The 115343-nt window shown below is 46.4% G+C and carries 116 protein-coding genes, 9 tRNA genes, 1 pseudogene and 3 riboswitches (2 of these 129 only partly in view); of the genes and pseudogenes, 106 read left to right on the plus strand and 20 right to left on the minus strand.

Annotation, left to right across the window (positions count from 1 at the left end):
- The 4 genes from AXX12_RS11455 to AXX12_RS11470 all read left to right on the plus strand — a co-directional run.
- A protein-coding gene (locus tag AXX12_RS11455; RefSeq protein WP_066242489.1) for an NAD(P)-dependent malic enzyme crosses the window boundary here: on the plus strand, positions 1-1100 show its 3' portion. The gene continues 136 nt to the left of window position 1, outside the view; only the last 1100 of its 1236 coding nucleotides appear in the window; its start codon lies beyond the left edge, outside the window; the stop codon is at positions 1098-1100.
- 68 nt (positions 1101-1168) lie between these two features.
- Positions 1169-1245, plus strand: a tRNA-Pro gene (locus AXX12_RS11460).
- Positions 1246-1262: 17 nt separating this feature from the next.
- Positions 1263-1336 (plus strand) — tRNA-Gly (locus AXX12_RS11465).
- Positions 1337-1393: 57 nt separating this feature from the next.
- Positions 1394-1469 (plus strand) — tRNA-Arg (locus AXX12_RS11470).
- Positions 1470-1947: 478 nt separating this feature from the next.
- Here the strand turns inward: AXX12_RS11470 and AXX12_RS11475 are convergent.
- Both AXX12_RS11475 and AXX12_RS11480 read right to left on the minus strand, forming a co-directional pair.
- Positions 1948-2775 (minus strand): Ntn hydrolase family protein, encoded by an 828-nt coding sequence (locus AXX12_RS11475; RefSeq protein ID WP_066242492.1) that lies wholly within the window; start codon positions 2773-2775, stop codon positions 1948-1950.
- Between the two features lie 316 nt (positions 2776-3091).
- A complete protein-coding gene (locus AXX12_RS11480) occupies positions 3092-3637 on the minus strand; it encodes a tyrosine-type recombinase/integrase (protein WP_066242493.1) in 546 nt (181 codons plus the stop codon).
- 19 nt (positions 3638-3656) lie between these two features.
- Here AXX12_RS11480 and AXX12_RS11485 point away from each other — a divergent pair, with 19 nt between their 5' ends.
- Positions 3657-4025, plus strand: coding sequence for a hypothetical protein (locus AXX12_RS11485; protein WP_066242495.1), 369 nt, complete (start codon positions 3657-3659; stop codon positions 4023-4025).
- Between the two features lie 119 nt (positions 4026-4144).
- Here AXX12_RS11485 and AXX12_RS11490 read toward each other — a convergent pair whose 3' ends face one another.
- Entirely contained in the window at positions 4145-4960 is an 816-nt protein-coding gene (locus AXX12_RS11490) for a hypothetical protein (protein ID WP_066242498.1), read from the minus strand.
- 536 nt (positions 4961-5496) lie between these two features.
- On the opposite strand from AXX12_RS11490, the gene AXX12_RS19040 reads away from it, so the two are divergent.
- From AXX12_RS19040 to AXX12_RS11530, 8 genes are all read left to right on the plus strand, one after another.
- A complete protein-coding gene (locus tag AXX12_RS19040; protein ID WP_197470697.1) occupies positions 5497-5880 on the plus strand; it encodes a zinc ribbon domain-containing protein in 384 nt (127 codons plus the stop codon).
- Positions 5881-7062: 1182 nt separating this feature from the next.
- Positions 7063-7875 carry an IclR family transcriptional regulator gene (locus AXX12_RS11500; protein WP_066242501.1) on the plus strand — a complete coding sequence of 271 codons (813 nt, stop codon included), beginning with the start codon at positions 7063-7065 and terminating at the stop codon, positions 7873-7875.
- 36 nt (positions 7876-7911) lie between these two features.
- On the plus strand, positions 7912-8565 hold the full coding sequence (locus AXX12_RS11505; RefSeq protein WP_066242503.1) for a bifunctional 4-hydroxy-2-oxoglutarate aldolase/2-dehydro-3-deoxy-phosphogluconate aldolase: 654 nt from the start codon (positions 7912-7914) through the stop codon (positions 8563-8565).
- A gap of 42 nt (positions 8566-8607) precedes the next feature.
- Positions 8608-9630 carry a sugar kinase gene (locus tag AXX12_RS11510; RefSeq protein ID WP_066242506.1) on the plus strand — a complete coding sequence of 341 codons (1023 nt, stop codon included), beginning with the start codon at positions 8608-8610 and terminating at the stop codon, positions 9628-9630.
- A gap of 36 nt (positions 9631-9666) precedes the next feature.
- Complete coding sequence (locus AXX12_RS11515) at positions 9667-10575, plus strand: dihydrodipicolinate synthase family protein (protein ID WP_066242507.1); 909 nt, start codon at positions 9667-9669, stop codon at positions 10573-10575.
- A gap of 7 nt (positions 10576-10582) precedes the next feature.
- Positions 10583-11032, plus strand: coding sequence for a tripartite tricarboxylate transporter TctB family protein (locus AXX12_RS11520; RefSeq protein WP_066242512.1), 450 nt, complete (start codon positions 10583-10585; stop codon positions 11030-11032).
- A gap of 11 nt (positions 11033-11043) precedes the next feature.
- Positions 11044-12549, plus strand: a complete 1506-nt coding sequence (locus AXX12_RS11525; RefSeq protein WP_066242514.1) for a tripartite tricarboxylate transporter permease — start codon at positions 11044-11046, stop codon at positions 12547-12549.
- Between the two features lie 118 nt (positions 12550-12667).
- Positions 12668-13645, plus strand: coding sequence for a tripartite tricarboxylate transporter substrate binding protein (locus AXX12_RS11530; RefSeq protein ID WP_066242517.1), 978 nt, complete (start codon positions 12668-12670; stop codon positions 13643-13645).
- 270 nt (positions 13646-13915) lie between these two features.
- On the opposite strand, the gene rbsK is transcribed toward AXX12_RS11530, so the two are convergent.
- Positions 13916-14836 carry a ribokinase gene (gene rbsK, locus AXX12_RS11535; protein ID WP_066242520.1) on the minus strand — a complete coding sequence of 307 codons (921 nt, stop codon included), beginning with the start codon at positions 14834-14836 and terminating at the stop codon, positions 13916-13918.
- A 34-nt stretch (positions 14837-14870) separates the two neighbouring features.
- Positions 14871-16265, minus strand: coding sequence for a sedoheptulokinase (locus AXX12_RS11540; protein ID WP_066242522.1), 1395 nt, complete (start codon positions 16263-16265; stop codon positions 14871-14873).
- 401 nt (positions 16266-16666) lie between these two features.
- Here AXX12_RS11540 and AXX12_RS11550 point away from each other — a divergent pair, with 401 nt between their 5' ends.
- From AXX12_RS11550 to AXX12_RS11590, 10 genes are all read left to right on the plus strand, one after another.
- Positions 16667-17674: a TRAP transporter substrate-binding protein gene (locus AXX12_RS11550; protein WP_156478635.1), complete on the plus strand. Its 1008-nt coding sequence runs from the start codon at positions 16667-16669 to the stop codon at positions 17672-17674.
- Between the two features lie 21 nt (positions 17675-17695).
- Complete coding sequence (locus tag AXX12_RS11555; protein WP_066242531.1) at positions 17696-19510, plus strand: cache domain-containing sensor histidine kinase; 1815 nt, start codon at positions 17696-17698, stop codon at positions 19508-19510.
- Entirely contained in the window at positions 19510-20274 is a 765-nt protein-coding gene (locus tag AXX12_RS11560; RefSeq protein WP_066242534.1) for a response regulator transcription factor, read from the plus strand. Before AXX12_RS11555 ends, AXX12_RS11560 begins: the two co-directional genes overlap by 1 nt.
- Before the next feature lie 241 nt (positions 20275-20515).
- Positions 20516-21520, plus strand: coding sequence for a TRAP transporter substrate-binding protein (locus AXX12_RS11565; protein WP_066242537.1), 1005 nt, complete (start codon positions 20516-20518; stop codon positions 21518-21520).
- Positions 21521-21577: 57 nt separating this feature from the next.
- A complete protein-coding gene (locus AXX12_RS11570) occupies positions 21578-22411 on the plus strand; it encodes a sugar phosphate isomerase/epimerase family protein (RefSeq protein WP_066242539.1) in 834 nt (277 codons plus the stop codon).
- Between the two features lie 5 nt (positions 22412-22416).
- On the plus strand, positions 22417-23241 hold the full coding sequence (iolB, locus tag AXX12_RS11575; RefSeq protein WP_066242542.1) for a 5-deoxy-glucuronate isomerase: 825 nt from the start codon (positions 22417-22419) through the stop codon (positions 23239-23241).
- Positions 23242-23264: 23 nt separating this feature from the next.
- Positions 23265-24086, plus strand: a complete 822-nt coding sequence (locus tag AXX12_RS11580) for a sugar phosphate isomerase/epimerase family protein (RefSeq protein ID WP_066242545.1) — start codon at positions 23265-23267, stop codon at positions 24084-24086.
- A gap of 45 nt (positions 24087-24131) precedes the next feature.
- A complete protein-coding gene (locus tag AXX12_RS11585) occupies positions 24132-25220 on the plus strand; it encodes a M24 family metallopeptidase (RefSeq protein ID WP_231881872.1) in 1089 nt (362 codons plus the stop codon).
- 69 nt (positions 25221-25289) lie between these two features.
- The gene (locus AXX12_RS20170; protein ID WP_074431364.1) at positions 25290-25379 is read left to right on the plus strand and encodes an IS3 family transposase; all 90 of its coding nucleotides are present in this window, start codon (positions 25290-25292) and stop codon (positions 25377-25379) included.
- 376 nt (positions 25380-25755) lie between these two features.
- Entirely contained in the window at positions 25756-26289 is a 534-nt protein-coding gene (locus AXX12_RS11590; RefSeq protein ID WP_066242547.1) for a deoxynucleotide monophosphate kinase family protein, read from the plus strand.
- 191 nt (positions 26290-26480) lie between these two features.
- Here AXX12_RS11590 and AXX12_RS11595 read toward each other — a convergent pair whose 3' ends face one another.
- Positions 26481-27641 carry a metallophosphoesterase gene (locus AXX12_RS11595; protein ID WP_066242548.1) on the minus strand — a complete coding sequence of 387 codons (1161 nt, stop codon included), beginning with the start codon at positions 27639-27641 and terminating at the stop codon, positions 26481-26483.
- 163 nt (positions 27642-27804) lie between these two features.
- Between AXX12_RS11595 and AXX12_RS11600 the strand changes: the two genes are divergently transcribed.
- The 4 genes from AXX12_RS11600 (at position 27805) to AXX12_RS11615 (ending at position 31589) form a co-directional block, all read left to right on the plus strand.
- A complete protein-coding gene (locus tag AXX12_RS11600) occupies positions 27805-28392 on the plus strand; it encodes a hypothetical protein (protein ID WP_066242549.1) in 588 nt (195 codons plus the stop codon).
- Between the two features lie 227 nt (positions 28393-28619).
- Entirely contained in the window at positions 28620-28952 is a 333-nt protein-coding gene (locus tag AXX12_RS11605) for a hypothetical protein (protein WP_066242552.1), read from the plus strand.
- A gap of 616 nt (positions 28953-29568) precedes the next feature.
- Positions 29569-30105 carry a hypothetical protein gene (locus AXX12_RS11610; RefSeq protein ID WP_066242554.1) on the plus strand — a complete coding sequence of 179 codons (537 nt, stop codon included), beginning with the start codon at positions 29569-29571 and terminating at the stop codon, positions 30103-30105.
- The gene (locus AXX12_RS11615; protein ID WP_066242557.1) at positions 30105-31589 is read left to right on the plus strand and encodes an AAA family ATPase; all 1485 of its coding nucleotides are present in this window, start codon (positions 30105-30107) and stop codon (positions 31587-31589) included. The genes AXX12_RS11610 and AXX12_RS11615 overlap by 1 nt, the downstream gene beginning before the upstream one ends.
- A gap of 176 nt (positions 31590-31765) precedes the next feature.
- Here AXX12_RS11615 and AXX12_RS11620 read toward each other — a convergent pair whose 3' ends face one another.
- The gene (locus tag AXX12_RS11620) at positions 31766-31960 is read right to left on the minus strand and encodes a hypothetical protein (RefSeq protein ID WP_066242559.1); all 195 of its coding nucleotides are present in this window, start codon (positions 31958-31960) and stop codon (positions 31766-31768) included.
- A 464-nt stretch (positions 31961-32424) separates the two neighbouring features.
- On the opposite strand from AXX12_RS11620, the gene AXX12_RS19330 reads away from it, so the two are divergent.
- Positions 32425-32586, plus strand: coding sequence for a hypothetical protein (locus AXX12_RS19330; RefSeq protein WP_156478636.1), 162 nt, complete (start codon positions 32425-32427; stop codon positions 32584-32586).
- Positions 32587-32804: 218 nt separating this feature from the next.
- On the opposite strand, the gene AXX12_RS19335 is transcribed toward AXX12_RS19330, so the two are convergent.
- The gene (locus AXX12_RS19335; protein WP_156478637.1) at positions 32805-32978 is read right to left on the minus strand and encodes a hypothetical protein; all 174 of its coding nucleotides are present in this window, start codon (positions 32976-32978) and stop codon (positions 32805-32807) included.
- A 22-nt stretch (positions 32979-33000) separates the two neighbouring features.
- The gene (locus AXX12_RS19340; protein ID WP_156478638.1) at positions 33001-33153 is read right to left on the minus strand and encodes a hypothetical protein; all 153 of its coding nucleotides are present in this window, start codon (positions 33151-33153) and stop codon (positions 33001-33003) included.
- A 533-nt stretch (positions 33154-33686) separates the two neighbouring features.
- Here AXX12_RS19340 and cpaB point away from each other — a divergent pair.
- The 13 genes from cpaB to AXX12_RS11680 all read left to right on the plus strand — a co-directional run bounded on the left by cpaB (position 33687) and on the right by AXX12_RS11680 (position 46438).
- Positions 33687-34553, plus strand: coding sequence for a Flp pilus assembly protein CpaB (cpaB, locus tag AXX12_RS11625; protein ID WP_066242561.1), 867 nt, complete (start codon positions 33687-33689; stop codon positions 34551-34553).
- A gap of 30 nt (positions 34554-34583) precedes the next feature.
- Positions 34584-35834 carry a type II and III secretion system protein family protein gene (locus tag AXX12_RS11630; protein WP_066243104.1) on the plus strand — a complete coding sequence of 417 codons (1251 nt, stop codon included), beginning with the start codon at positions 34584-34586 and terminating at the stop codon, positions 35832-35834.
- Positions 35818-37029 (plus strand): response regulator, encoded by a 1212-nt coding sequence (locus AXX12_RS11635; RefSeq protein WP_066242565.1) that lies wholly within the window; start codon positions 35818-35820, stop codon positions 37027-37029. Before AXX12_RS11630 ends, AXX12_RS11635 begins: the two co-directional genes overlap by 17 nt.
- A 10-nt stretch (positions 37030-37039) precedes the next feature.
- Positions 37040-38011 (plus strand): type II secretion system F family protein, encoded by a 972-nt coding sequence (locus AXX12_RS11640; RefSeq protein ID WP_066242567.1) that lies wholly within the window; start codon positions 37040-37042, stop codon positions 38009-38011.
- 261 nt (positions 38012-38272) lie between these two features.
- Complete coding sequence (locus tag AXX12_RS11645; RefSeq protein ID WP_082816822.1) at positions 38273-39475, plus strand: sensor histidine kinase; 1203 nt, start codon at positions 38273-38275, stop codon at positions 39473-39475.
- A gap of 151 nt (positions 39476-39626) precedes the next feature.
- Entirely contained in the window at positions 39627-39830 is a 204-nt protein-coding gene (locus AXX12_RS11650) for a Flp family type IVb pilin (protein ID WP_066242569.1), read from the plus strand.
- A gap of 91 nt (positions 39831-39921) precedes the next feature.
- Positions 39922-40095 (plus strand): Flp family type IVb pilin, encoded by a 174-nt coding sequence (locus tag AXX12_RS19345; RefSeq protein ID WP_156478639.1) that lies wholly within the window; start codon positions 39922-39924, stop codon positions 40093-40095.
- Between the two features lie 179 nt (positions 40096-40274).
- A complete protein-coding gene (locus tag AXX12_RS11655) occupies positions 40275-40670 on the plus strand; it encodes a TadE/TadG family type IV pilus assembly protein (RefSeq protein ID WP_066242573.1) in 396 nt (131 codons plus the stop codon).
- Positions 40671-40673: 3 nt separating this feature from the next.
- Positions 40674-41582, plus strand: a complete 909-nt coding sequence (locus AXX12_RS11660; protein WP_066242576.1) for a TadE/TadG family type IV pilus assembly protein — start codon at positions 40674-40676, stop codon at positions 41580-41582.
- A gap of 11 nt (positions 41583-41593) precedes the next feature.
- Positions 41594-42964, plus strand: a complete 1371-nt coding sequence (locus tag AXX12_RS11665) for a CpaF family protein (RefSeq protein ID WP_066242579.1) — start codon at positions 41594-41596, stop codon at positions 42962-42964.
- A 20-nt stretch (positions 42965-42984) separates the two neighbouring features.
- Entirely contained in the window at positions 42985-43911 is a 927-nt protein-coding gene (locus tag AXX12_RS11670; RefSeq protein ID WP_066242581.1) for a type II secretion system F family protein, read from the plus strand.
- 269 nt (positions 43912-44180) lie between these two features.
- Entirely contained in the window at positions 44181-45116 is a 936-nt protein-coding gene (locus AXX12_RS11675; protein ID WP_066242584.1) for a hypothetical protein, read from the plus strand.
- Between the two features lie 161 nt (positions 45117-45277).
- On the plus strand, positions 45278-46438 hold the full coding sequence (locus tag AXX12_RS11680) for a pyridoxal phosphate-dependent aminotransferase (protein WP_066242588.1): 1161 nt from the start codon (positions 45278-45280) through the stop codon (positions 46436-46438).
- A 312-nt stretch (positions 46439-46750) separates the two neighbouring features.
- On the opposite strand, the gene AXX12_RS11685 is transcribed toward AXX12_RS11680, so the two are convergent.
- A complete protein-coding gene (locus AXX12_RS11685; protein ID WP_066242590.1) occupies positions 46751-47161 on the minus strand; it encodes an OsmC family protein in 411 nt (136 codons plus the stop codon).
- 232 nt (positions 47162-47393) lie between these two features.
- Positions 47394-48392 (minus strand): methyl-accepting chemotaxis protein, encoded by a 999-nt coding sequence (locus AXX12_RS11690; protein ID WP_066242593.1) that lies wholly within the window; start codon positions 48390-48392, stop codon positions 47394-47396.
- 199 nt (positions 48393-48591) lie between these two features.
- On the opposite strand from AXX12_RS11690, the gene AXX12_RS11695 reads away from it, so the two are divergent.
- From AXX12_RS11695 to AXX12_RS11710, 4 genes are all read left to right on the plus strand, one after another.
- Positions 48592-49782, plus strand: a complete 1191-nt coding sequence (locus AXX12_RS11695; RefSeq protein WP_066242596.1) for a glycosyl hydrolase family 18 protein — start codon at positions 48592-48594, stop codon at positions 49780-49782.
- 36 nt (positions 49783-49818) lie between these two features.
- Positions 49819-50001: riboswitch (cobalamin riboswitch) on the plus strand.
- Between the two features lie 234 nt (positions 50002-50235).
- A complete protein-coding gene (cobT, locus tag AXX12_RS11700) occupies positions 50236-52203 on the plus strand; it encodes a nicotinate-nucleotide--dimethylbenzimidazole phosphoribosyltransferase (protein WP_156478640.1) in 1968 nt (655 codons plus the stop codon).
- A gap of 251 nt (positions 52204-52454) precedes the next feature.
- Entirely contained in the window at positions 52455-53129 is a 675-nt protein-coding gene (locus tag AXX12_RS11705) for a response regulator transcription factor (RefSeq protein ID WP_066242602.1), read from the plus strand.
- A 2-nt stretch (positions 53130-53131) separates the two neighbouring features.
- On the plus strand, positions 53132-54406 hold the full coding sequence (locus AXX12_RS11710) for a sensor histidine kinase (protein ID WP_066242604.1): 1275 nt from the start codon (positions 53132-53134) through the stop codon (positions 54404-54406).
- 53 nt (positions 54407-54459) lie between these two features.
- Here the strand turns inward: AXX12_RS11710 and AXX12_RS11715 are convergent, their stop codons facing one another.
- On the minus strand, positions 54460-55137 hold the full coding sequence (locus AXX12_RS11715; RefSeq protein ID WP_066242606.1) for a CAP domain-containing protein: 678 nt from the start codon (positions 55135-55137) through the stop codon (positions 54460-54462).
- 293 nt (positions 55138-55430) lie between these two features.
- On the opposite strand from AXX12_RS11715, the gene AXX12_RS11720 reads away from it, so the two are divergent.
- From AXX12_RS11720 to AXX12_RS19350, 3 genes are all read left to right on the plus strand, one after another.
- On the plus strand, positions 55431-56456 hold the full coding sequence (locus AXX12_RS11720) for a hypothetical protein (protein WP_066242608.1): 1026 nt from the start codon (positions 55431-55433) through the stop codon (positions 56454-56456).
- Between the two features lie 297 nt (positions 56457-56753).
- Positions 56754-57005 carry a hypothetical protein gene (locus AXX12_RS11725; protein WP_066242611.1) on the plus strand — a complete coding sequence of 84 codons (252 nt, stop codon included), beginning with the start codon at positions 56754-56756 and terminating at the stop codon, positions 57003-57005.
- A 44-nt stretch (positions 57006-57049) separates the two neighbouring features.
- Complete coding sequence (locus tag AXX12_RS19350; protein ID WP_156478641.1) at positions 57050-57205, plus strand: hypothetical protein; 156 nt, start codon at positions 57050-57052, stop codon at positions 57203-57205.
- Between the two features lie 48 nt (positions 57206-57253).
- Here the strand turns inward: AXX12_RS19350 and AXX12_RS11730 are convergent, their stop codons facing one another.
- The gene (locus AXX12_RS11730) at positions 57254-57661 is read right to left on the minus strand and encodes a PepSY-associated TM helix domain-containing protein (protein WP_066242613.1); all 408 of its coding nucleotides are present in this window, start codon (positions 57659-57661) and stop codon (positions 57254-57256) included.
- Positions 57662-57795: 134 nt separating this feature from the next.
- Here AXX12_RS11730 and AXX12_RS11735 point away from each other — a divergent pair, with 134 nt between their 5' ends.
- Positions 57796-58155 carry a DUF192 domain-containing protein gene (locus AXX12_RS11735; protein WP_066242615.1) on the plus strand — a complete coding sequence of 120 codons (360 nt, stop codon included), beginning with the start codon at positions 57796-57798 and terminating at the stop codon, positions 58153-58155.
- 201 nt (positions 58156-58356) lie between these two features.
- On the opposite strand, the gene AXX12_RS19355 is transcribed toward AXX12_RS11735, so the two are convergent.
- Positions 58357-58515: a hypothetical protein gene (locus AXX12_RS19355; RefSeq protein ID WP_156478642.1), complete on the minus strand. Its 159-nt coding sequence runs from the start codon at positions 58513-58515 to the stop codon at positions 58357-58359.
- A gap of 198 nt (positions 58516-58713) precedes the next feature.
- Here AXX12_RS19355 and hydE point away from each other — a divergent pair, with 198 nt between their 5' ends.
- From hydE to AXX12_RS11875, 28 genes and pseudogenes are all read left to right on the plus strand, one after another.
- On the plus strand, positions 58714-59757 hold the full coding sequence (hydE, locus tag AXX12_RS11740) for a [FeFe] hydrogenase H-cluster radical SAM maturase HydE (RefSeq protein WP_066242618.1): 1044 nt from the start codon (positions 58714-58716) through the stop codon (positions 59755-59757).
- 273 nt (positions 59758-60030) lie between these two features.
- Positions 60031-61329, plus strand: a complete 1299-nt coding sequence (gene larAH10, locus AXX12_RS11745; protein ID WP_066242620.1) for an NPN-dependent 2-hydroxyacid racemase, LarAH10 family — start codon at positions 60031-60033, stop codon at positions 61327-61329.
- Between the two features lie 291 nt (positions 61330-61620).
- Positions 61621-61697: transfer RNA gene (locus AXX12_RS11750), tRNA-Arg, on the plus strand.
- A gap of 125 nt (positions 61698-61822) precedes the next feature.
- A tRNA-His gene (locus AXX12_RS11755) sits at positions 61823-61898 on the plus strand.
- A 21-nt stretch (positions 61899-61919) separates the two neighbouring features.
- Positions 61920-61995, plus strand: a tRNA-Gln gene (locus AXX12_RS11760).
- A gap of 4 nt (positions 61996-61999) precedes the next feature.
- Positions 62000-62075 (plus strand) — tRNA-Lys (locus AXX12_RS11765).
- Positions 62076-62338: 263 nt separating this feature from the next.
- Positions 62339-62523: riboswitch (cobalamin riboswitch) on the plus strand.
- 412 nt (positions 62524-62935) lie between these two features.
- A pseudogene (locus AXX12_RS11770) lies at positions 62936-63067 on the plus strand (cob(I)yrinic acid a,c-diamide adenosyltransferase); the annotation flags it as partial.
- A gap of 64 nt (positions 63068-63131) precedes the next feature.
- A riboswitch (cobalamin riboswitch) is annotated at positions 63132-63352 on the plus strand.
- A 142-nt stretch (positions 63353-63494) separates the two neighbouring features.
- Positions 63495-64235, plus strand: a complete 741-nt coding sequence (locus AXX12_RS11775) for an energy-coupling factor ABC transporter permease (RefSeq protein ID WP_066242626.1) — start codon at positions 63495-63497, stop codon at positions 64233-64235.
- A gap of 2 nt (positions 64236-64237) precedes the next feature.
- Complete coding sequence (locus AXX12_RS11780; protein WP_066242627.1) at positions 64238-64567, plus strand: energy-coupling factor ABC transporter substrate-binding protein; 330 nt, start codon at positions 64238-64240, stop codon at positions 64565-64567.
- Entirely contained in the window at positions 64564-65346 is a 783-nt protein-coding gene (gene cbiQ / locus AXX12_RS11785) for a cobalt ECF transporter T component CbiQ (protein WP_066242632.1), read from the plus strand. Before AXX12_RS11780 ends, cbiQ begins: the two co-directional genes overlap by 4 nt.
- A 4-nt stretch (positions 65347-65350) precedes the next feature.
- A complete protein-coding gene (locus AXX12_RS11790; RefSeq protein WP_066242636.1) occupies positions 65351-66208 on the plus strand; it encodes an ATP-binding cassette domain-containing protein in 858 nt (285 codons plus the stop codon).
- A 19-nt stretch (positions 66209-66227) separates the two neighbouring features.
- Entirely contained in the window at positions 66228-66614 is a 387-nt protein-coding gene (locus tag AXX12_RS11795) for a sirohydrochlorin chelatase (protein ID WP_066242638.1), read from the plus strand.
- Complete coding sequence (gene cbiD / locus AXX12_RS11800; RefSeq protein WP_066242641.1) at positions 66599-67690, plus strand: cobalt-precorrin-5B (C(1))-methyltransferase CbiD; 1092 nt, start codon at positions 66599-66601, stop codon at positions 67688-67690. The genes AXX12_RS11795 and cbiD overlap by 16 nt, the downstream gene beginning before the upstream one ends.
- Positions 67675-68301, plus strand: a complete 627-nt coding sequence (gene cbiE / locus AXX12_RS11805) for a precorrin-6y C5,15-methyltransferase (decarboxylating) subunit CbiE (protein WP_066242644.1) — start codon at positions 67675-67677, stop codon at positions 68299-68301. Before cbiD ends, cbiE begins: the two co-directional genes overlap by 16 nt.
- A complete protein-coding gene (gene cbiT / locus AXX12_RS11810) occupies positions 68298-68885 on the plus strand; it encodes a precorrin-6Y C5,15-methyltransferase (decarboxylating) subunit CbiT (protein ID WP_066242647.1) in 588 nt (195 codons plus the stop codon). The genes cbiE and cbiT overlap by 4 nt, the downstream gene beginning before the upstream one ends.
- 1 nt (position 68886) lies before the next feature.
- On the plus strand, positions 68887-69618 hold the full coding sequence (cobI, locus tag AXX12_RS11815; protein ID WP_066242650.1) for a precorrin-2 C(20)-methyltransferase: 732 nt from the start codon (positions 68887-68889) through the stop codon (positions 69616-69618).
- A 1-nt stretch (position 69619) separates the two neighbouring features.
- Entirely contained in the window at positions 69620-70375 is a 756-nt protein-coding gene (cobM, locus tag AXX12_RS11820; protein WP_066242653.1) for a precorrin-4 C(11)-methyltransferase, read from the plus strand.
- Complete coding sequence (locus AXX12_RS11825; RefSeq protein WP_066242656.1) at positions 70372-71433, plus strand: cobalt-precorrin 5A hydrolase; 1062 nt, start codon at positions 70372-70374, stop codon at positions 71431-71433. The genes cobM and AXX12_RS11825 overlap by 4 nt, the downstream gene beginning before the upstream one ends.
- Before the next feature lie 29 nt (positions 71434-71462).
- Positions 71463-72152, plus strand: coding sequence for a precorrin-3B C(17)-methyltransferase (cobJ, locus tag AXX12_RS11830; RefSeq protein ID WP_066243110.1), 690 nt, complete (start codon positions 71463-71465; stop codon positions 72150-72152).
- Positions 72149-72910 (plus strand): precorrin-6A reductase, encoded by a 762-nt coding sequence (gene cobK / locus AXX12_RS11835; protein ID WP_066242658.1) that lies wholly within the window; start codon positions 72149-72151, stop codon positions 72908-72910. Before cobJ ends, cobK begins: the two co-directional genes overlap by 4 nt.
- Entirely contained in the window at positions 72911-73552 is a 642-nt protein-coding gene (locus AXX12_RS11840; RefSeq protein WP_066242661.1) for a precorrin-8X methylmutase, read from the plus strand.
- A complete protein-coding gene (locus tag AXX12_RS11845) occupies positions 73545-74939 on the plus strand; it encodes a cobyrinate a,c-diamide synthase (RefSeq protein WP_066243112.1) in 1395 nt (464 codons plus the stop codon). Before AXX12_RS11840 ends, AXX12_RS11845 begins: the two co-directional genes overlap by 8 nt.
- A 172-nt stretch (positions 74940-75111) precedes the next feature.
- The gene (locus AXX12_RS11850) at positions 75112-76632 is read left to right on the plus strand and encodes a cobyric acid synthase (RefSeq protein ID WP_066242664.1); all 1521 of its coding nucleotides are present in this window, start codon (positions 75112-75114) and stop codon (positions 76630-76632) included.
- Between the two features lies 1 nt (position 76633).
- Entirely contained in the window at positions 76634-77599 is a 966-nt protein-coding gene (gene cbiB / locus AXX12_RS11855) for an adenosylcobinamide-phosphate synthase CbiB (protein WP_066242667.1), read from the plus strand.
- Positions 77590-78459 (plus strand): GHMP family kinase ATP-binding protein, encoded by an 870-nt coding sequence (locus AXX12_RS11860; protein WP_066242669.1) that lies wholly within the window; start codon positions 77590-77592, stop codon positions 78457-78459. The genes cbiB and AXX12_RS11860 overlap by 10 nt, the downstream gene beginning before the upstream one ends.
- A gap of 2 nt (positions 78460-78461) precedes the next feature.
- Entirely contained in the window at positions 78462-79547 is a 1086-nt protein-coding gene (gene cobD, locus AXX12_RS11865; protein ID WP_066242673.1) for a threonine-phosphate decarboxylase CobD, read from the plus strand.
- 78 nt (positions 79548-79625) lie between these two features.
- Positions 79626-79709 (plus strand) — tRNA-Leu (locus AXX12_RS11870).
- Positions 79710-79723: 14 nt separating this feature from the next.
- Positions 79724-79800: transfer RNA gene (locus AXX12_RS11875), tRNA-Gln, on the plus strand.
- Positions 79801-80331: 531 nt separating this feature from the next.
- Here the strand turns inward: AXX12_RS11875 and AXX12_RS19360 are convergent.
- Complete coding sequence (locus AXX12_RS19360; RefSeq protein WP_156478643.1) at positions 80332-80469, minus strand: hypothetical protein; 138 nt, start codon at positions 80467-80469, stop codon at positions 80332-80334.
- Between the two features lie 128 nt (positions 80470-80597).
- Here AXX12_RS19360 and AXX12_RS11880 point away from each other — a divergent pair, with 128 nt between their 5' ends.
- A complete protein-coding gene (locus AXX12_RS11880; protein ID WP_066242676.1) occupies positions 80598-81386 on the plus strand; it encodes an OB-fold protein in 789 nt (262 codons plus the stop codon).
- A 448-nt stretch (positions 81387-81834) separates the two neighbouring features.
- On the opposite strand, the gene lexA is transcribed toward AXX12_RS11880, so the two are convergent.
- Positions 81835-82455, minus strand: a complete 621-nt coding sequence (lexA, locus tag AXX12_RS11885) for a transcriptional repressor LexA (RefSeq protein ID WP_066242679.1) — start codon at positions 82453-82455, stop codon at positions 81835-81837.
- A 131-nt stretch (positions 82456-82586) separates the two neighbouring features.
- Here lexA and AXX12_RS11890 point away from each other — a divergent pair, with 131 nt between their 5' ends.
- Positions 82587-82847 (plus strand): LysM peptidoglycan-binding domain-containing protein, encoded by a 261-nt coding sequence (locus AXX12_RS11890; protein ID WP_066242681.1) that lies wholly within the window; start codon positions 82587-82589, stop codon positions 82845-82847.
- Between the two features lie 197 nt (positions 82848-83044).
- On the opposite strand, the gene AXX12_RS11895 is transcribed toward AXX12_RS11890, so the two are convergent.
- Complete coding sequence (locus tag AXX12_RS11895) at positions 83045-84250, minus strand: SAM-dependent methyltransferase (protein WP_066242684.1); 1206 nt, start codon at positions 84248-84250, stop codon at positions 83045-83047.
- A gap of 410 nt (positions 84251-84660) precedes the next feature.
- Here AXX12_RS11895 and AXX12_RS11900 point away from each other — a divergent pair, with 410 nt between their 5' ends.
- Complete coding sequence (locus AXX12_RS11900) at positions 84661-85017, plus strand: YmaF family protein (protein ID WP_066242686.1); 357 nt, start codon at positions 84661-84663, stop codon at positions 85015-85017.
- A 669-nt stretch (positions 85018-85686) separates the two neighbouring features.
- Positions 85687-85887, plus strand: a complete 201-nt coding sequence (locus AXX12_RS11905; RefSeq protein ID WP_066242688.1) for a small, acid-soluble spore protein, alpha/beta type — start codon at positions 85687-85689, stop codon at positions 85885-85887.
- A gap of 108 nt (positions 85888-85995) precedes the next feature.
- Here AXX12_RS11905 and AXX12_RS11910 read toward each other — a convergent pair whose 3' ends face one another.
- On the minus strand, positions 85996-86451 hold the full coding sequence (locus AXX12_RS11910) for a hypothetical protein (protein ID WP_066242691.1): 456 nt from the start codon (positions 86449-86451) through the stop codon (positions 85996-85998).
- Between the two features lie 342 nt (positions 86452-86793).
- On the opposite strand from AXX12_RS11910, the gene AXX12_RS11915 reads away from it, so the two are divergent.
- Both AXX12_RS11915 and AXX12_RS11925 read left to right on the plus strand, forming a co-directional pair.
- Positions 86794-88704, plus strand: coding sequence for a hypothetical protein (locus AXX12_RS11915; RefSeq protein ID WP_066242696.1), 1911 nt, complete (start codon positions 86794-86796; stop codon positions 88702-88704).
- A gap of 390 nt (positions 88705-89094) precedes the next feature.
- Positions 89095-89700, plus strand: a complete 606-nt coding sequence (locus AXX12_RS11925; RefSeq protein WP_066242699.1) for a hypothetical protein — start codon at positions 89095-89097, stop codon at positions 89698-89700.
- A gap of 421 nt (positions 89701-90121) precedes the next feature.
- Here AXX12_RS11925 and AXX12_RS11930 read toward each other — a convergent pair whose 3' ends face one another.
- On the minus strand, positions 90122-90628 hold the full coding sequence (locus AXX12_RS11930; protein ID WP_066242702.1) for a mismatch-specific DNA-glycosylase: 507 nt from the start codon (positions 90626-90628) through the stop codon (positions 90122-90124).
- A gap of 58 nt (positions 90629-90686) precedes the next feature.
- Here AXX12_RS11930 and AXX12_RS11935 point away from each other — a divergent pair, with 58 nt between their 5' ends.
- The 23 genes from AXX12_RS11935 (at position 90687) to AXX12_RS12040 (ending at position 114810) form a co-directional block, all read left to right on the plus strand.
- Positions 90687-92096 carry an FMN-binding glutamate synthase family protein gene (locus AXX12_RS11935; RefSeq protein WP_066242706.1) on the plus strand — a complete coding sequence of 470 codons (1410 nt, stop codon included), beginning with the start codon at positions 90687-90689 and terminating at the stop codon, positions 92094-92096.
- A 305-nt stretch (positions 92097-92401) separates the two neighbouring features.
- Positions 92402-92770, plus strand: a complete 369-nt coding sequence (locus AXX12_RS11940) for a response regulator transcription factor (protein WP_066242709.1) — start codon at positions 92402-92404, stop codon at positions 92768-92770.
- A gap of 11 nt (positions 92771-92781) precedes the next feature.
- Entirely contained in the window at positions 92782-93663 is an 882-nt protein-coding gene (locus AXX12_RS11945) for a hypothetical protein (RefSeq protein WP_066242711.1), read from the plus strand.
- Between the two features lie 131 nt (positions 93664-93794).
- Positions 93795-95798: a transketolase gene (tkt, locus tag AXX12_RS11950; RefSeq protein WP_066242713.1), complete on the plus strand. Its 2004-nt coding sequence runs from the start codon at positions 93795-93797 to the stop codon at positions 95796-95798.
- A 182-nt stretch (positions 95799-95980) separates the two neighbouring features.
- A complete protein-coding gene (locus AXX12_RS11955; protein WP_156478644.1) occupies positions 95981-97369 on the plus strand; it encodes a sigma-54-dependent transcriptional regulator in 1389 nt (462 codons plus the stop codon).
- 239 nt (positions 97370-97608) lie between these two features.
- On the plus strand, positions 97609-98952 hold the full coding sequence (locus AXX12_RS11960) for a short-chain fatty acid transporter (RefSeq protein WP_066242718.1): 1344 nt from the start codon (positions 97609-97611) through the stop codon (positions 98950-98952).
- 194 nt (positions 98953-99146) lie between these two features.
- Positions 99147-99992: a fumarate hydratase gene (locus AXX12_RS11965; protein ID WP_066242720.1), complete on the plus strand. Its 846-nt coding sequence runs from the start codon at positions 99147-99149 to the stop codon at positions 99990-99992.
- 14 nt (positions 99993-100006) lie between these two features.
- Positions 100007-100564: a Fe-S-containing hydro-lyase gene (locus AXX12_RS11970; RefSeq protein WP_066242721.1), complete on the plus strand. Its 558-nt coding sequence runs from the start codon at positions 100007-100009 to the stop codon at positions 100562-100564.
- A 2-nt stretch (positions 100565-100566) separates the two neighbouring features.
- Positions 100567-101178 carry a succinate dehydrogenase cytochrome b558 subunit gene (locus tag AXX12_RS11975; RefSeq protein ID WP_066242724.1) on the plus strand — a complete coding sequence of 204 codons (612 nt, stop codon included), beginning with the start codon at positions 100567-100569 and terminating at the stop codon, positions 101176-101178.
- A 15-nt stretch (positions 101179-101193) separates the two neighbouring features.
- A complete protein-coding gene (gene sdhA / locus AXX12_RS11980; RefSeq protein WP_066242726.1) occupies positions 101194-102951 on the plus strand; it encodes a succinate dehydrogenase flavoprotein subunit in 1758 nt (585 codons plus the stop codon).
- Complete coding sequence (gene sdhB, locus AXX12_RS11985) at positions 102952-103695, plus strand: succinate dehydrogenase iron-sulfur subunit (protein ID WP_066242729.1); 744 nt, start codon at positions 102952-102954, stop codon at positions 103693-103695. It abuts the gene before it with no gap.
- Positions 103696-104050: 355 nt separating this feature from the next.
- Positions 104051-104488, plus strand: a complete 438-nt coding sequence (locus AXX12_RS11990; protein ID WP_066242731.1) for a GNAT family N-acetyltransferase — start codon at positions 104051-104053, stop codon at positions 104486-104488.
- A 75-nt stretch (positions 104489-104563) separates the two neighbouring features.
- Positions 104564-104725 (plus strand): DUF1540 domain-containing protein, encoded by a 162-nt coding sequence (locus tag AXX12_RS18795; protein WP_074431357.1) that lies wholly within the window; start codon positions 104564-104566, stop codon positions 104723-104725.
- 88 nt (positions 104726-104813) lie between these two features.
- A complete protein-coding gene (locus AXX12_RS11995) occupies positions 104814-105356 on the plus strand; it encodes a hypothetical protein (protein WP_066242733.1) in 543 nt (180 codons plus the stop codon).
- Between the two features lie 95 nt (positions 105357-105451).
- Positions 105452-106408 carry a DUF1858 domain-containing protein gene (locus AXX12_RS12000; protein ID WP_066242736.1) on the plus strand — a complete coding sequence of 319 codons (957 nt, stop codon included), beginning with the start codon at positions 105452-105454 and terminating at the stop codon, positions 106406-106408.
- Between the two features lie 23 nt (positions 106409-106431).
- Complete coding sequence (locus AXX12_RS12005; protein ID WP_066242739.1) at positions 106432-107100, plus strand: hypothetical protein; 669 nt, start codon at positions 106432-106434, stop codon at positions 107098-107100.
- 299 nt (positions 107101-107399) lie between these two features.
- Entirely contained in the window at positions 107400-108980 is a 1581-nt protein-coding gene (locus tag AXX12_RS12010; RefSeq protein WP_066242741.1) for an ABC transporter substrate-binding protein, read from the plus strand.
- Positions 108981-109048: 68 nt separating this feature from the next.
- Complete coding sequence (locus tag AXX12_RS12015; RefSeq protein WP_066242744.1) at positions 109049-110014, plus strand: ABC transporter permease; 966 nt, start codon at positions 109049-109051, stop codon at positions 110012-110014.
- A 1-nt stretch (position 110015) separates the two neighbouring features.
- The gene (locus AXX12_RS12020) at positions 110016-110900 is read left to right on the plus strand and encodes an ABC transporter permease (RefSeq protein ID WP_156478645.1); all 885 of its coding nucleotides are present in this window, start codon (positions 110016-110018) and stop codon (positions 110898-110900) included.
- A gap of 10 nt (positions 110901-110910) precedes the next feature.
- On the plus strand, positions 110911-111900 hold the full coding sequence (locus tag AXX12_RS12025) for an ABC transporter ATP-binding protein (protein WP_066242750.1): 990 nt from the start codon (positions 110911-110913) through the stop codon (positions 111898-111900).
- Entirely contained in the window at positions 111893-112897 is a 1005-nt protein-coding gene (locus AXX12_RS12030) for an ABC transporter ATP-binding protein (protein WP_066242751.1), read from the plus strand. The genes AXX12_RS12025 and AXX12_RS12030 overlap by 8 nt, the downstream gene beginning before the upstream one ends.
- A 216-nt stretch (positions 112898-113113) precedes the next feature.
- Positions 113114-114280, plus strand: coding sequence for an amidohydrolase (locus tag AXX12_RS12035; protein WP_074431358.1), 1167 nt, complete (start codon positions 113114-113116; stop codon positions 114278-114280).
- Between the two features lie 119 nt (positions 114281-114399).
- Entirely contained in the window at positions 114400-114810 is a 411-nt protein-coding gene (locus tag AXX12_RS12040; RefSeq protein ID WP_066242757.1) for a bacteriohemerythrin, read from the plus strand.
- A 407-nt stretch (positions 114811-115217) separates the two neighbouring features.
- Here AXX12_RS12040 and AXX12_RS12050 read toward each other — a convergent pair whose 3' ends face one another.
- Positions 115218-115343: the final stretch of a radical SAM protein gene (locus tag AXX12_RS12050; RefSeq protein ID WP_066242763.1), read on the minus strand. It continues 1113 nt past the right edge of the window; 126 of the gene's 1239 nt are visible here — the last part of the coding sequence; its start codon lies off the right edge, out of view — the gene reads right to left on this strand; its stop codon occupies positions 115218-115220.

A 115343-nucleotide genomic window follows, 5' to 3' on the forward strand; every position in this document is an offset into this window, starting at 1 on the left:
TAATCAAACAAGACAAAGACCTTTCCTTTGATCTGACTTGCCGTGGCAATATGGTGGCTGTCGTAACCGATGGCACTCGCGTTTTAGGTTTAGGAGACATCGGCCCGGAAGCAGCTTTACCAGTTATGGAAGGCAAATCTGTGCTATTTAAGGTTTTTGGTGACGTTGATGCAGTACCAATTTGTCTGGACACCAAAGATCCAGCAAAAATTATCGAAACTGTTCGTCTGCTGCAGCCGACGTTTGCCGGCATTAACCTGGAAGACCTCTCTTCGCCAAAATGCTATGATATCGAAGACGAACTTAAAAAGATCATGGACATTCCGGTATTCCACGATGATCAGCATGGAACCGCCATCGCTGCAGTTTCTGCCTTGATTGGGGCACTGCGTTTTGTTAAAAAAGATATCAAGACTGCGAAAATCGTCGTCAACGGTGCCGGTGCGGCAGGCAGTGCCATTGGTCGTTTGATCGTTAGCGCCGGCGCCCAGAATTTAATTATGGTTGATGTTAACGGTGCGCTATATGATGGAATGCCAGGACTCAATCGTATCCAAGAACAACTAGCGAAAAACTCGAATAAGAATCAGCAAAAAGGCAACCTAGTTGAAATTGCTAAAGGCGCCGATGCCCTGCTTGGCGTATCAGGCCCCGGACTGTTTACCAAAGAGATCATTGCTTCGATGGGTAAGGATGCTATCGTTTTTGGCATGGCGAACCCTGTACCGGAGACTAACTATCAGGATGCCAAAGCCGCAGGCGCTAAAGTTGTCGGTACTGGCCGCTCCGACTCTCCAAATCAGGTAAATAATGTAACTGTTTTCCCAGGCGTGTTCCGCGGCGCAATCGATGTGCGAGCTAAGCAAATTAATGAAGAAATGAAGGTTGCTGCTACCTACGCCATCGCTGATTTGATTCGTCCGGAAGAATTACGTGAAGACTACATAGTTGTTGACGCATTTGATCCGCGTGTTGCCCCTGCGGTTGCCGCCGCTGTTGCCAAGGCAGCGATGGAAACCGGCGTCGCCCGCATCCAGGTTGATCCCGAGACCGTACGGGCCAACACTGCTGCCCGTATTAAACGTAACCAGGAACGTTAAAAAATATAGAGTCTGGTCTTGACATAACAGTCTGTTCTCAGCTATAATACTCTTTGTGGTTATACAAACGGGGCGTGGCTCAGCTTGGTAGAGCACCTGGCTTGGGACCAGGGGGTCGCAGGTTCAAATCCTGCCGCTCCGACCAATTTAATCACAAAGTTCGCGGGTGTAGCTTAATGGTAAAGTCCTAGCCTTCCAAGCTAGCTACGTGGGTTCGATTCCCATCACCCGCTCCAATTGTAACAAATCGGCACAGGGCATACGCTCTGTGCCGTTTATCCAATAAAATATATGCGCCTGTAGCTCAGAGGATAGAGCAACGGACTTCTAATCCGTTGGTCGTACGTTCGAATCGTACCAGGCGCGCCAGTAACTACGCGGCTCCCAAGGTTTTGGGAGCCTTTTATTATGTCAACTGTTGGCGGTTTTGTTGGCAATCAATTAAAAAATGTTGCCAATGACCACCAATAAAAGCAAAAGGACAGGTCTTGAGCCTGCCCTTTTTATCACTTCTTGACTTTTCTGCTGTGTTTTCTGAAGGGCTCCAATCGTGATGGTCGCTTCCTGCACAACATTCTGCAGGAGGTGATTGCAAATGCTCATCGTGATATTAGCTTAATCTAAAATATCACGATAAAAAAACAAGCCCGGATATCCGGGCTTAAGGAAACTATTTCTTAGGATTAGTTGACTTTGCAGGCGGGAACCCGTTAGGATAACTGATACAACTATATTGCGAGGGACCGCAACTGGTTGGCTTTTGTGTCTCCTGCTTTTCGGTAGTGGGGCGTTGTTTTGGCCCGCTATAATTTACAGAATACATATCAAACATCATCAGCACTCCCTTCTATGAATTAAATTTTTTATCATAATATTGCTTTCGTTGTATCCACTTAAAGCCTTCGTGCTTAGTGATAGCGGCGATGTCGGTATGTCCGCCGATTGAATCAGCTCCTGGACGATATTTTGCCCATTTTGATGCAGTTTCAACCAAGAAAGCGGCCAATTCTGCTGCATCTTGGATTGGCATGGGAGCCGTAATAAAACCCGCATCTAATTCTATTCCACATTGATTCATAATATCCTGTATTTTAGCGGGTGGAATTCCTGCATTAGCTAAAATGGTTGGTAGTTGTGTGCCAAACCCTTTCATCAGGCGGATTACCGGCTCTGGCTCGCCATCCCAGCATATTCCGGTAATGCCTTGGCCTTGCGCATTTATGGGACCATTACACTGACCTTGTGCAATATATATTCGCCAAACCTCTGGTAAAGATTGCCCTGTTGAATATCCTGCAATGTGAAACCCGAGGTATGGCCTGTCGGCCACTGGAGTTGTTTGAAATGCCTGGTTGTAATTCATATCAAAAATGAATTGCTTGAATTTTTCTGCTACATCTTGAATCGTATAATTAGTGGGATCTATGTTAAATTGATGGCCAGTACTCATGGCGTAATTTCTAAAATCTTTCACGAGAGTTCCTATTGATGCTTGCCCTATCCCGCCCAGTCCGGCTGTTTGGAGCCCAATAGGCAACCCTTTGGGGACATTAAATAGTTTATTGGCGTTATTGTAGATATAGGCTGCGTTGCCATTATGCGAAAACATTGTTGCTGCGCTGTCGGTAGCCATTACTACACCGTCGTTTACTTTGATTGAAATTGCGATGGTCATATAATCTTTCCCTTCATAGTATGACTAACATCGATAAAAGGTCCCTGCCTTAAATAACACCTTCCCCTATTCGATATATTCTGTAGGGATAATGGGGTATCTCTTTCAAAAGCGACATAACGGAAAGAAGATATTTAACCTATCTAAGACATTGCGCATCGTTGTGCGTGTTATTGAGCTGCAAATTCTCCATTTAATGCATAATTCGGTGGTAGGATGGAAACTCCTTCATGGTTATGGAAAATTTAACATACTAGTATTTTAACACTGTCAATTCTGTATATGTTGATTTTATATACAAAAAGGACAAGCACTATTATGCCTGCCCTTTTTGTGTGTCTGTCTGCTGCTTTGCGGCCGTAATGAAAGTTTCCATCCTGTCGGCAATGTCGCGGTCTACACGCTTCAAAGCGTGGCTGTAAATATCGCTTGTTGTGCTAGGTTTGCTATGGCCTAGCCGCGAGGATACGCTTTTCAGGTTGACACCCTGGACAAGGGCAAAGGTCGCGCTCATATGCCTGAAAGCGTGTGGACTGATATGGGGTAATTTATTAGCAGTGGTGAACTTCGTTAACCAATTATTGAAGGTATCAGGGTGCATGACTTCGCCGTTCCAAGCTGTGAATATGTGCTCAGTTTTTCGCTCTTCTTCTTTGTCTATGGGTGCTGTGCCTTCTTCTTGTTTAAGTGATGGCCGCCATTTATTAGCTAGCTTAAGCTGTCTTGCAGCTTGCTGTGCTTTGTGCTGCTTAAGTAAGTCCATGACCGAACCAGGGACAGCTATTATTCGCTTTGACGTTTCTGTCTTAGGCTTTTTGAGGGAAAGACCTTGACCAGTCGTAGAAAAAATCAAGACCGTCACAGACACCGTCATCCAGTACGTGCCGAAAGAAATTTATATCCAAGCCAATGGTACAAAGGCCACCGAGAAAACCGACGTACAGACAGAAATAAAACAGCCGACCGTCAATGTTAAGGTGAACGGTCAGCCGTATGAGTTCGGATTGTTGCAGGGTGAGACGCAGAAGTTTGAGCAAGGGAAGGTAAGTCTTAGTCAGTCATCTGAAATCGGCATCAACCTTGAAATCAAGCCGCAGATCATCGACCGGACAAAAACGGGCGGCATTGAATTGTTTTTTGGTAAGTATTCAGGCATAACCATCCAGCACAAACAGATCGGTGTTGATGCCGGCGTGGACCGGCACGGGGATCAGGATTATAGGCTGCGGTGGAAGGCTATTCAATGGTAATTCTATAGTTTTCTTCCTGGTTTTGCCCGGAGGGAAAACTTCCGGGGCATCTTTTATTTTTATACCTATCCTTTTTACTAGTTGAGTGTACGAATATAAAATGAGAGGGAGAATGATAATTATTTTGATACTTTTGCGGCAATGCCTTTTTCATCAAATTCCACTTCAGTTCCGGCTTCAAAGGCCTTTGTTTCTATTTCAAAATTGCCTATTAAAAAAGTCCGTAATGAACGCAGTTTGGTGTCCTTGTTTAATGTACCCTTGATGACTTCGCCTTTCTCGTTTAGCAACACGGGCTTTCCAGCCATAAATTCAATAAATCCGGAATAAGCCGTGATATCTGTAATGTTTTCGGTTAATATTTGTGACCACCCTACAGGGCGAAAATAGGAATTATCAGCTAATGTACAACGCGCCGGTATCCCGTTTTGATGAAAGCTTATTTCGCCGCCAGATACTCCTATATGATTCGTTGCATTCAGCACAATGTTGTGATCCGATCCGTTTAATGTTCCGTTAATGGCTTCTCCTCTATCGTTGAAGATAACTTTTGTGCCGCCCTTAAATGGAAGAAGCCTGTTTTTCGGCATTGGATCTACATATGTAGGCATAAAAAGAATTGGAGGAGGTGCGTAGCTCATGGCAGTTGGTTTGACAACATTCTGTGTTGTGCCAGTTTCGTATGGTAAATTTACGTCATCGGCTAATGTGCCTTCAAGTACTTCTCCATACATATTGAGCGTAACAACAGTTCCTTTTTTGAATTTTGGTATTTCAGACCAAGTAGCCACTATAAATCCAGGCGGCATTATTTTTGTATCATTGTCCAATTTCTTTGTAAATTGAGAAGCAGTAGCACTTGGGTTGCCGGATAAGAACAAAAAAGCAATAAGTATTACGCCGCTCAAAAACTTTCTTAAACAATATCTCACCATGTTTGCCTCCTCTGTTTTATGAATATTTTACTATATTTTACCATCGGATGTTTCACGAGTCAAAAGTATATTTGAGGTTTGGTTTGCCGTATCCTTCGGGGTACGGCTTTTTTGTTTTGCATCGTGGCACTTTGCTTCAACTAACCATATAATGTATTAGATAATTAATTAGGGGGTGTTCTTATGGGACGTAATTTTGGTTTTGGAGGCTGTGGAAACGGATTTGGTGGTGGTATCATCATTATCATCATCATCATACTTCTGCTTTTCAGCTTCGACAACGACTTTACGAGCTAAACCTATTCTCTTAGGCCACCTCTGCCCGACCCACTCTTGATTATCTATTACCTCCTTTTAAAATGCCCTACCGCCGGGGCATTTTAATTTTCGTCCAGTTGATGGATGGTGACTTTTGGCTTTGTCCCGGCTTCGGCTGGTTTTTTTGTTTTTAATATATAATCACTAGAGGAATAATCTGGTACAAAGCGAATCTCTAAGTTTAGGTAGATCATGAGAAAGAGTTAGGAGGGATGACGGTGCGAAGATCCTGCAAATCTTGTGGCAAGAACATTGAAGAAAAGCCTGATGATTGTATCTGTGAAGGTGCAACTATAGAATATTGTGAGAAATGTCAAAAGGAAAAAGAAGCAGAGGAAGAGAAAAGAAAAGCTCTAGAGTTGAAAACGCTAGATGAGCAAATTCGGGCCCGATTTGTTTGCTGCAAGTGTAAAAGTAAGAATGCCCGCGTTAAGCGAATATCTACTACTGGCGATGGATTCTCTAGGTTGATGAATTTCCAAAATAATGTTTTCCTCGTAGTGTCATGCTGTAATTGTGGCTATGTTGAGCTATACGATCCGGTTATACTTGAAAACAAATCTGACCGCTGGGCTATATTCGATTTACTTTTCGGTAATTAAGCTAACGATGTAAAACGTCCTATGCCAACCGCTCACCCTTCGGGGTGGGCGGCTTTTTTTGTTTTGTAACCGAGTTCTGTAATCCAACATAGTATGTAGTAGATTCAATAGGAGGTGTTTTCATGGGTAACCGTAATTTTGGCGGTTGTGGATTTGGTGGATCTGGGATTGTGATAATTATTATTATAATCCTTCTGCTGTTCTTTGTCTTTGAGGACAACAATTTCACAACTTAGCAGTATTAGCTAACCTAACCGCCTCCATCTTGACATCTATTACATCCTGCTAAAATGCCCCAGCCACCGGGGTATTTTAATTTTGCCGCTGGCCGTTTGGCTGGGGCTTTTTTATTTAGAGAGAATTAGCAGAGATATGGTATTTAGTCACGAATAGGCTAAATATCATACGCAAGGGAGCAGAAGAGTACGATGACAACTTTCGAGTTGATAAATCAAATGATTGTTGCCTTAGCACAGTTGCTTTGGCCAATTCTCGGATTTACCATTGTGTTTATTTTAAAAAAGAAATTGCCGAATTGCTAAAAAGAATAAAAAAAGGTAAATTTCTCGGTCAAGAAATTGAGTTAAATAATCAAATAGAAAATTTGCAAGTGGCTACACAAAAGGAAGCAAGTGGGAGGACGGATATTCAAAATTGATCGTATATTAGATGTGCGACAGGCAGCATCTCTCAACCTCGCCGGTCAAGGCATTAGATACACGTGCCGCATTTGCGGTAAAGAAGTTTATCTGTTTTGTGATGAAGGACGATGGTTTCTTGATGTAAAGTAATAAGGACGCCAAAGCTTGGAATGTCTGTTTGCGGATACCAGGAAGGTAGTTTGCATGGTTTTTCCCTTACGCTCCTTTGAGGGACGTTTTTAATTTCCTGTTTTTCGGAATTTCCAACCGTTGGAATGAAATCTTTTGATAATTATTTAGTGAATTACGGAGATGCCTATTATTCAGGATCGAATGACTCTGCCCGTCATCATTGGCAGCAGATTTGTAAATACTGGCTTGCTAGAGCTATGCGACCATCAAAAAAAACAGATAAGAATTAATATTAAGAATATATTGACAGGGTTGCTTTGACAGTCGTACAATACAAGTAAAAATAGTTCATGCATGATGAACAAAATGCATATAATTTGATGCGGAAAGGATGGAGATATACAAGAATATGGAATCAATGGATAATATCGTCAAAGGCGATCAATTATGGAAAATTAATTCGGTTGCTAATTCTATAAGAGTGTTGAAATGTTTTACAGGAAATAAGCCGGAATGGATATTGTCACAGCTTGCTTTAGAACTTAAGATGCCTAAAAGCACGTTGCTAAACATGCTCAGGACGTTAGAACTGCTTGGTCTGATCATAAAAAATGAGAGTAATCAGAGCTATCGTCTAGGTCTTGAACTGCTTGAATTTGGTTACAGCGTAAGAAGATCCTTGCCCATTTTGGAATATGCAGTTCCACTTCTCGAAGATATTCAAGCCAGCACTAATAAAATGGTCTATTTTACTGTTCCGAGGCACGGGAAGGTTTTGTATCTTGAAGGAATTTACCCTGGAAAAAGAACGATTGGTTACTCTGTTACAGGCAAGACACTACTCATGCATTGTACGGGATGCGGGAAAGCGATGCTTAGTCAGATGCGAGAAGATGATGTGAAAACAATTGTTAATTATTATGGACTCCCACAATACACTCCGACAACTATAACTAACTATGATGACCTTATACAAGAACTTCAGAGGGACCGAGAAAGAGGTTATTCTATTGACCGCAGTGAGGAAACTCATGGCGTGAAATGTGTTGCAGTTCCTATAAGAAGCAAGGAAAGAGTGCTAGGAGCAATCAGTATTTCAGGATCAATCATTAGTATGCAAGATGAAATATTGCCATCATATGCAGAGATGTTGATGGATGTTTCAAATTTGCTTTCTACAAAAGCTGATTTATTTCCGTCGTGTTCAATTCTGCCCCAATAGCGAAGTAAACAAATTCCAAAGGAGGAATAAGATTCTATGGACAAAGAAACTGCAGGATTCATTCGGAGACACAAGGTGATAGCAATCTGCCGCAGACTCTATGGGCCAGATCTGCTTAGTCTGGCCAGTGCTCTAAGTCAAGGTGGAGTTAACATGCTGGAAGTCACCTTTGACCAGAGTGATCCGGAATGTATTAAGAAAACATCTGAGGCGATCCGAAGTCTTCTTGAAAAATTCGGAAGTTGCATGGAGATTGGTGCAGGGACGGTTCTTACTAAAGAGCAAGTAATGGCTGCCAAAGATGCCGGAGCAAGCTATATCATTTCTCCAAATGTTGATGTAGAGATCATTAAGTATACCAAGGCACTAGGACTTGTTTCAGTTCCCGGTGCGATGACTCCTTCGGAGATTTTAACTGCTCATAATGCTGGAGCTGATTTTGTAAAGCTATTTCCATCCGGAACCCTTGGCTTTAATTACATAAAAGATATTTTGGCTCCGATTAGCCATGTGAAGCTTGTTGCTACAGGAGGAGTTACCGAGGAAACTCTTCCGGAATATCTGAAACTTGGATTTGCCGGGGCTGGAGTAAGTGGACGTCTTTCAGAAAAGAAACTTATTGCTGAAGGTAATTTTGAAGAGATTACAAGAAGGGCCCAAGCCTTTTCAAAAATTGCAAGCGACTATTAGAAAAAGAGCTTGTCTCATGCTCATAAATAGGAGAGTAGATTAATGAAAAAAGTAGTAGGCTTTGGAGAAATCATGCTGCGAATGAGTCCGGCTGGCTATTATAAGTTTTCCCAGGTGGATGAGTTTAAGGTTAACTATACAGGAGCGGAAGCTAATGTCTGTGTTGCACTTAGCGCGACGGGGATGACGGCGGAGTATGTCACGAAAGTTCCTGATAATGATATTGCGCGATGTGCAATAGCTACCATGCGAAAATTTGGTGTTGGTGTGCGCCATGTTGTTTATGGTGGCGATAGGCTTGGTTCTTACTATCTAGAACGAGGTGCCTCACAACGACCATCGAAGGTGATTTATGATAGAAAGTACTCATCGATATCGATGGCGAAAAGAGAAGAGTTCGACTGGGAGACAATTCTCGAGGGTGTGGATGCATTTCATTTTACCGGGATTACGGTTGCACTAGGCGAGAATCTACCTGGTATCTGTTTAGACGCATGTAAAGTTGCCAAGAAAAAGGGAGTCCAAGTTTTTTGCGATCTAAACTACAGAAAAAATCTTTGGACGCCTGAACAGGCACAGCATATTATGCCCGAGATTGTCGCAAATGTTGATGTTCTCGTAGGCAATGAAGAAGACGCGGAAAAGGTGCTTGGTGTGAAAGCCGCTAATAGTGATGTAGCGAAAGGGGAACTCGATCGTGAAAGCTATGTGGATGTAGCTAGGCAACTCTCCGAGAAGTATGGATTAAAAACTGTTGCATTTACTCTGAGAACTAGTATATCGGCATCAGATAACAATTGGGCGGGAATAATTTATGCCGATAAAAATGCATATTTTTCAAAGAAATATAAAATGCATATTGTTGATCGTGTCGGTGGCGGAGATTCTTTTGCTGCTGGTCTGATCTATGCAATTTGTAACGGCTATGACCATCAGAAGACTATCAATTTTGCGGTTGCAGCATCATGCTTGAAACACTCAATCGAGCTTGACTTTAATCTGTCAACTGTCAGTGAAATTGAGGCATTAATGGGTGGAGACGGTTCGGGGCGTGTTCAAAGGTAATTATCAACAGAAGATATTCTATAAGGAGATGATGAGATGAAATACTTATATGGGCTAACTACGGCAATGATAACTCCTTTTAGTAAAGATGGAACAGTCGATCTCGATAAGATGAAAAACCTAACAAATTTTTTAATAGAAAAAGGCACTCACTGCTTGTATCCACTGGGAACAACGGGAGAAGGATTTAGGCTCTCAGTAGAAGAGAGAAAGCAAGTTGCACAAACAGTTGTCGAAACAGCTAATCACCGGGTTAGAGTATACATCCACGTAGGGGCTGTCAATCAAGAAGATACTATTGAATTGGCCAAACATGCGCACTCAATCGGAGCAGAGGGGATTGGTTGTGTAACGCCATTTTTCTTGGGTGTGAATGATCGAGAAATGGAAGAGTACTTTGTCAAAGTTGCATCAAGTGTTCCGGATGACTTTCCGGTATATCTATATAATATTCCTCAATGCGCAGCAAACGATTTGAAAGTAGAAGTTGTCCAAAAAATAGCCAACCGATGCCCCAATGTCGTTGGTGTTAAGTACAGCTACGCTGATTTATTTAGAACGAGCGAATATCTCACTATTAATCAAGGAACTGCTTCCGTAGTAAGTGGAGTGGATCGCTTATTCCTGGCTGCTTTGGCAATGGGATGTCATGGAACGGTATCCGGGGTCGCCTGTGTATATCCGGAACCATTTGTAGCCATCTACGACGCATTTAAGGTCGGAGATCTGGAGAAGGCTAGACAACTTCAAACACTTACTAACAAATATATCTTGACACTAAAAAGCGGCTGTAATATGTCCTATTTTAAGGAAGGACTTAAGCTGCGAGGGATTGACGTCGGATATATGAAAGCCCCGCAGTTAGATTTAACGGACGAGGAAATAAATGAACTAAAAAGACAATTGACTGAAATTGACCGCGAGGCCCGGGCAATGGGGTTGTGAGGTTGATATGGAGAATTTGGGAGTCTGGATAGGAATTGTAGTGCTAATCTATGCGTCGGGTATGTTTTGGTTGGCGCTGTCACTAAAATATTATACTCAATTTGGCCCCGGACCGGGTTTGTTTCCGCTGTGGTTAAGCGGCATCTTAATAGTGATAACACTACTATTTATTTGGCAATCTGTTAAGCACGATGCCATTCGCTTCTGGGATGTTTTCCCGAATCGGAAAGCGTTTAGAAATGTATTATCGGTTTGGGGCTCGATTCTCTTATTCATGATTCTATTGAATTACACTGGATTTACGATTGCTAGCAGTATCCTGTTATATACCCTATTTATCCGAGGCTATAAGTGGCATTGGGCATTAGGGTTATCGATCGGTGTGTCTGTCTTCTTGTTCTTGGCATTTAACAAAGCCTTCGGCATTCCGCTTCCAGTTAATGCCTTGGGTTGGTAAGGAGGGGAATAATGGATCAGCTTGGTCAGTTACTGAACGGCTTTGAAATTGCACTCACTTGGTGGAATCTACTATATTGCTTAATTGGTGTAACAGTAGGAATGCTAGTCGGGGTGCTACCTGGCCTGGGGCCCACGACTGCTACAGCCCTTTTAATTCCGATCACGTTTGGGATGGGCCCGATACCGGCGATTATCATGTTATCCGGTATTTACTATGGTGCTATGTATGGGGGGACTATCACTTCTGTACTTATCAATACTCCTGGCGAAGCTGCCTCGGTTATTACCTGCTTAGACGGATATCCAATGGCGAAGCAAGGGCGAGGTGGTACGGCGCTTGGCGTAGCAGGAATTGGGTCTTTTATTGGCGGTACAGTATCAATTATCGGCCTTGCTTTCATTGGTCCGGCTTTAGCTAATTTCGCATTACGGTTTGGACCGCCAGAGTTTTTTTCACTTATGGTACTTGGGTTGATGATGGTGGTTGGCCTAATGGGCAAATCTTTGCTGCGTGGTTTAATTGCAACTTTTATTGGACTAACGCTGTCACTGGTTGGCATGGATACGGTTTCAGGGGCCATCCGCTTTACCTTTGGCAATCCCCATTTACTCGACGGCTTTGATTTAGTAACAATTGCGATGGGTTTGTTTGGACTTACAGAGATATTCATTGGCATGGAGGATTTGTCATCACTACAGAAACCTGCGGAAGTAAAGGGTCTTCTGCCTCGACGTGAAGAATGGTCACCAACCTTGAAGGCCATAAGCCGGGGAACAGGATTGGGTTTTTTGATCGGGTTGATACCAGGAACAAGTTCTGCTATTCCGGCCCTGCTATCATACTCCTTGGAAAAAAGGCTGGCTAAAGATCCTTCCCGTTTCGGCAAAGGGGCAATAGAAGGAGTGGCTGGACCCGAAACAGCCAACAATTCCTACTGCGGCGGAGCGCTGATCCCTCTTTTCACTTTAGGCATACCCAGTTCTCCGACCATTGCAATTATTCTCGGAGCCTTCATCATGCATGGTCTGACTCCTGGGCCTACCCTATTCCTAAACAACGCAGAGTTTGTTTGGGCAGTTATTGCCAGTATGTTTATTGGTAATTTTATGCTGTTAATCATGAATGTGCCACTAGCGGGATGGTGGGCTAAAATTGCCATGATTCCGCCAAAATTGTTGTACCCGATCATTCTGATTATCTCCATATTAGGCGCATATACGGTAAGTAATGAAATTTGGGATGTTGGGGTCATGCTTGTCGGCGGGATTGTCGGATATTTCATGCAAAAGATTGATATTCCGATGGCACCCATCGTTTTGACGTTTGTACTAAGCAGACTGATGGAGCGAGCCCTGTTGCAATCGCTTAAGATGTTTGACGGCAATATTTTAGTGATTTTCCAACGCCCTATTTGCAGTATCCTTCTTACCCTTGCTGCAATAATGCTAATCTTTAGTATCATTGCAGAAGTGAAGAAAAAACGGGAAATCTTTGCAAGCAACTCTGAAATGTAGTATGTTTTCGCTGATGCTTGCAGTTTCACATACAGAGTAGTGAAGGAGGTATTATTCATAAGTAAACAATTAACGAAAATGCCAGAATGGGGAAAATAGTTAATTTGCAAGGGGGATTATGATGAAAAAGACTCTTCTCGGACTGCTGTGCGTTTCTGTATTGCTGCTCGCAGGCTGTGGGGGCCAAAAGGCTCCGGAACAAGCGGCTAAGGACAAATACCCCAAAAAAGAAATCCAATTAGTCGTTCCCTTCGGTGCCGGGGGCGCATCGGACGCAACCTCCCGCATCGTTGCCAAAGGCATGGAAGAAAAATTGAAAGTTCCTATCGTTATTAACAACAAGACTGGTGGCACAGGTGTTGTTGGGATGTCGTTTGTTCAAACAAGCGCCAAAGATGGTTATACATTTGGCTATATTCCGGTTGAATTAACGATGTTAAAGTCGTTAGGGCTTACCGATCTCGAACCTAGCAAATTTGATATGATTGGTCGCGCCATGGTACTTCCAGCGGCGATTACAGTTCATGCGGACGCTCCCTATAATACCATTGAAGAGTTTCTTGACTATGCCAAGAAGAATCCTGGCAAAGTAAAAATCGGCAACTCCGGCGCAGGATCAATCTGGCACATTGCTTCTACGGCATTGGCGAATAAAGCGAATGTAAAGTTTTCGGATATACCCTTTGACGGAGCCGCACCGGCTGTGACCGCCTTGATGGGCGCACACATAGACGCAGTTGCAGTCAGTGTGCCTGAAGTAATGGCAGGTATTGATGCTAAAAAACTTAAGCTACTTGCCGTAATGGGTCCGGAACGGGATAAGAAATTCCCGAATGTTCCAACATTAAAAGAAAAGGGATATGATGTTGAGATCGTTGGCTGGGGCGGATTTGTTGTCCCTAAAGGCACACCGGATGATGTTAAAAAAGTGTTAGCCGATGCATTAAAAGACTCTGTCGCTTCCGAATCGTTCAAGAAGTTTTCTGCAGAGCGGGGATATACAGCAGCATATATGTCCTCTGAGGAATTCACTAAGTTTACAGATGCTCAGTTCAAGTTTTATTCCCAGTTGATCCCCACCATGAATCTGAAGTAATGAAATTAAGCCGGAGTACGCTTTACGTGCTCCGCAGGGCGTTGATAAAGGCCCATCTACGTTGTTAGCCCCGCAAACCCATTGCTAGCGTACCCTTTAGTACGCGTCGCTGCTGGGTCTGCGGGGCTGCCTAGTATCTGGACCTTTCTGAACGCCCTGCCGAAGAGGCTTCTCAACAGTCTGCGGAGTACGCTTTGCGTGCTCCGACTTTCTACTTTTTAAATCGACATATCTGTCACACTCTCGGTCGCTAGGCAATACGATTACTCGTCAACGCAAATATTGCTTAACTTCCTCCCACGAGGGAAGGGAAGGTTGAGCCCCAGGACGGGTAACCGACAAGGCCGCAGCAGTAGATGCAATCTGTAAAGCTGATTCGAGAGTTTCTCCTCTTGCCAGAGAGCAGGAAAGCGCACCAACAAAGGCATCGCCGGCTGCGGTGGAATCGACTGCCGATACCTGTAGAGGTGGCACGTGCCGCAAGGAATCGTTCGTGCAGCAGAGAGCACCCTGGCGTCCCATGGTAATTACTACCGTTTTAACTCCCTTTGCCAGCAATTCTCTCGCTGCGCCAGCTGCATCTTCTACAGACTGGATTGGCCGTTTGCAAAGAACCGCCGCTTCTGTTTCATTGGGAATCAGAATATCTACGTATTGCATTACCTGATCGGGAAGCTCACGGGCAGGGGCTGGATTGAGGATAACGAACCAACCTTTTTCTTTAGCAGACTGAACTGCATGGCAGACTGCTTGTGCTGGGATTTCGTGTTGAAGTACGAGGATACCAGGTGTTTTAAATCCGGCTAAGGCTGTATCAATATCGTCAAACGTCACACAGTCGTTTGCGCCAGGAACTACTATGATCGTATTTGCAGCATTGCGGTCTACTGTAATTAGAGCCGTTCCTGTACATTCATCAACTGAACGAACCGGAGAGGCATCTACATGATTCTCCACTAAACCTAATTGGAGCTCTTTGCCAGAATCATCAGTTCCCACACAACCTACCATTGTTACCCTGGCGCCCATCCTCGCCGCCGCTATGGCTTGATTGGCCCCTTTTCCCCCCGGGAACCGCGCAAATGACCTGCCAAATATTGTCTCACCTTTCTCCGGTAGACTGTCTACTCTTGCAACCAAGTCCATATTCAAGCTGCCGATAACAAGTACAACTAGCCCTTCACTTGCCAATTTTCTTCCCCCTCAACAGAGTATTATTGTTGGGTCATTTCTTCTCAAACGCGAAGAATTTTGACGCTTGCTTATAATCTGGAGCTCTACCGCTTGCAACCAAGGCGAGCGTCCGAAGACCAATAAGTGCCTCGTCAATAGCCTCAGTCCTCACAACTTCGCGATTTAACTGGACAGATAGTATCTCTGCTATCTGAGGGAGCTTTTGCGGGATACCACCGCTGAGTATACATTTTGTTAGTGCTCTGGATGGATCAATACATTGAGCTACAGCCTGGTATTGACGGCAGAAACTGCCCAACAAACCAGAAAAGTAATTCTTAAGCGTAAATTTGCTCTCGTTGATGTTGCGAATTCCACCCCCGCTGGAGTAACGCCAGCAACTACTGAATATACCTAAGTCAAATTCAAGTTCTGCCTCAAGCGCTGCTTTAACGTCGGTTTTCGAAAGCAAATCCCAAAAGACGTCACCTGGATTACCAACCATTCTGGACACATCTTCTAAAAAACCAATATATTCGGTAAGTGCCCGCCCGGCTGGGATATGGGTGATCGTTGTCAAGTTACTCTCGCCAAAATATGGGCGCTTCTCAACTTGCTCGTTTAGAGCATACTGAAAATCAATCGCAGCCACCTGAGAGCCTGTTCCCAAGTTTATCGATAAAGTCTCTCCCGGGATATTTCCTGCCCCTAATACGGTGCACTGATGATCGCCTACACCGACATAAATTGGTACTTTCTTGCCAATCGGGCTATGCCAAAATCCACCACACTTTGTTTCGTCAGCACTACTAGAGTAGCGGATGACGCAGCCGGTTTCATCGGAAATGAACTGTAGAAAGTCTGTGGCTATTTCAAGTTCTTCTATATCATATATTCCTAATCCGGCTAACATAGTTGGATGTATTAGGTCTGTATAATCATTGCTTACCAGGCAAAGAACTTCTGACAGGGAAACAACTATTGCGTTTTTCGGTATGGTCCCCTGGCGCGCCATATGGAGTAAATTAAAAACCGGAAGCCCGGGCCTAGGGTTCATCCCGGTAATCGGGCGAAAACGTGCCCCGAAATGTTGATTGAATAAGTCCCAAGAAGTTTTACCCGCAATCGACAGGCTAGAGCGCTCGTCTTTCCAGGTAATATATCCGCTAGCCGGTTCATAATTTGACCTTAAGACACTAAAACCATGCATTTGACATGACAGCATTATTCCTGTAAAAGAGATACCTCGTTCGATATAATACTCCGTGCACAGAGCGGCAAACTGGTCTTGAAATTTCTTAATGGGAATTTCACTGTTTTCGTGCTCAACTGCTGGTATGGTACAAGCTGGTCGGCTATCAATGTGGCTGATCTGCCCCGTCTCTAGGTCAGCGATCGCTGACTTTACTCTCGTTGTCCCAAAATCGACTAATAAGTACTGCGTCAATATGGCACCTCATTTCTTGATTCCAACATTTTGCTCTTTTGTCAAACACAGTGATTAAAGGGTCTTATGAATAAAAGTATAGGTTATCTACCAATCATCTAGCAATCATTTCTTTTTATTTGGAAGCTTACGTTTGGAGGCTAATTAAAAAGGAATCACAACAGCAGCCGCTATATGGGATTCCTTTTTGATTTTCTGTACTCTTTGCGCCGAACCAGGAACAACAACCTCGCGTATGAAAGGCAGCAGACTAGATTATTTAGGTTAATTAACAAGGTTACTAAATTAAGAATTTATTTGTTTGAAGGAATTTTCTGTGCATTTGTCCAAGTAGTGAAATACATAATGGCGGAAAGAATCGGATACTTATGACCGGAAACTCGAAAAGGAGATAGTATATCATGACTATATCTAGGCTGATTGCGGCTCTGTTATGTATGATGCTACCCATTTTCTTGATATCCGGATGTGATACAAAGATCAGCTCTAAGAAACGAGATGTGCCGCAAGTCACTTTCTTATTAGCAGAAAATCAGGGACCCGATTACCCAACGACAGTATCTTCACGTAAGTTTGCGGATCTTGTTTATCGACGCACACAGGGACGGATTAAAATTGATGTATATCCGTCAGCGCAATTAGGGGACGAGAAGGTTGCTATTGAACAAATTCAAATTGGGGCGATTGATTTCATGCGGGTACATTCATCCCCGCTGGCGGAGTTCAATAAACAGTTTGCCGTTCTTTCGCTTCCCTACATCTTTGATAATGAGGAACATATGTGGCGATTTCTTGAAAGTGAAATGGGCATTATGATGCTTAACAACCTTAGTTCATCGAAAATGCAGGGATTGGCCTATTATGATAATGGAGCGAGGAGCCTTTATTTTAGAAAACCGGTCGATTCGTTGGAAGCGCTTAAAGGGCTAAAGATCCGGGTACAGCAAAACAAAGTCACTATGGATATGATTAGTGCTTGGGGAGCCAGTCCGATTCCTATGCAGTATGGAGATACACTGAATTCGTTGCAAAATGGTGTAATTGATGGAGCGGAAAACAATTTTCCCAGTTATTTTACTTCTAAGCACTATCAATATGCACCGTATTGCCTATTAAGCAAGCACCAAAGAGCTCCGGAGGTATTGCTGATTAGTAAACTTACTTGGGACAAGCTGTCCAGTGATGATCAGATGATTATTAGGCAATCGGCCAAAGAGGCAGCTCAGTTTCAACGGAAAATCTGGCATACATTTGAGAAACAGTCTGAAGATAGCCTGCGTAGAGCAGGAGTTAAAATAATCGAGGTTGATAATATAAAACAATGGCATAAGGCTGTTAAACCTGTATTAACCAAGTATCAAAAAACACTGAATAAAGAATTGGAAGCTATCGAAAAAGTTCGTAATTAGATAGGCAGCAGCAGGTGTAAAATGGCGCTAAGAAAACTTGATCGCTCGTATCGCGTGTTGTTTTTTAAGGATAAACCGCTTTCTATCCAGTTATTTTTTTTATCAGCATTACTGGTTATTATCCCAATGTTAGTCGTGGGATTAATATCCTATCATTGGTCCTCCAATGTAATCGAAACTCAAGCACTTGGTTATAACTTGGAAGTCCTAAATCAGGTAAAATCGCACATGGAATACTACATGCGTAGTTTTATCGGTAGCGCTATTAAGATATTGAACAGTCCTGAAATGATTTCCTTTTTGAGACAGGTATCAGACGGGCAAACCGTTGATTCGGCAACTGCCCAAGGTGTACTGCGGGAAATGATGTTTCTGGCACCGGAAATCTCTAATATCTACTTGAGCTTGGATCATAGAGGGTCAATTCAGGCTGTAGATCGGTATGATTACCCCCTAACAGATTTTTCGCAGGAATATTGGTTTCCCCTTATGTCTAATCGTGAAGAACATTCCACTTTAGTTACCCGCATTGTGCATATGCAGGGGAGACCAGAACCAGTTTTATCTTTGATTAGGCGAGTAATCAGTCCCCAGACGTTAGAACCAATGGGGCTGTTAATTATTGACATTAATTTTCGCAGGCTGCAAGAGATTGCTCAAAACTTTAATGTAAGCGACCGCAGCTTTTTTATTATAGATACAGACGGACGGTATGTTTATCATCCTGACAAATCAATGGTAGGAAAGCCGATAAAAAGCGGCCTATTGGATGTCATCCGCTCTGCTATGCCAGAGACTTTGCTAAATATAGATGAAGAACAGCAATATATCATAGTATCGAATTCAGGGCACCTCGATTGGACCTTTTTAGTGACAATACCATATGGAGAAGTCAAAAATGAAGTGCTGAGTATTGGCAAGGGTATTTCATTAACTGTCATTATAACCTTGATTATTGCTTATCTTTTAGGCTTGGCGTACTCGACTACTATAATTCAGCCAGTACGAAACTTACAGAAGCTTATGAGGGAGGTGGAGACGGGTCATCTCAAGGGAGAAGTTGAGGTCTGTTCACGTGATGAAATCGGACAATTGTCCAGAGGCTTTAATAAAATGGTCATTAGACTAGCCGGGTTGGTGGAAGAAGTTTATTTGTCCCGGGTTCGGGAGACCGAGGCCAAGCTAGCACAAAAGGAATTGGAAATTAAGGTAATGCAGGCACAGGTCAATCCTCATTTTATTGGCAATTCCCTGGAGACTATTCGAGGAATGGCGATGGAAAAGGGAGCACGTGATATTGCTACTATGGCAGGAACTCTCGGCCTCTTGCTTCGGTATAATTTACGACAAGGCACAAATGTCGTCAAATTGCATGAAGAAGTAACCCGCCTGGAAACCTATTTTAAAATCCAGCATTATCGTTTTGGGGATATGGTTACTCATTTGATCAACATGCCCGAATGGGCATTAAATCAGCAGGTAGTAAAGTTTTGTTTGCAGCCGTTAGTTGAAAATTGTTTCCTGCACGGCATCGACCGCAAATCAAAACGTATGACTATTTTTATCACAGCTGAAAGAGAAAACGAAAACTCGTTTCTTATCCATATTACAGATACAGGAAATGGTATTCCCAAAGAGAAGCTGGAGCATATTCACGAGGTTCTGCATACTAATGTGGCTAGTTATTCGGAACATATTGGTTTGGTAAATGTGCATAGCCGTATTAAGTATGTATTTGGTAACGAATTTGGTATACAAATCAGTAGCTTGCCGGGCGCGGGAACCAAGGTTAGCTTACGGCTTCCACTAACCAACTTAGAAGGTGAGATATCGTAGTGTTTACAATTTTGATTGTGGATGATGAAAAGTGGGTTAGATCTGTATTGCGCTTGACGATTGAAGAGATTGATATGCCTTTTCGCGTGATAAAAGAATGTGAGGATGCCGAAGAAGCATTGCTGTGGTTAGAGTCTCATGCGGCTGATCTTGTTATTACCGACATTAGAATGCCAGGAATGGATGGCCTGACATTTACTAAAGAAGTCCGCAGACGAGGCGTACAACAGGATTTTATTGTTATTAGCATGTATGATGATTTCCATCTGGTGCAGGAAGCTTTGCGGTTAGGCGTATTTGACTATCTCCTGAAACCGATCCAGATTACAGATGTAGAAGCTTGCTTTGAAAAATGGGTGAACGCAAGGGAACTGAAACTAGAAAGCCAAACTACCAAAGATAAGAAAAGTGGTTCGGTACTGATTAGTAAAGTTTTGCAATTTATTGAGACCACCCCTCTGAGCGAAGTGAATTTATCAAAAGCGGCCAAACATGTCCATATTTCGCCAAGTTATTTAAGTGCCATATTTAAGCAACAATTAAACATGAATTTCGTTGACTATCTGACTCGCCTTAGGATAAGGGAATCCAAACGAAGTTTAGCTAAAACCGAAATGACTATAGCCGATATTGCAGAACGAATGGGCTATTCCGATTTACCTTACTTTTGTAACTTTTTTAAAAAAGAAATGGGCTGCACACCTTCGGAATATAGGCATAAGTGTCGCAAGGTAATGATGCCCGAGAGTATGATGAAAAAATAATAAGGCAACTATTGAGCTTGCATTAGCAAGCTTTTTTCTTTATTTAATACAGTAAAAAATCACAAATTAATCATAAAAAACATCAGCAAATCTAGCCCAAGAGACAGATATAATGAGATTGAATATTGAGAATTGACGGTGAGTTAAAATTGACTTTACCATGTCACCTGGAAAGGAGGGTTAATTTTATCAAACGGTCTCAGAGGTCTTGCTTGGATTAACCATATATAGGAGGTTTATTATGACAGGTAGAAAGATTATTGCCTCGCTAATGTGTGTACTAGTAACAGGTTTGCTGTTAACCGGCTGTAGTACGAAGAATGCTACGGATCAAGCACCAAAAACGACGACCTTTCGTTTGGCCGAGAATCAACCCCCTGATTATCCAACCACTGTAGCCTCGAAAAAATTTGCTGAATTGGTCAATGAACGCACAAAAGGAAGAATTAAAATTGAGGTATATCCTTCCGGGCAGCTCGGTGATGAAAAATCGGTTATTGAGCAAGTTCAAATGGGAGCAATCGCATTTACTCGGGTTCACTCCTCGCCGTTAGCCGAATTTAGCAAGCCATTTTCCGTCTTTTCCCTACCTTATGTTTTTGAGAACGAGAACCATATGTGGAAGTTCCTCGAGGGGGACATGGGCACTAAGATGCTGGATACTCTCGCGTCATCCAAAATGCAGGGTCTAGCCTATTATGACAATGGCGCCCGCAGTCTCTACTTTAAGAAACCGGTAAAAAGCTTAGAAGAAATCAAAGGGCTGAAAATCCGTGTCCAACAGAACCGAGTGACAATGGAGATGGTTAACGCTTTCGGTGCAAGCCCCACTCCAATGCCTTACGGCGAAGTATTTTCTTCACTGCAAACAGGGGTAATTGATTCAGCAGAAAACAATTTTCCCAGTTACTATACCTCTAACCATTACCAAGCAGCGAAATATTGCCTGCTGAATAAACATCAAAGAGCTCCGGAAGTACTACTGATGAGCAAATTTGTTTGGGATAAAATGTCGGAAGAAGATAAAAAAATTCTTAAACAATCAGCACTCGAAGCAGGCAAATATCAACGGCAATTATGGACAGCTTTCGAAAAAGACTCTGAGGCCAAATTGCGGGCAGCCGGTGTGACAATTACTGATGTTACAGACTTCAAACCCTGGCAAGCTGCAGTAAAACCAGTTATTGATAAGTACGGTGCCGAATTCAAAGCAGAGATGGAAGCTATCGAAAAAGCCCGAAAATAATTAAGGACCCGGGGGAGTAATCTCCCCCGGGTATATTCCATGGAATAGGGTGATAACTTGATAAAACTCAGTGCTACTGTTCCATTGCAGTATGATACGGTATTTTCTCCATTTGCCGCTTGCGAGTTTGATCAGGGGTTAGAGTGGTTAAATCTGAACCGCTTTGATGGAATTGAAGTTTGTATTGCTCAACCGAATACCGTCAACGTCCCGCAACTTAAGCAAAAATTGAAGCAATATCAATTGACGGTTTCCACCATCTCTACCGGGCAGGCCTTCGGGCTGGAGGGACTCAGTCTTTCCAGTAGTGATACTGATATTAGAACCAAAGCAATTACCCGTATGAAAGAGCATATTGATTTAGCAACTCAAATTGGATTTCCGTTAGTGACGGTCGGACTGCTTCGGGGAAAGGGAACTCCTGAAACAAGACGGCAACTGTTGGGTCTCTTCTCGGACAGCCTATCTTGCTGCGCCGCCTATGCCCAGAAACAGGGCGTTCGCCTGATGGTTGAGCCTATCAATCAACAGGAAACCTGTCTACTCAACGGAACAACGGAAACACTAGAATTTTTAGCCGATTGTCCTTTTGACAATGTAGGAGTACTGCTTGATACGTTTCATTCTAACCTGGAAGACACTAGTATTGAAGATGCCATTCATGCTTTAGGAGCCAAATTGTTTCATGTCCATTTTGCTGACAGCAACAGAGGTTTGCCAGGCACTGGTGAAATTAACTTTCTTGTTGTTGTGAAGGCGCTCATAGAGCACCAGTTTCAGGGGTTCGTATCGTTAGAAACCTTGAGTATTCCCAATAAAGAAATCGTTAAAAGAGAAAGTTATTCCAGACTTGCACAATGTTTTCTAATAAATAAATGCGAGAGGATTTGATACAAATGGGAGTTTTTTATCCTTCCAAGCCTGAGAAAGGCTTTAATGAGATTGTTAAACTAGGGACTACTACCCAGTATACCGGGTTTGGTCTGATTAACCTGGATGCAGAACAGATATATCAAGGTACCACCCAGAATGCTGAATATATTCTAAACATTTTAAGCGGAAAATGCACAATCGAAATAAACGGCAAAGTCTTCGCCAATTTAGGAGAGAGAAGAGATGTCTTTTCTGGAAAGGCTTCCGGCGCCTATGTGCCGATTAATAGCAGTTTCACCATCACAGAAGTTAAAGGAGAAAAGGTAGAAATCGCTGTCTTGGCTTCTTATGCAGAGCGTGCCTTTGCTCCCTTTGCTTATGGCCCCCATGATGTTGTCAGTGAACACCGGGGATTCTTGAATTTCCAGCGCGATGTACATAATGTTGTTATCGAGCAATTCGAAGGGCAGGTTGACCGTATTGTCGTAGGGGAAACAATTGTAAAACCCGGACACTGGTCTGGGTATCCTTCCCATAAACATGACAAACTCAATTTGCCGTATGAAACCGAAATGGAAGAGATTTATCACTTCAGGATTCGACCTGCTGATGGATTTGGCGTACAGGTCATCTATAATGATGATTTGTCTGTTCGGGAGTCTTATTTTCTAAAAGACGGGGACAGTGTATTCATTCCGGATGGATACCATCCAATTGCAGTAGCACCGGGATTTCAGTTCTATTATCTGTGGGTAATGGCCGGTCCTCATGGGCGTATCTTAGTGCCTTTTGATGATCCTAAACTGGCATGGCTGAACAATGTAAAACCGTTGCTGGGCAAAGACTAATTGCTTAATGGAGGAGGAAAATAATGAAAATAAGTTTATCTACTTTTGTTTATTTTCGATATCCTTTGATTGAGTCCATTAAACGTACCGCCTTATATGGTTATGATGCAGTAGAAATCTGGGGCGGACGCCCGCACGCTTATGCTGAAGATATGAGCACAAAGAAGATTCAAGAAGTACGAAGCGTAATTAACCAACTAGGTATTGGTATATCCTGCTTTATCCCGGCTCAGTTCCGGTATCCAACTAATTTAGCTAGTCAAGATCCAGAGATTAGACAAAAAAGTATAGATTACATCAAACGGAGTATTGATGTAGCGGCCGAATTAGGCGCTCCTTTTGTGAGCCTCTGCTCAGGGTACAGCACCTACGGTCAGAGCTTAGATGATGCATGGATGGCGATGATGGATAGTCTTGGGACACTGTTGGAACATTCAGCTGGGATGCCGCTAAAACTGGTTCTGGAACCTGGTAATCGTTATGAAACGGACCTTGTTGTTACTGTAGACGATGCGATCAAAGCTGTTAACGCTTTTGATAGCAGAATAGGCATTTTACCTGACACAGGGCATCTGTTTGTCAATAAGGAATCGTTATCTGATGTGGTGGAAAAGATGCAGGGCTATATAACCCATTATCATATTGATGACAACATGGGTATTACTGATGATCATATGGTACCGGGACAGGGGAAAATGTCATACGATATCTTTTTACAGAAGTTAAAACAGTGTCAGTATCAGGGCTATTTAGCGGTTGAACTTGGATTTCAATATACTGTAGATCCCGACATCGCGGTCAAGCAGAGCGCCGATTATCTTCGGGCTTTGCAGAATCGCAGCTAATAATCTCTGGTGTAATTTGATATTCAATCGCTAAGGAAGTGAAGAATGATGTCATGGTCGGTTAACGAGTATCTGGTCAAGCTCCTTCGTATACGACAACTGATAGCACGCGAACAGATAGACTATGTGTTGGTGACGTGTCAAACCAACTTTTTATGGCTGACAGGTGGAAGACCCTATGTCAACCAGGCTTCAGAAAAAGCTTGCGCCGATCTGTTGATTGGACAAGACAAAGTTTATCTGGTCAGTAACAACATCGAGTCGAATCGATTGCTTACAGAAGAATTAGCTGGCCTTGGTATTGAGGTAGCCTGCTATGATTGGTGGGAAGAGCAAGGCTTTGATGCAATAATCACAGGTATTGTAGGCGGTAAGAAATTACTTACTGATATACAATTAGGTAACCGATTTTCTCGGCTCCGCTGGGATTTGCTCGAGGAAGAAAAATTTCGCTACGGCCAAGTAGGGGAGGCAGTTGCCAATATACTGGAGGTAATTGCCTTTACAATTGAACCGGATATGTCGGAATTGGCAATAGCCGAAATGATCAAGCACCAAGCCATTGTGGCCGGTGTAAATCCTTGGATTACGCTTGTCGCTGTCGATGAACGGGCGTACCAGTACCGGCATCCAGTACCGACAGGGAATAAATTGAAACGGTATGCAATGCTTTGCTTAACTGGGCAAAAATACGGGTTGTTTGTCTCAACGACTCGTCTAGTACACTTTGGACAATTGCCTGCTGATTTGGCAAAGCGCCATCAGGCCGTGATGGCAGTTGATGCTGGTTTCATCGGATCCACAGTACCGGGAGTCAGCGTTTCTAGCATTTTTACCAGTGCAGTTCAATCTTATCAAAAATGGGGATACCCGGAAGAATGGAAAAGCCACCATCAGGGCGGTATGATCGGATACATGTCCCGTGAATTTCGGGCGTTAGAGACAACTAAAGTAGAAGTTCGCGCAGGTCAAGCCTACGCTTGGAATCCGACAATTGCCGGTGTTAAATCAGAAGACACTATTTTAGTCTGCGGTAATCAGGCGACTATTGTCAGCAAGTGCCGTCGTTTCCCTACTACGTTAGTGGAATACCCCGGCGGAGTGGTTGTCAGGCCATCCATCCTTGTGCTATAACGCATGTTTCAGAAGACAGAGTGCCTCCGTAGATCTAAACCCAAGACCATCTAGCAAGCGCGCTTACTCATTGATAATTATATTTTCTTCTACAATCACGAGCGTATTCAGTTCAAAACAAAACTGACGCCACTTGAAAAGCGGCGCCAGTTTGCGTAATCTCAAGAAATCCTGCGACAGGGCTTCTTATTCGTGTCTATTTGGCGGGACTCAGTTCACACCAAGGGCATTTTAAAATTTTAAATAGTAACAGAAGGCCATCGTCTTCCATAAGCTATCTAGGTTAGATCTCCCTTTATCTCATTTTTAAGGAGGAATACTTATGGGCTTTGGTTGCTTTGGCGGAAATGGCTGTGGTGGAAGAGGGATCATTATCATCATTATACTACTGTTGTTGTTTTGCTTTAACGACAACGATTGCACCAGCTTATAAATCAAGAAGAACCGCTCCTTCTGGGGTGGTTCTTCTTTGACTATCAGCCAAATGATGCTATTATTAGACCATAAGCAACAATTTTTAGGGGGAGGGGCACATTTGATCGTCATACTGTTGAGCGGAAAAGCGGAGGCTGGTAAGGATACATTTTTTGAGATGACAGCCCAACGATATGCAAAACGGGTTATCAAGCGAATTGCTTTTGCTGATGCACTAAAGCGTATTGCCTTTGAAATGGGCTGGGATGGCCATAAAGACGTGGCAGGGCGGCGCTTGCTGCAGGATCTTGGCGAGATAGGGCGAAGATATCGTGCTGATTTGTGGGTGGACAAGACCATTGAAACTCTTAAGACATACAGCCGGGACGCAGATATCGTTTGCTTTACCGACTGCCGCTATCCTAACGAGCTGGCAGGTATCCAAAATTGTGAAGTTATTGACGGCTCAATCAAAGTGGTTACGGTGCGGATTGAGCGTCCAGGGCATGCCATCGCGGCAAACCAGAATCATATCAGTGAAACAGCGTTAGATGGATATGTCTTTGATTATATGATTATCAACGATGGTACGCTTGAGGATTATCGTGTAAAGGTACTCGAGACGGTTGCTATGATTATCCTTCGCAGCCACTAGGCTTCCCAAAATATTAAAAATCCAGGACACCTGCAATTACGCGGTGCCCTGGATTTTTTTACAAAAGGAATTGTTTTACCGCAGAGTACACAGAGGTGCATCGAGTACGCTGAGGTTTTGGGTTTGTATAATAAACCGTAGACCTCTGCGGTTCCCTCTGCTAACTCTGCGTACTCTGCGGTTAACGTTCCTCATATCTCTTTATTCGTGGGAAGAAATTTAAGCGTAATATAAAGTACCTCTGCCTTGCTGCCAATGCGAAGCGGCGGTCCCCAGGTGCCAAAACCGGAAGAAATCAGGGTATGGCATTGACCTTGTTGCTTGTAGCCCCAATCCATATCGAAGACTTGTCGGGTGATATAGTTGAAGGGGAACATTTGCCCCCTATGGGTATGGCCAAAGAGCTGTAGATCGACTCCGCACTTAGGGCCTGCGATCAGGTCTTCGGGAGTATGGTCAAGGAGTAGCAGCGGCAAGGATCGGTCTACGTCCTGCAGAATTTCGACTAATTCTTTTCTGGGGTTAGCATAATGGCGACGTGAAAGATCATCTCGACCAACTACGATGAAACTGTCATTAATAACGGCATATTCATCGCGGAGAATTCGAATACCAGCCTGGGTTAGTTGACAAATCGATTTCTCGGTGCCTCCCCAAATATACTCGTGATTGCCCAAGCAGCTGTACACGCCAAAGCGGGGCGAAAGTCGACGCAATTCGTCTGCCATGCGCTCATCAGCAAAGACTCCCGCTGTCTCGTCTATGATATCGCCTGGAAACATGATAAGATCGGGGTTATACTGCTGAATTAGGGTAATCAATTTCTGCAGGCGGTCAACTCCTACTAGTAGCCCAAGATGCATATCACTGACGCTAATAATGGTCAGTGGATTTATAGGGCAGGGCTTTGCCACCGAGAGAGTAATTTGTCTGACCACTATGTCGCGGGCGTTGCGAACACCAACAATAACTGTTGCTAGGCTTACGGCAATAACGATTACGCCAGCGCTTGGTTGGTTAGATTTGATCCATTCTGGTAAAAAACTGAGATAACGGTCTAGTATATAGATGCCGTCAAACAGCAACAGCAAAAGCAACGCATAGAATAAGGCGCCTAGCCAGTATGATCCGATGATGATGAGAGTATCACCTAGTCTTCCCGGTAGTCGTAAATTGGCTAGCCGACCAAGGGGATAAGCCAGACCCAGTGCATAGAAAACTGCCCGCACGACGGGTCCAATACCCCCCGACAATGGACTTAGCAGCTGCCAAAGTCGTGAACCAGTATACCAATGAACCAAAATATAGAATAGCAAGGTACTGCAAATCATTAATACTAGTTTTTTACTCATGCGGCTCCTCGTCTCGATCCCGGTGATTTGAATTTCGACCAGGCTGGGAATGTAGAACAGTAGACCATAGTATGACTATGCCCGCTACGGTTATGATCTATGCTTGCTACGCTTGTTGCGGCTGCACAGTATATCATGGGACTGTTGGTAAGAAGGTGTTAACATGAGTGTTGAAACATTAGACCGATTCAAGTGGTATATACTTGTATTCGCTCTTGGCGGCTTCATCGGCGGCGTGGGAGTCGTTCTCTTTGCCCCTGTACGTGTTCAGAATCATTTCAGTGAACGAATTATTGAACGAGAAGTTCCTGCCGTGCAGGAGACAATCAAGCAGACCAGTCAGACAGAGATCGCCTATGTGCCAAAAGCGATTATCAGTGCAGAACAAGTAAATCCAACTACTGAAGAATCGAAAATGGTGGTAAGCAAAGAAAAAACAGACGTTGAGGTCCGTGTGGAAAAGCCCGCAGTCAGTGTGAAGGTCAACGGTCAGCCGTACTCGTTTGCCTTGTTGGCGGGAGAAATACAGAAGTTTGACCGAGGTAAAATTTCACTGCAACAAGATAGTAAGATAGGCATTGAACTAGCGGTTAAACCGCAGATCATCGATCGAACCAAGAGTGGCGGGTTAGATATTTTTGTCGGTCGCTACTCCGGTATCGGCGTTTATCATCGACGCATCGGCCTGGATATTGGAACAGACGGACGCAATCAAGATTATCGTCTTCGTTGGCGCGCTATGGAATGGTAATGATTGTTTTGCAAGCAAACTTCGATAGTTGTCAATACTAATACCGTGTCAACTCTAAAATTGTAATAAGCTGGCGAGGAGATTTTTGTAAGGCAAGGCGGAGGAATGAGGCATACTGGCAGTATGCCAATTGACGACAACGCCGCATTGCGGAAAATATACTGCCAAATTATATAAGGCTAGGGTTGAAACGGTACTCAATAAGACGGCAACAATGGAGGGACGCTATGAATAAGCGCAGAACAGATAAGACAACGCTAGATGATCTGGTAGAGAGTTTAGAACAGCATGAGGCGGAGCGGGCCCTTGAATCACTTCGCAGCGGCAGCCAATTTGATGCAGGCATTGTCGAGGGAATATCCACTGCCATTGACAAGCTGGACTCTGCCAGGACTAGCGCCGAGCTGCAAACCGTTGTTCAGGATTTAACAAGCGTTTACGGAGCCTTTGGGCTGGAAGACGAAACTGACGCCTATGCCAAGGGAATTGCGGCCGGGACCAGTCACGTCGCAGGCGTTGTGCGAGAGGAATTAGAGAGTATTCCTGAACATGATTTTTAAATTATTTAAAATTTCTGAAAAAAATAACTGGCAATATCGCGAGAATCATGCTATACTCAAAACAATCGAAGAGGACTTCGGCAATGAAGCCGCTATTTGTCAATGACAGGTAGTGGTTTTTTTGTATTTTTTGTGAAAGGAGTGATAATATGCCGCTGCTGACAAACATGGAATTTGCTGAGCTTAGCTGGCTGTACTATTATCAGGAGTTTTCTCCCGACTATGTTATCGAATAATGGTTCTACCTGACCGCGCCTGAATGATGAGGCGCGGTTTTTTTATAGCGTCTGGAAAGTGTACAGTTATGAGATGTGCCAAAGCTATGTGGCCAAGGAACCGAACACTAGTGGTGCGAGACGATACTAGTGCGCCCCTAAGGCATCCAATTTGTGGCGCTAGTGCATCATTAGTGCCGCTCGTGTTCATCGCGCTACGGACACGGTAACCCTCTGCGCGCCCTCGGCGTACTCTGCGCACTCTGCGGTTAGCGTTCCTGTCTTCCTGCCTTCCAGAAGACCGCCTCCTCGCTGTTTCATACCCCTTGACTTGCAAAATACGTATAGAATGATATAATATGAGTATATTATGTAAACAAGTACGACGAGGAGGGGATACCATGAATCGTGGAAAGAATGCATGGCTGTCTGGCGTAATTGCGCTGGCGGCGACTCTACTGATTCTCTTTGGCAGTCAGACGATCTGGCATACCTTCGCTGTCGCTAAACCTCTGGATAAAGCATTTGAGGGCATTGACGGCGTTCAGTCGGTTGCCTGGGATAAAGCAAAGGATGATAAACCAGTTACACTTCAGGTGTCGCTAGTTCATGCGACTAACTTGCAGACGACATATACAACTGTCCAAGATCGGGCCAAGAGCGTGCTAGGGAAGTCGGCCTTTCAGATTGCTATTCACGATAACCGCACCCCAGAATTGGAGCAAGTTTATCATGAATTGCACTTCCATATTCAAGAGGCGATTGTAACTGGAGGATTTGGCGATATGGCTGACCGGATCAAAGAAAAGGCTAAAGCGGCAGGGGTAGACGCGCAGGTCTATGTTGATGCGCAAAATGTCTATCTGCAACTAACCAAGGGAGAATCTGACCTGTATAGCGTGATACCTAGGCTTAACAACCTTACGGGGGTGAAATAATGCGACACATAGAAATTGCAGTCGGCATTGGTGTCGGGTTAGTATTATTCTTGTTTTGGCAGGGAGTTAATGTGCTTCCTGTTCTGTTTTTTGCGGGATTGATGCTGCTTGTACTGTTTAGCGGCAATTTGCGAACAGGCGGCAAGTCATTTGCGGTTGTTGCCAACAAGGGCAGCGAGCAAAAATTAATTAATTTTGATGATATTGGCGGTCAAGAGGTGGCTAAACAGGAACTTCGCGAGTCACTCGACTTTATTATCGATGTCCAGCGCATTCAGAAACTAGGCATTCGCCCGATTAAAGGCATCCTGCTAAGCGGTCCTCCCGGCACAGGTAAGACCTTGCTGGCTAAGGCGGCGGCGCAGTATACGAATTCGTCGTTTGTCGCAGCCAGCGGCTCGGAATTTGTGGAAATGTATGTTGGCGTGGGAGCTCAGCGTGTGCGCCAGATGTTTAAGCAAGCCCGTGATTTGGCTCGGCAGAACAAGCAAGCCAGCGCTGTCGTCTTTATTGACGAGATCGAAGTGTTGGGCGGCAAACGCGGACAGGGCAACAGCAATATGGAATATGATCAAACGTTGAACGAACTCCTGGTCCAGATGGATGGCGTGTCAGTGGATGATGACATTCGTTGCTTGGTGATCGGCGCGACTAACCGAGTGGATATTTTGGATCCGGCTATCCTGCGGCCAGGCCGATTTGATCGACAGGTGAGGGTCGATTTGCCTGATAAAATTGGTCGGCGCAGCATTCTTGACTTGCATACCAAAAATAAACCGCTGGCAGCTGAGGTCTCGCTTGACGAAATAGCTCAAGATACCTTCGGCTTTTCAGGCGCACATCTGGAGAGTCTGGCGAATGAAGCAGCCATTTTGGCGCTGCGTGAGGGTAGCGAAGCGATTCGTATGGATCATCTTCGTTCCGCGGTTGATAAGGTAATCCTCGGCGAAAAGCTGGATCGGGTGCCAACTCCCGAGGAACGCCATCGAGTTGCCGTGCACGAAACCGGTCATGCACTGATTGGTGAGTTGACCCGCCCCGGCTCGGTAGCCGTGATCACAGTGACGCCGCGAAATAATGCGTTGGGCTATGTGCGGCAGACCGAGGCTGATGATTGCTACCTGTATACGATTGATCGACTGGAGCAGAAAATCGCCGTGGCTCTGGCTGGTGCACTGGCTGAGGAATCTGTATTTGGCAACCGCAGTACTGGCGCCAGCGGCGACTTCAAACAAGCGGCCGAAACGGCGAAACAGATCGTCTTTGCCGGCATGTCCGAGCTAGGAGTTGTCTCGCCTGACGATCTGCCACAGCAAAAACTGCATGATGCGATTACCGGCATCATTGAAAATGTCCGCATTCGCACAGCAGCGTTGTTAGCGGAAAACCGCCAGCCGTTTGCTCGAATCATTGAACACCTGATCGAGGCTGAGTCGCTTAGTGGTGAGGAATTCCGTCAGCTGATGCTGGCTGACGCTGCATAGGAAGAAACGAGGTTAGGCTTTGCCAGGAAGGGAACGGAACACAAGCGCCACGAGACGACATTAGCGCCACTAAGGACATCCATTTTGCGGTTGCCAGTGTGTATCCGCTAGTGCCGTTTGTGTTTGTGGTACAATTACGCCCTCGATCTGAAGAAGACCGCGAAATGCGGTCTTCTTTACTCTTTTTCCGCCAATACAGTTTGCAACCGGTCCAACAACTCGATCATCTTTTTATTTTGAACGATAATGATTTCCTGATTTTGTACAACAGTTTTCAAAAATGCTGTATCTCGTGCTATTTGAGTTACTGTTGTGGCAGTCTTTGACGTTTCTTCCATGAGTGATTTTGCCATTTTTTCAAAACTGGCCATATTATTTCCTCCATAAGTCAAAATAAAGGGCTCACTTTACTGTATCTTATGTAAAGTGAGCCCTATCGGTGACTCATGTGGCACCTTGCGTTATTTCTTTTTCGAATCAGATTCACAGGATGAGGAGGACGCTGAGGCTGAACTGGACTTTACCTCAAGATTACTGCTCTCACTGCTGGGCTTCGTTTTGAGAGACCGTTCTTTGGCCATGAGATCTTTAAAAGACATTCTGTCACCTCCTTTGGTTGGTGGCTTTTTGCTCATTATGCCCAGTTTGACGATTTTTTAAACTGAAAAAAGTAGTTTTTTTCCACAACCATCTGCGCATCCTTAGCGTACTCTGCGGTTACGTACCGCTCTCGCGTCGCAGTGGTTTTTCTTATCAAGAGGCTGATTGTTTTTTGCCGTCCGGGATAGACTAACTGTTGAAGACGAAGCTATCTTGAAGCAATGGGAGGAATATCATGACTGACTTGAAGCTGGTTTCACAGCGGGTGAACGAATTGAGCGACTTATTGAACGAAATGGTTACTGAGAAGACAACAACCGATACAGAAATCGTCGTTGCCAGCCAGGTGTTAGACGATGCTTTGCATGAGTTCCATAGTAAGATTAGCAAGAAGTAAGAGGCCGCAGCGCGGCCTCTTACTTCAGACCGTTGATAAACGCCCATCTGCGTTGTTAGGCCCGCCAACCCATTGCTAGCGTACCCTCTAGTACGCGTCACTGCTGGGTCGGCTGGCCTGCCTAGCATCTGGACATTTCTGAACGGTCTGGGGAACGAAGTTTCTCGACGAGCAAGAAGTAAGAGGTTGCAGTGCGGCCTCTTACTTCTTTTGGGGGACTACTGCTTCTGTGGCTGTTTTTGCAAATCGTCTGCTGCCACTGTCTCTGAACTTACGTCATACTTTGCGGCAGTATTCGTGTTCCGCGGGCCGGCTTGGATCAAGTCCGGATCACCAACTTGCGACTGACCATTAGGATTTTTTCCATTCCAGTGAGCGTATTTTTTATCCATGCTTTTCACCTCCAATTTTTGGCTAAGGTTTGGTGTGGTTGTCGCGCCGCTTTTGTTCGTATTTTGCGGCTTCCTTCGATTTCACGAGGGCTTCTTTGCTTTCAGCGGTGAAGGCTTCGTTAACGAATTTCTGCTCTGCGCAGTTGACACATTGATTGTCACGGTATTTAACCAAGCGAATCACCTCCTTAGTACAGTATCAACCCTAATCGTATATACTTTGACGATATATTTTCTCAAGACTGCGTTGTCGGTCAATCGACATACTTTCGGTATGTCTCTTTTCCTCCGCCTTACCTTTCAAAAAATCTCCTCGCCAGATTATTACAATTTTAGAATTGATACTGTACTATTAGTTTGTCCGCAAGCTAATAAGTTAGTGAAGGAAGAATTTAAAATTTCTCCTTCGCACAGCCTGTAAGAATCCGCCCTCTTAGGTCGGGAATTAACAGCCTGTAGCTCGAAACCCTAAAGGAGCCTTTGGCTTCGCGAAATCGAGGATTTCGAGCCTCAGTCACAAGGGCGACTAAGCTTCAAATGGAGTTGAAACTACTCCACCTGAAGCAGGTCTTCTTTAATAAATAGGACTTGTGGCACCATCTTTATGAAGCAGTGGTCTGATGAGAAAATTTCTCCCCCGCGATACAATAGAATTACTAGAATCGGGATAGTATGGACTGAAGTATCAGTCTTGCGGAGGGATTATTCATGGCAAAAATTACGGCTAAAGGAATGATGGGCATCGCGCTTGCCCTTAGTCTGGCAACGTCTGGACTGGTGTATAACTATTTACAGGGTGTTAGTGAGCCAACTACTAAGGAAACTGTTTCAGTCATTGTCGCCAAAGTGGATATTCCGTCGAAAACCAAGGTGACAGCCGAGATGATCCAGATACAAAATGTTCCGGCAGAGTATATGCAGCCAGGAGCTGTGCGCGATGGCAAGCAGGTGATTGGAGTATTGGCTCGCGAGCATATTATTGCTGGAGAACAGATCACAAGCCGCAGGCTGCTAGCTGAAGGAAAAGCAGCCGGACTGCCAGGTATTATACCACCTGGCAAGCGGGCTGTAACTGTAGCAGTTAGTGAAGTTAGCGGCGTTGCCGGACTGATTAAGCCTGGCGATCATGTTGATGTGATGGCTACCTTCGATCCGGGAACCGCAGGCGATTTTATCGGTGACATATTGCTGCAAAATGTCCCGGTGCTGGCTGTCAACCGTGACCTGGAGGCGACTGCTAACGATCCGAATGCGAAAGACAAAAAGGAACCGATCAAAACTTCCACAGTAACGCTGGCTATTGATGCTCCCTTAGTCCACCATGTGGCAGTTGCTGACGACCGGGGCAAGCTTCGTTTAGCTCTCCGACCGTTCATAGGAGAGGCGGGGTTCACCTTGACATCACCGGTAACGGTGCGTGAACTTATGGGCAAGCCACCGCAGCCTGCAGTGAAATCTGCGCCGCCGGCGAATGAACGTCAGGAAGTACCGCAAAAGCCAGTTCAGCAACCGCGACAGGATGGCAGAGGCATTCAAGTGATTCGCGGTGCAAAAGTGGAGACAGTCGCACTATAATTGCTAGTTGATGCGAAAGAAGGTAAGAAGATGACCAATAAACGCGTATTCACCGCCGCGGCGTTACTGATATTTTTCTTCTGTATGTTTATGCCATCCGCCTGGATGGCTGAGACCTTAACTGTTGCTGTCAATCAATCTCAGGTCGTCACTCTGCCCGGCGTGGAGCGGGTAGCGGTCGCAAACCCAGAAATCGCAGATGTCATTATTGTCTCAGGTTATGAAGCACTGATTATTGGCAAAAGCGCAGGAGTTACTTCACTGCATGTTTGGTCCTACTCCGGCCGGCAAAGCTATCTTGTCGAAGTTGCAGTTGATGATATTCCTTTGGCCCGGTCCATCGAAGCGGCAATCGGCTATCCAAACTTGAGAGTATCAAAGCTCGGCCGTACCATTATCTTAGAAGGCAGTGTTGATACTCAGCCGCAGAAAGAACGGGCTGAAAAGCTGGCATCAATCTATGGTGACAAAGTGATTAACCTACTCGCGCTGATGAAGCCGGTACAGATTAAAATCGAGGCCCAAGTTATCGAAATCGACCGGCAGAAGGCGAAAGATCTGGGGATAAAATGGGGGAATGGGGTCGATATGTTCACACCCGGTACTTTTGCCGCAGGCCAGAGCCATCAGACTGGTCTCGGCTGGTCGTTGGGAAACTTTGGCCAAACTGCCGATCTCAACGCTCAATTGTCGGCCCTGATAAAAAACGGATCAGCCCGTATTTTGTCCCGTCCCAATATGATCACCTTAAGCGGTGATAAAGCCAACATCATGGTTGGCGGAGAGATGCCAATTCCAATCAGTATGCAAGACGGCACCGTTGGTATTTCATTTAAGGAATACGGCATCAAGTTGGAGATTGGCCCCGAACTGTCAAGCGCTAATCTGATTCATAGCAAGATCAAAGCGGAAGTCAGTTCGCTGGACTGGAATTCATCGCATAAAATACAACTCGGCCTTGGAATGTCTATTCCGCCGATTAAAGTGCGCAAGGCAGAAACCGCTATTGCTCTGGCGTCTGGCCAGACGATGGCCATTGGCGGCCTGATCAGCTCAGAAACTACTCGGGATGTGTATAAAGTTCCGATGCTAGCCGACCTGCCGATTTTAGGCGCATTGTTCAAAAGCACCTCATTCAATCGCAATGAAACCGAACTCCTCATTCTCATCACGCCTACTGTTGTCGATCCTGCGTCATATCAACCGGAGTTAAAGCCGGATATGAAGGAGTTCAGCCAGGAAAATCCATGGGGAGGGAGCGATAATGCAGGAAAAGATTAGAGTCCTGCTGGCAGACGATATAGCGGCAACCCGGGCTAGTGTTGGTAAACTCATCGCATTTCACGATGAAATGACTGTCATTGGCGAGGCGGAAAACGCTGAACAGGTGATTGCCTTAGCAAAGAAGCTTTTGCCTGATATTATTCTTATGGATATCAACATGCCCGGAATGGATGGCATTACAGCAACGCAGATACTTTCCGCCGAAGTGCCGTCAGCCAGCATCATCATGATGAGTGTTCAGAATGAGCAGGAATACCTACGCAAGGCAATGGTGGCAGGGGCTAAAAACTATCTGACTAAGCCATTCTCCAGCGATGAACTGCTACAGGCAATCAAACAGGTGCATGAGAGCGAGCTGCGTCGCAGGGTTGTATTTATGAAGCCGGAAAGTATAAATTCCAAGCAAGGCAAGGTTATCACAGTGTTTAGCACCAAAGGCGGTATTGGCAAAACGACGATCGCGACAAATCTTGCAGTTGCACTGGCTGCTAAGACTGATGGCAATGTGTGCGTGGTTGACGCTGATTTGCAATTTGGTGACGTAGCGCTATTTTTGAACGTGCTGCCCCAGGCTACGATTGCCGATTTAGTGCAGGATATCGATCATTTAGACGAGAAACTGCTAAAAGGGTATCTTTGCCCGTTCAGCGATAGTGTTAAAGTTCTGCCAGCGCCGCTGCGCCCAGAACAAGCGGAAACAATATCCGGTGTGCACCTTACTGCGATATTAAAGACGTTACGCTCGATGTTCCAATATGTGGTTGTGGATACCGCCCCGTCATTTAATGACGCGATGCTGGCCGCTCTTGATGCAGCTGATGAGGTACTGATTATTAGTGCCATGGACTTGCCTACGGTGAAAAACGTAAAATTATGTCTTGAGATCATGGAGTCACTCAACTATACGGAGGGTAAGGTCAAGCTGGTTCTTAACCGGGCTGACTCAGAAGGCGGCATGGATATCCGCGAAGTGGAAGAGACATTGCGTCGGGGGTTCAGCGCAACTGTGCCCAGTGATGGAAAAACTGTTGTCAGTTCGGTCAATCGGGGCGTACCGTTTGTCATTAGCAATCCAGATACTAACGTAGCCCAAAGCGTATATAAACTGGCACGAATGGTTTCTTGCGGTGAATGGAAGGAAGAAGAAAAGCCGAAGAGTGTTGTAACCAAGATCAAGAGCTTGTTCGGTTAGGAGGGATACGATGCTGGCTTTAATTGTTGGGCTAGTCTTTTGCAGCGTATTCGCAGCTTGCATGCTGCTGTATCAGCACCTGAACAAACCCAGACAGGAAATTAGCCAACGACTCGACCTGGTAGCGGCGCAGAGTGAGGAAGCCGTTTATGACAGCAATTCACCAACGTCAGGTACGTCGCGCGCTGCTTGGCGTTCCTTGATTAGGCATTTAGGTCGCCATTTTGAATCGAAACAATGGTCACGACTTATCGAGCATAAACTTATCCAGGCAGGTCTGCCACTAAAAGGGTCTGAGTTTTTAGTCATCTGCCTGGGTAGTGGGTTCTTCGCGGGAACTCTTTGTTTGTTGCTGATCGGCAAGGTAATCGTCGCCATACTGGGATTCGCTGTGGGATTTGCCGTACCTCTGATTGTCTTACGGGCCATTATCGGGCGAAGAGTTAAGGCATTCAACAATCAACTGGGCGACTGCTTGGTTTTAATTGCTAATTCATTACGCACCGGATACAGTTTTATGCAAGCAATTCAGATGGTAGCAAGCGAGATGCTGCCGCCCATCTCGGTCGAGTTTGCCCGTACCTTGCGGGAGATGAACTTAGGCGTTACTACTGAAGAAGCGCTGAATAACTTAGCAAAACGGATTAATAGTGATGATCTGGATCTAGTTCTTACCGCTGTGATGATTCAACGTCAGATCGGTGGCAATTTAGCCGAAATTCTCGACAATATTGCGGGTACGATTCGTGAACGCCAGAAAATCAAAGGAGAGATTAGAACTCTGACTGCACAAGGGCGTATTTCAGGGATGGTTGTCGGTGTTTTGCCAATTGGGCTGGGGCTAGTGATCCAAGTAATTAATCCAGAATATGTCCGTGTGTTGTTCACTACCGATATTGGCCTGTTCATGGTGGGCGGCGCTGTCGTCAGCCAAATTTTTGGCATCTTTGTGATTCGCAAGATAGTTAATATCGAGGTGTGAGGCTCGCTAATTCCGATTAAATCAACCATTAGGAGTACGTTAGCGCCAAGCCCACAAAGCGAATAGTTGTAAATTGACCGCGAAAACGCGAAAGGCGCTACGCGCCTGCGCGAAGGACACGCGGTGAACACTAGCGACACACATGGACAAATCGTTTTGTGCCCTAGTGTATCGCTAGGGCCGCTTGTGTTCATTGTACAATTACGCACTCGAACAGCGAACGTTTTAACCGCCCCATCGAGTAGAAGGCAGGTGTCCCTGATGGCAATAAAGACTGAGACAGAACGCAGTAGTAGTGGATACCAGCCTCTTGGCGGTAAAGTCACTAATATTGACAGCAAAATACTAGATAAGATTGTACGACACACTGTCGCAGCGGTGGATAAAAGCCGCTCTCAGATTTATGAGATCTATGAAGCCTCCAGACGGGAACTTGATAATGTCCGCAAAGACCTCGAACGAGTCAAGCTGGCGTCAGCCGCCATTATTAACACGGTGGATGAACTGGAGCGACTGGAACGACGGAGTCGAATTCATTTAATGGAAGTTAGTCGTGATCCGCAGCGGTACGGTGGCGAAACGGCTATGCATGCCGCTTATACTGAAGCTAGTCGTCTACAGGTTGAGTTGGCTGTAGCGCGGGAAAAAGAACTCAATTTTAGACAGCAACGCGACCAACTTGAGGTCCGCCTACGCAGCTTGAGTGAGACGGTAGAAAAGGCGGAAAACCTGGTGGCTCAAGTGGGCGCTGTTATGGGATATCTCGGTAATCAAATGAACAACGTCATTTGCCGCATGGAGTCACTGGAAGAACGCCAGCTATTCGGTGCTAAAATCATCAAGGCGCAAGAAGAGGAACGCAGGCGGGTTGCCCGCGATATTCATGACGGGCCAGCTCAGTATATGGCCAATGTTGTTTTTCGAGCGGAGGTTTGCGAGCGGTTGCTAGATCAAGATTTGGAGCGGGTTCGTGAAGAATTACAAGAACTGCGAAGTCAAGTCCGACTATGCTTGCAGGAAACACGGAAGATTATCTTTGATTTGCGCCCCATGACGATTGATGATTTAGGACTGGCACCGACATTGAGGCGCATGCTTGATACTTTGAAAGAACGTTATGACATTGTGACCGAGCTGCGCATTATTGGTGAAGAAAAGCGCTTTCCTTCTGTTCAGGAAGTTGGCGCGTTCCGTTTGATTCAAGAGGCTCTCACTAATGCAGAAAAGCATGCCAAGGCGGGAAAGATTGTTGTAAAACTTGAGTTTCGCAGCGATTTTGTGTCTGCAGTGGTTGAGGATGACGGCATCGGTTTTGATATTCAAGCGAATCGCGCTAGTAATAGTTTCGGTCTGGTTGGTATGCGCGAGCGGGCGGAGCTGTTAGGTGGAGAAGCACTAGTCAATTCTCAGCTCGGTCATGGGACCAAAGTGTTTATCAAAGTCCCGATTCGTCCCGACCGATAGGACTTGAGGTATGGACAGTAAATAAGACTGTTCACCTATACGGATGAGACTGGTGGACGATGCGTAATCATTTAGAACTTGGTAGAATAAAGTCAGTAAGACAACCTAGCAACTACCTATTTAGATACAAGAAATAAGAGGAGGCAACATAATGGAAAAACTGGTTCGCGCAATGCTCATGTGGGATGATGCAAAACAGGTTCTCCGCAATCAAAAAGGCCAAGGCATGGTCGAGTATGGTCTTATCCTCGCACTGGTCGCAGTGGTCGCTGTCGCGACTCTTACTACGTTGGGTACAGATCTAAAAGCGATGTTCACCACAGCTGGCGAAAAGCTCAAAACCGCTGCTCCATAATAAAACTAAAAACGCCAGGCTACCTAAAACAGTGGGGAGTCTGGCGTTTTCTAACAGTGTCCTTGGTAACTGTAAAGTGAGGAATCTGGCAATGAGATGGTTCAACAAGCTGGAAGCCGTGTTCCGAGACCAGTGTGGACAGGGACTTGTTGAGTATAATCTGGTACTAATTATCATTTCATTGATTGCAATTGCTGCATTAACAATAATTGGGAATTTCCTGCCGAACGTCCTTCCTGGGGCATTAGCAGGAGCGCTCCAATGAAATATGACTCATTAGTTGCTCCCCGGTCTTTTGGCTTGGGGGCTTTTTTACTAGGCCAATCCGCCTAGTGGTGGGACTCTGTAAAGAACAAATTAAGACTTAGGCTCGATATGGCAAAACCGTAGTTGGTGCTACAATTTAGTCAGAGTAATCTGTTCGCAACGGGGTGATATGCATTGATGGCAACAATCCGCAAATATTTGCAGAATAATAGAGGACAGGCACTAGTCGAAATGGCGCTAGTTTTGCCGGTGCTGCTGTTGATTTTGGCTGGTACCATCGAGTTCGGCCGAGTACTAAATCAATATCTGGTTGTAACTGCAGCTGCCCGTGAAGGTGCCCGTGCGGCAGTTGTAGGTGGTAATGATTATGAAGTTAGTGAAACAGCGAAAAAAGCTGCCGCCTCTATTGATACAAGCGGTATGGATGTCAGTGTTACACCGGCGGATCGCCCACGCGGTTCAGCGGTCACTGTGACTGTAACAAAACCAATTCAGATTATGACGCCACTAATCAGCAAGTTTTTTCCGGAAAAACCGTCTGTTCAGGGACAGGTTATCATGCGGATGGAGTAGGTGATGAAAATGCTGTCATTCTTGCGCGAACAAAAAGGAAGTGTTGCGGTTCTGACCGCCCTGTCTATGACTGTCCTGTTAGGTTTGGCCGCTCTTGTTGTTGACGTCGGCGTGTTATATCTACATCGTTCGCAGTTAATCAATACTGTTGACGCCGCAGCTTTAGCCGGAGTGCAAGAGCTTCCTGGAAGTGAGGAAGCTGCGCGCGCCAGCGCGGAAGCCTATGCACAGCAGAATGGTAAGCAAGGCGATGTCGTGGCCACGACATTAGCAAACAATAAAGAGCTTACCGTTTCTGTCAGCCGCAATGTGAGCCTATTCTTTGCCCGCATCTTTAATCGCTATTCGCAGACCGTCAGTGCGAGTGCAACAGCGGCTATTCGCCCGATGAGCTCAGTCGGCGGCGCTGTACCATTTGGCGTAGTGAGACAGGAGTTTAAATATGGCGATCTCTACACGTTAAAAGAAGGTGCTGGCGATGGCTATAGCGGCAACTACGGCGGACTCGGTTTGGGTGGTACTGGCGCTAATACCTATCGCTACAACATCAAATATGGCTATGACGGCAAGCTGCATATTGGACAGTGGGTTTCGACCGAACCCGGCAACATGAGCGGACCAACCGATACTGGGGTCAGCTATCGGATTAATCAGGACCCGGGAGCTACCTTTGAGACAGTGACTAAAGACTCGCCGCGCATTGTTATGATCCCAGTACTTGATTCCCTTATGGTCGAAGGCCGCAGTGATGTGCAGATTGTCGGCTTTGCGGCTTTCTTTCTGGAGGGAACCGGCGGCTCAGGCAAAGACAATTACGTATCCGGCAAATTCATGCAATTAGTCGCGTCAGGCGATATTACATCGAACCCCGGTGTCGATTATGGTCTCTATGGTGTGACTTTGATTAAATAGCAGGTGATAGCATGTCTCTGTTAAAACGTTTAGAGGCTCAGAAGCAAACTGAACAGCAGACACAAAAGCCTGCTGGCGAAAAACATAAGCAAACTGTGGTGCGTTCAGATCCGCATCAAGGCATTAAGGCCAAGATTCACAAACGCATCGTTGATGAAATGGGCTCAGAGGAAAGCAAGGTATTAACTGCCAAAGATGCCGACCGGTCTGCGCTCGAGGAAGTGGTTGCTCGGCTGGCAAATACAGTAATGGACGAAGAGCCAGTTCCCATTCCCCGTAATGATCGCAATCGCATCATTATCGAGGTTGTGGATGAGGTGCTAGGCTATGGGCCGATCGAATCGCTGCTCAAGGATGAATCAGTTTCTGAAGTCATGGTCAACAGCCCCGATCAGGTGTATGTAGAACGCAAGGGGAAGCTGATTTTAACCGATGTCAGTTTTCGTGATGACGCCCATGTCATGCATGTTATTGAAAAAATCGTCGCACCCATCGGACGGCGAATTGATGAAAGTTCACCAATGGTTGACGCCCGCTTGCCGGATGGATCGCGTGTTAATGCGATTATTCCACCGCTTGCTTTGAAAGGGCCATGTATCACCATTCGGAAGTTTGCTAAAGACCCGCTGCGAGTTGACAATCTACTCGCATTCGGAACACTGAGCGAAGAAATGGCTGAACTGTTAAGAGCGTGTGTCGAAGGCAAGCTCAATATTGTCGTATCCGGTGGAACCGGTTCAGGCAAGACCACCACTTTGAATATTCTCTCCTCCTTTATCCCATCTGATGAACGGATTGTAACTGTCGAAGATGCAGCCGAACTACAACTGCGTCAAGATCATGTCGTCACACTAGAGACTCGTCCGGCAAATATTGAAGGCAAGGGCGCGATCACGATGCGTGACCTGGTTCGTAACAGCTTGCGCATGCGGCCTGATCGGATCGTTGTCGGTGAGGTCAGGAGTGGCGAGGCGCTTGACATGCTGCAGGCCATGAACACAGGCCATGATGGTTCACTAACCACTGGCCACGCTAATACTCCCCGCGACATGCTAAGCCGCCTTGAAACGATGGTGCTAATGGCGGGCATGGATTTGCCAGTGCGAGCCATTCGTGAACAAATCGCTTCAGCCATTGATGTGATAGTTCAGCAGTCCCGCTTGCGTGACGGCAGCCGCAAAATTACGCATATTACCGAAGTGCAGGGCATGGAAGGTGAAGTTGTGACCTTGCAGGACATCTTCGTTTTTGAGTCTACAGGCAAAGATGAAAATGGTAAAATTATCGGCCATTTCAAGCCGACCGGCATTCGTCCTAAGTTTCTAGAAAAAGTCGCCGCCAATGGCATAACCGTCCCGAACGAAGTCTTCTATCCAAAGTAAACTGCGGCAGGTGAGAGCAGATGATCTTTCTCGTTGTCCTATTAACCTTTATCTCTGTGTTTATTGTACTATATTTTATTCTCCTGACCTATGGCCCAGGATCGGCTAGCATCCGCATGCGTTTAAAGGCGCTTGAGTGGATTGCCAAGGATCGAAGCGATATCGACGAAGAATTAACCCGTCCGTTTGTACAGCGTGTCTTGTCGCCCTTGTCAGGCAGTTTGGCGTCCACTTTGCTGCGGGTTACTCCCAAAGCGATTCGCAGGATGGTGGAAGAAAAACTCGCTATGGGAGGAGGCTTTAGTGGCCTGAACACAGATGGCTTCTTGCTGTTTTGGGGTACCTTAGCTGTCGGGTTTTCGATAATCACCATTTTTGTACTGAGCTTGGCCAAGGCAGCCCCCAATATCATCGTCGGTCTGACCATGCTTGCATTTGCATTTGGTGCTGCATTGCCATATATCCTGCTTAACCAGCGCATCAAAGAGCGCAAGAAAAGCATCCAGAAGGACTTGCCTGATGTGCTTGATATTCTTACTGTCAGCGTAGAGGCTGGACTCGGGTTTGATGGCGCGCTTGCTAAACTGGCGGAAAAGATGAAAGGCGCTTTGGTCGAGGAATTCACTCGCGTCTTGCAGGAAATCCGCGTTGGTGTCACCCGCCGCGAGGCGCTGCATGCGTTGGGTTCTAGATGCGACGTACCAGATCTTTCACTCTTTACCACGTCTCTAGTACAGGCAGACCAATTGGGTGTCAGTATCGGCAACGTCCTGCGTGTCCAATCTGGCGCAATGCGGGAAAAACGCCGCCAACGGGCCCAAGAAAAAGCGATGAAAGCTCCTATTAAAATGATGCTGCCGCTCGTCTTATTTATCTTTCCTACTATCTTCGTTATTTTGCTCGGCCCGGCGATGATCCAGATTATGGATTCATTATTCGGTAAGTAGTAAATAGCAATCAAGCAGAAGAACCGTCCCCTCGTCACAGATGCAAGGGGACGGCTCTTCTGCTTGATTGGCGGCAAAATTACCTAAAAAGTTTTCTGCAAAAAGAAGGAGTTTACGATTTTATGCAGAATTGGCATAAAATACTCTTTTGCGTGTAACCTTTTCCAACTTGAAAAGTTGCACGACGTGATTAGCTATGGATAAGGGAACATGGACACTTATCCAATAGGTTGAGAGCGGTAGGGAAACAAATTTGTGGAGGGATTCTGATGAAAAAGACAGCTGCTGCAGCCATTGCAGCGGCACTGGTCCTGACGACCAGCGCCGCCTTCGCCGCTCCCGTTGAATTTGATGGTGATGTGAAGGCACATTATCGGTGGCAAACCTATAACTACCAGGCCGACGAAGACGGCGGGAAATTCACGGTTCGTTTGAATGCAAAAATGGAGTTAGACAAAAATCTGTCAGTGTATGCTCGCTTTGCGGCACAGACCTTGAGCGGCGACCATATTGGCGCGGACTTCAACAAGAGCAGCAATAGTATTGCTACTATCGACCAATACGGCTTCATTTACAATAATGCCGATTGGTCCTACAAGATCGGCCGTCAACCTGTTGCGATTACTGCAGCTGCATCGTTGCTTAGCAGCGGAGCCTATATTGGTGAAGACATGGACTTCTTGAATGGTATTGTTGCGACCGGTAAATCTGGCGTGACTTCATTGCAAGTGGTTGCTGGTGGCGTCGATCATTATACTGGCAGCAAGGACGACAGCGTTTACTCGATCCATGCTTCTTACAGCCCGGCTAAGAACTGGACAGTGGGCGGAACGTTGGCCAGTTTTAATCAAAAAGCTGTAAGCGACAGAAATTTCTGGGGTCTTGATGCTGCTTATACAACCGGTAAAGCCAGCTTTCTTGTGGATTTCCTAAAATCTAACGCATCGGCAAATGATACTGCTCGTGTGTTTGGCGTGGATTATGCCTTTGACGACAAAAACACTCTCTCTGTGTATAACCACAAAACCGAAGTTAATGCTGACATCCTGACAGATTGGGATAAAGGCGAAAAAGGCTTCTATTATATCTACAACCACAACTTTGACAAAACCACTTCCTTTAATCTGATGTACAAAGATAATAAAGTTCTTAACAGCACTGACGAATACGATTCTCTTCGCACCACTGTAACCTACAAATTCTAAACGATACATTCTAACTGAACTAGAAATTGGGGAAGATCGCCGCTCTACGCTCGCGATGACATTGTAATAGTGTCATTGAGAACAAAGTGAAGCAATCTTCCCCCGTTTTTTTCGTCTTTATTCCTTGACATTAGGTTAAAACCTATATGGGAGGTTTTTCAATGAAAGGCTTTTCCAAACTAACCGAAGGCTTGATCGGCCAACCCATGCTGGAAATTCTATCAGTCGTCTCTGCCATGGAAGCGGCTGGTCAGACAGTATACCGGTTTGAGGTAGGTGACTCTCAGTTTGACGCATACCCGCATGTCATTGAGGCCACCAAGGCTGCGCTTGAGCAGGGACATACCAAATACGTCAACTCCCGCGGCATCCTTCTACTCAGAGAATCTATTTGCGACTACACGGAAAGCAAGCTTGGCTTTCGCCCCGATGTTTCCCAAATCGCCGTTATGCCTGCTAACAGTATTATCGATTTTATGATGCGCTGTGTGGCTGATCCTGGTGATGAAGTAGTCTTCTCGGATCCAGGCTTTGCGTCATATATCGCCGTTGCCAGCTATCTCGGGCTGAAAACAGTTACAGTACCAGTTTATGAAAAAAATGGGTTCCGGTTGAATCCGGACGACTTGCTGCCGCGTTTATCGGAAAAGACTCGGCTAATTATTAATACATCGCCGAGCAATCCAACCGGCGGAGTGATGACACAAGACGAGGTGCAGCGACTGGCCGAAATCGTTCGCGAACAAGACGTGTATCTCTTGAGTGACGAAATTTATGCGGAAAATATTTATGAGGGAAACCACTATTCGCCTTCTTGTTTAGATAAGTGCCGTGAACGTACGATTATCCTGAGCGGTTTTTCGAAAGGCCATTCGATGTCAGGCTGGCGGCTTGGCTATGCAATTGGGCCTGTCGATTTGATCGCAAAGATGAGTCAAATGTTTGAGACTGTCTACACCTGCATTCCGCCGTTTATCCAATATGCAGGCATTAGTGCGTTAAACACGCCCCAAGACTTGATAGAAAAGCGAAATCGTCAATATAAAAAGCTTCGCGACCTAATGGTCGCAAAGCTAAATGAGATCCCAGGCATCACCTGCGCTATGCCGAAAGGTGCCATTTACGCATTTGCCAATATCACCGGAACAGGCATGACCAGCAAACAGTTTGCCGACTTCGTACTCAAGAAGGCAGGAGTTGCACTTGTACCAGGTACCTGCTTCGGACCCGGTGGCGAGGGTTATGTTCGGTTGTGCTACCTGCGTAGTGAAGAGACGATTGTTGCAGCCTGCAGGTCTATGAAGATTGCGCTTAGAAAGTAATCGTTCCAGAAAGAAGCTGTTAGTCAGAAGATCGCCACGCTTTGCTCGCGATGACAACCTACTACGTGTCATCGCGAGCGAAGCGCGGCGATCTTTCCCTTTTTGTTCAGTTGCCAAATTGTCTAAGGTAAAAAGGTCAGATAAGGCAAGAAACGAAAATCACTGGCCGCGAAAACGCGAAGGGCGCTATGCGCCTCGCTAAGGGAGAAGAATGATGCAAAGTCGTTGCGTTAGCCGGTTCAACCCAATGTTATCGTAGCCCTCTGCGCATCAGCGTACTCTGCGCTCTCTGCGGTTAACGTACCTGTTTTCTTAGCCCCCATAAACGAACGTAATCGTCTTTTTCATCTCCGGATGCAAGCTATTAAACACCGGGCACTCCTTCGCTGTCAGTTCGATGATCTTCTTTTCCTTAGCACTGTAGTTGTTATGCGGCAGGGTGACTTCAGTAATGAGTTCGACGATCCGGCGCGGATTAGTTCCCATGACCTTGGTTGTTTCGACTTTCGCGCCATCAACGGTAAAGCCATGCGTCTTCGCTGCAATGCCCATAATAGTGAACATGCAAGCGCCGAGCGCAGTCGCGACCAGATCGGTTGGTGAAAAGGCTTCTCCTTTACCATGATTGTCTGTTGGCGCATCAGTAATGAGTTTGCTGCCAGATTGCAGATGAACTGATTCAGTGCGCAGATCGCCAAGATATTGGGTTTGTACTGTTGCCATAGTCACGAGCCCCTTTCATTTATATAATTATTATTCAAAATAGACTAATTAGTACTTTGTTTCAACATATTGCTGATTTTTCCTTTAATGGGATATGGGGCAAAAAAACAAGCCTTCCTTTCGTAGGAGCAGGCTTGTTTTTTCTTAAAAGTGTCCATAGTGGCGCTAGTACCGCTTGTGGCGTTCGTGCTATCCTATCGTACCCCGCACTTTCTCCAAAGGCCGTGGACGACTAAAGCGTAGTACTTACGATGGCAGACCAGCCCTTTCCTTTATAGGCATTATAGCCACGTGTGCGAGCATAACCATAAATCTTGCTGCCGCGAGCATCTTTTTCAAATGTGTAGCCGTAAGTCTCGCCGCTCATTGCACACTGAGCCGCTTTTAACCGGCTTAAGTTATCGGTTAAGATGCCTTTTCGGCTGGGGCAGGCAATAACATAGCCGTCTTTATTGATTATCGCTATATCACCGTTTTTGCCGATTCGAGCTGAATCTAAAATATCATAGATATAATCCCAATTAAAACGAGAGGAGAAATAGCCGACGACTTGTCCTGATTCACCTATTATTGGGCAAGAGTAGGCCACGGTGTGGCGGTTTTCTACTGAAGATAAGTATAAATCAGTTACCGATATAGAGTTAGCGGCCTTAACTTCTTTGAACCAATCTCGATCGGCCATATTTTTACCAATAAGTTCACGGCGTACGCCTGTCGCTACAATTGTTCCTGCTGTATCAAGCACATAGAGGTCAAAATAGACTTCATAGATATCTACGAGTGTCTTTAATAAATTGTTCGCCTGCTCAACCCGATTTGGCTCGGTGGAGCATAAGGAGTTCTTCACCTGAGAAAAACTTGCCCAAGCCTGGGCATCGCAATTGCGCTCGAATAGATTGCGGTCAATTTTGTCGATGGTGTCATAGGCGACATCAGCTGTTCGCACAGCGATTACTTCGTCAGCTTTGGACTGGATATTCTCGATAATTTTGGTGCTTTCCTTTGTTGAGGCAAAACTGCGAGTTGCTAATTTCTTAATTTCGTCTGCTACAACTCCAAATCCGCGACCAGCTTCCCCGGCCCTTGCAGCTTCGATGGCTGAATTTAAAGATAATAAGTTCGTCTGTTGAGCGATTTGCTGGATAGTGCTGATGACCTTGCCCATCTCGGCGTTTGCTGTTTTTAATTCGCTTAATAAGATAGAGACGTCAATCATGTTACTGTTGTCCATTTCTATTTTCACCTCGCAAAAAAGCAACGAGGCATGGCTGAATTACTCAGACAGGCCTCGTTGCCGTTATTTTCGTAGTATACCAATATTTCACATTATCTGTCAAAGGTATTTAGCTAAAATTCAGAGGGATTGCTGAAAAAGTTGAATTATGTTAACATAATATAGATCGGCTTTCAATCAGAATAGGAGGTTTGAAATGAACTCTAAACGTATCGCGGTTTTTCTGCTGTTAGTGTTGTGTGTCAGTTTCACGCTTCCCGTTCCGGCCTTTGCCGCTTCAACTCCAACAGGCGGTGACTCAGACAAGGGCTTCTTTGCTTCTGTGTTGGCCTTCTTTGGGGACTTGTTCAATGGTTTGCTAAATCTCAGTCCAAGCGAACCGGTCGTCTCGGCTCCGACAACGATTCCACCAGTAATCTCTAAGCCGACTGGGGCAAAAGAGGTAATCGGGTTCTATGCTGAATGGTGGGGAAATGATACTGCGTCATATAATGACATGGTTAAACACAAGGATTCGATCGGCACGATTGCGCCGTTTTGGGCAACCTTAAATCGCGACGCTTCTGTCGCCAACCGTGGTGGTAATGATCATGCGGCGGTTGTTAAGTATGCTAAGTCGAACTCGATTCAGACATTGCTGCTGGTGAACAATGAGAAAAGCACAGGATCTGTGAAGCCTATCCATACTGTGTTGTCTAACTCATCGCTGCGCAAGAAAGCTATCGACAATCTGGAAGCTTATATCAAAAAATATCAGATGGATGGAATCAATATTGACTTTGAAGAAGTGCCGGCAGGTGACCGCGACAATCTGACCGCTTTTATGAAAGAACTTTATGCTCGTTTGAAGCCGCAAGGCTATGTGGTAACAATTGACGTGTTCCCCAAGCATAATGAATTGGGTGATATATCAAAAGCTTATGATTATGCGAAGTTGGCTCAGTATGCAGATAAGATCATGCTAATGACTTATGATTACCACGGTGGCTGGAGCGAAGCAGGCGCGGTCTCAGACATTGTCTCCGTGGAGCAGGATTTGCAGTATGCTCTTTCCTTTATCCCGAAACACAAATTGTATCTTGGCATTCCCGGCTATGGCTATGATTGGTCTAGTAAAGGGGTAGAGAGCCTTGAGTATCCAGCAATCCAGAGTCTAATCAGCCGCTTTAATCCCAAAGTCGAGTGGGATGATGCGTCGAAATCGCCTCACTTCAACTATACCGGCCCAGATGGAGTCAGTCATCAAGTATGGTTTGAAAACAGTCATAGCTTGCGGTTTAAGTTAGACTTGGTCAACAAGTACGACATTGCCGGCATAGCGCTGTGGAAATTGGGTAGCGAGGATCAAGAGTTTTGGCCGCTGATCAAAACCCACTTCGCATATTGACTAGGGTTGATAATTTCTGTATACTAAAAACAATTATATAACAACTACGGCCTAGGTGCCTCCCGTTGGGAGGAGAATAGGGAAGTCTGAGCATGGCGACATGCGTAGGCGCGGACCCACCACTGTACCGGGGAGAACTTACAATGCCACTCGCAAGGGGAAGGCGTAAGGATTCAATGAACCGGGAGCCAGGAGACCTGCCTCTGCCGTTTGAAGACCTTCATGGATAAAGAAGGCTTTTTTGGGTAACCAAAAGAGCCTTCTTTTTTAGTAACTAGGAGGCTGGGTTACGTTTCCCACAGAGTACACAGAGGGTTCGACGAGTACACAGAGGCAATAAGGAACTGTGTTCTAAACTAGCAATCGTAACCCTCTGCGAGTACCCTCTGCGTGCTCTGCGCACTCTGTGGTTAACGTAATTTTCCTCTTAAAAGATTGTTTATGCAGGAGGAAATGATGAATTTACTACAACAAACATTGGCGAAGATTACCGTTCCGGATACGTTGATCCGCGAACAGGTGCAGCAACGGATCGATCGTCTTACACAACCGGGCGCGCTTGGGCGTTTAGGCAGCATGTTCAGTCAATACGCGGGAATAACAGGCGAACTGCGGCCGCTACCACCGCGTGCGTGCATGGTTGTTGCCTGCGCTGATCATGGGGTGGCTGTTCATGGGATCAGTGCGTATCCAGTGGAAACGACCCTACATATGACTGCCAACTATTTGGTTTCAAAGGGCGCAAGCGCCAATGCATTTGCGAATTTTTCCGGATCGGATATGGTGGTAGTCGATGTTGGGGTGGCTGGGGATTTGTCGCATGTCCCAGGCTTATGGAACCGAAATATTGCCTATGGAACCGCAGACTTTACCAAGGGCCCGGCTATGACGCGTGCCCAGGCAATACAGGCGATCGAGACAGGTATTGAAATTGTCAATGATCGGGTTAAGCAAGGATACAATTGCTTTAGCTTGGGGGAAATGGGTATCGGCAATACGTCATCCAGCGCGGCGATCGTTGCTGCCTTCTCTCAGCTTGAACCTGAAGTGGTAACCGGACGCGGAACAGGAATATCAGATAGCCGAATGCAAGTGAAGATTAACATCGTTCGTCAAGGGCTCGCTGTCAATCATCCCAATCCCTGCGACGGAATTGACGTATTGTCGAAGGTCGGCGGATTTGAACTAGGTGCCTTGGCAGGTGTTGTTCTCGGCGCTGCGGCCAATCGCTGTGCCGTGATCATCGATGGATCAAACACGACCGCGGCAGCGCTAATTGCTGCTGCTATTCAGCCGATATGCAAACAATACCTATTTGCTTCTCACTTATCGGCTGAACCGGCGCATCGGTTTGCGCTGGGGTTATTGGATTTGAAACCTTGTGTTGACATGGGGGTTCGTTTGGGAGAGGCAATCGGCGCCTCGATCGTGGTCGATATGTTGACCGCCGACGCTGTAACGCAGCAAAGCCTAGATCTGAGCACTACGTCCTGTCAGGCTTTGACTGCCCAAACCGAAGCATTTCGCGACGTCGGGCGCGTGCTGTGCGATATAACTGCACAAATTAAACCTTTGGATGTGGCGGCGATGGAAGCTTGCCAACTGCGTATAGACAACTTGACAAAGCCGTTTGCAAGTCTTAACGCATTTGAACATCTGGCACGCCAACTGTCAGGGATTACCGGCGATCCTAGACCAAAGCGCCTGCGCAAAGCAATTCTTGTTATAACTGACGGTCCCTGTGCAGCAAGCCCAGCAGTAACAGGCTTCGCCAAGCATGCCGGCGCAGAACTGGCACTAATTAATATGAGTAAGTCTGTGGATATTCCCCAATCGACGAATTTGACGCATGATCAGGTTGTTAAAGCAATTCAGACTGGAATTGATGCGGCCTGCGCGCAAATGAAGCATGGAACACAGGTGGTGGGAATTGGCACGATTAGTCATGATGCCCGACAGACCGCTGAATTATTTATTCAAACAGGATTGGCAATGGATTTTCAGAGCGCAGATGTTTTGCTTGCTATGTTAGAAAAGACGGGTAGTCTGGTGCTCGCCGGATTGGCAGGAGTTATCCTGGGCGCTGCGGCGGAAGGGGCCGCCGTGGTGCTGGACGATCTGGAGACAAGCGCCGCTGCTCTTATTGCGGTTGCCATCGCACCGTCGGTCAGAGACTATTTGATCGCATCCCACGGCGGCACAGATTCTATCCATCAGGCCGCGTTAGACAAACTGGGTTTGCGGGCTCATCTCGACCTTGATCTTTCGTTAGGCGACGGAACAGGGGCGGCATTAGGCATCAGGTTGTTAGACGCCTCACTTCATATGCTAAACGATATGAAAACCTTCGGCGAAGCCGAAGTGGCGGTGGCCCAAGATGGGCCAGGGGTGCTGCGACAAAGCAAAACAGTAAAAGATTAGAAATGAAAGAACGCTGACTCGATTGCCAACGTTCTTTTTTAACTCTGCCTTAGTGCAACTGGTTGCCCGAAAGGTCTTGGAGTCATTAAACAAGCGAAAGGTAGAACAACGATATCGTAATAAATAAGGTCTGCTGTTGTCGATAATGCCGCTAGTGTTCATCGTGCTATGGATTTTCAAAACTATTTGATTTAGAATTAAATTATAATGATTTCAGTATATAGAATTGGAACGAGAGTAGGGGCGAGTATATGCGGATTCTTGTTGTTGAAGATGACAGCGTGTTACGAGAAGCTGTTGTTTCGCTTTTGAAAGAGGAACACTATCTTGTCGATGAGGCGGCAACCGGTGATGAAGGTTTATACATGGCCGAACAAGATATTTATGATCTAATCGTTCTTGATATTATGCTGCCGGAACTCAGCGGTCTGGAGATTGTAAAATCTTTGCGGAATAATGGACATACTGTCCCCATACTTTTGCTGACGGCGCGGGATAGTGTGGATGATCGTGTCACTGGTTTAGAAACCGGTGCAGACGATTATTTGGTAAAACCGTTTGCGATTCGGGAACTGTTGGCCCGGGTAAAAGCACAAATCCGTCGCAAGAGTAATCAAGGTTTAGATGGTGAGCTGGCTTATGGCGGCATTTCGCTAAATAGCCGAGTGCGCGATGGTTTTGCCGATGGTAAACCGTTGGGGCTTTCCACAAAAGAATATGATCTTCTAGAATTTCTTGTAGCAAATCATCAGCAGATTGTAACCAGAGAGCAGATTTTTGATCGGATTTGGGGCTTCGACTCAGACACGACCATCAGTATTGTCGATTTGTATATTCACTATTTGCGCAAAAAATTGGCCCCTTCTGGTTTGGACTCTCATATTCAAACCATACGCGGCGCCGGCTTCATGCTAAAGGTTAAATAGTCATGTTTCAACGTACGCTTCGCAAACTGACGCTGTTAATCTCTCTAGTGTTTCTGCTGATCTTTATTGTGTTTACGTCTACGATCTATGGCTACATCTCGGTGCGTCAATTTGATAAAATCGATGATGCTATGCGGATGCAAGCCCAATCATTTAGGCTGGTAAGCGAGCGAAATGCGCCTTTCAGAGGACGACGTGTATTCGATCCCCGCATTTTTCTGCTGTTGCGCAGTGAGGATGGCCGCATTGCTAATCTTGCCGCATTTCGCAATGAAGATAATGCTAACCTTGCGGAAATCGCCGCCCAGAGTCAAATCGGTGAGATCGAGACGAAGGAATACGAAACTCATGTGTACCGGGTGTTGTGTGTGCCTTATCTGCATGAGGAAAAGCTGTTGAGGACCGAAGAAAATTTTGTGATTAAGGATGTCATTGCCGTCAGTATTGTTGACACAGAAATCGGCTTGCTAAATTATCTGTTATGGATTATTGCGGGCGGCTTAGTCATGGGAATGGCGGCAATCATCGCGGCCAGTTATTATCTGGCTAAGCGGGCGATGATCCCGATCGAGGCTGCTTGGGAAAAACAGCAGCGGTTTGTCGCCGATGCTTCGCACGAATTGCGCTCGCCGCTTACCGGAATTCACAGCAATGCGGAATTAATGCTGCGGCATCCAGAAAATACGGTAGAGCAAGAAAGCAACCGTATTCATACTATTATAAAAGAGTCTAGCCGTATGACCAAGCTGATAGCAAGTCTACTTACCCTAGCCCGGTCTGATGCGAACAAAACTGAGCTACAGTTAACTCAGGTTGACCTTAGCGAGCTAATCGAATTAGTCTCTGAACATTTTCGACCGCTAGAAGAATTAGAGCAAATACAGTTACTGGTCGATGTTGTTCCTGATCTGAAGTTGGTCGGCGACAAAGAACGCCTGCATCAATTGTTGGTCATCCTGCTGGATAATGCGTTTAAGTATACGCCTAAAGGCGGGCGAATCACTGTCGCGGGCGCGAAAGGCGATAAGAATATCCTCTTTAGTGTGCAGGATACTGGTTGCGGCATTCAGCCGGAGAATTTGCCGCACATTTTTGACCGCTTCTTCCGGGAAGATAAATCGCGTTCGCGTGATAAGGGCGGCATCGGACTGGGATTATCGATTGCTAAGTGGATTGTTGATATGCACGCAGGCAAGATAACCGCCCATAGTGAGCCGGGAAACGGTGCTACATTTAAAGTATCTATCCCAGTTGGCAAACTTCAGAAAGAGTCCTGAATAACATCAAGGGAGCTGACCTGCCGGTCAGCTCCCTTGATGTTATTGCACAACTACTTGCGAATAAATTCTTGAACAACGTACATTTGACCGCTGGAGTTTTGCACTACACCAACACCAACGTCAGTATAGCTGGAATTCAAAATGTTGGCCCGATGACCTGAACTGTTCATAAAAGCCGTCTCAGCAGCGGCTACGCTACTGTTGATTGCCAGGTTTTCACCGGCGGTACTATAAGTGATGCCTGCCTCCTGCATGCGTTGAAATGGAGTTTTGCCTTCAGGAGTATTGTGGGCGAAATAGCCACGGGCAATCATATCTTTTGCATGGCTTTCCGCCACGCGGGTTAATTGACTGTTTGATTTGAGCGCTGGCAGACCATTTTTGGCGCGGTCGTTGTTTAACAACGTAAGGGCCTGCTGCTCTTGCGCAGAGAGGGTAGTTCCACTTGGTGTGGATGGCGTTTGTGGTTGCTGTGGTGTCGTTGAGCCCGAGCTTTGTTTAGAGGATTTGTCGTCATCGCCACCGCTAGCGAGTGCGGCGATCACTCCGATTGCTGCAAGACCAATTAAAATGTCTTTGTTTGGTGTTTCTGTCTGCTCTGATTCGCTAGCAACGTTTTCCGGAGTGTTAGCGTAAGCAGATGCGGCAAATGCGCCGCCAAAAGACGTGGTCATCAGCGAAAAGGCAAGCACGCCGGAGACGAGTTTCTTTTTGAATGTAATTATCATTTAGCGTCAACCTCTCGTTTTTTATTGCAGCACAAACTGCTGATAATAGATATTCGATAACTTCTCTAAAACTCCTGTTTACATAACCTAGGTATATCATGGAAGTGTGATGATTGATATACTTTTATCGCGAGTTAAGCTAGATAAAAAGCTGGATTTGTGTATAGCGTTCACCTCTAAATAAATTTCTTAAATTATATCATGATCCAATTTATTCTAAAGTTATTCTAAAACCAGTGCGGCATAATACAAACATAGACCCCGACAATAATAAATGAGAGGATGATTAAATAATGATGAACAAAAACAAAAAATGGTTTTTAGCGCTTGGTGTTGTAACCGCGATGACTGCAAGCGGTTTGGTAATGGCTGCTACTCCAACGGAGAAACAAGATGAGGCGAGTGAAAAGCGACCTGTTACTGAAAGAGATTTTAAGCATCACAGAGGACATAAAACAGACAATACAGAGTTGCTTGCATTGCTGAAAATCGATGCTGAGACCTTCAGAACCGAAATGAAAGCTGGCAAATCGATGGTTGCTATCGCCAAAGATCATGGAGTATCTGAGCAGAAGCTCAAAGAATTCATGACCAAACAAATGACGCAACGGATTGAAGCAGGCGTTAAAGCAGGCAAATTAACTGCAGAGCAAGCAGAAACAATGCAAGCAGACATAGATAAGCGTGTGACTGGCATGATAAACGGAGAGTCTCCTATGCATAGAGGTCATTGGCTTGGACATCACAAAATGGATAACTCAGCGCTGCTTACTCTGTTAAATATTGATCAAGAGACGTTTCGCAATGAGATGAAAGCAGGTAAGACTTTAGTTGCTGTCGCTAAAGATCGTGGAATATCTGAGCAGGAACTCAAAGATTTCATGATCCAGAAAATGACGCTACGGATTGAAACAGATGTTAAAGCCGGTAAAATAACATCTGAGCGGGCAGAAACAATGAAAGCAGACATGGATAAGCGTGTGACCGGCATGATAAACGGAGAGGCTCCTATGCATAGAGGTCATGGGCTTGGGCATCACAAAATGGATAACTCAGCGCTGCTTACTCTGTTAAATATTGATCAAGAGACGTTCCGCAATGAGATGAAAGCAGGTAAGACTTTAGTTGCTATCGCTCAGGATCATGGTGTATCTGAGCAAGCACTAAAAGAGGCGATTCTCGGACAAATGAATCAGCGTATTGAAGATCGTGTGAAATCAGGAAAACTTTCTGCTGATAAGGCGGAAGAAATGAAAGCCAATATGGAACAACGCGTCGCAGATATGATTAATGGTAAAGGGCCGATGAACAGACGCTAATTTGCCACAAGCAAGCGCCTGCAGGCTGTCGAAAACCGTTCTCCAGGGCGTTCAGAAAGCCCCAGATACTAGGCGGCCTCGCGAATCCAGCAGCGACGCGTACTAGAGGGTACGCTAGCAATGGGTTTGCGAGGCCAACAACGTAGATGGGGCTTTATCAACGCCCTGGAGGCGCTTGCCGCAAGCAAGCGCCTGATTTCTAATATATGCCTAGAACGATTCAAAAGAAAAACAAAAAGTTGTGATTCATAATAGAAAAAGAGAAAACGCCCGACGTCAACCGAAAGGAGAATAAACATGACAAATATCATACAACGCATATTTCGAGGCACTCTTAGTGTTATCACGACTTTCGTACTTATGGCTGCGCCGATTGCGGCGATCGTGTATTTTTCCGAACCGGTTACACAATCGCAGAAGGGCTTAGCAAGTGCTAACTATATGAATTCATGGCAGGCAGTCACGGATAAGGATAAACGGGTTGGGGTTATTAAAGAAACGTTTGCTACTGAACCCATAATCGCTTTGGTGAGAAAATTGGGAGATTGATACCTGTGAGTTATAAATCGACAATGTCCAAGGAGGTGAATTGCATGCTGTATAATCGGGAACAGGTGATCTCCACGGCGCTTACCGCTCTAAATATCATGTCTATCCACAGTGCTACTGCGGCTATGTTTAATTACCTTCTTTGGGGTTACATTTTACCGCAGCGGTCAAAGAATAGGATGGAGAAAGCGTATGCTTAAACTACGAAAAGCTAAAAGCCGTTTGTACAAACGGCTTTTAGCTTTTCGCTAGGGGCGCCCTTTGCGTCTGCTTCGTGCCCGCAAAATCGGAATGGCGATATAAATTCCTGTCAAAGTGAGAAAAATCATTCCAATTGCTGCAAGATCAACAAGCCATTTTGCGTTCCATTCGCCTAATCTGCCTTGATGGAGTCCTTTGGCAACATTTAATCCGTTCGTCGGTGGAGTTTCTCGGTTTGTCCGAGTGTGCGGCGGGTTATCGTTTCGCACCTCGGCAGATTTATTTTGCTCAGAGTTTGATGGTGGATTTGCCATCGGTGGCCGTGATTTTTCCTGTCCCAAAAGCCCTGGTTCCGCCAATATCAAGCCAGTTACCGATTCCATCAGAAGTACCAGTGCTAGGATCAAACCAACCCAAAGATGAAGTTTTTTTGCTGTTTGATAGATCGTCAGCACCCCCTTGCTCTACTATTATCATTTCGCCTATGGTCTATTCTAGTTGCGAACATTGGGTATAAAGTCAGATGCTTTTTTGTTGAAGTTGAGCTATTATTTTTATAGAAGAGCGTAATTGCGAGGGAAGTGATCATTTGCTTGTCAATGTGACGCGTAATAAGTGCTTAGCCACGAATCTGCGTATAGCTGATGGCTTTTTTAGCCGGTTAAAAGGTCTGTTAGGGACAGATTGCTTGCCCGAGGGGACAGCTCTACTGATTACTCCCTGTTCGAGTGTTCATACTTTTGGCATGACCTACCCCATTGATGTACTTTTTATTGGCGTTGATCATAAGGTATTAAAAATTGCCACTTCGCTACGACCAGGACGCACAGCTTGGTGTGGTAAGGGTCACTATGTCGTCGAACTGCCTGCCGTGGCAGTTGAAGCTAGCCAAACCCAAGTTGGCGATGAGATTAGGCTAATTTGCTCGAGTGGTGAAAACCCGGTGTAGAATGGCAACAAATGGGGCAATGATTCAATCGCTGAATCGTTGCCCCATTTGTTTGAAACGTATAGCGGAACACTAGCGTTACAAGACGACACTAACGCAACTATGGATGTACGTTTTGTGTCGCTAGTGTACCGGTGCCGCTCGCGTTCATCGTATAATCACTACCACGAACTGTATAGATCGGTATTGTGCTTTTTATTCTTAGGAAAGATCGTCAGCTGATACGGTCTCAGTTCCTTCTACACAGCGGAAGCCGCAGCTTGCACAATCGTCAGCGTCGATATCAGGGAATTCCTGTTTCCCATTGAGGTTCTTGCCATTCCAAAAGCTGTATACATTCTGCTCTTTTTTCATTGCCATCTTTTTCACCTCCTGTATATAATGTTGTTAGTGTACCCAGGTGATAATCAATTCATCAATCTTGACAGGAACTGATATTAGTTCTTTAATAAGAGGAATTTAATCGGTGTTGGCCGAATCTTTTGCTATAGCGATAAATGTGTTTCTGACAGAGTGCGGCAGCAACAGAACAACCATTGAATGGAGGATTGGTTTACTATGACAGCTTCAGTAGACTTGATTGCGCGGGCAGAATCTGCGCATGAATTAACTCATGCAGAGATTGAACAGATTTTAGCGGACGACTCGATTAATGATATTCTCTTTGCTGCTGCTGATCGTGTACGCGATAAATATGTTGGTGAAGAGGTTCACTTACGCGGTCTGGTCGAGTTTTCGAATATTTGCAAACAAAACTGCCGTTATTGTGGACTGCGGCGTGATAATCATGACATCGAACGATTCCGTCAGACACCGGACGAAATCGTGCACATGGCGGAAAAAGCGGCGGCGTTCGGCTATAAAACTCTGGTGCTGCAATCAGGCGAAGATGAATGGTTTACGGTCGAGCGAATGACAGATATTATCCGCCGCATTAAAGCCCTAGGGGTAGCGGTGACAGTCAGCATTGGTGAAAAAACGTCTGAAGATTATCAAGCATATCGGCAGGCCGGAGCTGATCGTTATCTATTGCGAATCGAAACAACCGATCGAGCTCTGTATGAGGAACACGACCCAGGCATGAGCTTTGACAATCGCCTACGCTGTTTAGAGGATTTACGGGCTTTGGGCTATGAAGTCGGCACAGGCTGCCTTATTGGCTTGCCTGGGCAGACGCTTTCCTCGCTGGCGGATGATATCCTCTTCTTTAAGAAGATCGATGCTGACATGATTGGCGTTGGGCCGTTTATTCCGAACCCTGACACACCACTTAAGGATGCGGTAGGAGGCTCGTTTACCCTGGCGCGCAAAGTTATGTCTCTGGTCAGATTATTATTGCCAGACAGCAATATTCCAGCGACCACGGCAATGGAAAGCCTGAATCCGCAAGGGAGAATGATCGCATTGCAGAGTGGTGCTAATGTGGTCATGCCCAATGTGACTGAAGGCAATTACCGCCGAATGTATGCGCTTTACCCAGGAAAAATCTGCATTAATGATACACCGGGACATTGCCGGAACTGCATTACCGGTAAGATACAGGCGATTGGGAGGCGGGTTGCTGACACCCAGGGCTTTCGCAAAAAGGCGCCAGACCGTTGATAAAGGCTCATCTGCGTTGTTACGCCCGCTACCCATTGCTTGCGTACCCGTATCGTACGCGGCGCTGCAGGGTCAGCGGGCGCGCCTAGCATATAAACCTTTCTGAACGTCTGGACGAAAGATTGTTGAGAAGGGGAGACGTCTATTGACAATGGTCATTTGGCGGGGCTATAATTACAATAATATACAGCTTGCATACAAAAAACAAAGAGACTGTAAACACACGTAATTTACCGATTAAAACAGCGCTTTTGCGCTGAGGAGGGGAACTCTATGTCCGATAAAACGTTTGAAATTGGCTTTGGCAGAGGTAAGCTTACGTTTACTCTTCCGGCTGAAAAGATAATCCAAGAAATCGATGGTCGTCCGGTTGAGCCTATTACTGATATCCCGGCGGCAGTACGTCATGCTCTGAATCATCCAATCGGTACTCCGCCACTGAAGGAAATCGTAAAATCTGGCGAGAGTGTAGTGATTGTCGTTAGCGATATCACCCGGGCTTGGATCAGGCACGATCAGTTTCTGCCCACTTTGCTAGACGAGCTCAACGCAGCCGGCATACCGGATAGCGATATTTCTATTGTTGTGGCCCTTGGCGCTCACCGTCCCCATACACCGGAGGAAGATATCCTGGTGTGTGGCAAAGCGGTATGTGACCGGGTCGCAGTCTATCAGCATGATGCGTTTAACGAAGAAAACCTGGCCTATATCGGTACAACCAGCGGCGGCACCGCAGCATATATCAACAAGCAGGTAGCCGAGGCTGACCGGTTTATCCTGACAGGCGGCATTGTCTATCATTTGATGGCAGGCTTTGGCGGCGGGCGGAAAAGCGTTATCCCAGGCATCAGCGGCTATAAGAGCATTCAAGCCAATCATACCTTCTGCCTCCATAAAGAAGTCGGCAAGGGACTTAATCCTAACTGCGGCTCCGGCATGCTTGACGCCAATGATATGAACAAAGATTGCTGCGAATATACCGCTTTGGCTAAACCAGACTTCTTGTTGAATGCGGTATTTACTCCTGACGGCAAATTTGCAAAGTTTGTTGCCGGCCAATGGCACGATGCCTGGCTGGAAGGAACCAAAGCCGTTGAGCAAATTTACGGCATTCCTGTTGCCGAGAGAGCCGACTTAGTGGTTGCTTCCGCCGGCGGCTTTCCCAAAGACATCAACCTGTACCAAGGCTCCAAAACGATTGATAATGCCTATCTGGCAGCTAAGCCGGGCGGAGTCGTCATTTGCTGCTTGGAATGTCCTGACATCTATGAGCCGCCTGAGTTCAGCGACTGGTTTAAGCATCCGACTCTTTTGGAACACGAACTGGCGCTGCGTGCCGGCTTTACCGTCCCGGGCTATGTAGCCTTCAAATGCGCCAATATTGCCCGCGAGGTTTCACTGATTATCGTTACTAAGCCGGAAAATGCCGATTTTATCCGTAATGCAGGCATGATCCCGGCAGCCAGCGCCGAAGAAGCGACGGCGATTGCCCGCGAGAAACTGGGGAGAGAGGATTATAGCGTTATACTCATGGGCCACGCAGCCAATACAGTTCCCGTACTAGGGCGTTGATATACCCCATCTGCGTTGTTAGACCCAAACAGCCCTTGCTAGCGTACCCGTATCGTACGCGTCGCGGCGGGCTGTTTGGGTCTGCCTAGTGATGCTACCAAACTAAGATGCATCATATATATTCTAGTCTCATAGGTAACAACATCTGGGGCATCTGAACGCCCTAGGGATCGGTTATGTGATATAGTGCTCATTGAGAATTATTTCCACAAAAAAAGTTGCTAAAACATGATTTAGAGGGATTGACATAAGAATAAAGATTGTATATACTATACAAGTACCGCACGACATGACTCCGTAGCTCAGCTGGATAGAGCGTTTGACTACGAATCAAAAGGTCGCAGGTTCGAATCCTGCCGGGGTCGCCATTTGTAGTTGCCGGCGTCAGGCTAACCTGACGCCGTTACTATCACAAATTGTTAGTTTGGTACCTTGACATAACATTACCTACATGTTAAAATGTATAGCATCGTTGGTTTTGTTAAATAATATGGTGGCTGTGGTGAAGTGGTTAACACGCCGGATTGTGGCTCCGGTATTCGAGGGTTCGAGACCCTCCAGTCACCCCAACTTTATGATTAATTCTATATAGGGGCGTAGCCAAGTCGGTAAGGCACGGGACTTTGACTCCCGCATGCGTTGGTTCGAGTCCAGCCGCCCCTGCCATTTTGACCCACTAGCTCAGTTGGTAGAGCACCTGACTTTTAATCAGGGTGTCGTTGGTTCGAGTCCAACGTGGGTCACCAGTGCAGAAAAAGCCTTTCAAACTTTGTTTGAAAGGCTTTTTTGCGACTATTGTAACTGTCACCTTGCGGTGCAAGGAGCGGAGCACTAGCGCGGCTAAGGACATACGTATTGTGTCGCTAGTGTATCGTTAGTGCCGCTTGTGTTCAGCATACTATCGATATGTCTCGGTTATCTAGGTTCTTCATAACTAGAAAGCAGTTGACTCAAGTACTGGTAATATGCTACCATATAAATTGTTAAAAATTATGACGGACATTTGACAATTTTATATATCGAGATAGGTGCCCCCTTATGGGGCTTAATAGGGAAGACCGGTGTAATGCCGGCGCGGTCCCGCCACTGTAATGAGGAGTAAACCCACATAATGCCACTGGGACGAACGTCTTGGGAAGGTTTGGGTGAGCGATGATTCAGAGCCAGGAGAACTGCCTATCTAACAGTCACCGTTGTACTGTGGCTACCCTAAAACTGTAAGTATTAGGGTTGATACGGTACTCACCCACGCGCGATGGGGAGGGGATTATTAGAGTGATCTATTTATCTATCCTTCCCGGCATGTATTGCCGGGATTTTTAGTTAGACAGGTTTCTTTCATAAAAATAGCCCTTCCTGTATAGCACAGGGAGGGCTATTTATTTGTCAAACAGTTTCTCGCTATTTTGGCTGGCGGGGAAATTAGCTATAACTAAATCCTTTTTGTCGTTGCGGCAGGTAAGCGCAACATGTCTCCAATGGAGACATTCCTTTTTCCAATACCATTTTTATAATAGATAAGACTTATACGATAGCAGGAGAAGAGGGTGATCATTTGTCAGACAAACAGGGGTTAATCATTGTTCATACAGGCAACGGCCCTGAACTGCATTTGGTCCTCACTGGGCGCGATGCAAGTCCATTGCTTATCGAAAAGGCCGACCTTGTTACAGAAATGAAAGAAGTCAAACATCCCTATCAAAAAGGAATTACAGCTCAAAAAGGGATCGAGTTTTAAGTAAAACTCCGCGTACTCTGTGGCTAACGTTTCTCGTTGTCTGCGGTTACGTTTCAAGAATAATTGCATATTGGGCGGAACAGGTGCCCGCAAGGGCTTAATAGGGAAGACCGGTGCAATGCCGGCACGGTCCCACCACTGTAATGGGGAGCAAACCCAAGATAGTATCGTGTTACACAGGATTAGGGTTGACACAGTACTTAGCCACTGGGACGAAAACTCCTGGGAAGGTTTGGGCGAGCGAAGATCCAGAGCCAGGATAACTGCCTGTTCCGTAACTACCTTTATACCTACGAGAGATGGGGAGGGTTTATTAGGTGATCTATCTATCATTCTAATCTTCTATCCTTCTCGGCATTTTTTACCGGGATTTTTATTTGGCCAGGCTCTTCTTATAAAATTACTACTTCAGAAGGGATGACTTTGTATGAAGAAAAAGAACATCTGGATGATTGGTCTCGCACTCACGCTTGGATTATTACCTCAACAGGCATTTGCCATGCACATAATGGAGGGATTTCTTCCGCCAAAATGGTGTATTGCTTGGGGTACCTTGACAATCCCGTTTATAGTAGCAGGGTTCTTCTCGATTCAAAAGACGGTTAATGAACATCCCAAAACAAAAATGCTGCTGGCAATGGCAGGGGCATTTGCATTTGTATTATCCGCGCTAAAGATCCCTTCTGTTACAGGAAGCTCTTCACATCTTACTGGTGTTGGGTTTGGAACTATTTTATTCGGACCCACGGCTATGGCTGTACTGGGATTGATAGTTCTACTATTTCAAACTATCTTGCTTGCACATGGTGGATTAACAACACTTGGAGCTAATGCTTTTTCCATGGCAGTTGTTGGACCTTTAGTTAGCTTTGCTACATATAAAATTATAAAAAAGGCAAAGGGACCACAGTGGCTTGCGGTTTTCCTTGCAGCAGCCCTTGGTGACTTGCTGACTTATGTGACTACATCTGTACAGCTTGCACTTGCCTTCCCGGCTGAAACAGGTGGTTTTGTAGCCTCCCTTATCAAGTTTATGGGGATATTTGCGATAACACAGATACCACTAGCTATCAGTGAAGGTATTCTGACGCTGATGATGTTTAATGCGATTGCAGCATATAGCAAAGATGAACTTAAATATTTAAGAATACTGTCAAAGGAGGCTTAGATATGTCTGAAGATGCTTTTAAACAAGATAAGAAAAATCATGTAATGATAAAAAATCTTATCCTGAGTGCAATTGTTATTGGCCTTACTGTTATACCACTTTCAATGCTAAGAGATGCTGAATTTGGTGGCTCTGATGATAAAGCCGAAGCTGCCATAACAGAAATCAATTCAAACTATACGGCCTGGTTCTCACCAATCTGGGAGCCGCCCAGCGCGGAAGTAGAAAGCTTGCTTTTCTCACTTCAGGCAGCTGTCGGATCAGGTATAATTTTCTATGGATTAGGATATATGCGAGGAAGGAAGAAGCAAGAAGACGCGACTAAGGAATGATGAATATAGACAAATATGCGTATATGTCAAAACTAAAACATACTGATCCTTTGCAGAAACTGATCTTTTCCGTTCTTACCCTTTGCGTATGCCTCTGGGCAGATTCTATTCAAGTATCTGCTTTGGTGCTGCTAATAATGGGATGGTGTACTGTCTATAAAGGCGGTACTCCATTGGTTTTATTTTTAAAGATGATGATGGCGCCAACTTCTTTTTTGGTCATAGGGGTATTGCCGATAGCTGTAAATCTTTCTTTGAATAAGGAAATTTTTCTTTTTTCTATTTCTATCTTTGGAGCGTATGCAGGCGTAACCCAGTCAAGCATTCAAACAGCAGCGCATCTGGTTGCTAAGGCTTTGGGAGCGGTAGCATGCCTGTATTATTTGTCGCTTAATACACCGATGGTGGATTTATTGGCTGTACTCCACAGACTGAAAATACCAACACTTTTTATTGAGTTAATGGGACTTATTTATCGGTTCATCTTTATACTTTTTGAGACTGCTGAAACGATGTTTACAGCTCAAAGCTCACGCTTGGGGTACACGAGTCTTGCTTCGTCATACCGCGCCCTTGCTGCACTTGCGACAACTCTTTTTATCAGTGCCTTCAAAAGATCTGACGAACTATACACAGCTCTTGAGGCTAGAGGGTATGACGGTGAACTCAATGTACTTGAAGAACCGTTTAAAGCTCATTGGACTGAGTACATTTTTCCGGGGTTGGTAAATTTGTTCCTGATTTTGATAGCTTGTTTTGAAAAGATGTACTGGGGGTAACTTTATGGCTGAAAATATATTGGAAGTGCGAGACCTCCAATACAAATATAGTGACGGAACACATGCCTTAAAGGGCTTGACACTTGGAATAAAGCAGGGTAAGTCAACTGCTGTTTTGGGAGGCAATGGAGCAGGAAAATCAACGTTGTTCCTTTCTCTCAATGGAATATTTAAACCTACAGCCGGTGAAGTTTTATTTAACGGCATTCCTCTGGATTATTCTAGAAAAGGACTTAAAGAACTTCGGAAATCTGTGGGTATTGTTTTTCAAGACCCTGACAAACAATTGTTTTCAGCAAGTGTATATCAGGATATTTCATTTGGGGCGATGAACATGAAATTACCTGAAGAAGAAGTTCAGAGGAGAGTAAATATTGCCATGGAGCGAACGGGGATAGTTCACCTCAAAGACAAGCCCACTCACTGTCTCAGCTTTGGGCAGAAAAAGCGTGTAGCTATTGCTGGAGTGCTAGTTATGGAGCCCGAAGTGCTTGTTCTGGATGAACCGACTGCGGGGCTAGACCCTTTAGGGGTAAGCGAAATTATGAAACTCCTTAAAGAACTACAAAAAGATCTGAAGCTATCTGTAGTTATATCAACTCATGACATTGATATTGTTCCGCTTTATTGTGATTATACCTATGTAATCAATGAGGGTAAGATTATTCTGGAAGGCACTCCTAAAGAAGTGTTTTCTCATCCTGATGAGTTAAGAAAGATACATCTTAGACTGCCGAGGATCGGGCATCTCATGGAGATATTGAAAGATAAGGATAACTTCGAATTCACAGAGACTGCAAATACAATAGCTGAGGCGAGAAAAACATTAAATAAATTGAGAGGGAAGAATCGGCTAGTATGAAATCGAAAAGGAGAATACGATGACAGGAATTTTAATTTTAGCTCATGGTAGCAGACAAAAGGAAACAGAAAATACTTTATTGAAGATCCTTGAGCTGGTAAAGGCAGAGCTGAAGTCGGATCTGATTCAACATGCCTTTTTACAGTTTTCCAATAATAATTTGGAAAAAGGTCTAAAAAGACTCATCGATCAGGGAGCTACGCAGATCCAGGTGATCCCTTATTTCCTATTCGACGGTGTCCACATCTTGGAGGATATTCCAGCAGAAATCAAAGAATTTTTAAAAGCATATCCTGATGTAAAAATCGACTTTGGCCAAACCCTGGGAGCAGATCAAAGGCTGGCTCAGATCTTAGTGGACCGGGTAAGAATTTTGAATGGTGAAGACAAATGCGTACTGGAATAACTACTGGTACTTGCGCCGCAGCAGCGGCAAAAGCTGCCATATTAGTTTGGAAAAACCAGTTGCCGACAATTGTTGAAGTCGTATCGCCGCAAGGCAGGGTTATCGCTGTGCCGATCGCTGCCGCAACCGTGACAGCTGAGGGCGGCAACGCTTCGGTTCGTAAAGATGCTGGCGATGATCCAGATATTACTAATGGTGTGATGATCTGCGCCGCAATACAGATATTGCAGCACAGTACTGAGGTCGTTTTCAAAGCCGGAGACGGTGTAGGTACAGTGACCAAGCCCGGCCTTGCTGTACCGGTAGGCGAACCGGCGATCAATCCCGGTCCGCGAGCCATGATTACGCAAGCGGTGCGTGACGTGCTGCCTGCCCAAACAGGCGCTATTGTAACCATCTCCATTCCGGAGGGCGAGAGACTGGCTGCGCGCACTCTGAATCCCATTTTAGGGATAACTGGAGGTCTGTCGATTATTGGCAGTACTGGTATTGTTGAACCAATGTCAGAGGAGGCTTTTAAGAATTCCCTTACTCCTCAGATTAGCGTAGTCAAAGCCTTAGGCTATGACAGCATTGTTTTTGTCCCTGGTAAAATGGGACAAGATTTTGCCGTGAAACGTTATGGTTTACCATCGGACGCGGTTGTTCAGACGAGTAATTTTGTCGGTCACATGCTGGAGAAGGCAGTGCATTACGGCATGAAACAGGTCTTGCTGCTGGGCCATTTAGGTAAAATGGTTAAAGTAGCTGCAGGCAATTTTCATACCCACAATCGCATGGCAGACGCCCGACTAGAAACGATAGCCGCATATATGGCGGCAAGCGGCGCGTCGCAACATACTACCCAAGAGATCCTTGCCTGCAATACGGCAGAGGCCACTATCCCAATTATCGCCGAATTACAGATGACTGACGTATATCAGGTGTTGGCTGCAAGAGCTAGTCTAAGAGCAGAACGCTATGTATTTGCTGATTTGCGGGTGGGGACAACAATCCTTTCTTTGCGTGGGGAACTTTTAGGGCTTGATGAGAACGCCCGGGAGATTGGGGGAAGCTTAGGATGGAACATAAAATAACGGTAGTGGGTATCGGTCCCGGATCGCCTGACTATCTACTGCCAGTTGCCGCTCGGGCGATTAATGCAGCGCGGATCATTGTCGGGAGCAAGCGGGCAATAACGGCTTTTGCGCCTGCCGCCGCAGAGACCTATATCATTGATCGCGATATCAAGGGTGTCTTAGCCTATATCCGTGCACAATTGTCGATAAACGATGTTGCTGTTATGGTGTCAGGTGATCCTGGCTTTTATAGCCTGCTTTCAGCTTTGCGTCAGGAATTTGGCGCAGAGCGTTTACGGGTGATTCCAGGCATTAGCTCGGTTCAGTTGGCTTTTGCTCGCATCGCTGAGCTATGGCAGGGGGCAGAGCTGATCAGCATGCACGGCCGCACAGTCGCCGACGAGACGCTGCGCTATCTGCCAGGTAAAAAGCTGGGGATTTTGACTGATCCGCAGCATAATCCGAGTCATATTGCACAAGTGCTGATCGCTTTTGGTTGGCCACCGGCAACACAAGTTTGGCTGTGCGCTAATCTGTCCTATGAAAATGAGCAGATATTCGCTGCTTCCATAGCCGAAGCGGTGAATACGCCTGGTTTTGATCATTCTGTAATGGTGGTGACTGCATGAAAACATACTTTCCCGGGATTGCTGATGTTGACTTTAGCCGCGGCGATGTGCCGATGACGAAGCAGGAAGTAAGGATACTAGCATTGGCAAAAGCCAAGATTACAGAAACAGATACTGTTATCGACATTGGCGCCGGCACAGGCTCGCTTTCGGTGGAAGCAGGGCTGCAGGCGAAGAAGGGACGCGTTTTCGCTATCGAGCGCGAGATCGCCGGTATTGAGCTAATCCGCAGTAATGCAGAAAAATTTGGTGCCGATAATATTGTTCCAATTCTAGGGACGGCTCCGGATGCGCTAGCTGATTTACCGCAGGCGGATGTTATTTTTATCGGTGGCAGCGGCGGGCGTCTGCCGGCGATACTGGCTCAGGCGGATGCTCTGTTAAAGACGGGCGGCCGCTTGGTAGTTATGGCAATTACGGTGGAAACGCTGTATCACGTTCTGGAATTTATGCGCGCTAAACTAGACTATGAAGTTGAGGCCTGTGGCGTACAAATCACGCGGATTCACCCTGTCGGAGCAAGTCATATGCTGCAGGGGCTGAATCCAATTTATATAATTGCAGGCACAAAAGGAGATCGATAAGATGTCAGAACAAATGCTGGCAAACTGCGGCAAGTTCTTCGGCGTTGGAGTTGGCCCAGGTGATCCTAGCTTACTAACTATTCGGGCGGCTGAAGTATTGAAACAGGTTGATGTTGTTTGTATTCCGCGTTCTCGGGCGGAAAATGATAGTGTTGCTATGAAAGTAGCGAGTGCCTATATTGCCAAAACGGCAGAGATCATGGAAGTGTTGACACCGATGGTCCGTGATGCGGAAACGCTGGAAGCAGAATGGCAACGCGGCGCGGAGAAGATCGCCAAGTACTTATTAAGCGGTAAGAATGTTGCGTTTATCACGATTGGTGATGCTATGCTATTTAGCACTTATACCTATTTAATGAAGAAAGTGCGTGAAATCATCCCTGGTGTAGCTGTCGAAAGCATTCCCGGCGTCACGTCTTTCTCCGCTGCGGCCGCATATCTAAACGAGGCGCTGGCAGAAGGCAGTGAAAAACTTGCGATTATCCCTGCGATTGATGATCCCGAACAACTGAGAGAAATATTTGCTCAGTTTTCTAATGTAGTGCTGATGAAAGTAGCCGGCAAGTATGATCAAATCGTGAATGTACTGGCTGAATTGGGCTTAAAAGATAACGCGGTATATATGAGCAGAATCGGCTATCCAGAACAGTTTGTCAGCTTTGATTTAGATAGTCTGCGAGGAACGAAGCTCGATTATTTGTCTTTACTACTCGTGAAACGGGAGGGGTTTTAATATGCAGGTCTTTTTTGTAGGGGCTGGCCCTGGCGATCCGGAACTGATAACCGTAAAAGGGCGCTCGCTGCTTGGCCAAGCGGATGTCATTATTTACGCTGGATCGCTGGTGAATCCGGTGCTTTTGCAGTTTGCGAAACAGGGAACGGCTATTTTCAATAGCGCATCGATGACTCTCGATGAAGTGCTGCAAACAATGGAAACCGCTGTGAACGATGGCAAACTAGTGGTTCGCCTCCATACCGGCGATCCTAGTCTTTATGGTGCAATTCAGGAACAAATGGACGCTCTCAAAGCAAAGAATATCGATTTCGAGGTAGTTCCCGGCGTTAGCTCTTTCCTGGCGACAGCGGCAGCGCTCAAGCAGGAATACACACTGCCTAACGTATCGCAGACGGTTATCATTACTCGCCTGGAAGGCCGCACCGCGGTACCGGACAAAGAAAAACTGGCCAGCCTGGCCAGCCATAATGCAACCATGTGTATTTTTCTCAGTGTGCATATGCTTGATAAAGTCACCGCTGAGCTAATTGATGGTGGCTATGCTGAAGATACACCAGTAGCGGTCGTACAAAAAGCATCTTGGCCTGAGCAGAAGATCATTCGGGGTACGATCTCGACCATTGCCAAGCAAATGAGCGAAGCTGGCATTGGCCGTACAGCCATGATCGTTGTCGGCCGCTGTCTGGATGCCAACTATGAACTATCCCGTCTGTATGCTGCCGATTTTGCTCATATGTATCGGGATGCGAAATGAAACTGGCCATCATTTCTGTGACCAACAAAGGGGCATTGCTGGCTGAACGCTTAGCCAGACAACTTGCTGTCCCGGCTGATGTTTATGCAAAGTCAGGCCGCAATCCCCTTAACACTGAGAAGGAGTTTGCTAGTCTGAGTAGCTTGCTGGACACGATATTCAGCAAGTATGAAGGATTTATCTTTGTGATGGCTACTGGCATTGTGGTTAGAGTCATCGCCGCACATGTTCGCGATAAACGTTTTGATCCCGCCGTCGTCGTAGTCGATGAAGGGGGTCAGCATGCAATTAGCCTGCTGTCCGGGCACATTGGCGGCGCCAACGACCTGACAAGATTGGTAGCGGCTGTGGCGGGTGCGACGCCGGTAATCACCACGGCCACAGATGTGGCTTCACTACCGGCGGCTGACGTTCTGGCAGTAAAGCTCGGTCTGGTCATTGAACCGTTTGCTTGCATGAAAGCGATCAATGCCGCCATTGTCAATGGTGATCCGGTTACCTTCTATATTGATATGAGTTTAGCTAATGCGGATACCTATATTCAGCAGGCTGAAAAGCTGGACGTCACATTGCAGAGGCTGAATGAGTCAGCTCTGTTTGAGCAATCAGCCGCTGTGCTCATTACTGACAAACAGATGGTTGTTGCAAGTTCGCAGCTATTCTTGCGGCCGAAAACGCTGGCAGTCGGCATCGGCTGCCGTAAAGGGACAACCCGTGAGGAAATCGTCACCGCAATTACAGATGCCTGCCAAAAAATCGGTAGAAGCATTAACAGCATAGCCATCATCGCCTCAACGGTCGTCAAGCAGAATGAGGCCGGCTTACTGGCTGCTATTAAAGAATTTGCAGTTCCTCATCATTTTTTTGCGAATGAGCACCTGGAGCAATGTGCGATAGAAAATAGCTTAGACAGTTCAAATTTTGTTAAAGAAACGATTGGAGTGGGAAATGTATGCGAAGCAGCAGCGTTATTAGCGGGTCAGACGAAGAAACTGTTGTTGCCCAAAACGAAATATCCAAAGGTAGCGATAGCCGTAGCCGAGGTCAAATTGCCGTAGTGGGCATCGGTCCGGGACATGTTGACGATATGAGCCCGCGGGCAAGGAAAGCGATTGAGTCTGCTGATGTCGTGGTTGGTTATGACACCTATTTAAAACTGGCAACAGAGGTAATCGGGAATAAAGAGACATTTGGTTCCGGAATGATGCAGGAAATCGAGCGCTGTCAAGCGGCGGTGGATTTGGCTCTGAATGGCAAGAACATTGCCGTCATTTCCAGTGGCGACCCTGGCATCTATGGCATGGCAGGACTTATTCTGGAACTGGCTATGCAGCATTCGTCAGATATTCGGCCGGAAGTCACCGTGATTCCGGGCATCAGCGCCGTCAGTGCTGCGGCAGCCTTACTGGGGGCGCCATTGATGCATGATTTTGCGGTGATCAGCTTGAGCAATCTGTTGACCCCGTGGGAGGTTATCCGTAAACGGGTCGAGATGGCGGCAGCCGCAGATTTTGTTATTGCACTGTATAATCCGAAAAGTGTGAAACGGGTCACCCAGATTGAAGAGGTCAGAGAAATTTTGCTGCAGCATCGGCCTGCCACGACGCCGGTCGGCATTGTCCATCATGCGACCCGTCCGGAAGAGAAGCAAGTGATTGCCACTCTGGATAACTTCACCCAAGAATTTATTGATATGTTTTCCTTGGTGATCATCGGCAACAGTCAAACCGTTGTACGGGAAGGCCGTATGATTACACCGAGGGGCTACCAGCTGTGATTTTAGTAATAGCAGGAACGCAGGACGGGAGGGAACTCGCCAGCCTGATTGCGCGGCAGGGATACTCGGTACTGGTATCGGTCGTGAGCGAATATGGACGTGAACTAGCGGATGAACCGAACCTTAGTGTTCATACCGGCTCTCTCGACTGTGCAGGGTTGGCTGAACTGCTGCAAACTCGCCAGATTACGTTGGTGGTGGATGCCAGTCATCCTTATGCAGTCAATGTTTCACAAAATGCGCAGCGCGCTTGCCAGACAGCGGAAGTCGCTTATCTGCGCTATGAACGCCCACGCGCGGCGATACCGGATTATGATCGGCTGTATGTTGTTGCTGATGCCGCAGCAGCCGCCAAAGCGGCTGCCACTCTAGGGAAAACCGTTTTTTTGACAACCGGCAGTCGGACGCTGTCCATCTTTAAGAACGAACCGGCTCTGTGTGAGCATCGGCTCATTGCCCGCGTGCTGCCGGAAACATCAGTGATTAAGGAATGCATCGAGTTAGGCTTCATGCCTCGTGATATTGTGGCTATGCAAGGTCCTTTTTCTCATGAACTAAATGCGGCGATGTTTCGGCAATCTGGCGCTGACGTTATTGTGACCAAGAATAGCGGTATGATTGGCGGCAGTGACAGCAAATTTACGGCGGCAATGGAACTGGGACTGCCGATTGTCATGATCGACCGGCCGGTTATTGCCTATAGTTCTGTTGCGGTATCCTTTCCGGAGGTACTTAAGTTCATAAAGGAGGTTTTGTAGGTGTCATTCATTACGCAACCTATGGCAATTGAGAAACGGAGTATGGAAATCATTGCTCCTTATTTAGAAAATCTGGATATAAGCCCGGAAGCGGTTAAGGTGTTTTCACGCATTATTCATGCTGCCGGTGATCCTGCTTATTCGGAGGTTATTGACATTCATCCGGAGGCAATTCGCGCCGGCTGTCAAGCGCTATATTCCGGCTGCCATATTTACACCGATGTGGAAATGGTTCGGACTGGCATTAACCGCCGCCGGCTGGCTGAGTTTGGCGGTGAAGTTCACTGCCTGATTGCTGATGCTGAAGTTGCCGCAGTCGCCAAGCGGGAGGGGATTACCCGCTCGATGGCAGCGATGCGTGCATTTGGCGACCGTTTGGATGGCGCGGTGGTCGCCATTGGCAATGCGCCGACAGCCTTGTTTGAAGTGCTGGAGTTGATCCAGCATTCGGGTATCCGGCCGGCATTAATTGTTGGCGTTCCGGTGGGATTTGTCGGGGCAGCTGAGTCGAAAGCACTGCTTGCCGAGACATCACCGGTGCCGTATATCACTGTCAAAGGAACGAAAGGCGGCAGTCCGATTGCGGCGGCAACAGTGAATGCTTTGCTCTATATGCAGGATCAGGGACGATATGATGGCTGATTTGCAGATACCGCGCCTGGTGATTGCCGCTAATCATAGCGGGGCTGGCAAAACAACGATTGTTACCGGCTTGCTGGCGGCGCTTGCCGGTCGTGGGCTAAAGGTTCAATCCTATAAGGTTGGTCCTGATTATATTGATCCTGGCTATCACCAATTGGCCAGCGGCAAACCGGCGCATAATCTTGATACCTGGCTGCTGCCTGCAGAAGAAATGGTCTCCATTTTCTCGGAAACGGCGGCAGGTAACGATATCGTAATTATCGAAGGGGTTATGGGTCTGCATGATGGCGGACGCAGCGGCATTAGCAGCACTGCCGCGATTGCCAAATTACTAAACGCACCTGTGGTCCTGGTGGTTGACGCTAGATCAATGGGCGAGAGCGCTGCCGCAACAGCGTTAGGCTATAAGCTTTATGATCCTGAGGTGAATTTCGCCGGCGTGATTATTAACCGCATCGGCTCAGAATCGCATCAAACGATGATCAGCGAAGCTCTTGACCGGCTCAAGATCCCTGTGCTAGGCTCGATCAAGCGCAACGCTGATCTTACTATGCCGGAGCGGCATCTTGGCCTAACGCCGGTAACAGAACATGATATTGGACAGACGCTACAGACACTTTCCGCTCAAATTAGCAAGCAGGTAGCTGTCGATCAGATTCTGGAACTGGCGAAGCAGGCGCCGCCGCTGCAACGAGTGAATAAGCAGAAAAAAACAGTTGCTTCAGTCGTCCGTATCGGGGTTGCCCAGGATGATGTATTTTCGTTTTATTATCCGCAAAGCCAGGATGCGCTTGCTGCACAGGGGGCCGAGATTGTACCGTTTAGTCCGTTGCGGGATGCTTCTCTGCCAGATGTCGACGGCTTGATCCTAGGCGGCGGTTTTCCGGAAATGTTTGTTGATCAGCTCACAGCCAATCAAAGTATGCGACAGGCTATCTATCAGGCGGGACGGCAAGGTATGCCGATTTATGCTGAATGCGGCGGACTCATGTACTTATCCCACAGTATTAATGATTTTGCCGGTCGCTCTCATGCTATGGTCGGATTGGTGCCTGCAACCTGCGCGATGCAGAATAAACTGGAAACAGTTGGTTATGTAGAAGCTACTGCTTTATGCGATAATGTACTATGTCAGGCTGGCGATGTGATTCGCGGCCATGAGTTTCATTTTTCGCGGATGCTGCTAGATCATGAGGTCGGCGATTTTCCTTGGGCTTTTCAATTTAAGAAAATACGGACGGGAGCAGCTTATCCAGGCGGCTTCATGACTGATAATATTTTAGCGTCCTATCTTCATCTGCATTTTGCCGGCAATCAGCAGGCTGCTAGACGCTTTGTTGAAAAATGCAAACAGTTTAAGGAAGACCATAGTAAGAAAAACCGCTGATACGGTCTTCGGGGCGGGGGAACGTAGTACAAAGAACGCGAAGCGCCCTTAGCGCGCTTCGCGCCTGCACAAAACGCACATATTTTTGCGTTCCCGCTTTGCGGGCTTTGTGCGCTTCGCGCGCTTAGTGTTAAACGTTACTTTATGTTAAGAATACCTGGAGGTGGTCTCATTGGCGAAAACGATTATGCTGCAGGGGACAAGTTCCCATGTGGGTAAAAGCATTATTACCACAGCGCTATGCCGGATTTTTTATCAAGCCGGTCTGAAAACTGTTCCGTTTAAGGCGCAGAATATGGCCTTAAACTCCTATGTTACCAAACAGGGTGATGAAATGGGACGAGCGCAGGTTGCGCAGGCGGAAGCGGCCGGGCTTGAACCGACTGTCGAGATGAATCCCGTTTTACTCAAACCAACCGGTAACGCCAGTTCGCAGGTTATTGTTATGGGCAAGCCTGTTGGCGTGATGTCAGCCAAGGATTATCACTCTGGTTACAGTGTTACTGCCCTTAACGTGATCGGCGAGTGCTTGCAAAAATTGCATCAGGATTTTGATGTCATTGTCATTGAAGGCGCAGGCAGTCCGGCGGAAGTCAACCTAAAGGCCAACGATATTGTCAATATGCGTATTGCCAAACTGGCTCCGGCGCCGGTGCTGTTGATTGCTGATATTGACCGGGGCGGCGCCCTGGCTTCGGTTGTCGGCACGCTGGAACTCTTAGAACCTGATGAGCGGGACTTGGTGAAAGGTATTATCATCAACAAATTCCGCGGCGATATCAATCTGTTGAAACCAGCGCTGGATTTTCTTGAACAAAAAACCGGCAAGCCGGTGGTGGGTGTCGTGCCGCATCTGGAGCAACTAGGCATTGATGATGAGGATTCCGTATCACTTGACGATAAACAGCCTGTCGCAAAGCGGGATATTGAGATCGCGGTGATGCGGCTGCCGAAAATCTCCAACTTTACCGACTTCGATTCCTTGGCTAGAGAAGAAGATGTGACAGTGCGCTATGTTCGTCAGGGTGAAGCGATTGGGAACCCGGATTTGCTGATTCTTCCCGGCAGCAAAAATACTACCGAAGATCTCTTGTATTTGCGCGAGCAGGGTTATGACCAGGATATTATCCGTATGTCAGCAACCGGCACGCCAATTGTTGGCATCTGCGGCGGTTATCAGATGCTGGGTAAGGAGATTCATGATCCCGAGCATACCGAATCGGACATTGATCGGGTAGAAGCTCTGGGCTTATTAGCTACGGTGACGACGTTTGCGGCTGATAAGATTACCCATCAGGTAACAGCCGGTTGCAGCAGTCATGGCTTCTTAGGCATGAATTACACTGCTGTAACCTTGCAAGGCTATGAAATTCATATGGGGCGGACAGAATTCCTCGGCCCGGTCATCCCGGCTTTTACCATCACAAGCCGTTCAGGGAGTGTGCATAATTGTGCCGATGGAGTGGTACGCTCTGATGGTTTGGTGATGGGCACTTACATACATGGTATTTTTGATAATGATGAGTATCGCCGGACAGTAATAGACAATCTGCGCACGCGCAAAGGCCTTGCACCGCTAAAAACAGTGCAAGATACGCAGGCGCGCAAGCAGGAAAGTTATAACCGTTTAGCCGAAACAGTAAAGAACAGTCTTGATATGGGCTTAGTTCATCGAATAATGGGTGTTGAATAGTATGATTATAGGAGTACAGGCACTGATTCCCTTGTTTGCCGTATTGATAGATACTGTGGTTGGTGACCCGCGCAGCAAGTGGCATCCGGTAGTGCTTATCGGCAATTTGATAGCCACTTTGGAGAGAGTGCTCCGCAAACCAGATGCCTCCGTGCAACGGCAACACTGGGCCGGAGCTATTTTGGTGTGTTTAGTATTAGGAATGGTATATAGTGTCGTCAAGGATTTGCTGTATATATTAGAACTGCTGCACCCGCTGGCCGGATTTACCGGTGGCGCAGTTTTGCTTTCCTTTGCGATCACGCCCCGCAGTTTGGCTGAAGCAGGCTGTGAGATCAAAGACTATTTACTAGCCGGTGATTTAGTGCAGGCAAGAGCTAAGGTGGGCTGGATCGTCGGACGTGATACCGACTCACTGGACGAAGCGAGCGCCACTCGCGCTACAGTGGAAACGGTGGCCGAAAATATTGTCGACGGCATTGTTTCCCCGCTTTTTTATGCCGCTATCGGTGGTGTGCCACTAGCTTTTTTGTATCGGGCGGTCAATACGCTTGATTCTATGGTTGGTTACAAAAATGAGAAGTATCTTCATTTTGGCATGGTTGCTGCTAGAGTGGACGATGTCTTCAATTATATTCCGGCAAGATTGACCGGCCTATTAGTCATTATTGCGGCCGCTTTGCTACGCTATGATGCCAAAGGCGCCATGAAAACCATTTTGCGGGATGCTGCCAAGCATCCTAGTCCCAATAGCGGCATCCCAGAGGCGGCAGTGGCAGGCGCGCTCGGGATCAGGCTAGGCGGCTTAAACTACTATGGCGGTGTTGCCTCTTTCCGCTCCTATATGGGAGAACCCCACAAACCACTTGTGGCGCAGCATATTCAGCAAACCACTCAGCTAATGGCTCTGGTAACCAGCCTGACTGTGGTCGTTGTTGTGCTGTTGGGAGAATGGTTATGGGCATAACGGTAAAGGCGCCCGGTACTTGCGGTGAATTGGTGCAAGGAGCAATTAACGGGCAAAACTTCTTAATTACCTGTCCGATCAATGTCTATTCCACAGTGGAGATTGGCTTTGGTCAGCAGCAAACAAGCAGTATTGGTGATAAAACTAGGACTGCAGTAAAAAAGACGCTAGCGTATCTGCAACAATCGGCGGCTGAGTTAACGATAGCCGCGAAATCTGAGCTACCAATCGGCAAAGGGATGGCTTCGAGCAGCGCCGATATTGCTGCAGCCTGTCAGGCTACGGCCCAATATTTTGGCAGGGTATTGACTGCGGATGAAATTGCCGATATTGCGCTAGCAATTGAACCGACTGATGGAATCTTCTATCCGGGAATCGTGATGTTCGATCATGTCAGTGGTAGCATCCGGCGGTTGCTGGGGGCTCCACCGACTATTTATATTGCCGTCTTTGATGTTGGCGGCGAAGTGAACACGCAACGTTTTAATCAGCGCGACGATTTAGCTGCTTTAAATGCCGCTAAGGAAAGCCTGGTGCAGCAAGCAGTGGAACTGGTAACAGAAGGTCTACGCTATGGTGATAGCCAGATGATTGGCCGGGGCGCTACCTTGAGCGCTGTTGCCAACCAAACAACACTGTATAAACCTTGCTTAGAAAAGGTAATTGAGATTGCCGAGCGGTACGGTGCTGTTGGAGTGAATGCCGCGCATAGCGGCACTGTATTAGGGATACTTTTTCCCGCCAGTGAACGATCACAAATGTCATCATGTATAAAAACTGTGTCGGCAGCCTGTTCTGGTATTACTTATTGGCGAATAGTAGAAATGATTTCAGGCGGATTGACCACAGTGGAGGGGTAACAATGCAACACTTCGAACACGGAGGCAACTTGTATGCTGCTGCGCGGCAAACAGGCGCCAACCTTAGCGAGTATCTTGATTTCAGCGCTAACATTAATCCTTTGGGGATTCCCACTAGTGTGCGACAGGCTCTGGCGATGTCGCTGGATAGCATTATTCATTACCCTGACACAGAAGCTGCTATGTTTAAACAAGCGGTCAGTCAGCATTACAGAGTGCCGGTTGAAACGATTACTGCTGGCAATGGTGCAGTGGAACTACTCTATGTACTTTGCCATGTCATTAAGCCCAGACGCGTTTTAATTCCCGCGCCTGCTTTTAGTGAATATGAACGGGCAGCTCGCGCCGCCAGAGCAGAAATTGAATATTTCTTTTTGCAGTCTGAGGCTGGTTTTGCTGTAGCAATCGAGGAAATAATTTCGGCTTTACCTACGGTTGATATGGTGTTTTTGGGCAATCCTAACAATCCAACCGGCGTGCTGGTTGAGAACAGACAGATCGAGACCCTATTGGCGGCAGCGAAGGAATGCAATGTTACGGTCGTGGTTGATGAATCTTTCCTAGACTTTTTGCCAGAGGACAGCATGTATACCTGTCGGCCCCTTTTGCGAAAATACCCAAATCTATTTATCCTACATTCACTAACTAAATTTTATGCTATGCCTGGTTTACGGCTGGGCTTTGCACTGACTAATCCAGACCTGACCGGTCTGCTTCACCTAGGAAAAGACCCTTGGAATGTAAATTGTCTGGCGCAAATAGCAGGCGTGACTGCTCTTAACGACTCGGATTACCGTCAACAAAGCCGTCGCTTGCTTGCCGACGAAATAAACCTCTTTTATCAGGGGTTAGCAGATATTCCTGGCTTAAAAGTTTATCCCCCTACAGTTAACTTTATCTTAATCGATATTACAGGTGCGGGAATGATGGCGACAAATTTGCGAAAAGCGATGATGGAGAATAAAGTATTAATCCGTGACTGCAGTAATTATCCCGGACTTTCGCCTTTTTTCATCCGAGTGGCGATTAAACAACCGAAACAAAATCGGCTGCTGCTTAAGGTTCTGCGGCAAGCTTTGACGAAATAATGCTCACTCTTTGCTAGATAATAGCGGTGTGATGTTGACGTTCGCTTAATCTTATGCTAATATATGAAGGTATCAAATGCGGGCGTGGCGGAACGGCAGACGCACCAGACTTAGGATCTGGCGGGGCGACCCGTGGAGGTTCAAATCCTCTCGCCCGCACCATTAGCTTTATACATTGGGGAGTCGCCAAGCTGGCTAAGGCATCGGACTCTGACTCCGACATTCGAGGGTTCAAATCCTTCCTCCCCAGCCAGTTACTCCTTAAAAATGTGGTATACAAAAGCTGAGATTTCGATGGTAAATCTTAGTTTTTTTGTGCTATAAATTATAAAGTTCCAGGTGAATTAAGCCTTAGGACGAAAGAAACGGAGCACGAGAGTCGTTAAACGCACGAGTGCCACTAAATGATGATCGTATAATAATACAGGTGCTTTTGTGCCGCTAGTGTCACTCGCGTTCAGTGTACCACGTACCTCGATAAACAGAACAAAGAGGAAGCTGTGAGCTTCCTCTTTGTTCTTGGAGTAGGGTGCGATTGCAACTGTCAGGAACCAATTACTGTCCTCCGTTTAGAAGAGGACACTGACTGAACACCTGGAGTTTTCATGGCAGTCCACCTCCGTTAATACTATGCCCGAGCACAAGAACAACTATTCAAGATTTTATCCGATGACCAAGCCGTTCTAAGACTCCCACTTCTAAAGAGGAGCAAGAGCGGCTAAGTCCCTGGATAAGTACGGCTAGGATTCAGATCGAGTTAAACGCCACCTGAATCAAGTCTGCTTTATTTGGTTTCTTTGTTCACATCTTTAAATTCAAGACCTTGCGTTTTTAAGGTTGGCGAGCCTGCCGTTTTTCGCTCCCGCTCTTGTGCCTTATTGCTTTGTACGGTATGTGACTGGTCCCATGTTTTTTTATCCATCAGCAATCACCTCCTAAGCTCAGTTTTCCCTCTGTTGTAGAAGATTATAGCGTAGGATGCCAAAGTCAGAGGAAAACAGCAATACTCTGTAGAATAATGATAATGCTAAACTATTGCCGGAGGTTCTTATGGCGCCAACTAAAGCGGAATTGCTTGCCTATCTGCGCCAAGCCCGGGCAGAATATCCTTTATTGACAAAGGAAGAACTGGAAGCCTTGGCGTTAGCGCATTTTGCTGGCGGGTTAAGCGAAGTGAAGCCAACACCAGAGAAAACTGTGCCGCAAGCTGAGTCTGCTCCTAGGACGGCAGTTGTCTCAGACCAACTGATTGAGGAGCGGATAACGATAGTAGATTCCAATCCACCGTCTGCAATCACTGCTGCGCTGACGCAAGAACCGCCTCAGCACAATGCCGAAATTGTCTGGCCTGTTTTGAGTCGGCGGGTAGTATTTGTGACGCTTATCATCGCGATGGCTTTCTCGGCGGTGATCGCAGGCTCTTATTTTTATGGCTTGCGGACTCCACCACCTAAGGGAAAAGTGATTGCGTCTGTCACTGATCTCAGCGAAACAGCTCCCTACGAAACCGGCGAAGTTACCCAATTCGGAAAGCGATTCGCTGGCAATGCCTCATATTATGATGATAAATATCATGACAAGGTTCTAGAAATGGTCGGCATGGTTGAGGTTGTGGAGCGAAATTCTGAAGGTTATTTAGAGGCAACGCTATTATTAGTTGATCAGCGGAATACTGTTTTCCGGGCGCGTTTTCGCTTTCTGCCAGAGCAGGAGGAAGCGATAGCTTTGGCACGGGGGACTATGGCTGTGCTAAAGGGCAATTATGCTAGATATAAAGATGGGATGATACGACTATTTCCTGCAGTTGTCGTGTATAATAGCGCGCAGCCGGAAGGATAGGCAGAACACTGCCGCGAACACAATCTTTTCCGCGAGCGTGTGGCGGCAATGACCGAAACCATTGCAACTAACTCAGTCGCAATGTCATTTGATACGTTCCGTCTTTTGTATGATTGGATCGCAGAACACGTGCTGGTCAGAGATGCTGAATATGTCCCCTATGTAAGTAAATAACAAAGAGCCTGAGCAATGTTGAAGAATTGCTCAGGCTCTATTTATTCGAATTAGTAGTATCAACTTAACTATGTATAACTCAACCCGGCGCTTGTTGATAGCCCTTAGATGCTACTTACGAGATGGGGGTTATCAACAAGCGCCGTCTTTGGGATCGCTCAGAGGCCCCAGATGCTAGGCGCGACGAGCACGTCAGCGATCGCGTACAGTGGGGTACGCAGAGCGAACGCGCACAGGAGCAACAACGCAGATGGGGTCTATCAGCGATCCCAAACTACATGCGGCGGAATAGGCCAACTACCTTCCCAACCACATCCACCTTATCCGCATATATTGGTGCCATCGTGTCGTTTTCTGGCTGCAGCCGGTAACGTCCGCCTTCTTTGTAAAATCTCTTTACAGTCGCTTCTTCTTCATCTAATAGTGCGACAATGATGTCGCCATTATTGGCGGTGCTAGTCTCTCTGACCAAAATGTAATCACCGTCAAGAATACCGGCATTAATCATGCTATCGCCGCGCACGTCCAACATGAACACATTGTCATCGCGACCGATGAGCTCAGCAGGAAGCGGGAAAGTTTCTTCGACATTCTCGACCGCTAAAATGGGTTGGCCTGCAGTAACCCGGCCGATATGGGGAACTGGGATCATGTTTCTTTGTCGCCAGGAAGATTCATCCATAATCTCGATTGCTCTTGGCTTGGTGGGGTCACGCCGGATGAAGCCTAATGCCTCAATTTTTGCCAAATGAGCATGAACAGTGGAACTTGAACTGAGGCCCACCGCTTTGCCAATTTCGCGTACAGAAGGCGGATATCCCTTTGCACGAACATTCTGTTTGATATACGCTAAGATCTTCTCTTGTTTATCGCTTAATGATTCCGGCATATACATCACCTCATCGCTATTATAGCATGGATTATAACAAAAACAAACAGGAGTTCGCAAACAGGACTTGACACGAACGTATGTGTGATGTACTATCTAATCAAAGAACATATGTTCCGAAAAGGTAGTGGTATTGAATGAAGATTATAACTGGTATAGTGATTGCCATTGTATTCTATCTAGGAATAGTTCATGCTAATCCCTTAGCTGACCAATCACAAGTAACCGTCATTCAGGTTCGATCGGGAGATACAGTATGGAAGATCGCGGCCGAACACTCTGCAGAACGCCAGGATATCCGCGAGGTTGTTTCAGTGATTCGCCAGTTGAATCAACTCAATCATAACGGACAGATTCAACCCGGACAATTGCTTAAAGTTCCTAAACAATCTATGTAGCATTCACACATCGTCAATCAGGATCTAATACAAATCTCTTGGCAGTCTGTTGTCATACTCGGGTAGCTCCGATAACGGGGTTGGTGTCACACGATGAAGTGCTTAAAGTAACAAAACCCGAAGTTTAATCAGACTTCGGGTTTTGGATTTATCGTCGATCCCCGCTTCCGCAGAATGCTTTAACTATGGAAAGTACGTCAAGATAAAGTTTCCAGCCGGTCTGTGTACAGATGATTAAATGTTAATGGCAGACTATTATTAAGACCTTTGGAGAATAGCAATTGGTGAATATTTAAGCCCGACGTCCGAAAAGAAGCAGCGCAGCCACGTAAATATATACTCCACATTCTTACGAAGCGTTTGCCAAATTTCTGTTCAATTTCATCAATATGTTTACCAAAATTCATATACCAACGGTCAAGGGTTGCGGCGTAATGCATACGTAAGCTTTCGACATGCAGCAGGTGAAAATCATATTCCGGTAAAAGCCACATAGTTTCCCGTAAGGAAGGGACGTAGCCACCAGGAAAAATATATTTTTCCATCCAGGAGTTTACTGGTTTTTCCTTTGTTGCCGTTATTGTGTGCAACAGCGAAACTCCTCCAGGCGTCAGTAGCCGATTTATTTTCTTCATATATTTAGGTAGGTTTTCTTTACCCACATGTTCAAACATACCAACACTTACTATTTTATCGAATTGATATTTGGTTTCGTCTAAGTCCTGATAATTAATCAGCATGACATCGACTTTATCTGCTAAACCCATCTTACTAATTCGCTCTCGCGTAGCGCTAAACTGTTCCTCACTTAAGGTAAGGCCTAGCGCGTTGACTCCGTACATTTGCGCTGCTGTTAGGATAAGCCATCCCCATCCACTCCCGATATCTAAGAGCCGCTCACCTGGTTTTAGGCTTAATTTCCTAAGAATATGGTGGATCTTTTGCATTTGGGCTTGAAACAAGGAGTCTTCGATAGTATTGAAATAAGCACAGGAGTAACTCATAGTCTCATCCAACCATAGGGAGAAAAAATCATTTCCTAAATCGTAATGATGCTTAATATTTTCTTTTTGTTGCCATCGATTGGTTGCGCTGTTGATTGTGTTAAATGCTAATGCTAGTTTACTGCCTTGCCCATGGGCCGTGAATATGTTTTTATTTAGTTCTACAATCTGGATAACTTCACCTAGGTCACCTTCGAAGTCAAAAACTTCGTCCACATAGGCTTCTCCAAAAGAAAGCATTGGGTCGGCGAAGTCAAAATTCAGGGGCGGTGCTTTTTTAAAAATTATTTTAATTTTTGGCGGGACGTTTCCATAAGTGACGTCCTCGCCATCCCAGTATACGACTCTAAAGTCACCTGTTGCTTTCTCAAACAACGATTTAAGCAATAGCTTTTTCATACTCGTCCTTTCATAAATGCGAACGTCTCGCCGAGTGGGAGCTTACAGCTTTAGAATAACTCAGTAGATAGTCGTGTCACTAAATAAAAAAATTATACGCCGTAAATAAAAAAAGCTTCTTTACATAGAGACGTTATATGAAACAGACCCTGGAGTTAAGCTCCAGGGTCTGTGCTAATCTGTAGCATGCTGATGGGCCGCACCGCTTTCTTGCGCCTTGGCATCGACGTTCGGTCCGTTTAATAGCCGCTCTTACCATAGACCAATCTAACCTGTCGCAATCTCGCTCCAATGAGATGTATCTGTAGTACCTATTGAAAATAATTTGTGTGGTTTTGATAATAGAATGAAATGTAACGGTTCATGTTTATGTAACATACAATGGAATATAGAGTGAAAGGAGGGTAACAATGCTAAAAGATACCAGATCTTGTTTTTGCCATGAAGAAGAGTCGCAAACTCATGTGCATGAATTTTTAGGAAGCACCAAGCTAGCGGAACTGGAGGAAGATCCGCACAACCATCGTTTTGCCGGGGTTTCACGTGAAGTTATCCCATGCGGCGATCATGATCATGTACACAATATAAAGACAAGGACAGACTTCTTTGAAAACCATTTTCACGAAATCTGCGTTCAGACAGAAGAAGATATTGATGTAGGTGATGGAAAGCATGTGCATTTTGTATCTGGGACGACCGAAGAGGCTGATGGCCATACGCACGATTTTGTTTTTGCCACGCTGATTGAAAACCCAATCGGGGATTAACCTTGGCTGTAAATGTTAACAGCAAAGCCGCTAAGTCTGCTGACTTAGCGGCTCAATATATTTCTGTAAAGAATCCCGTTATCCTCTTTCGCCTCACTAATACATAAAACGGTAATCTGTTGCTACCCACTGGCAGATTACACAAATCAGCTACTCTGATTCCGGTTACCGGATACTACCTTTTCCGATTCTATGCCAAGAACAGGAAAGTTCCACCTATACTTAATACAGCAAAGCCGCAAACCGGTCGTGATGCTAAAGCAAAGATATAAAGGAATATTGCCAGCAAAGTATATCTGGGAATATCTTCTCTCGGCGTCTTTAGCTTCTCTCACCATTGCCCCACTTCATCTGTCGTGACGTCTCCCCCATAAGTAGTTTCTCAATAACCTCTTGGTAGTAGTGACCAACTGAATAATTTGCGTCATTTTGATAAATATTATCTATAAATCAGTAAATATTTTTTTGAGGGGGAATGACTTATGGGTGAAGGCGTAATGTCGCAAGCATCGAAGGATAAATTGGCTCATGATCTTGGCTTTGGTCATAAGGTAGAGGACGGGGATTGGTGAGATGTATCTAAATAACCTTTTTTAACAGAATAGCTTTTGTCATAACGGCAATACTATACACAGGCTTCCGAAAAATAAATACTGGAGGTGGCTGTATATGGGAAAAGTTATGTCAGAAGAAACAAAATATAAATTAGCGCACGATCTTGGTTTTGGTGCGAAAGTAGAAGATGGAAATTGGGATGACGTTACCACTGGTGAAGTTGGTTCTATGGTCAGAGAAGCTATCAGACGTGGTGAACAGGCAATGGCTGAAGAGGCTAAAGCAAATGGCGCAGTTCATCAAAATGCAAAATAACGAAAGATGCCCCGAAGTTATAGACTGTATCCCTAAAAACGGACATTGAGAAAACAGGCCTCCTGTCGTAGGATAAATATGACAGGAGGCTTTTTGTATGGGAAAACATTATGGCCAAATCATTATCAAAGATGTATTACGAATGAGAGCGGAAGGCTTAACTAATCGCCACACGTAATTATAATATTCTCGGTTCTTAAATAATTCCTTAAGTTTATTTTGATAAAATTCTTCATTTTCAGAAGCCTTAATAGTTGCGTATTCAGAGAATGTTGCGACTGCTTCATGTACATGTCGGGATGCTTTTAAAAGTTCTTCAGATATATGATCGAATTGAATGGCTTTACTTTGTATTCTCCACGATAGTTGATCAATCATATAATGTATATTTCCATAGATTGTTGAAGTTGTTAAGCAAAAGTGTGTTGTTTCATGTACTTGGATATAAATCAATGATTCTAAATTTACTTCATATGGATCATATCGCATAATTCTACTAAAGTCGAATAAGCCTTGTATTCGATAATTTTCCAGTCTGTTATTTCCATCGAAAAAAGATGTCATAGGAGAGAACCTCCGCTTATATATGATTATATCCTTTCTTATCTATAGCTTTGAAATTCCCTTCATTTTTATTGAATCTGAATAGTTTCCGGGTAAATATTATATATTCTCTTTTGACAAATATGATGAAGGTGGCTGAATACGGGAAAGGTTATGTTTTGAAGAATAGGCAATGGCCGAGGAAGCGAAAGCAAATGTGGCGTAGCATCAGAATGCAAAATATATATTAATTTGGTAGGAGTTTTGTGATTTTATCCGAAATAAGAAATAGCAAATAAAGGTAGTGTCGATAACCCCAAGGAATAAGTTGCCCTAATTTATTGAGTATGGAGAAATCAATATATGATTAAGCAAGAAGGTATAGTACGAAGAAATGATTTGAATCTACGAGTAGAATGTATTGGACTAGAAACAGAAATCTATCAAATAGATACATTTGGGTTTGTAATATATTGTGCTAATTACAAAGGTGATTTCGAAGAATTGGCAAAGACTTTCGATTATTCGATAAGGCAAATTGGGACCAATGTTGTTCTGACCGATCAAAGGCTAACAAAATATCTAAAAAAGATAGATAACATTCCTTTGTCAAATGTAGTAAGTGAATTTAATGCAACCTGTGTGACCAAAAGTGATTTGGATAATTTCATACGAAGCAAGTTTTACGCAGTAGATATTTCTAATATTACAATTCCGAGAACAGGGATTGACTTTGAAATCCTTATTGAGGTTTCAAGGGAAACCGAAGAAGCTCAAATAGAAATAATGACAAGCTATCTTTTGAATTCAGATTTGGGCACAGATAAGATAACAATCAAATATGAAAATAATGATTTTAAGGAATTATTGAAAGATGATATTACGAAGGCAAACACAGAAAATGAAAAGGTTAAGCAATTAGAAGATAGTTTTAAAGTCATGCAACTAAGTCTAAATAAAGATCTTCCATTTATGATTAACGAAGCTGATCTTTGGTTTGAGCATGCTGAAGATATATATACTGGCAAAATGATAAGAAATGATCTGTATTTTTATAGAGGAGATTCGTTAAAGTGCTTTCTTGATTTTTCTGTCTTCGATAATATCGACTTGCGTAATGTATTATTATTATATGATACGGTGTATATAGCACTTCCCATTGAAGCACATTTAATCAATTTTTTGGAACAGCAAAACATGACTATTTCAGACTTGATTGAACTTGTAGATATGGGAAAAGTTATTTTGTTTTTGCCTAATTTAGAAACCAGGTATGATAAAAATCTCCTTTTAGAAGTATATAAATGTAATCCAACTGCTATTGTTGGCAGACGTGGTATAAATACATTACTGGCGTCTTATTTGGCTGAAACAAAATATCAATATGAAAAACGTTTACCAGGGATATACAAAATAGCGTCAGATATATATATGAAAGGTGTGGAACAGAGAGACTTTACTCTGCAAAATATAGCTCGTCTGATAGCTTGGCCAATTACTGCAACGGCGGATAGCTTTCGTTATTTGAATCAGAATAGCCCGATGGCAGTGAGTAATTTCGGTATAAATAATGTGATTTACGAAAATATAAAGAACTACGACGAGCAGGAGAAAATCTCATTTGAATTAACTGTCAATTCATTAAGTACACACATTGCAACAGCATTGCAATCCACTTACTTCCCGTTTCAGCAAGATGGGAAAGATGGTACAAAATATTCTGATGCGGGAATTTCTAATATATTAGGAGATTTTTTGAAACTGTATTGGTATGACTCAGATAATATAGAGAATATAAATAATTATTATCACCAGAGCAATGAGGATTTTCTTAAGTTATTTGAATGTAAACATAATATAAAAATTTCAAAAGTTGCTTCTTTGGCAGATGAGTATAATACACAAAGGGGCTTTCGGGATCTTTTGGTTAGACTGAGTCATTCAGATGAAAAACTACGTAAAAGTAAAATAAAGGAATATAACGACCTTTTATTTGAAGTTGGTAAAATCCAAAGCAATAAAAATGGTGGTTTTTTAAAGTTTATGTTGGGTAGCGCTGGTTTTTTGCCACTTAACTATGAATTATCTTTTGTGCTATCATTGATAGGAATAATAAAGGATAAGGTAGATGATTCTACAGTAATGATGAAGCTTGCAGAAATGAAAGCTATTGAAAAGTGTATTAAAGATCAAGGTGTGATGAATCCTGAAAAGCAAAGTGTAGAAGATATTTATCTACTTGATAAGATATCTCGTGTTGCAATATTAAAGTAATGAATTGAACCGTCCGTATTGCTTTTTTGGACACTGAGAATACCAATAAAAGCAAGTTAATTCTATGGCGCGTTGAGTATGTAGCAGAGAAGAAAAAGCAAAAAAGGTTATATACAAACATCTCATTGGAGCGACGTGACGACAGGTGAAGTTGGCTCAATGGTAAGAGAAGCGATAAAACGCGGCGAAGATGCCATAACTAAGGAAGCAAAGGTAAATGGTGCGGCGCATCAGAATGCGGAATAAATGAGAAAACCCTCGAAGTTCAAAAAATGAGCTTCGGGGGTTTGTGCTATATGGAGTGGGTGTATGGTGTTGGTAATATTACTTAATTTTCTCCAGTAAACTGTCGATATAATAAGTAATGGAAGTACGGATGGAGTGGGGAGTATGGCGATTGATCAAACCGGCTTGAATAGTTTGTTGACTACCCTTACGCCCAAAAATAATATGGCGGCCTTACGGGAGCAGCGTGTAAATCTTTTACAGAAACTGCAGCAAAGAACGGACATCGGTAAAACGGACGGTGGCCAGCAGCAAGCAGGAGATATAAAACAAGAGATCCACGAATTGGCTGCAGTCGATCAACAGATTGCTCAGGAAATGTATGATGAGATATCCAAAAGGCTGGAGGAGGAAAGACTGGAGCGGGAGGCTGCGTTTGCCAAAAAGGAGCGGGACAGGGAACGGGCGCTGGCCAAGCACGAGCGTCTCTTAGAAAATAGAAGTATGAGTAAACTCTTGTCTGCTGCCGGTAAGGCTAGCCATCCGGGAGAGCCTTATATCGGTGCCTTTAGTGGCGGCAGCCAGGGGGATAAAACCTATGTCTCTGATGCTGACCATGACCTGCGAGAATCTGTGCAATACGGGATTGCGGCGGCGGAAGTCGCTACGCGCCGGAAAAACGCGGAGGCCAAGGCACAAATCGAGGAAAGAACCGAAAAGAGACAGGCAGCTCACAGGAAAAAGACCAAGCGCGTCAATATAATGGTTTGAGGAAGCTCCGATAATTCTCTTCTTCCCATGGTTGCGGCAAAGCAGGTCATCTCCAACATCCCTTTAAGGAGAAAGGCTAGGAGGTTTTTATTATTGGACCAATAAGCCATGTAAAAAGGTTATATGCAAACATCTCATTGGGGTGACGTAACTACAAGGGAAGTTGGTATGATGGTTAGAGAGGCCATTAAACGTGGCGAACAAGCAATGGTGGAGGAAATGAGGTAGAAAGTTCAAATCAGCGTATAAAGCGAATTTGAAGGTTCTAAGACTATTAGAAAAAGCGAGACGTAATGTCTCGCTTTTTCGCTCTAGGACTTGTATGGTTGGCTATGGCTGAGTTTGTCATCTATTATATCATCACGAGAATAGAACCTGGCGTCATATCACTATAAAAGGTTGCTCAGATATGTTGGGTCAGTCATTTCATGGTAAGTTTTCGCAATTCACAATACCAATGTAATTGATCGGCCAATGAAATTCTATTTAGTCCGCTTGGTGAGGGAAGAACAAAATCGGCGATTCCGGGGACAATACTGTCGTGTTGCAGGCCGCAAACGACTTCTTTTTTTGCAGCAAACTCCCGATACACACCGATACCGGCATAACAGGCGACTTTTGGCCGATATGTAGCTAGTTTACGCTTAAGGACTTTGCCGCCTTCGAGATATTCTGCTTTACTGATTTCGGAAGCTGCTTTGCTGGGGCGAGCCACGATATTAGTAATGCCATAGCCGAAGGACAATAATTCGTCGCCTTCTTCTGGTTTAAGCTGGCGTGGTGTTAGTCCTGACTCTGTTAACAGACGCCAAAAACGATTTGAATGACCGGCAAAATGTTTGCCGGTTTCGGCGGAACGCAGACCGGGATTGAATCCAATAAATAGGATGCTTAGTTGGGGTTTAATAATATCTGGCACTGGTTTCATGATTTCGCCTCTTTTCAGAAATACTATGGCTAGATACGAATTACGAGAGGTGAGTTCTATGTTTATGAGTTGGTTAACGATGAAGATGTTGGACCCGATGCTCGATGAAGCTACGGCTAAAATGCTAACTGAAGATTATCCTGATAATCCGTTTTTGTTGGTTACCGTTGCTGAAAAGCTCAGCCCGCGGGCCTTAATGGAGGCTGGCATGCGGGCGGAAAGCGGCAAAGAATTGTCGCGCCCCTTGGGCAGCCCGATTGTGCTTTCGCCTTGGGATAAAATCCTATTAAATCCAAAGCAACTGTTTGCGACAACGATTGAAGACTACACACAGGTCGATACTAGGACAATGATCGGTCCGAAAGCGAAAAGACCGCTGATCCTCGATATTCCGATCATGATTACCGGTATGTCTTATGGTGGCTCTCTTAGCTTGCAAATGAAAATGGCCTTGGCAAAGGGGGCCGCTATGGCAGGCACCTCGACAAATACCGGTGAATCGGCTGTGACTAACGAGGAACGTGATAGTGCAAAGTTCCTGATCGGGCAGTACCATCGGGGCGGCTGGCTCAGTGGACCTGAGCAGCTCAGCCGGCTTGATGCGATTGAAATTCAATTAGGGCAAGGTGCCTGGGGCGGGGCTGTCGATGAACCGATGACGTCTGATCAAATCGGAGAGCACTTGCGTGAAGCTTGGCACTTAGAGCCTGGGCAGGATGCGACAGTTTACGCTCGCATGCCAGGAAAGTCTACCCCCAAAGATATTATCACCATGATTAACAAGATGAAGTCCGAATATGATGTTCCCGTCGGCGTTAAGATTGCCGGAACAGATTATATTGAATACGAACTTGCGGTCATTGCTCAGAGTGAAGCCGATTATATTGTTGTCGATGGTTCGGAAGGAGGAACGGCGACTGCTAATCCTACTTTACAGGATAATGTTGGACTGCCGACGCTGCATACTCTTGTCCGTACGATTGATTGGCTGGAGCAAGCGGGTGTAAGAGATCGATTCAGCGTGATTGCGGCTGGCGGAATTACCACTCCAGGGCACTTTTTGAAAGCGCTGGCAATAGGCGCAGATGCTGTCTATATTGGCACAATCGCCTTAATGGCTGCGCTGCAGGCTCAGGTTGTGAAGGCGATGCCGCAAGCGCCGCCTGTTCAAATGGCTCTCTATCAGGGCAGATTGACCGATAAGCTGGATATTGATAACGCAGCCCGGCATTTGGCAAACTTCCTGACTTCTTGCAAGCTTGAAATGCAACTAGCCGCTCAGGCGGTTGGACGCTACTCGCTGCAAGAGCTTGATCGCAGCGACCTCGTCACGGTGGAACCGGACTTAGCAGAGTTTTTGAACATTCGTTATGCCGCTAGTCCCCGATCCGAGAAACAGCCGCAAAAGCAACAACCTCAACAAAGCCGCCAACCGCAGGAGATAAGTAACAGCCTACCACTTCAATAATCCTACAGGAGTCCGTGCACTAGCACGGGCTCTTTTTAAAAACGTCTAGAAGGCTATAACAGTAGAAGTACGTTAGCGCGAAGCGGAGGTAGAATTATCTCTTTGCGCACTTTGCGTGCTTTGCGATCTTTGCGCTATAAACGTTTCCCCGTTCACCAAAAAGAACAAACAGCTGTTTTTCTTAACGGTTTTTTGTTATTTTCGCGTAAAATCTTCACCTATATTGTATTGTTGAGCAGGAAAAAACAGGACATGACAGAACTATCCATAAGTAATACAATTATTGAGAGAAATGGATGGTGCCAATGGAAGACAGGCAATTAACCGTGTTGGTTTGCGATGATTCAATTTTGGTTCGCAAACAACTAAAGGATTTGCTGGAAGATTTAGGTTGTGAAGTGCTTGAAGCGAAAAACGGGCTTCATGGGGTTGAATTGTATCGGCAGGAAAAGCCGCATGCAGTTTTTTTAGACATTGTCATGCCAGAGATGGATGGGATTCAAGCGCTGCAGGCAATTCGTGAGAGTGATAGCCAAGCCAAGGTTGTTATGGTGTCCTCAGCTGCTACAGCCAGCCATGTAAAGCAGGCTTTGCGGTTGGGCGCGTTTAGCTTTATCCAGAAGCCCTACACCAAAGAGGAAATTAGTCAGGTTATCCTGTCAATCCGCAAATAGAGGTGATGAGCATGTACAATCAATTTTTTGGCCAATTTTTGCTGCAGAAAGGATTATTGACCGCTGAACAGCTCTGTTGCGTCTTTGAAGATGAAGCCTCTGTACGGGTAAAGCTGGGTGTGCTGGCTATTGACAAAGGCTGGATGACCGCCGTTGAGGTGCGGGAAATACATGACCTGCAGAAAACCATGGATCAGCGTTTCGGCGATTTAGCTGTCAGCAAGGGCTATTTGAATTCTTTTCAAGTTGAAGAACTTCTGCAGGCTCAGCGTTCCCGCCATTTGTCACTCAGTCAGGCGATACTCGACCGCGGTTATCTCAACCTGGCCGAATTGACGCCTGTACTGGAGTTGTACAAGGCGGAAGCCGCTTTAGGCATAGACGATAGTAAAGAGGACTTTGACAGTATCTTGCCGCTGGTACTGGACCTTTCTAAGCTAGGGCAGGTGCAGCAGGACTTGTATCCTCTCTATACAGGCTTGTTTCTACGCAATATCGTACGCTTCCTGCAAGTGACGCCAGTACTGGAGAAAGCGGATGAACTCACCGGTAAGACTGACGATTGGTTTGTTTCTCAAACACTGAAAATTGATAATAAACAGCTGCTGACCGGGCTTATTTTGCCAGAGAAGACTCTAGTTCAGCTTGCCGTTGCATATAGCGGGGAAGCAATCACTGGGGTGAATGATTTGGCGCTTGATGCTGCGGCTGAGTTTTTAAATCTGAATAATGGTATGTTCAGCATTACCATCTGCAATAGGGGCAGTGAGGCTGAGATGCTACCGCAAAAAGTTGAACAAGCGCCTGGTTTGTCTGTCAAACAGGGTTATGCTATGTCGATCGTCACCCCATTGGGGAGATTACAATTAGTTATTGCTGAACCCAAGCTATAGCAGACTGGACTACAAAAGCCGCTGCAGGCGGCTTTGTATATTTTAGCGGTATGAGTTTCTCAGGCTTGCCATACACTAGATAAGACCTGCATTTAATGAGTATAACCTTAAGAGGTAACAGGAGGAAAATTATGTATCAGTATACTGAGTTAGATCAAAAATGTGTAAATACGATTCGCATGCTTGCAGTGGATACAGTAGAAAAGGCAAAATCAGGTCATCCAGGTATGCCAATGGGTTCGGCGGCAATGGCCTATGTTCTTTGGACAAAGCTGATGCAGCACAGTCCGCATAATCCGGACTGGCCGGATCGGGACAGGTTTGTATTATCTGCCGGCCATGGTTCGGCATTACTGTATTCGTTATTGCATCTTAGCGGTTATGACCTGGGGTTGGAAGACTTGAAGGCATTCCGGCAATGGGGCAGTAAGACTCCTGGTCATCCTGAGTACGGGCACACTCCTGGCGTCGAAACGACAACCGGGCCGCTTGGGCAAGGGTTGGCCAACGCGGTCGGGATGGCAATGGCGGAACGCTTTTTGGCGGCAAAGTTCAATAAACCGAGCCATGAATTGGTGAATCACTATACTTATGCCTTGGTTGGCGACGGCTGTTTAATGGAAGGCGTTACCCACGAAGCGGCCTCCTTGGCCGGCACACTAAAACTTGGTAAATTAATTTGTCTCTATGATGATAATCATATTTCTATTGAAGGCAGTACCGATTTGGCTTTTACAGAGGACACAGTGAAACGCTTTGCAGCCTATGGCTGGCAGACGCTCGTTGTTGAGGATGGCAATGATTTAGCTGCTATTGATGGGGCGATTCGAGCCGCCCAGGCTGACCAGGAGCGCCCAAGCTTTATCGCTGTCCGCACCGAGATCGGCTATGGCAGTCCTAATAAACAAGGCAAGGCAAGCGCACATGGTGAGCCGCTTGGTGCAGCAGAAATCAAGTTGACCAGACAATTCTACGCTTGGCCTGAAGAACCGTTCCATATTCCTGAGGATGTGTTAGGTCATTTCCGGCAAGTTCTCGCTCAAGGAAAAGAGTGGGAAAAGCAGTGGTTGACTGCCTTCGCCAACTATGAGAAAGCCTATCCGGCCGAAACCGAGCTTTGGAGCCGGGTGATGGCGGGCATGTTGCCGGTTGATTGGGAACAGACGCTGCCCGAGTTCTCCGCTGATCCGAAGGGGACAGCCACGCGCGCCGCATCTGGTGATATTCTACAGGCTGTCGCCGCTAGTGTGCCAAACTTGATCGGCGGCTCAGCTGATTTGGCGCCGTCAACCAAGACGCTGATTAAAGGGGAAGGCGACTTTAGCCCGACAAATTATGGCGCTCGCAACCTGCGTTTCGGAGTGCGTGAGCACGCTATGGGTTCGATTATGAATGGGTTGGCGCTACACGGCGGCCTGATTCCCTACGGAGCTACCTTCTTGGTATTTGCCGATTATATGCGCCCGGCAATCCGACTGGCTGCTCTCATGAAACAAAAAGTTATTTATATCTTTACCCATGACAGTATTGGCTTAGGTGAAGACGGACCGACACATCAACCAATTGAACATTTGGCTTCCTTGCGTATTATTCCAGGCCTGACTGTGTTGCGCCCTGCGGATGCGAACGAGACGGTCGCTGCCTGGAAGTCGGCAATGACGATTGAAGGCCCGGTTGTGCTGATCCTTAGCCGCCAAAATCTACCAACCATTGATCACTTGCGCTATCATGCCATTGGCGAAGCATCCCAGGGCGGTTATGCCATTGAACGCGGTGGTGATCAGCCTAATCTGATTTTAATGGCAACCGGATCAGAAGTGATGCTGGCTCTGGAAGCAGCGGATCAATTATTGAAACAAGGTGTTACTGCCCGTGTCGTCAGCTTGCCAAGCTGGGAACTATTCGAGCAGCAGACTGCCGAGTACCGGGAATCGATTCTGCCTGCCGCTGTTAAAGCGCGGATCTCAATTGAAGCAGGGGTTACGTTGGGCTGGAGCCGTTACACCGGAGAGTGTGGAATGACAATCGGCATTAACCATTTCGGCGCGTCTGCTCCGGCTGAAATTCTGTTTGAACAGTTTGGCTTTACAGCTAAGGCAATAGTCGAAGCTTCAACTAAACTACTAGGTAAATAAAGAAAAATATTCGTAAAGCGCCCCGGATCTTAGCGATCCGGGGCGCTTTATTCTTGCGGTGACGAGCTCTTATGAAGACCATGCTAACGGTTTTCTTAGGCTAGAACTCCTAATGATGTCAAAATATTCGTTCTATGATATGATTAGGAAAGAAGCTTCTGTTCGTAGAGGGGAAGAGAAGGATGGAAAATAACCGAGTTCTAATCGCAGATGATGAACTGTCTGTGCGGCGATTACTCTATGAGGTAGCTCGCAAAGCTGGCTATCAGCCATATTTGGCGGAGAATGGACTTGAGGCGCTCGAAAAAGCGCGAGAATTGCGACCACAAGTTATCATTCTTGATCTGAAAATGCCTGTTATGGATGGAATGGAGGCCTTTAGCTGTATTCGCAGCGAGCAGCCTGATGTGGCGATTATTCTTTTGACTGCTCATGGCTCAGCGGAAACGACAGTGGCGGCGATGAAACAAGGTGCCTTTGATTTTCTGACAAAACCGACGAATGTGGCTGAAGTGAGATCAGTCTTAGAACAGGCCTTTCAAACCCGGCATTTGAGCAAAACCGCTACTGCCAATGGCCTGACAGACAGTACAGCAGGCACAACACTGATTGGCAAAAGCGCCGCCATCCGTGCGGTATACAAAGCAGTAGGCAAAGTTGCTCCCACAAGCGCCACTGTCTTGTTGACTGGTGAAAGTGGTAGCGGCAAAGAGGTATTCGCCAAAACAATCCATGAAAACAGCCCGCGGGCCAACGCACCGTTTATTAAAGTAAATTGCGGAGCTCTGCCAGAGGGATTGATGGAGAGCGAATTTTTCGGTTACGAGAAAGGCGCTTTTACCGGAGCGGTTAGCCGTAAGCCAGGCCGCTTTGAACTGGCGCAATCGGGTACTCTATTACTTGATGAAGTGGGAGAACTAACGCCGTTTTTACAGGTGAAGTTGTTGCGGGTGCTGCAGGAAAAGGAATTTGAACGCGTTGGCGGCACACAGACGATAAAAGCTGATGTCCGTATTATAGCAGCCACGAATCGCGATTTAGAGGATATGGTGCGCAGGGGCGCCTTTCGCGAAGATTTGTTTTACCGGCTAAATGTAGTTCCTATTTATTTGCCTCCGCTGCGGGAACGTAAGGAAGATATTGCGCTGTTTATCGACTATTTTGTACGGCGTTTCGCCGCTGAAGCTAATCACGAAGCGCCTGTCATCGCTCCGGAAGCGATGGAGTACTTGTGCAATCATTCTTGGCCTGGCAATGTGCGCGAACTGGCTAATACCTTAGAACGATCAGTCATTATGTCTCAAGGGGTAATCGGCCTGCCTGACCTGCTGCGAGCTGACAGCGAGGCAACGCCCCAGTATATGACGCTTGCTTTGAATGGCTCGTTGCGTGATATCCTGCATCGGGCGGAAAAAGAAGTCATTTCGCGAATGCTTCGCGCGCATGAAGGAAATCGTCTAAAAACAGCTCAAACGCTTGGCATCAGTCGACGTGCCCTGTTTTACAAAATTGATGAATATGACCTTGTAGCGTCTAAATTTCTTGAGGAAGAAAACTTTGAACAGGGCTAATAATGTGAGTGCAAATTGCCGTTGGTAGAGACTCTACCAACGGCAATTTGCAAATAATCAGTCAAGTCCAAAAAATGTGTCAACTTCCCTGCTGTATTTGGGGGTAGTTTTTCTTTTCTGAGTTTACTGCAGATGGCATGATTTTTGCATTGCTTAAGCTGTAAGCCAGGTATTGTCGAATGGAGGTGAATGGTTTATCCGGTCTGGCTTGTTAATAAATAAGAAAGAAGGTTGATCTCATGCTTCAAAGGATGGCAACAGCATTAACTCGCTGGAGCACTCGTTGGGTTCCTGACGCTTGGGTAATTGCAGTAGTTCTAAGTATGTTTGCATTCGGCATTGCTCTGATTTTTACTCAATCCACCGTATATCAACTGATTCAATACTGGGGCAGAGGCTTCTGGACGCTTTTGGGCTTCGCCATGCAGATGTCTCTGATCATCATGACAGGCTATATTCTCGCCGTTTCGCCTCCAGTGGGGCGCTTACTTGACAAGCTGGCTGGCCTCCCTAAGACCCCGGCCGGATGCATCGCCATGATGGCGGCGTTCTCCATGGTTTCCGCTTGGATCAACTGGGGTTTTTCCATCGTCGGCAGTGCCGTATTTACCAAATACATCGGCCGCAAGCAGCGGGGTGTAGACTATCGGCTATTAGTCTCTGCAGCCTATTTGGGCTTGGGCACATTTTGGCATGCGGGATTATCGGCGTCAGCGCCGCTGTTGGTTGCTACTCCTAAACATTTCATGGAAGCAAAAATTGGCTTGATTCCTGTCACTCAAACTATTTTCCATCCTTTCAATCTGTTGCTATGTGCGACGATTTTAATTGCAATGACGCTATTCACCCCGAGACTGCATCCAAAACCGGAGAATGTAATTGAAGCCGATCCAGCAGCTCTTGGTGAAGAACAAGGCTTCCAACCGCCAGTGCTGCCTTTAAACCCGACTCCTGGTCAGAGAATAGAGCATAGCCCAATTATTAACTATGTAACTGGTATTGCCGGAATTGTCTGGTTGTTCTGGCATTTTAGCAAAAATGGTCCTCTACTCACTTTGGACGTAGTTAACTTCGCCTTCCTAATGATTGGCATCTTGCTGCATCGCACACCGGCGTCACTCTTGAAAGCAGCCGAAGAGGCTGGTACCTTCATATGGGGCGTTGTACTACAGTTCCCGTTCTATGCTGGTATTTTTGGCATCATCTCGTACTCCAAACTCGATAGCGTCATCGCTGACTGGTTCACAGCTATCGCAACAAAAGACACGTATGCATTGATCGTATTCTGGTATTCAGGCATTCTTAACTATTTCGTTCCGTCGGGCGGTTCGAAATGGGCGATTGAAGCACCATACGTTATTGAAGCTGGCAGAAACCTGGGCGTGCCTGACGCGCTGTCGGTTGTTGCTTATTCTTGGGGCGACATGGCCACAGACATTATTCAGCCGTTCTGGGCTATTCCTCTGCTGGGTGTTGCCAAACTAGGCTTCAAAGACATCATGGGTTATTGTCTAATCTTGTTCTTCGTCTACATGGTAATTACCTCGTTGTTCTTCTGGGCAGCGCCGTTGTTCTACCTCTAGACCTGCAGCGGCAAACGACCGAAAACAGATTGTATAAAAACGCAAACTGGATCACGGCTAGCTATAGCAGGTCGTGATCCAGTTTGCGTTTGCTTCGACAAATTAAAACGTCTGAATTTTTGGGAAGGAAAAAGCAGATAAAGAGCGAAACGGAGTATATAGGAAATATTCTGTACTATTAAAGGAGGGTATTTATGCGTACTGTCCAGGCTCAAGTCATCACAGAGGCTGTTGCCAAGCTATGTATTGACGCCAACTACTACCTTTCTGAAGACATCTTCAATGCTCTGACGCAGAGCAAGGAAAAGGAGGAGTCTTCCCTCGGTCGTGAGATTCTTGGTCAACTGGTGGATAATGCCTGCATCGCCAGACAAGAAGCCATGCCGATTTGCCAGGATACAGGCATGGCTGTTGTATTCATGGAGATTGGCCAAGATGTGCATATCGAAGGAGGCGACCTCAAGGCTGCTGTGGACGCCGGCGTCGCAAAAGGCTATAAGGATGGCTATCTGCGTAAATCAGTTGTCAATGATCCGATGTTTGTTCGCAAAAATACGAACGACAACACTCCTGCCATTTTACATATTGACATAGTTCCTGGCGATAAAATTCATATTACGATTGCGCCAAAAGGGTTTGGCAGTGAAAACATGAGCGCAGTCAAAATGCTGACTCCTTCGGCAGGTGTCGCCGGCTTGAAGAAATTTGTTACCGATACAGTTTCAGCCGCAGGCTCAAATCCCTGTCCGCCGATCGTAGTTGGTGTTGGCATCGGCGGTACGTTTGAAAAGGCAGCCTATTTAGCGAAAAAAGCGCTTTTGCGTCCGATCAACAAACGAAATACTGATCCGGTCTATGCAAAACTTGAAGAAGAACTTCTCGAATTAGTTAACAAGACAGGTGTTGGTCCACAAGGGCTCGGCGGCATAACTACCGCTCTTGGCGTCAATGTCGAATACTTTCCTACCCACATCGCCGGCATGCCGGCAGCGATCAATATCAACTGCCATGCCACCCGGCATGCGGAAGTAACGATATAAGGAGAGTGGAGAAAATGGCGGAACAAGTTCGCATTACCACCCCGCTGACGGAAGCAGCTGCTCGCAGTCTAAAAGCAGGCGATAGTGTGTTGATTACCGGGACTATTTATACTGGGCGCGATGCCGCACATAAGCGGCTAATTGAAACACTTGATCGCGGCGAGCCATTGCCTGTGGATTTCGCCGGGCAGATCATCTATTATGTAGGACCTTCCCCTGCTAAGCCTGGCCAGCCAATCGGGTCAGCCGGTCCGACCACTAGCGGCAGGATGGATGCTTATACGCCGAAAATGCTTGACCAGGGTCTAAAAGGCATGATCGGCAAAGGCTATCGTACAGCAGAAGTTGTTGAAGCTATGAAGAAACATGGTGCAGTGTATTTTGCCGCCACCGGCGGCGCAGCGGCGCTCATTGCAAAAAGCATCAAAAAGTATGAGATCATTGCCTATGAAGACCTTGGCACCGAAGCGATCTCCAAACTAACTGTTGAAGACTTCCCGGCTATTGTCGTGATCGATAGTGAAGGTAGAAATTATTATGAAGAAGGTCAAAAACCATATCGGAGGTTGTAAGTGTGAGTCAGACTGACTTTTACCTGCGAAGGCTTCATTCACTAACCGGCATTGTGCCGATCGGCTTCTTTCTCCTCGAGCATATCTTCACGATTTCCCGGGCCCTCGCCGGTCCGAAGGAGTTTGACGCTGCCACGGCATTTATTCAGACTCTACCTATGAAAGCGGCAATGGAGATTGGCTTCATTGCTCTGCCGTTGCTGTTTCACGGCATCTATGGATTGTACGCCGCGTTTATTGCCAAAAACAATGTGCTGACCTATTCCTACTTCCGTAACTGGACCTTCTACGCGCAGCGGATTACTGCCTATATCGCGTTTGCCTTCATTATTTGGCATGTATGGCTGCTGCGTTTTGGCGGCTCTGGTCTGGGGCAAGTCACGACATTTAAGGCAGTTTCCCAGGTGATGGCTGATCCTATCGTCCTGGCATTGCATGCCATCGGCTTGGTCGCCACCATTTTTCACTTCACCAATGGCTTATGGACATTCCTGATTACTTGGGGCGTCACAGTAGGCCCGCGCTCTCAGCAAATGAGTCAGTATGCTTGCTGGGGACTATTCGCACTGCTAAATATCGCTGGACTCGCAGCGCTGATGCGCTTTGCCGGCTAGGAGGGGGAGGAAAACATGAAAATCATCGTTGTAGGCGGCGGTGCTGCTGGCTTAATGGCCACGATGCGCATTGCTGAACTTGGACAAAAGGTAGATCTGTTCTCCGTCGTCCCCGTCAAACGCTCTCACACCGGCTGCGCCCAGGGCGGCATGAACGGCGCGCTTGACACTAAGGGACAGGGTGACTCACCACAGCAACATTTCATGGATACCGTGCTTGGCGGTGACTTTCTCGCCAATCAGCCGCCGGTAAAGGCGCTGTGCGACGCTGCACCGGAACTCATCTATATGCTTGATCGAATGGGCATGATGTTCACCCGTACAACAGAAGGACTTTTGGATCTGCGTCCATTTGGCGGCACCAAGCATAAACGGACAGCTTTTTCCGGCGCGACGACTGGTCAGCAACTCTTGAACACGCTTGATGAGCAAGTTCGCCGCTATGAGAGCAAGGGCTTAGTCAACAAGTATGAAGGCTGGGAGTTCCTGTCAGCCATCCTCGATGAAAACGGCGAATGCCGCGGTATTGTTGCTCAGAGCTTAACTGACATGAGAATTGAAGCCTTCATGGCAGACGCTGTGATTCTGGCCACAGGCGGCATCGGAATGGTGTTTGGCCGCAGCACAAATGGGACTATCTCTAATGGTTCCGCGTCATCCATCGCTTACCAACAGGGAGCCGTTTATGGCAACGGCGAGTTTATCCAAATCCATCCCACCGCTCTGCCGGGTGAAGATAAACGCCGCCTGATGAGTGAATCGGCACGCGGTGATGGTGGACGCATTTGGACCTACAAAGACGGAAAACCTTGGTATTTCCTTGAAGAATGGTATCCTGCCTATGGCAACCTGGTTCCCCGTGATGTAGCTGCCAGAGCCATTTTTAAAGTCTGCACCGAGATGGGGCTAGGCGTTGATGGCAAGAACATTGTGTACCTGGATGTATCGCATATTGACGCTAAAGAGCTTAATCGCAAACTAGGCGGTATCATGGAGATTTATGAGAAGTTTATCGGTGAAGATCCGCGCAAAGTACCGATGAAGATTTTCCCCTCCATGCACTACACAATGGGCGGTCTGTGGACAGATTACAGCCATATGACCAAGATCCCCGGACTGTTTGCAGCTGGTGAGTGTGACTACATGTATCACGGCGCTAACCGTCTGGGTGGCAATTCCTTGATGTCGGCAACCTATAGCGGCATGGTCGCCGGTCCGGCTGCGGTCAATTTTGTCAAAGGCCGGCAGCGTAAAGATCTGGCTTCTTCAACAGCTGATTCCTACAAAAAGAAGGAGATCGACGCTTACGAACAACTGTTGAAAATGGACGGACCGGAGAATCCGTATACCATTCACCGTGAAATGGGCGACTGGATGACTGAAAACTGCACAATTCAGCGCTATAACGCGAAACTGGCGGCGACTGACAACAAACTGCTGGAGCTGAAAGAACGCTGGCAGAGAGTGCACGTAGCTGATAAATCCCGTCACGCCAACCAAGTTGTTTTGTTCACCCGCCAACTCAAACATATGCTTGAACTGGCGCGCGTCATAACCGTTGGCGCGCTCAATCGCAATGAAAGCCGGGGTTCACACTTTAAACCCGAATTCCCGGAACGCGATGATGAAAACTGGCTTAAAACGACCATGGCTTCATATACGCCAGATGGTCCGGTCCTGCGCTATGAAGAAGTAGATACTTCGCTGGTGCAGCCGCGAGCCCGTCGCTACGATGTAGACAACTCGGCGTCCGCCAAGAAGGAGGCCAAGTAAATGAAGACCGTGCACTTGATTATCAAACGCCAGGATACACCGAACTCAGCGCCATATACCCAGGAATTCATGGTGCCGCATACTGACAATATGAATGTCGTGACTGCGCTGATGGAAATCCAGAAGAACCCTGTCACTAAAGATGGCCAAACGGTGAATCCGGTTGTATGGGAATGCAATTGCCTCGAGGAAGTATGCGGCGCTTGCAGTATGATTATCAACGGCAAGGCGCGGCAAGCCTGCTCAGCGCTGATCGCGCATCTGACACAACCGATTACGCTGGCGCCCTTGACAAAGTTCCCGGTCGTTCGCGACCTGATGATTGACCGCCAACGTATGTTTGACGCATTAAAAACAGTCAAAGGCTGGGTTAATGTGGATGGCACGATGTTGATTGGCCGTGGCCCGCGCATGGCGCAAAAGGACCAAGAAGAGGTGTATCCTATCTCTCGCTGCATGACATGTGGCTGCTGCATGGAATCCTGCCCGAACTATCATCCGGATTCCGCTTTCCTCGGGCCTGCCCCGATCGCCCAAGTGCAGTTATTCAATACCCACCCTATTGGCGCAATGCAAAAAGACGAGCGATTGGAAGCCTTAACAGGCCCTGGCGGCATCGCTGCCTGCGGTAATGCGCAGAACTGCGCCGCCGCCTGCCCCAAACAAATCCCGCTAACCGGTGCGATCGCCAAACTCAACCGTCAAGTTAATAAATTTACCTTCAGCAAGTTGTTCGACAAATAATAGTTGTGAGAAGAGTCCGCTCCAAACGAATGGGGCGGACTTTCTTTACTACTAGAATCTAAATCTCCGAGCGCGTCGAAGGCTTGTAGCGTAGGGCCAAAACACTAGCGCCACGAGACGATATGAGCGCCACTATGCGATATTAAATAATAATAGTGGTACATTTGTGCCGCTCGTGTTCATCGTACTTAAAACATCCTCGTCTTATCAAGACTTCGCTAGCGGTTTTTCTTGTTGAGAACAGTTTCGGCCTAATGTCATGAAAATGCCAGACAAATGTTATGAGTTGAGGCTGCATATATTTGTATAATTAATGGTGAAAAGCAAGCGTTTTGCCACGATGAGGAGGAAACCTATGCCGACAATTGTACGGATTGAGGGAACGGACCTAAAAGAACTTGCCGCTTTGAGCCAGGAGCTTTGTGGACGAGAAGCCAATATAGCTTGCCTGAAGGACACCTTAGAAAAGATAGTTCATAACCCGGATTATATCTTAATCGGAGCCAGAGACGATCAGCATCGGTTGATTGGCTCGGTAATGGGCATTATCTGCATGGATGTAGTGGGTGATTGTCGGCCGTTTGTAGTTCTGGAGAATCTGATTGTTAGTGAAAGAGCGCGCGGGTTAGGAATCGGCAAATTGCTGGTTAGCTATATTGAAGAACGCGCTCGTGAACGAAATTGCTATTACATCATGTTTGCTTCGCTTGCTAAACGCAAGGAAGCCCATCGGTTTTATGAAAGTATAGGATACGCTAAAGGGGTTGTTGAAGGGTTTAAAAAATATTTGTGATCAATATTTTTTCCCAGGGATATGATGATGAGTTTGCCGCATACTAAATTCATCATCATGTTGGAGGTGACATTCATGGCATTGTCTGGTGTAAAATGTTTGGTTTCAAATTGCAACTATTGGGAACAAGGAAATCAGTGTGATGCTTCCGCTATTGAGGTCAATGTGGACGGCGGCGGTCGGGAAGCGATTAAGAGCGATCAGACCAATTGCCGTACTTTTAAGCCTGCTAAATGAGGTTGAACAAAAACCCGGCGTAACCGGGTTTTTGTTTTTATTGCCATATGCTACAATTTGGACAGGAACATATTTTGGAGGTGTCTGCGTGAAGAGAGGATACATACTACTGACGCTGTTAGTGCTATTCGCTTACCAAAGTTTCGCACCTGTGCAGTGCTTCGCTTTTGAAACACGTCGGGTGGTGCTGGTCGGCCCAGTGGATACGGCGCGGTATCAGAGCAAAGAAATCAACAAAATTATTCAGGACAGCTGGAAACGAGTGTTTCGTTATCCTTTTTACGAAGTGACTGCCGAAATCCGTAGCATGGAGAAACCGATGAACAAAGCAGCTCTCGAGAAGTTGACTCGCGATCAGGATGCTGATATTGTGGTCGCTACAGAGATCGTTCGCCTGCACGACATCACCTACAACCGTGGTTTCTGGGATGACGAAACTTGGCAAGAAATTGATTTACTGTTAACGGTAAAGACATATGTTAGGGACAATAAACAGTACCAAGCCTTTTCTGTCAGACGTTGGCAAAGTGAGCCGCTTTCTATCAATAGTGGCGCGGCGCCGCTGATCAGTGATGCAATGGAGGAGGTTTTGCTGAAAGCGTCGTTCAAGCGTGTACCGCAAGAACTATGACAATACTTTCGAATTTCCCATAAATATGATTTATGTCACATATCCTTAGGCTAAATTGAGGTATGCTAACAATAGATTGAAGGAGGCGATGATCTATGTTGCCCAAAGGAGCAAATCTGCAAAAAATTCATAACGGTAAGAAGACGTATGCCGTAACCCCTCATCTGCCCGCAGGCTTTGTTAAACCAGATATGCTGAGAAAATACGCCGATGTGGCTGAAAGATATGGTGGCATCCTAAAACTGACTTCCGCCCAGCGGATTATGATCACTGCGTTGAAGGCTGAAGACATTGAGAATGTTTGGGCTGATCTTGGTATGGAGCCGGCGATGGGCTTTGCCAACTGTGTGCGCAGCATCAAAATCTGCCCAGGCATTGCTTTTTGTAAACGCGGCAAGCAAGACAGTGTCAAACTCGGTCTGGAATTGGATAAACGCTGGCACAAAAAGGAAATGCCCTCACGCATGAAATTTGGGGTGGCCGGCTGCGCTAACTCCTGCTCGGAAATATATATTAAGGACATCGGCGTAATGGGTACAGATGATGGTTGGGATGTCTATGTTGGCGGCAGTGCTGGCTCGCATCCACGTCTCGCTGAAAAACTGATTGAAGGCCTTCAATATGATGAAGTCTTGCAGATCGTGGATATCATTGTTGAATATTACCAGCAGTATGCCGACATTGAGCGTGTTGGTCAATTTATCGACCGAATCGGTTTTAAAAAGTTCAAAGCAGATGTGCTGGCTCGCTTTTATCAAGGTGTCAGTGTGACAAGTGAACCGGAAGTACCCCAATCAAAAGACAGTGATAAAATTGCTCCGATCGCCGGCGGCTTAACTGAAGGAACACTGGTAATTGGCGACAGGATTGCCCAAGACAGCATCATTGCTGATATTGTCCGGATTTACCCGCAGACCGTCCCTGTATTCCGCTCCTTCGGCATGGGCTGTCTCGGTTGTCCGTCCTCAGCCGGTGAACCAGTTTCGCGCGCGGCGGAAATTCACGGTTCTGATTTGGCAGATCTCTTGGCTGCTTTAAATGCAGTGATCTAACGATAAGTTCAAGGAGGATAACTATGAGTGCGTTTTTAGCTCCGATTCACTATTGGCTATTTAATAAAATCCAACGCGTGGAAAAGCGCGAACAGCGGCTTTTCGATCTGGCAAGCGATATGTGCGGTTCAACCGCCGAGGAACTGCGTGAACAAGTCTGGCAGAGCTATGGCGAGCCCTTGCCGGAAAAAGACTTAAGTGAAATGATTGACCAAAGCAACATTCACGGTTGGCTGCAAAAGCAAATCAATATCGTAGAAAGCCGTGAAGCGGCTTTTGTTAAGGAAATGACCGCTATGTGCGGTGACGCGGGTCTGCAAACAGCTACCAAGGCGTTTGCTGAAGACGGCGACGCCTGCGGTTCAGATGCGAAAGTATCAGGACGTTATGACTTGAACACCGCTAGCGGCATCTACAAGGCAATGAATGACTATTTTTTGAATGGGATGCCCTGCGATCAAGCCGATATGCTGGTTGAGAATTCTGTTGACAAGGTTGTTTGGCAGGGTGGCGCTTGTCTGCAAGAGAAAAACTGGACTCGCGCCGGCATTGACGCAAAAACCATGACCAGCCTCTATCGAGCTTGGTTTATCGGATTCGTCCAAGCCGCAAATCCTGCTTTTGACTATGCGCAAACCGCCGATATCTTAAACGGTGATTCCGTTTCAAGACACGAAATTACCAGAAAGTAAGTTGAACGGCCTTTGACAGACTCTCATTAGAGGGTCTGTTTTTTTATTTTTAGAGTTTATTAAGGTCACCGAGGATGGGAGTACAGGACAGTAAATTTTTCCACTCAAGAATGTACCAAATTATGCCTCTGGACTCGATTGAAAGGCTACAGGGATAAAAATGTCCAATACAAGAGGAATTTCGTCGATTGACAGACTTCCTTGTTAATCGATACAATAAATAGTAATTGGATCGGCCGGCCTTTCTGTAATGAAGGGTCTTCCGGGTACATACACAATTCGTAAAAGAGGGGGTAACCATGTTGAAACAGCAAAAACGACTCTTGTTACTGGCTGTTTTCATTCTGTCTCTGTCACTTGCCTTGGCTGGCTGCGGCGGCGATAAGAAAGAAGCCAAATCGGCGTTAACTGACAAACTTGTTATCGCGCAAAGCTCTGATGCCCTGTTCCTTGACCCGCAACAGCAGGATGAGGGTCCGACCAACTCGATTAACTCGAACATTTATGACGGTTTGATTAATCGCAAAGCAGATCTGTCAATTATTCCTGGTCTCGCGGAGAAGTGGGAACAAAAAGATCCTGTCACCTGGGTTTTTTATTTGCGTAAAAATGTAATCTTCCATAATGGTAATGCGTTTACCGCTGATGATGTAGTCTACACAATCGAGCGATTCTCTGGGTTGAAAGTTGCAGGCAGCATTGTTTCTAGCGTTTCCAGTGTGAAAAAAATTGATGATTATACAGTGGAGATTAAGACCAAGGCACCTTATGCGGCATTTCTTGCTGACATGGTAAAAGTCATGATTATTGATAAAGAGTATGTAACCAAGGTGGGAGACCAGGAGTTTAACTTAAAGCCGATAGGCACAGGACCTTATAAAGTCAAGGAATGGATTAAAGCTGATCACATTACTCTCGAAGCTTTCGATAAATACTGGAACGGTCCGGCAACAATTAAGACTGTTATTTTCCGTCCAATTTCCAATGAGGCTACTCGCACCGCAGCTCTTCTGAGCGGCGAAGTCCAACTGATTGCTGACGTCCCGGTGCGCGACTCAGAGAAGATACAAAAGAATGAAAAGCTCGCGTTGCATGGTATTCCCAGTTTGCGCCTCATCTATCTGACGCTTGACGTTACTCGTGATAAGACGCCAGGAATCAGCCTGCCGAAGAACCCGTTTAAAGAGGAAAAAGTACGACAGGCTGTCCGCATGGCTATCGACAATGAATCGATTATCAAAAATGTGATGAACGGTCATGCATTTGTCGCCAACCAAGGCAACCCCAAGCAGGTCGCCGGCTATGTAGAAGGACTTCAAGGCGTAAAGTATAATCCGGAACAGGCAAAGAAGCTGTTAGCTGAGGCTGGCTACCCGAATGGCTTTACCGTTACCCTTGACGCATCCAATGATCGTTATCCCAATGATTCCAAGGTTGCCGAAGCGCTGGCGGCTCAGCTCGCAAAAGTGGGCATCACGGTAAACCTCAACATCATGCCGAAATCAATTTTCTTTAACCATATCCGTCCAGGCGATAAAACCACAATTTGCTTGGTCGGCTGGAGTTCAGACACGGCTGATGCAGGCATCTGGTACCGGTCGATGTTCTACAGCCGTGATAAGCTGAAGGGAAGTGGCGGCTCCAACCGCGGCCACTTTGCAAATGCCGAGTTTGATGCGCTGGTTGACAAGGCTGATGCTTCGGCGAAGATGGATGAACGCACGAAGTATCTGCAGGATGCGACTAAGCTCCTCGACAAAGAAATGCCGTTCATTCCTATTTACTTCCAAGAGTCTAGCTATGGTGCGATGAAAAACATCGAGTTCAATCCGCGACTTGATGATTACATCTATGCATATGACATTAAGTTCAAAAAGTAGCTTTTGGACCGCTGTCGGCGGGTGAGCCCCGTCGGCAGCGGCATTTTTACAGATAAAGGGTGAGGAGATTGCTGCAATACACGCTGCAGCGTTTTGGACAAATGCTGCTAGTTCTTTTGGTCGTTTCTGTCATTGTATTCGGTATCATGAACTTGACCGGCGATCCCGTGCTCCTCTTAGTGCCGCCGGAGGCGACTGATGAAGAGATCAATTTGGCCCGCGAACAGTTAGGTTTAAATCTCCCGCTCTGGGAGCAGTATGGCATTTTTTTGAATAATGCCGTACATGGCAATCTTGGTGTATCGTTTGTCTTCCGCCGTCCTGCTGTGGACCTGATCCTGGAGCGCATGCCTGCTACCCTTGAAATGACTGTATTCGCGATGCTGCTCGCAGGGGTGGTTGCCATCCCGCTCGGTGTCTTTGCGGGCGCATACCCGAATACGCTTGCCAGTCGGGGCATCATGTCGCTCTCTCTGTTGGGGATTTCTTTGCCTTCCTTTTGGCTTGGCATCATGTTAATCTTATTGTTTGCGGTAGAGACGACGCTCTTGCCATCTTCTGGCCGGGGAGAAGCGGAGACCATCTTCGGCCTGCGGATTAGCATCTTTACGTGGGACGGCATCCAGCATATTATCATGCCGGCGTTGACTCTAGCGGTCGGTCAGATGGCTATGCTGATCCGCTTGACTCGCGCCGGAATCATGGAAGTGATGCGCCAAGATTATATCAAGTTTGCAAAAGCAAAGGGTGTATCTGAACAAAGCGTACTGTTTGGTCACGCCTTAAAGAACGCCCTCATTCCGGTTATCACCGTGTTTGGTCTGCAATTTGGTCAGCTAATTGCCTTTGCTACCATCACTGAGACCATCTTCTCGTGGCCAGGCATGGGCAAGCTGCTTATTGACTCTATTTACAGGATTGATCGCCCTGTCATTGTCGCGTATCTGTTGATGGTTGCTGTCCTGTTTGTTGTCATCAATTTCCTGGTTGATTTGATTTACACGCTAATCGACCCGCGAATTGAGATGAGGTGACATGATGAAAAAAATGGTAAACGCATGGCGAAAGTCAGAAAGCTTTTACAACTTTAAGACCAATCCACTTGCCATTATGGGGGCAGGACTGCTTGCGTTTTTTATGCTAATGGCGATTGTCGGACCGTTTTTGACCCCGCAGGATCCGTACAACTTGAAAGAATTAAGCCTGGACAATTCCTTTCGCCCACCGGTCTGGCTTGACGGCGAGGCTCGGTTTGCCTTGGGCACAGATCAGCAGGGACGTGACCTATTGAGCGGCATCGTCTACGGTGTGCGCATCTCTATGTTCGTCGGGGTATCTGCGACTATCTTGTCCTTGCTTTTAGGAACATTTTTCGGGATCATCGCCGGTTATCGCGGCGGTTGGGTTGATTCGCTAATCATGCGTATCGCCGATGTGCAGTTGTCGTTTCCCAGCATGTTGATTGCTTTGTTTATCATGGTCGCGTTTGGCCGTGGCATTGAAAAGCTGATTTTGGCTCTGACCCTGGTGGGCTGGGTCACCTATGCGCGGACGGTGCGCGGTTCGACGCTGGCAGAGCGAAATAAAGAATATGTCGAAGCGGCTCGGGTATGCGGCTTTCCGGCATGGGTAATCATGTTCCGTCATATCTTACCGAACGTACTGACACCGTTGATTGTCATCGCCACTATCCAAGTAGGCAACTTTATTCTGACAGAGGCAACGCTCAGCTTTTTAGGCGTCGGCGTGCCAATCACCAAACCGTCGCTGGGCCTGCTGCTGTCTAATGGCTACCAGGTGCTTTTCAGCGGTTTGTGGTGGGTTTCGGTTTTCCCGGGCATCGCGCTGCTGATGATGGTTGTCGGAGTCAACCTGCTGGGGGACTTTTTGCGCGATGAACTCAATCCGAGGCTGAAATAGGGGTGACGGCATGAGCGAATATTTATTAGAAGTTAACAATTTGAAGACTTGGTTTTATACGTTTCGCGGCGTGGTTAAAGCGGTTGACGGGGTCAGCTTTTCACTCAAGAAAGGCGAGGTTCTCGGCATTGTCGGCGAATCCGGCTGCGGCAAATCCATCACCGGTTTTTCTATCTTAAAGCTAATTGATCCGCCCGGTCAGTTTGAAGGCGGCGGCATTACCTTTGAGGGCGAAGACTTGCTCGCAAAAAGCGAGGAAGAGATGCATGCCATTCGCGGCAATAAGATTTCTATGGTGTTTCAGGACCCGATGACTTCTTTGAATCCACTTTATACGATTGGGCAGCAGATAGAGGAATCGCTCGCCATTCATCAGACACAACTCGGTAAGAAGGAACGGCGCGCCAAAGCCATCGAACTCTTAAAAGCAGTCGGCATCCCTGCGCCCCAAGAGCGGATTAGCAGTTATCCGCACGAATTTAGCGGCGGCATGCGGCAGAGGGTGATTATTGCAATATCACTCGCGACCAATCCAGAGCTGATTATCGCTGATGAGCCGACTACCGCGCTTGACGTCACCGTGCAGGCGCAAGTCATCCGTCGTCTCTTGGAACTGGTACGCAGCCAGAATACTTCCCTGATTTTAATTACCCATGATCTGGCCTTGGTGTCAGAGGCCGCAGACAAAATAGTTGTTATGTACTGCGGCAAGGTAGTCGAACGTGGCACAGTTACTGACATCATCGAATCGCCTGCTCATCCTTATACAGTCGGCTTGCTGCGTTCCATTCCACGTCTTACTGACGAACAAAGCAGGCTGGAACAAATACCTGGCATGGTGCCTAGTCCGTTTGACCTGCCACCTGGCTGCAAGTTTGCACCCCGATGCCGGTACTGTCAGGACATCTGCCGGCGCGAGGAACCAGAGGAGGCAGTGATGACTGAAGGCCACAGAGTCGCCTGCCATTTTCCTTTGAAAGGAGGCTTGGCCTGTGACTAAACCACTTTTAGAAGTAAACAATTTGACACAGCGGTTCGCTTTATCGAAAGGCATTTGGCAGGAACTGCGTCTGGAGGGAGGGCGGCTTGTCCGTCGTTCACGCCATGTTCATGCTGTCAATGATGTCAGCTTTACGGTAGGGCGCGGCGAGGTGTTCAGTATCGTCGGTGAATCAGGCTGCGGCAAGTCCACGACCGCCCGGACGATCATCAAGCTGATCGAGCCGCGTTCCGGCCAAATCGTCTATGACGGCGAAGACATCACCGCCTATGACGCAAAACAGATGCTGCCGTTTCGACGCCGTATGCAGATGGTATTTCAAAATCCCTATGCGTCCTTGAATCCGCGGCACACTATTCGACGTATTCTGACCGAGCCGATGCTGTTTCACAAGCTGGCCGTTGACCGCCGGGAAGCGGATGACAAGGCTATGCTTCTCCTCGATAAGGTCGGACTTCGACAAGAGCAGGCTGATCGCTTTCCTCATCAATTCAGCGGCGGTCAGAGGCAGCGCATCAGCATCGCGCGAGCACTGGCATTAAGTCCGGAATTCGTCATTGCTGATGAACCGGTGTCTGCGCTCGACGTATCTATCCAGGCGCAGATACTCAATCTGATGATGGATCTGCGGGAAGAATTCAACCTTTCGTATCTCTTTATCGCCCACGATCTGGCGGTAGTTAAACATATCAGCGACAGAATCGCAGTCATGTATCTTGGTAAAATCGTCGAGATGGGACCCAAACAGGAGTTGTTTGCACGGCCGCTACATCCCTATACCCAGGGCTTATTTGCATCGGTGCCCAAATTAGGCGGAAAAAGCCTACAAGAGACTTCCCTGAGTGGTGATGTGCCAGCTACTCCGACTGAATTGCCGATAGGCTGTCATTTTCACGCCCGTTGTCCTTATACGCGGCCGATCTGTCACGAGCAGGCGCCAATGATGAAAGACTCGGGCAGTGGACACTATGCAGCTTGCCATATTCTTGAAGGATAAAGTAAGACTTGCTTCAGGTGGAGTTATCACTCCATCTGAAGCTTAGTCGCACTTATCCAGGGACTTAGTCGCTCTTAGACTGAGGCTCGAAATCTATGATTTCGCTAAGCCGAAGGCTCCCTTTAGGGGATCCCGCTTGGAGAAGCGGGAGTCTTAGAGCGAGTTAGTCATCGGACAAATAACGTAGAGGAATACAGTATGGAGGAGGATACAGAAATGAAACATGTTATTCGGGCGGCGGTTGACGAAAACGCCGCCGCTCTCTTAAAGTTAAGTCATGACATCCATGCAAATCCGGAATTGGGTTTTGAAGAACGAAAAGCGGTTGCGTGGCAGACGGAATTATTGGCAAAAAACGGCTTCACGATAGAACATCCGTACTGCAGTATTGAGACTGCCTACAAAGCAACACGAAAAGGCATCGGAGTCGGCCCACGAGTTGCGCTGCTGGCAGAATACGACGCACTCAAAGGGGTGGGTCATGGATGTGGTCATAATATCATCGCCTCGGCTGCAGTCGGTGCTGCGCTTGGAATCGCCCGTCTTATGGAGAATCTCGTTGGGGAGATTTCTGTCATCGGCACTCCTGCTGAAGAGGGGGGCGGTGGTAAAATCCTCTTGGTTGATCGCGGTGCTTTTAACGAAGTCGATTGCGCCATCATGATGCATCCGAGCACGAAGAACATTATTGGTCGGGGCGGTTTAGCAGCCGTATCTGTCGAAGCGGAGTTTTTCGGCAAAGCGTCTCATTCTGCCGCCCCCGAACGGGGTATTAACGCGTTGACGGCAGTCATTCAATTCTTTACCGGTATCGACGTGCTTCGCCAAACTTGGCCCGCGACAGCAAAGATCAACGGTATCATCACAGCAGGCGGACAAGCCTCAAACATCATACCAGAGTATGCTGCCGCGAACTTTACGGTACGCGCCAAGACTCGCAAGGCGCTATTAGGGATGGTAGAGGATTTGCAAAAGATTGCTGCAGCAGCTACGCTAACAACCGGGGCTGAGAACAAGTTGACCGTCGACCTCGTTTATGCTGAGCGGTATTCGAACAAAGCACTCGGTGAAGCGTTCAAAGCCAACATGGAATTTTTAGGTGAGCAGATGGGTTATCCAAGTCCTGATGAGATTCTGGGCTCATCAGATATTGGCAATGTGAGTTTAGTGACTCCTGCCATTCACGAATACCTAAGCATCGCGGCTGAATCGGTCAACTCGCATTCGGATGCTTTCCGCGCGGCGGCCGCATCGCCGCGCGGTGATGAAGTCGTCATTAAGGCGGCAAAAGGCATGGCCATGACGGCATTTGACTTTCTCACAAATGCCTCACTTAGGCAGGCAGTGGCAGACGAGTTTCGGCAAATAGCAGCGACACAATAACCCGATAGGTTATCTATCAATATTTACTATTGGGTGATTGACATTTTTTGTACAGACAAGATACAATAGTTACAAATAATTAGATCGTTTTGATAAGCTAAATCGCAGGAGGGATACTGATGTTTGAATGGAAACAGGAATATGCCAACGGAATTGATGAAATTGACCGTCAGCACCAAAAACTGTTTGCTTTAGCGGGAGATTTATATGACATCGCTAACCGCAAGGACGGTTTTGATTATCATGATGAAATTACGCAGGTATTCGGGGCATTAAGCGACTATACGGTTTACCATTTTCAATACGAAGAGAAACTGATGAAACAGCAGGGTTATGGTCTGCGGGATTTGGCGGCTCATTGTACTGAACATGATGACTTTATTCAGAAGATGAGAAAAGTCGCTCAGGAAGATTTGGATAAAAAACAACGGCAAGTTCTCATGGATGTAGTTATGTTCGCAGTCGATTGGATTGAAAAGCATATTCTCGGCAGTGACCGTAGGTATGCGGCTTATCACATAAAATCTTAAATTCAATAGTATAAGGCGGAGCCAAGCGGCTCCGCCTTTCGGCTGGAAAGCTCTATACCGGCGAGCACGGACGCGGGAAGCAAGGTCTCGGGAAACACTGTTGCGGATTGCAAGGTCTTGGGAAACAAGGTCTTGGGGAACAAGGTCTTGGGAAGCATTGACTCGGGAAACAAGGACGCGGGGAACAAGGTCTTGGGAAGCATTGACTCGGGAAACAGGGACGCGGAAAACAAGGTCTTGGGAAACAAGGACGTGGGAAACAAGGTCTCGGGAAACAAGGTCTCGGGAAACAAGGTCTCGGGAAACAGCCGAACGGGAAGCATTGCCGGCTTTCGTCGGACATTTCTTCGCCTTCCCACTCTTCCATTTCCGGAGCTTCTTCCCATTTAGGGGGGCTATAGCGTTTTTTACTCATGTAAATCCTCCCATTTCCCCGTATAGGGGTTATATGAACATCCGGGAGACGCGGCCAGCCAATTCTTGTTTTGGTCCGCGCCTTGCGCAAGTGGACGGCAATCGTGACAAGCATAGCG

The organism is Anaerosporomusa subterranea, from assembly GCF_001611555.1.
GTDB classification, from domain to species: Bacteria; Bacillota; Negativicutes; order Sporomusales; family Acetonemataceae; genus Anaerosporomusa; species Anaerosporomusa subterranea.

Excerpts from the sequence above, each read along its gene's own strand:
- AXX12_RS11580 (WP_066242545.1), top strand. The coding sequence starts at position 23,265 with ATGAAAATAAGTTTATCTACTTTTGTTTATTTTCGATATCCTTTGATT.
- AXX12_RS11715 (WP_066242606.1), bottom strand. The coding sequence starts at position 55,137 with ATGATAATTACATTCAAAAAGAAACTCGTCTCCGGCGTGCTTGCCTTT.
- AXX12_RS11660 (WP_066242576.1), top strand. The coding sequence starts at position 40,674 with ATGAAAATGCTGTCATTCTTGCGCGAACAAAAAGGAAGTGTTGCGGTT.
- AXX12_RS12025 (WP_066242750.1), top strand. The coding sequence starts at position 110,911 with ATGAGCGAATATTTATTAGAAGTTAACAATTTGAAGACTTGGTTTTAT.
- AXX12_RS11490 (WP_066242498.1), bottom strand. The coding sequence starts at position 4,960 with ATGGTGAGATATTGTTTAAGAAAGTTTTTGAGCGGCGTAATACTTATT.
- AXX12_RS12035 (WP_074431358.1), top strand. The coding sequence starts at position 113,114 with ATGAAACATGTTATTCGGGCGGCGGTTGACGAAAACGCCGCCGCTCTC.
- larAH10 (WP_066242620.1), top strand. The coding sequence starts at position 60,031 with ATGTCCGATAAAACGTTTGAAATTGGCTTTGGCAGAGGTAAGCTTACG.
- lexA (WP_066242679.1), bottom strand. The coding sequence starts at position 82,455 with ATGTATATGCCGGAATCATTAAGCGATAAACAAGAGAAGATCTTAGCG.
- AXX12_RS11550 (WP_156478635.1), top strand. The coding sequence starts at position 16,667 with ATGACTATATCTAGGCTGATTGCGGCTCTGTTATGTATGATGCTACCC.
- AXX12_RS12010 (WP_066242741.1), top strand. The coding sequence starts at position 107,400 with ATGTTGAAACAGCAAAAACGACTCTTGTTACTGGCTGTTTTCATTCTG.
- AXX12_RS11990 (WP_066242731.1), top strand. The coding sequence starts at position 104,051 with ATGCCGACAATTGTACGGATTGAGGGAACGGACCTAAAAGAACTTGCC.
- hydE (WP_066242618.1), top strand. The coding sequence starts at position 58,714 with ATGACAGCTTCAGTAGACTTGATTGCGCGGGCAGAATCTGCGCATGAA.
- AXX12_RS11955 (WP_156478644.1), top strand. The coding sequence starts at position 95,981 with ATGGAAAATAACCGAGTTCTAATCGCAGATGATGAACTGTCTGTGCGG.
- AXX12_RS11610 (WP_066242554.1), top strand. The coding sequence starts at position 29,569 with ATGAATCGTGGAAAGAATGCATGGCTGTCTGGCGTAATTGCGCTGGCG.
- cobI (WP_066242650.1), top strand. The coding sequence starts at position 68,887 with ATGTCAGAACAAATGCTGGCAAACTGCGGCAAGTTCTTCGGCGTTGGA.
- AXX12_RS12000 (WP_066242736.1), top strand. The coding sequence starts at position 105,452 with ATGTTGCCCAAAGGAGCAAATCTGCAAAAAATTCATAACGGTAAGAAG.
- sdhA (WP_066242726.1), top strand. The coding sequence starts at position 101,194 with ATGAAAATCATCGTTGTAGGCGGCGGTGCTGCTGGCTTAATGGCCACG.
- AXX12_RS11505 (WP_066242503.1), top strand. The coding sequence starts at position 7,912 with ATGGACAAAGAAACTGCAGGATTCATTCGGAGACACAAGGTGATAGCA.
- AXX12_RS11605 (WP_066242552.1), top strand. The coding sequence starts at position 28,620 with ATGAATAAGCGCAGAACAGATAAGACAACGCTAGATGATCTGGTAGAG.
- AXX12_RS19350 (WP_156478641.1), top strand. The coding sequence starts at position 57,050 with ATGCTGTATAATCGGGAACAGGTGATCTCCACGGCGCTTACCGCTCTA.
- AXX12_RS11895 (WP_066242684.1), bottom strand. The coding sequence starts at position 84,250 with ATGAAAAAGCTATTGCTTAAATCGTTGTTTGAGAAAGCAACAGGTGAC.
- AXX12_RS11670 (WP_066242581.1), top strand. The coding sequence starts at position 42,985 with ATGATCTTTCTCGTTGTCCTATTAACCTTTATCTCTGTGTTTATTGTA.
- AXX12_RS11515 (WP_066242507.1), top strand. The coding sequence starts at position 9,667 with ATGAAATACTTATATGGGCTAACTACGGCAATGATAACTCCTTTTAGT.
- AXX12_RS11555 (WP_066242531.1), top strand. The coding sequence starts at position 17,696 with ATGGCGCTAAGAAAACTTGATCGCTCGTATCGCGTGTTGTTTTTTAAG.
- AXX12_RS11970 (WP_066242721.1), top strand. The coding sequence starts at position 100,007 with ATGGCGGAACAAGTTCGCATTACCACCCCGCTGACGGAAGCAGCTGCT.
- cbiE (WP_066242644.1), top strand. The coding sequence starts at position 67,675 with ATGGAACATAAAATAACGGTAGTGGGTATCGGTCCCGGATCGCCTGAC.
- AXX12_RS11690 (WP_066242593.1), bottom strand. The coding sequence starts at position 48,392 with ATGGACAACAGTAACATGATTGACGTCTCTATCTTATTAAGCGAATTA.
- AXX12_RS12005 (WP_066242739.1), top strand. The coding sequence starts at position 106,432 with ATGAGTGCGTTTTTAGCTCCGATTCACTATTGGCTATTTAATAAAATC.
- AXX12_RS11695 (WP_066242596.1), top strand. The coding sequence starts at position 48,592 with ATGAACTCTAAACGTATCGCGGTTTTTCTGCTGTTAGTGTTGTGTGTC.
- AXX12_RS11910 (WP_066242691.1), bottom strand. The coding sequence starts at position 86,451 with ATGACATCTTTTTTCGATGGAAATAACAGACTGGAAAATTATCGAATA.
- AXX12_RS11925 (WP_066242699.1), top strand. The coding sequence starts at position 89,095 with ATGGCGATTGATCAAACCGGCTTGAATAGTTTGTTGACTACCCTTACG.
- AXX12_RS11595 (WP_066242548.1), bottom strand. The coding sequence starts at position 27,641 with ATGAGTAAAAAACTAGTATTAATGATTTGCAGTACCTTGCTATTCTAT.
- AXX12_RS11680 (WP_066242588.1), top strand. The coding sequence starts at position 45,278 with ATGAAAGGCTTTTCCAAACTAACCGAAGGCTTGATCGGCCAACCCATG.
- cbiB (WP_066242667.1), top strand. The coding sequence starts at position 76,634 with ATGATTATAGGAGTACAGGCACTGATTCCCTTGTTTGCCGTATTGATA.
- cbiQ (WP_066242632.1), top strand. The coding sequence starts at position 64,564 with ATGATGAATATAGACAAATATGCGTATATGTCAAAACTAAAACATACT.
- AXX12_RS11710 (WP_066242604.1), top strand. The coding sequence starts at position 53,132 with ATGTTTCAACGTACGCTTCGCAAACTGACGCTGTTAATCTCTCTAGTG.
- AXX12_RS19345 (WP_156478639.1), top strand. The coding sequence starts at position 39,922 with ATGAGATGGTTCAACAAGCTGGAAGCCGTGTTCCGAGACCAGTGTGGA.
- AXX12_RS11565 (WP_066242537.1), top strand. The coding sequence starts at position 20,516 with ATGACAGGTAGAAAGATTATTGCCTCGCTAATGTGTGTACTAGTAACA.
- AXX12_RS11645 (WP_082816822.1), top strand. The coding sequence starts at position 38,273 with ATGGCAATAAAGACTGAGACAGAACGCAGTAGTAGTGGATACCAGCCT.
- AXX12_RS11795 (WP_066242638.1), top strand. The coding sequence starts at position 66,228 with ATGACAGGAATTTTAATTTTAGCTCATGGTAGCAGACAAAAGGAAACA.
- cobT (WP_156478640.1), top strand. The coding sequence starts at position 50,236 with ATGATGAATTTACTACAACAAACATTGGCGAAGATTACCGTTCCGGAT.
- AXX12_RS18795 (WP_074431357.1), top strand. The coding sequence starts at position 104,564 with ATGGCATTGTCTGGTGTAAAATGTTTGGTTTCAAATTGCAACTATTGG.
- AXX12_RS11510 (WP_066242506.1), top strand. The coding sequence starts at position 8,608 with ATGAAAAAAGTAGTAGGCTTTGGAGAAATCATGCTGCGAATGAGTCCG.
- AXX12_RS11475 (WP_066242492.1), bottom strand. The coding sequence starts at position 2,775 with ATGACCATCGCAATTTCAATCAAAGTAAACGACGGTGTAGTAATGGCT.
- AXX12_RS11525 (WP_066242514.1), top strand. The coding sequence starts at position 11,044 with ATGGATCAGCTTGGTCAGTTACTGAACGGCTTTGAAATTGCACTCACT.
- AXX12_RS11880 (WP_066242676.1), top strand. The coding sequence starts at position 80,598 with ATGGCGCCAACTAAAGCGGAATTGCTTGCCTATCTGCGCCAAGCCCGG.
- AXX12_RS11615 (WP_066242557.1), top strand. The coding sequence starts at position 30,105 with ATGCGACACATAGAAATTGCAGTCGGCATTGGTGTCGGGTTAGTATTA.
- AXX12_RS19355 (WP_156478642.1), bottom strand. The coding sequence starts at position 58,515 with ATGGCAATGAAAAAAGAGCAGAATGTATACAGCTTTTGGAATGGCAAG.
- AXX12_RS11500 (WP_066242501.1), top strand. The coding sequence starts at position 7,063 with ATGGAATCAATGGATAATATCGTCAAAGGCGATCAATTATGGAAAATT.
- AXX12_RS11620 (WP_066242559.1), bottom strand. The coding sequence starts at position 31,960 with ATGGCCAGTTTTGAAAAAATGGCAAAATCACTCATGGAAGAAACGTCA.
- AXX12_RS11825 (WP_066242656.1), top strand. The coding sequence starts at position 70,372 with ATGAAACTGGCCATCATTTCTGTGACCAACAAAGGGGCATTGCTGGCT.
- AXX12_RS11905 (WP_066242688.1), top strand. The coding sequence starts at position 85,687 with ATGGGAAAAGTTATGTCAGAAGAAACAAAATATAAATTAGCGCACGAT.
- AXX12_RS11650 (WP_066242569.1), top strand. The coding sequence starts at position 39,627 with ATGGAAAAACTGGTTCGCGCAATGCTCATGTGGGATGATGCAAAACAG.
- AXX12_RS11600 (WP_066242549.1), top strand. The coding sequence starts at position 27,805 with ATGAGTGTTGAAACATTAGACCGATTCAAGTGGTATATACTTGTATTC.
- AXX12_RS11965 (WP_066242720.1), top strand. The coding sequence starts at position 99,147 with ATGCGTACTGTCCAGGCTCAAGTCATCACAGAGGCTGTTGCCAAGCTA.
- cobD (WP_066242673.1), top strand. The coding sequence starts at position 78,462 with ATGCAACACTTCGAACACGGAGGCAACTTGTATGCTGCTGCGCGGCAA.
- tkt (WP_066242713.1), top strand. The coding sequence starts at position 93,795 with ATGTATCAGTATACTGAGTTAGATCAAAAATGTGTAAATACGATTCGC.
- AXX12_RS11635 (WP_066242565.1), top strand. The coding sequence starts at position 35,818 with ATGCAGGAAAAGATTAGAGTCCTGCTGGCAGACGATATAGCGGCAACC.
- AXX12_RS12020 (WP_156478645.1), top strand. The coding sequence starts at position 110,016 with ATGATGAAAAAAATGGTAAACGCATGGCGAAAGTCAGAAAGCTTTTAC.
- AXX12_RS11775 (WP_066242626.1), top strand. The coding sequence starts at position 63,495 with ATGAAGAAAAAGAACATCTGGATGATTGGTCTCGCACTCACGCTTGGA.
- AXX12_RS11725 (WP_066242611.1), top strand. The coding sequence starts at position 56,754 with ATGACAAATATCATACAACGCATATTTCGAGGCACTCTTAGTGTTATC.
- AXX12_RS19335 (WP_156478637.1), bottom strand. The coding sequence starts at position 32,978 with ATGGATAAAAAATACGCTCACTGGAATGGAAAAAATCCTAATGGTCAG.
- AXX12_RS11665 (WP_066242579.1), top strand. The coding sequence starts at position 41,594 with ATGTCTCTGTTAAAACGTTTAGAGGCTCAGAAGCAAACTGAACAGCAG.
- AXX12_RS11960 (WP_066242718.1), top strand. The coding sequence starts at position 97,609 with ATGCTTCAAAGGATGGCAACAGCATTAACTCGCTGGAGCACTCGTTGG.
- AXX12_RS11935 (WP_066242706.1), top strand. The coding sequence starts at position 90,687 with ATGTTTATGAGTTGGTTAACGATGAAGATGTTGGACCCGATGCTCGAT.
- AXX12_RS12040 (WP_066242757.1), top strand. The coding sequence starts at position 114,400 with ATGTTTGAATGGAAACAGGAATATGCCAACGGAATTGATGAAATTGAC.
- cobJ (WP_066243110.1), top strand. The coding sequence starts at position 71,463 with ATGAGCCCGCGGGCAAGGAAAGCGATTGAGTCTGCTGATGTCGTGGTT.
- AXX12_RS11520 (WP_066242512.1), top strand. The coding sequence starts at position 10,583 with ATGGAGAATTTGGGAGTCTGGATAGGAATTGTAGTGCTAATCTATGCG.
- AXX12_RS11945 (WP_066242711.1), top strand. The coding sequence starts at position 92,782 with ATGTACAATCAATTTTTTGGCCAATTTTTGCTGCAGAAAGGATTATTG.
- cbiT (WP_066242647.1), top strand. The coding sequence starts at position 68,298 with ATGAAAACATACTTTCCCGGGATTGCTGATGTTGACTTTAGCCGCGGC.
- AXX12_RS11860 (WP_066242669.1), top strand. The coding sequence starts at position 77,590 with ATGGGCATAACGGTAAAGGCGCCCGGTACTTGCGGTGAATTGGTGCAA.
- AXX12_RS11640 (WP_066242567.1), top strand. The coding sequence starts at position 37,040 with ATGCTGGCTTTAATTGTTGGGCTAGTCTTTTGCAGCGTATTCGCAGCT.
- cpaB (WP_066242561.1), top strand. The coding sequence starts at position 33,687 with ATGGCAAAAATTACGGCTAAAGGAATGATGGGCATCGCGCTTGCCCTT.
- AXX12_RS11675 (WP_066242584.1), top strand. The coding sequence starts at position 44,181 with ATGAAAAAGACAGCTGCTGCAGCCATTGCAGCGGCACTGGTCCTGACG.
- AXX12_RS11630 (WP_066243104.1), top strand. The coding sequence starts at position 34,584 with ATGACCAATAAACGCGTATTCACCGCCGCGGCGTTACTGATATTTTTC.
- AXX12_RS11790 (WP_066242636.1), top strand. The coding sequence starts at position 65,351 with ATGGCTGAAAATATATTGGAAGTGCGAGACCTCCAATACAAATATAGT.
- AXX12_RS19360 (WP_156478643.1), bottom strand. The coding sequence starts at position 80,469 with ATGGATAAAAAAACATGGGACCAGTCACATACCGTACAAAGCAATAAG.
- AXX12_RS11890 (WP_066242681.1), top strand. The coding sequence starts at position 82,587 with ATGAAGATTATAACTGGTATAGTGATTGCCATTGTATTCTATCTAGGA.
- AXX12_RS11530 (WP_066242517.1), top strand. The coding sequence starts at position 12,668 with ATGATGAAAAAGACTCTTCTCGGACTGCTGTGCGTTTCTGTATTGCTG.
- AXX12_RS19330 (WP_156478636.1), top strand. The coding sequence starts at position 32,425 with ATGACTGACTTGAAGCTGGTTTCACAGCGGGTGAACGAATTGAGCGAC.
- AXX12_RS11845 (WP_066243112.1), top strand. The coding sequence starts at position 73,545 with ATGGCTGATTTGCAGATACCGCGCCTGGTGATTGCCGCTAATCATAGC.
- AXX12_RS11705 (WP_066242602.1), top strand. The coding sequence starts at position 52,455 with ATGCGGATTCTTGTTGTTGAAGATGACAGCGTGTTACGAGAAGCTGTT.
- AXX12_RS11915 (WP_066242696.1), top strand. The coding sequence starts at position 86,794 with ATGATTAAGCAAGAAGGTATAGTACGAAGAAATGATTTGAATCTACGA.
- cbiD (WP_066242641.1), top strand. The coding sequence starts at position 66,599 with ATGCGTACTGGAATAACTACTGGTACTTGCGCCGCAGCAGCGGCAAAA.
- AXX12_RS11900 (WP_066242686.1), top strand. The coding sequence starts at position 84,661 with ATGCTAAAAGATACCAGATCTTGTTTTTGCCATGAAGAAGAGTCGCAA.
- AXX12_RS11655 (WP_066242573.1), top strand. The coding sequence starts at position 40,275 with ATGGCAACAATCCGCAAATATTTGCAGAATAATAGAGGACAGGCACTA.
- AXX12_RS11685 (WP_066242590.1), bottom strand. The coding sequence starts at position 47,161 with ATGGCAACAGTACAAACCCAATATCTTGGCGATCTGCGCACTGAATCA.
- AXX12_RS11780 (WP_066242627.1), top strand. The coding sequence starts at position 64,238 with ATGTCTGAAGATGCTTTTAAACAAGATAAGAAAAATCATGTAATGATA.
- AXX12_RS11585 (WP_231881872.1), top strand. The coding sequence starts at position 24,132 with ATGATGTCATGGTCGGTTAACGAGTATCTGGTCAAGCTCCTTCGTATA.
- AXX12_RS11720 (WP_066242608.1), top strand. The coding sequence starts at position 55,431 with ATGATGAACAAAAACAAAAAATGGTTTTTAGCGCTTGGTGTTGTAACC.
- AXX12_RS11930 (WP_066242702.1), bottom strand. The coding sequence starts at position 90,628 with ATGAAACCAGTGCCAGATATTATTAAACCCCAACTAAGCATCCTATTT.
- sdhB (WP_066242729.1), top strand. The coding sequence starts at position 102,952 with ATGAAGACCGTGCACTTGATTATCAAACGCCAGGATACACCGAACTCA.
- iolB (WP_066242542.1), top strand. The coding sequence starts at position 22,417 with ATGGGAGTTTTTTATCCTTCCAAGCCTGAGAAAGGCTTTAATGAGATT.
- AXX12_RS11940 (WP_066242709.1), top strand. The coding sequence starts at position 92,402 with ATGGAAGACAGGCAATTAACCGTGTTGGTTTGCGATGATTCAATTTTG.
- cobM (WP_066242653.1), top strand. The coding sequence starts at position 69,620 with ATGCAGGTCTTTTTTGTAGGGGCTGGCCCTGGCGATCCGGAACTGATA.